This is a genomic window from uncultured Jatrophihabitans sp. (genome assembly GCF_964246335.1).
Taxonomy (GTDB): Bacteria; Actinomycetota; Actinomycetes; order Mycobacteriales; family Jatrophihabitantaceae; genus Jatrophihabitans.
The window spans coordinates 19,727-116,565 of record NZ_CAXTQF010000004.1 but is presented as its reverse complement, the minus strand read 5'-3'; the positions used below and the strand labels follow the sequence as shown (position 1 = coordinate 116,565).

The following is a 96,839-nucleotide window of genomic DNA, read 5'->3' as shown; positions in this document are numbered from 1 at the left end:
CTCGGTTCCCTCTCGGCCCCCTGGGCTCCCCCGGTGATCAACAGCAGGAATTGGTCGCCAGGACGACCAGAAGATGCTGTTGATCAGCGGGATTTGGTGGAGCGGGGGTCAGGCCAGGTGGGGCAGGACGTCGGCGGCGCACTCGTCGCCGTAGGACTCCGCGAGCCGCTCGCCGAACGCGCCCTTCTCGACGGTGTACTCCTGCGTGCCGACCGACTCGAGCACCATCGTCGCGAGCAGCGACCCGACCTGCGCAGCCCGCTCCCACGACATCCCCCATCCGCGCGCCGTCAGGAACGCGCCACGGAAGGCGTCGCCGACGCCGGTGGGGTCGAGGCGCGCGCGCTCCTGCGCGATCGGCACGTGCACCCGGCCGAACTCGCCGACGATCTCCACGCCGTCCGAGCCGAGCGTGGTGACCCGCACCTCGACGCGCTCGTCGATGTCCGCGGTGGAGTAGCCCGTCTTGGACTCCAGCAGCTCACGCTCGTAGGAGTTGGTGAACAACAGCGACGCACCCTCGATCAGTTCCGCGAGTTGCGTGCCGTCCATGCGGGTGACCTGCTGCGAGGGGTCGGCCACGAAGGCGAGATCCTTGTCCCGGCACTCGGCGCTGTGCTTGACCATCGCAGCCGGGTCGTAGGCGCTGATGACCGCGAGCTCGGCGCCGACCGCGTCCCAGATCGGCGCGATCTCGATCTGCGCCGACTCCATCATCGCGCCGGCGTAGAACGAGCCGATCTGGTTCATCTCGGTGTCCGTGGTGCACACGAAGCGCGCCGTGTGCTGCGTGGGCGAGACGTGTACGTGGTTGCAGTCCACGCCGTGCGACTGAAGGAATTCCCGGTACTCGGCGAAGTCCTCACCGACCGCGCCGACCAGTGTCGGCGACCCACCCAACTGCGCCATCGCGAAGCAGATGTTCGGCGCGACACCGCCGCGCTTGATGTCGAGTTGATCGACGAGGAAGGACAGCGAGACCTTGTGCAGGTGCTCGGCAAGCAGCTGATCCGAGAACTTCCCCGGGAAGTGCATCAGGTGATCAGTAGCGATGGACCCCGCGACAAGAATCGGCACGGGGTCCAAGGCTAGCGGACGAGCGGGACGCCCCTAGCCGCAGAAGCTGTTACCGCAGGCGCAGCCGCTCGACGCGTTGGGGTTGTCGATCGTGAAGCCCTGCTGCTCGATCGTGTCCGTGAAGTCAATGGTGGCGCCGCCCAGGTAGGGGGCGCTCATCCGGTCGAGCACCAGCGGGACGCCGTGCAGGTCGAGCTCGGTGTCGCCGTCGAGGCTGCGCTCGTCGAAGAACAGCTGGTACTGCAGGCCCGCACAACCACCGGGCTGCACCGCGATGCGCAGGCGCAGGTCGTCGCGGCCCTCCTGGTCGAGCAGCGCCCGGACCTTCGTCGCGGCCTGCTCAGTGAGCGCAATGTCGTTCGCCGGAGCGTCGACGGGTGCGGTCGTGAGCTCGACAGGCGTCTCGGTGCTGGTCATGTCGCCCCCAGGGGAGAAAAGCGTGCGTGGTCTGCAACAAGCGAACCGGTCGGTGCCGGCTGCTATTCCATGGTAACCACGCGGCCAACGTCGGCGGGCGATCTGCACCACGGTGGCGCACCCGGGCCGCGTGACGCGGATTACGCTCGAACACGTGACATTCACCGAGCCGGCGGCCACCCCGCTGGCGCTCCTGCTGCTCGGTCAGGGCAGTGACGCCGCGTCCGAGCGAGGCGTCGACTGCCCGGGTGAGCTGCCGCCGGCCTCCGACCCGCACCTCGTCGAGCGGGCGCGTACCGCGCTGGACCGGCTCGGCGACCGCGCCTTCGTGCTCGGGCACCACTACCAGCGCGACGAGGTCATCCAGTTCGCCGACGTCACCGGCGACTCGTTCAAGCTCGCCCGCGACGCCGCAGCACGCCCGGACGCCGAATTCGTCGTCTTTTGCGGCGTGCACTTCATGGCCGAGTCCGCGGACATCCTCACCACTGCGGACCAGGCGGTGATCCTGCCCGACCTGGCCGCCGGTTGTTCGATGGCCGACATGGCCGACCACCAGCAGGTCGTCGAAGCATGGGACGTGCTGCGCGACGCCGGGGTCGCCGACGTCACCGTGCCGATCACCTATATGAACTCGTCCGCAGCCATCAAGTCGTTCACCGGCGAGCACGGCGGCGCGGTGTGCACGTCCTCGAACGCCGAGCGCGCGCTGCGCTGGGCCTTCGAGCACGGCGAGAAGGTGCTCTTCCTGCCCGACCAGCACCTGGGCCGCAACACCGCGGTGCTGGAATTGGGCATCGGGCTCGACGAGTGCGTCGTCTACAACCCGCACAAGCGCGACGGCGGCCTGACCCCGCAGCAGTTGCGGGACGCGAAGATGATCCTCTGGCGCGGGCACTGCTCGGTGCACGGCCGCTTCACCGCCGACAACGTCGCGCAGGTGCGCCGGCGGATCCCCGACGTGAACGTGCTGGTGCACCCCGAGTGCCGGCACGACGTCGTCCTCGGCGCCGATCTCGTGGGGTCGACGGAGTTCATCATCAAGACCTTGGACGCCGCGCCCGCCGGCACGTCGTGGGCCGTCGGCACCGAGCTCAACCTGGTGCGCCGGCTCGCCGACCGGCACCCGGACAAGCGGATCGTCTTCCTGGAGAAGACCGTCTGCTACTGCTCCACGATGAACCGCATCGACCTGCCGCACCTCGTCCGCTCGGTCGAGTCGCTGGCCCGCGGCGAGGTGACGAACCGGATCGTCGTCGAGCCGCGCATCGCCGAGAACGCGCGGCTGGCACTCGACCGCATGCTCGCGCTGCCGTAACACCGGGCCGCGCCGTCTCGGCGGGAAGATCGCGGGAGCAGTGCACCAGCGCGGCACCTGGTACCGCCCGCGCGCGGTAAGTCGATCTCCGCGGCCGCGCTCGGCCGGTACCAAGCCGCACTGTGCCACCCTGGCCGCCCCCGCCACGCCGTAGACCGATTGACGGCATACGTCCGGATGTTCCAAGATGCCCGGATCGTCGTGACAACGATGTCATCGCATCCGGAGGCAGGCATGTCCCACATTCGGCGCGTCGGCACGGCCGCGCTCACGCTCGTCGTCTCGGCGGTGCTGCCGGCGGCCGCCCTCGCAGTCGCACCCGGCGCATCAGCCGCAGCGGCGTCGGCCGGCTCGCTGACGAGCCTGGTGAACCCGTTCGTCGGCACCGAGAACTTCGGCAACACCTTCCCCGGAGCCAGCGCTCCGTTCGGCATGGTGCAGGTCAGCCCGGATACCGGCGGCCAGGGCGGCTACGACTACAAGGCCAGCAGCATCTACGGGTTCAGCCAGACGCACCTGTCCGGCGTCGGCTGCGGCGTCGTCGGGGAGCTGCCCATGATGCCGACCACCGGCGCCGTGACGACCTCCGATCACACGAAGTACGCGTCACCGTTCACCCACACCGATGAACAAGCCACCCCCGGCTACTACCGCGTCGGCCTGTCGCGCTACGGCATCGACGCCGAACTCACCGCCACCGACCGCACCGGCTGGCAGCGCTACACCTTCCCGACGGGCGGCCAGCACAACGTGCTGCTCAACACCGGTCAGGCCAACATGCCGGTGCTCGACTCGCAGTTGCAGATCGTCGACGACCACACCGTCGAGGGGGCCGTGCACGACGGCGGGTTCTGCGCCGGACACGACCAGCACACCGTCTATTTCACCGCCACCTTCGACCACCCGTTCAGCTCGGTCGGCACCTGGACCGGTGACACGCTGTCCCCCGGCTCGACGACCGTGGCCGACGGCAGCGGCAACCGCGGCGCGTGGGTCAGCTTCGGCGGCGACACCACGAAGGTGACGGCCAAGGTCGCACTGAGCTACACAGGCCTCGCCGGTGCCCGCAAGAACCTGCAGGCCGAGACCGGCACCGGCTTCGACTTCGACGCCACCCGTGCCGCGTTGACCAAGCGCTGGAACCACCAGCTGTCGCTCGCCCGCATCGGCGGTGGCAGCCACGACCGGCGGGTCGCGTACTACACCTCGCTCTATCACGCGATGCTGCACCCGAACCTCGCCGGCGACGTCGACGGCTCCTACTTCGGCTTCGACGGCACGGTGCACAAGGCGAAGGGGTACACGCCGCGGCAGAACTTCTCGCTGTGGGACACGTACCGCACGCAGAACCAGCTGGTCGAGATGCTGGCGCCGCAGGTCGCACGCGACGACGCGTTGTCACTGCTGGCGATCGGGCACGAGGGCGGCTGGCTGCCGCGCTGGGCGCTGGCCAACAGCGAGACCAACATCATGACCGGTGATCCGGTGACGCCCACCCTCGTCGAGCTGTGGTCGAAGGGATTCCTCGCCGGCCACGAGGCCGACGCGTACGCGCAGCTGCGCAAGTACGTCACCCAGCTCCCCCCGGCCGATTCGCAGTACAACGGCCGCGCCGGCGTGCAGTACTACGACAAGCTCGGCTACATCCCCTACGGCCTGACGCCCGGCAAGGACTGCCCGGACCACGGCGGCGACAACGACTGCGTCCACCCCGCGTCGGCCACGCTCGAGTACTCCGCCGCCGACGCCGCGCTGTCGACGATGGCCGCGGGCCTCGGGCACGCCGCCGACGCGCGGATGTTCGCGCAGCGCGGCCGCTGGTACCGCAACCTCTGGGACCAGCGGATCAAGCAGTTCCGGCCGCGGCTGCCCGACGGCACGTTCCTCTCGCCGTACGACCCGGTCAGCGGCGACACCGCCTTCCACGAGAGCGGCGCCTACCAGTACACCTGGCTCGTCCCGCAGGACCCCGCCGGACTGACGCAGCTGCTCGGCGGTCGGGCCGCCACCCGCAGCCGGCTCGACAGCTTCTTCGCCTACGACGACGTGCTGGCCGACCCGACCACGGCGGTGCACGACGACTGGGTCAGCTCGCCGTACGACTATTACGCCAAGTCGACGTACAACCCGAACAACGAACCGGACCTGCTGGCGCCGTACATGTACACCGCGGTGGGCAAGCCCGACCACACCGCCACCGTGCTGCGCGCGGCCGACACGCTGTTCACCACCGGCCCGGACGGGATGACCGGCAACGACGACCTCGGCGAGATGTCGTCCTGGTACGTGCTGAGCTCGCTCGGCGTCTACCCGACGATGAGCGGGGCGGGCACGTTCACGCTGAACTCGCCGCAGTTCCCGTCAGCCACCGTGACGATCGGCAGGTACGGGCGTCAGCAGGGCGGCGTGCTGCACATCGGCGCACCGGGCGCGAGCGACTCCCGGCGCTACATCACCAGCGCCACGGTGAACGGCCGCCGGACGCAGCGCAGCTGGGTCCGCTGGTCGTCCATCCGGCACGGCGGCGCGCTCGACTACACGATGTCGACCAAGCCGGGCAGCTGGGCCACGCGGCCGGCGGACGCGGCACCGTCGACGGATCCGCGCGCGAACGATCACCGGGTCACGCTGTCCGGCACGGCGTCGTCCGCGGCCGCACCGACCGGCGCCACGTCCGTGACGATCACCGCGTCCGCCGTCGCGCAGTGGCCGGGCAGCCGCCGGCTGACGCAGACCGTCACCCCGCCGGCCGGGTGGTCGGCACAACCGGCCACGACGACGCGGACCGTCCGCTCGGCCGGCTTGCCGGTCGGCGTCGACACCCCGGTGCGCCTGGAGGTGCCGGCCGGCACCGCCGCGGGCACGTACCCGGTGACCGTCGTGATGCGCGCACCCGGCGTCGCCACGGTGACCAGGCACGTCACGGTGTCGCTGCAGCACGTCGCGTGCGCGTCGAGCGGCGCGCAGTGCGCGTTGGCGCTCAAGCCCGACCTCGACGGCACAGCGACCACGGCCGACCCCGCCTCGGGCAACTTCGACGGCGGCGGCTGGAGCTACGACGCGGCGCTGCTACCCGCAGCCGGCTCGACGACGCTCGGCGGCACTACGTACGTCATGCCGAACCCCGACGGCACCGCCAAGAACTTCCTCACGATGCGTGGGCAGCAGTTCGCGCTGCCGGCCGGCAAGTACTCGACGCTCAACGTCATCGGCGCGGCGCACGGCGGCGATGTCACGTCGCAGGCGGTCGTCAGCTACACCGACGGCACCAGCGCCGCGGTGCCGTTCGTGCTCAGCGACTGGGCGTCGTCCACTCCGGCGTCCGGGGATACCGTCGCGATCGGGATGGCGCACCGCATCAAGGCCGGTCAGGGGGTCGACGGACCGCCGGTGAACCTCTACGCGACCACGCTGAAGCTCGACCCCACGAAGACCGTCCAGTCGATCGCCGCCCCGAACGCCGCGGGCGCCGAGGTGTACGCGGCGACGCTTCGCTGACCTCTGCGTCCGGCGGGTGGGCTCGGTAGGCTGGCGGCCGTGAAGCTGTCCCGCCGCGAGAAAGCCGCCGAGCCCGCCGACGCCGTCGACGACGAGTTCGACGAGTTCGACGACTCCGTGGTGAGCACGCAGAAGGGTCGCCCCACGCCCAAGCGCCGTGACGCGCAGGGCCGGCGTGGCCCGGTGACGGCGCCGAAGACGCGCAAGGAGGCCTACGCGCGGCAGAAGGAGCTGGCTCGCGAGCAGAAGGCAACACGCGCCCGCACCGGCGCGCCCGTGCGGCCGCAGTCAGCTGCCGAGCAGCGCGCAGCCCTGCGCCGCGGCGACCCGGGAGCGCTCCCCCGCCGCGATCAGGGCCAGACCCGCAAGCTGGCGCGCGACTACGTCGACTCGCACCGCATGCTCAGCAACTACCTGCTGTGGCTGTTCCCACTGATGATCATCGCAGCGTTCGTGCCGAAGCTGTGGTTCGTGCAGATCATCGTCATCGCCGTGTTCGTCGTGCTGATCGGCGAGTGGTTCCTCACCGGCCGGCGTCTGCGCGCGATGGCGTTGCAGCGCTTCGGCGAGGCGCAGGGCAGCAATCTCTCGATCGGCTTCTACGCCGGCAGCCGGGCCTACCTGCCGCGGCGCTGGCGGCTGCCCAGCCCGCAGTACGAGCGCGGCGACGAGATCTGAGCCTGCCCGCTCAGCTCTCGGCCAACGGCATCGGGCCGTAGACCTTGCGCTCGCCGTCGTACAGGCTCGCCTGCGCGACGCCGGCATCGGCGAGCTCGCGCCACTGCTCGCCCAGCCAGCTCTCCGCGTCGGACTGGTTCTGGTGCGCCGGCGACGCCGGCTCGTCCAACGGTTGACCGTCGGCCGACTCCAGTCGCCACGTCCAGGTCATCGGCATGCGGTGCTCCTCGGTTCGTCGTTCACGTGATCGCCACGGCGCCGGTGACGCACCGGACCGCACCGGACCGGTCCGGCAACTGCGCCGCCGCCGCGGGATGCAGGATCGCCGCCAGCGCCTCGACACCGTCGACGACGCGCGGCCCCGGCCGCACGATCAGCGCGTCCCCGTCGATCGCCCACACCGGCACGCCGGGCAGGGCGGCGACGGCGAGTTCGGCCTGTTCCGCGGCGCCGTCGAGGTGGTAGCCGCACGGTGTCACCACGACGACGTCCGGTCGAGCGTCGGCGATCTCGTCCCACGTCACCGGCACCGAGCGTTTCCCGGCGCGCGCGGCCACGGGTGTGCCACCGGCTGCGGTGACGAGGTCGGGGATCCAGTGGCCCGCGGCGAACGGCGGGTCGAGCCACTCTACGACGGCGACGCGCGGACACGCCCGTCCGCGCACGGCCGCCGCCACGGCGGCCAACCGATCACGCAGGCTCATGACCAACTCCGCGCCGCGTTCGCTCACCCCGGCAGCCCCCGCGACCGCCTCGATCGTGGCGAGCACGTCGCCGAGGCTGTACGGGTCGAGCGTGACGACCTCGCTGTCGCACCCGAGATGGGCGAGCGCCTCGTTGACCGTCGCCGACGGCACCGCGCACACCCAGCACAGGTCCTGCGTGAGCACGAGCTCGGGCGCCAGGCCACGCAGGGCGTCGTGTTCGAGGTGGTAGAGGTCCTCGCCGGCGGCGGCGCGGCCGCGCACATAATCATCAATCTCGCGCGGGGTCATCCCACTCGTGTCCCGGCCGCCGACCACGACGGCGTTGTCCCGGCGCGCCTGCGGCGGCTCGTCGCACTCGAAGGTCACGCCGACCAGCTGGTCGGCCAGGCCGAGCGCGTAGACGATTTCGGTGGCGGACGGCAACAACGACACGATCCGCACGGTGCCCAGGTTAGAGGCCGCGGGGTAGCGACACGCCGATACGACATCTAGTTCCCCGGCAATGTCGCTACCCCTACATATAGTTCGTCGCGCAGCTGGTCCCGCGACGTGAACCGACGGCGCGGGGGCAAGAGGGAACCCGGTGCGAAACCGGGACTGCCCCGCAGCGGTGAGCGGGAACGAGCGTCGTCAGTCTCGAACAGGGACAGCACTGGGCCGGCCGGCCTGGGAAGCGACGGCCAGTAGGTGATCGAGTCAGCTCGGTCGTGCCCGCGAGTCCGAAGACCTGCCAGCGCGCCGTTCCCGCCCGGGAACGGCGGTCCGAGACCGCGCGGGACGGTCGACGGCACATGACGCGCGGCCACCTACTCCGCGCCTCGTGGACCCGTCAGCTCCCCGCGCGCCTCGAACCGGCCTTCGAGCTCGCGAGGAGAGAGCTGATGACGACGACCCTGTCCGATGCCCCACCGGCCACCAGGCGCACCCAGATGCAGGTGCGCAAGCGCAACGGCGACACCGAAGCCGTGGACGTCAACAAGATCGTGCGCGCCGTCGAGCGCTGGTGCGACGACCTCGGCGACGTCGACCCGCTGCGGGTCGCGACGAAGACGATCAGCGGCCTGTACGACGGCGCGACCACCGCCGAACTCGACCGGTTGTCCATCCAGACCGCAGCGGAGATGATCGGCGAGGAACCGCAGTACTCACGACTGGCCGCGCGCCTGCTCGCCGGTTACGTCGACAAGGAGGTCCGCAATCAGGGCGTCGCGTCGTTCAGCCAGGCGATCGGCCTCGGGCACGCGGAGGGGTTGATCGGCGACGACACCGCCCGCTTCGTGAAGGACAACGCCCGCAAGCTCGACTTCGCGATCGACACCGCTGCCGACCACCGCTTCGAGTACTTCGGACTGCGGACCGTGGCCGACCGATACCTGCTGCGCCACCCGACCAGCCGTCTGGTGATCGAGACACCGCAGTACTTCCTGATGCGCGTCGCGTGCGGGCTGTCCCGCACACCGGGCGAGGCCATCGACTTCTACCGGCTGCTGTCCTCGTTGGCCTACCTGCCGTCCAGCCCGACGCTGTTCAACTCCGGCACCCGGCACACCCAGATGTCGTCGTGCTATCTCGTGGACAGCCCGCGCGACGAGCTGGACTCGATCTACGACCGCTACCAGCAGGTCGCGCGATTGTCCAAGTTCGCCGGCGGTATCGGCATCTCGTGGTCGCGCGTGCGCTCCCGCGGTGCGCTGATCCGCGGCACCAACGGGCAGAGCAACGGCATCGTGCCGTTCCTGCGGACGCTGGACTCCTCGGTCGCCGCCGTCAATCAGGGCGGCCGGCGCAAGGGCGCGGCGTGCGTCTATCTCGAGCCGTGGCACCCGGACATCGAGGAGTTCCTCGAATTGCGCGACAACACCGGCGAGGACGCCCGCCGGACACACAACCTCAACCTCGCCAACTGGATCCCCGACGAGTTCATGCGCCGCGTCGAGGCGGACGGGACGTGGTCGTTGATCGACCCGAACGAGGTGCCCGAGCTGCCCGACCTGTGGGGCGCGGACTTCGACGACGCCTACCGCCGCGCGGAGGCCGAGGGACGGTTCGTGCGGCAGGTCAAGGCACGGGACCTGTTCGCGAAGATGATGCGCACGCTCGCGCAGACCGGCAACGGCTGGCTGACGTTCAAGGACCGGTCCAACGCCACCTGCAACCAGACGGGCCGCGAGGGAAACGTCGTGCACCTGTCCAACCTGTGCACCGAGATCGTCGAGGTCAGCAACGACGCCGAGACGGCGGTGTGCAACCTCGGTTCGATCAATCTTGCGCAGCACGTGCGCGACGGCGACGTCGACTGGGCGAAGCTGCGGACCACGGTGCGCACCGCGATTCCGTTCCTCGACCGGGTCATCGACATCAACTACTACCCGTCGCACCAGGCCGCGACATCGAACCCGCGGTGGCGACCGGTCGGGCTGGGTGTGATGGGGCTGCAGGACGTGTTCTTCGCCCTGCGCATGCCGTTCGACTCCCCCGCCGCACAGGAACTGTCGACGCGCATCGCCGAGGAGATCTACCTGACCGCGCTCGAGACCTCGGCCGAGCTCGCCGAGCAGCACGGTCCGCACCCGGCGTTCGACGAGACACGCGCCGCAGGCGGTGATCTGCAGCCGGACCTGTGGGGCGTCACTGCGACGCAGACGGATCGGTGGGCGGCGCTGCGCGACCGCGTCGCCGCGACGGGACTGCGCAACTCGCTGCTCGTCGCGGTCGCACCGACGGCCACCATCGCGTCGATCGCGGGCTGCTACGAGTGCATCGAGCCGCAGGTGTCCAACCTGTTCAAGCGCGAGACGTTGTCCGGCGAGTTCCTGCAAGTCAACACGGCTCTCGTGCGCGAGCTCAAGGCGCACGGCCTCTGGACGCCGGAGGTCCGCGAGGCCGTCAAACGCGCCGAAGGCTCGGTGCAGGGCATCGCCGCCCTGCCTGACGACGTCCGCGCGGTCTACCGGACGGCGTGGGAGCTGCCGCAGCGGGCGCTGATCGACCTCGCCGCGGCCCGCGCGCCGTACATCGATCAGAGCCAGTCACTCAACCTGTTCCTCGCATCTCCGTCGATCGGCAAGTTGAGCTCGATGTACCTCTACGCATGGAAAGCCGGACTCAAGACGACGTACTACCTGCGCTCGCGGCCCGCGACACGCATCCAGCAGGCAACGGTCGCCGTCGGCGCCCCCGCCGGCACCTACACCGAAGATTCTGCTGGCGCCGCTATCGCCTGCAGCGTCGAGAACCCCGAGAGCTGCGAGGCCTGCCAGTGATATCACCCCACAAAAACGCTCCGCAAAAAGCGCTTCACGTTTCCGCGGGGGCCCCGAAATGACCGCCACCACCGATACCCCGACGACGAACATCATCACCGCCGGCGCGCAGCACGCGTTGCTCGACCCGGGCATGGACCTCACCCTGCGGCCGATGCGTTACCCGCACTTCTACGACCGCTTCCGCGATGCCATCAAGAACACCTGGACGGTCGAGGAGGTGGACCTGCACTCCGACCTCAAGGACCTCGCCCGGTTGTCACCCGCTGAGCAACACCTCGTCGGCCGGCTGGTGGCGTTCTTCGCCACCGGCGACACGATCGTGGCGAACAACCTGGTGTTGAACCTGTACCAGCACGTCAACTCCCCCGAGGGACGGTTGTACCTGTCGCGGCAGCTGTTCGAGGAAGCCGTGCACGTGCAGTTCTATCTGACGCTCCTCGACACCTACGTGCCGGACGAGCAGGAACGGCTGGCTGCGTTCGCGGCGGTGGAGAACATCCCGTCGATCAAGCGCAAGGCGGATTTCTGCATCCGCTGGATCGACTCGGTGTTCGACCTCCGGGAGCTGCGCACTGCGCAGGACCGCCGCGCATTCCTGCTCAATCTCATCTGCTTCGCCGCCTGCATCGAGGGGTTGTTCTTCTACGGCGCGTTCGCCTACGTCTACTTCCTGCGCTCCCGCGGGCTGCTGAACGGTCTTGCCTCGGGCACCAACTGGGTGTTCCGTGACGAGTCGATGCACATGGCCTTCGCGTTCGACGTCGTCGAGACCGTCCGGCGCGAGGAACCGGAGCTGTTCGACGACGCGCTGCGGGCGCAGGTCCGGGACATGCTGCGCGAAGCGATCGAGTGCGAGGTGCAGTTCGCCGAGGACCTGCTCGACGGCGGTGTGTCCGGCCTGTCGCTGGCGGACATGCGCGAGTACCTGCAGCACGTCGCCGACCGCCGCCTCGTGCAGTTGGGTCTCGAACCCGAATACGGTTCGGCGAACCCGTTCGCGTTCATGGAGCTGCAGGACGTGCAGGAGCTGTCCAACTTCTTCGAGCGACGGGTGTCGTCCTACCAGGTCGGCGTCACCGGCACGGTGGGCTTCGACGAGGACTTCTGAGGTGACCTACTGCCGGTCCTCGTGCTGTTCCTCGACGAGCCGCTTGGCGTTGAGCTCGGCCTGGACGCGGCGCAGCTCGTCGTCCTCGGCGAGCTCACCCGCGAACGTCTCGGTCTCCTCCTGCTCGAGCAGTTCGTCAGTGAGCTCCTCGATCTCCTCTTCCTCGGCTTCGGCTTCTGCCTCGGCCTCGGCCTCCTGCGTGTCGGCTCTCGGCTGCTCGGGCGCTGCAGCCGGGGCGGCTGCCGGCGGGGCGTCGGTCTCCTCGTGCTCCGGCGCCACGTCGTCGCCGTGCCAGGTGAAGCCCGCGTCCCGGGCTTCACCCTCGGGGTCGGTGAGCCACCGGCGTGCGGCGTCGTCCACCGCGTCGAGGAGGCGTTCGAAGGACTGCCGCGCCCCCGAATCCTCGCCGAGGAAACGTTGCACCACCTGCTCGTCGACGAGACCCAGCGGGGTGCGCAGCAGCGAGTATTCGATGCGGCCGACTCGTCGCAGCGCAGCGTGTGGGTTCATCGGGGCTCCTCGGTGTGTCTCGTATCGCGGTGCGTGCTCGCGTTGGCCGGCAGTGCCTTCCCCGACAGACTGCCCACTCTCACCGTGCAAAATCCGTGACGTGGTCAACGTGCCGTCGAGCCCTGCGCGATCGGGTCCGAGGGTCTAGAGTGCTGTCGCCGCACGCGCAAGATCACGACGGCCGACCCTGGAGGGACACATGACGGACCCGAACGCACAGCGCGCCGACTCGGTGCTCGACATCCGGCCGACCTTCGTGCCGCTGGCCTTCCTGCTCTACTTCTGCACACCGCACTTCTCCGTCAACGGCTCGCCGCCCACGGCCGGTCGGTGGAAGCAGAACACCGTGCCGGTGCCCGCCGGGCGCTACGAGGTGACGGTGTGGGTCAAGTACCTGTTCCGCCCGCAGATGGGGATGTCCTCGGTGCTGGTCGACGTGCCGCCCGGTGGCGCCGCAGTGATCACCTGGCGAGCGCCGTTGACGATCTTCGGCAGCGGCGCGATCGCGATCCGCGAGGTGGTGCCGCTGGCCGCCGGCCACCAGGGCGGCCCCGGTGCGCAGTCGCCGCACGGCGGCCCCGGTGCGCAGGCACACGGCTCGGGGACGCAGCAGCACGGCGCTGGTGCCGCAGCCCCGGGCTGGTACCAGGATCCCGGAGGCCGGCACCAGCTGCGGTACTACGACGGACAGCAGTGGACCGAGCACGTCAGCACCAACAATGTGCAGGGGCGCGACCCGATTGCGTCGTAGCGGGTGAAGGCTCCCCCTCGTACGTGGGTGCTGGTCGCGTCGCTCGAACACGCTCGGCGCGGTGTCGAACTCGGTTACGTCATGGCCAATCACGGCAAGCGTGCGCCGCTGGCGCGGATGGCGATCAGCGACGGCATCCTCATCTACTCGCCGACGACCGCGTATCCGTCGGGTGATCCGTTGCGCGCGATCGCGATCGTGGGAACGGTGACCGGCGCCGAGGTCGAGCCCAGCCCGGTCATCAAGGGTGGTTTCCGCCGTCAGGCACAGCTGCGCGCGATCGACGCGCTGCCCCTGGACCGCGTTCGCGACCACGTGCCGACGCGCATGCTCAGATTCGGCTGCTTCGAGCTCGCCGCGGCAGATTCAGCCGCAGTGTGGAAGCTCGTTCCGGACGGCCCTCCCGGCTAGCCAGATACGTGCCGTAGCCGGGCTGCCTGCGCCGCGAGGTGGTCGCGCTCCTGCACGTTCGTCGCTGCGGCGGACGCCTGCTCGTACAGCTGCGCTGCGAGCTCCGTCTCACCCGCGTGCTCGTGCAGATACGCACGCACCGCGGCCAACCGGTGTCGGCCGCCGAGGGCGGAGTCGAGATCCGCGGCGGCAGCCAACCCCGCGCGCGGGCCGTCGACCGCGCCGACCGCCACGGCGCGGTTCAGTGCAACCACCGGGTCGCCGGGCCGCAGCCGGGCGAGCTCGTCGTACCACTGGAGGATCTGGCTCCAGTCCGTCTGCTCGGCAACCGGGCAGTCGTCATGCAGCGCCGCGATCGCCGCCTGCGCTTGATACGGCCCCAACCGATCCTGCGCCAGCGCCGCCTGCAGGATCGCCACGCCCTCGGCGATCTCGGACCGGTGCCACCGGGACCGATCCTGGCGGTCCAGGGTGACGAGACGCCCGGCGTCATCCGTGCGGGCGTCGCGGCGCGCGTGGTGCAGCAGCATCAACGCCAGCAATCCGCCGGCTTCGGAGTCGGGTACGACGTCGGCGAGATCGCGGGCGAGCCGGATGGCCTCGGTGGCGAGGTCGACGCTTCCGGAGTGCCCGGCGTTGTAGATCAGGTACAGCACGGTGAGCACCCGGTCGAGCTCACCCGGCCGGTCCACCCGAACGCCCGCGATGGTCTTCTTCGCCCGGCTGATGCGCTGCGCCATCGTCGTCTCCGGCACCAGGAACGCGTCGGCGATCTCACCGGTGGTCAGACCGCCGACGGCCCGCAGGGTCAGCGCCACCGCCGACGCGGACGACAGCGCCGGATGGCAGCAGAGGAACAGCAGCTGCAACGTGTCGTCGGCGTTCTCGGTCGGACCCGGCGGCGGTTCGGCAAGTGCCGCATCCTCGCGTCGATGCCGCGCAACGTCGGATCGCCATCCGTCGAGGTAGCGGCGGTGCGCGACCGTGATCACCCAGCCCAAGGGATCGGCTGGGACGCCGGCGTCCGGCCAGCGCCGGTACGCCTCCACGAGCGCCTCCTGCACCGCGTCCTCGGCCGCCGCGAAGTCGTCGCCGCGACGGACGAGGACGCCGAGCGCTCGCGGGCCGAGTCCGCGCAGGAGGTCGTCCACGCCGGCCTAGAGCTGGTCGAACAGCTCGTCGAACGACGCGGGCGCCTCGGACATCAGCGGACGCACCTCGATCCAGTCGTTGACCGGGTTGCCGCCCTTGCCCGGAGCGGAAGAGCCACGCGCAGCGATCTCGTGGGCGCGTTGCTCCGACTCGACGTCGACGATCCAGAACCCGGCGATCAGGTCCTTGGTCTCGGCGAACGGGCCGTCGGTGACGGGTGCGCCATCCGGTCCACCGCCACGGACGAACGTGCCGGTCGGGGCAAGCCCCTGGGCGTCGACGAACTCGCCGCGTTCGGCCAACTCCTCGTTCAGCTTGCTCATGTGATCCACGTGCGCCTGCATCTCGTCGGGTGTCGCGCCCACGAGCGTCTCGCCGACCGGTTCCGGGCCGCCGCGGTAGTACTTCAGCAGCAGGTACTTCGCCATGACGCTTGCTCCTTCGCATCCGGGGCGACCATCCTGCCGCCCTCGACCAGAGAACGGAGCCGGCCCACGGTTCTCGACATCCGGCGCGATCGGGATCCGCGCTGTCCGGTGCGCGGTTGTCCGGTCTCGGTGAGCAAGTTACACTTCACGTGATCTTCACGAATGCCCAAATTGCCGACGTCGACGTAACGGGGGTGGGTCGGCAGTGTCTTCCTCGCCGAACGTGACCGCCCCGCGCCGGCAGGGGGCCCGCACCCCGTGGGCCGTCGCGATTGCCGGATTTGTGGCGATGTTGGCGGGCGCAATGCTGTTGGTCGCAACGCCGGCAGGAGCCGCGCCCTCCGTACACAAGCCGACTGCGCATCACGCCCAGCGGATCCACCACTCCCGCACGCACCACCCTTCCCGCACGCACCATCCTTCCCGGACGCACGCGCGCCCCCGTACGCACGGCCGTTCCCGAACGAACGGGCATGACGCGCACCGGACGGCGCATGCGTCCGCGGCGCACCACCCGAGCGCCCGGCACGCCGGCGTCGCCCGTCGTGCGGTGCGCCCGGCTCTGTCGCACGGCCGTCTCGGACGCGGACTCTGGCTCCCCGCGCGCAGGGTCGAGCCTCATCGGGCCGCCCGCCATGCGTCTGCTGCTCGCAGGTCGGTCGGGCGCCTCGTCGCGGAATCCGCCGGCCATGCGCGCCTCGCCCGTCGGCACCTCGGCGCGTCACCGATCGGCGTCCCGTCGATCCCCGTGTCGCTGCCGACCGTGTCCGTGCCGCGCGTAACGATGCCGCCGATCGTTGCGTCACCTGTCGCATCGCCGACGGCAGCCGCACCCTCGGCGACCACCACCCAACGCAGCGGCAACGGTTCGAATGCAGCAGCGCGGACGCCCGCGCGAGCCGCTGCGGGAGCAGCCGTGCATCGGCGCACGCTTCTCGCAGCCGGCCATTCGCACCGGATCACCGCCGCGCGTCACCACACCAGCGGACATGCCGCACCCGCCCGGCGATCGCACTCGCGCGCTGCCCGGAAACGGCAGCCGACGTCGCTCTCGCCGGTGCTCCCACCCGCGATCGACCCGCTGCGCAACCTCGGCAGAGGCATCACCGCGATCACCGGGTGGTCGGTGTTCAGCGGGCCGCTGGGCTGGCTGTTCACCGGGCTGCTCGTGCTCGGCGTGGCGATGATCGTGCTCGCGCTGGCATTGGGGCGGCGTCGGTCGAGCGACCGCCGGCGTGCTCTCAACACGGCCTGACCGGCGCAGCGGTCAGCGCCGCTCGATGATCGCCGTGGCAACGACGAGGTCCTGCCACGCCATGCCCACAGACTTGAACACCAACGCGCGATCCGCCGCGATGTCGACCTGACCCGTGACGACGTCGCGCATCGCGACCAGGTCCGCGACGCCGAGCGCGCCCTCCGCCACGGCCTGAACGACATCACCGGCTTCACGTAGGGCGGTGTCGACGTCCTCGACGACGACGCATGCGCGGGCGAGCAGCGCAGCATCGAGCTCGCGCGCGTCAGGTTCGTGGGAACCGACAGCGACGACGATGACGTCACTGCGCAAGACGGCGGAGTCGAACAATGGCGCGCGAGCCGAGGTCGCGCAGATCACGACGTCCGCGCGACGCAATATCTGTCCTGCTTCCGGGCCGGCGAGTGCCGTAGCGTCGAGCGTGGTGCGCGACGGATCGCGGACGAGGTAGTCGACACGCCCGACCGGGTGAACGGCAGCGAGGGTGTCGACGTGCGCGACGGCTTGCGGACCCCCGCCGACAACGGCCATCCGCACTGCCCGCTCGGGCAGCCGGTGACGGATCGCCGCCACCGACACCGCCGGCGTGCGCAGCGTGGTCAGGGCTGCGCCGTCCAGGACGGCGCGCAGCGCGAGGGTGTCGCGGTCGAAGAGCAGGTAGGCCGCCTGAACCCTCGGTAGCCCCCGCGCCGCATTGGCGGGCGCGACGGTCGCGACCTTGACCCCGGCTGCGGATGTGGTCTGCGACGGCATCAGCAGGAACTGCCCGTTGCCGAGGTCGACCGGGACGCGAGGGTGGTCAAGCGCGGGATCCACACCGCCGAGCAACGCGTCGGTGATCGCGTCGACGGCTGCCGCGGGCCCCAGCGCGGCCACCCCGGCAGCATCGACGTACCTCACCGCAGCACGAATCCGGGCACCAGCGGATCGCGCTGATCGATCGAGAACACGTGCTCACCGGTCCGGTAGGCCATGCCGCTGACCTGGGGCAGCACGGCGGCGCGGTCGCCGACTGCGAACCTGTCGAGCACCCTGCCGAGGAACGTGCTGCCCACGACGGAGTCGTGCCGGAGCACGGTGCCGGCGGGCAGGCGGCCGTCGGCCGCGAGCACCGCCAGTCGCGCGCAGGTGCCGGAGCCGCACGGCGACCGGTCGACCTCGCCGTCGGCGAAGACGGTCACATTGCGCTGGTGCACTTCCCCGGCGGAGTCGCCGAGCTCGTCGAACCAGATCGTCCCGTAGACACCGTTCAGCCGCGGATCGCCCGGATGGTGCGCGTGCTCGGTGTCGTTCAGCGCCCACTTGATCTCCCGGCCCACCGCGATGAGGTCACCGAGGTGTTCCGGGGCCACGGACAGTCCGAGCTGGGCGGCGGGCAGCGTCGCGTAGATCGCGCCGCCGTACGCGACGGTCACCCGCGCCGCGCCGCGCGATGTGCTGACCGGCACGTCCCGAGCGATCACCCAGCTCGCGACGTTGACGAAATCGACGCCGGTGATGCGCGCGGCGTCGAGGTGTACGCGCGCCGTCACCCGTCCGGACGGGACGTCGATCACCACGTCCACACTGCCGGTTTCCGGCGCCGCGACGAGTCCGGTCTCCACCGCCCACACGCCGAGCGCGATCGTGCCGTGCCCGCACGCCGTGGAGAAGCCGTCCTTGTGCCAGAACAGAACACCGAGCACTGCGCCGTCGTCGTCGGGCGGAACGACGAACCCGCCGTACATGTCGGCGTGACCGCGCGGTTCGGAACACAGCACGGCACGCAGGTCCTGCACGTCCGGGTCGTCGATCGCGCGCGCCCGGCGCTCGGCCACCGTCGCGCCCGGGATCGGGACCGGCGGGTCCGACACGATCCGGAACGGTTCGCCGCCGGTGTGGTAGTCGCACGTCGAGATCGTCGCGGGCAGCACGTCGCCCAGCATGCCGTGCTCGATCGAGCAGCGAGTCGAGGGGCGGCCGGATCCGGCCGCCCCTCGCCCGTGCGCAGATCAGTTGACGGTCAGGCTCACGTCGTCCAGCACGAACGACGTCTGCAGGCTGTTGTCCTCGGTTCCGCTGAAGCTCAATGTGACCGTCCCGCTGAGACCGGTCAGGTTCACCGAGTGCAGCACGTACCCGCTCGCGGCGTTCAGGTTGGAGTACGTCGCCACGGTGGTGGAGCCGACCTTCACCGTGAACTTGTCGTACTGCGTACTCGTCGTGGTCTCCGCCGTGTCGATGTGCAGGTAGAACGACAACGTGCCGCTCGTGTGCCCGGACGGAATCGTCAACGACTGGGTGGCGGTGTCGGTGTGCGTCGAGCCGTAGCCGTCGAACCAGGCCTTGTACGAGCCACTGTGCGCCGGCTCCGAGCTCGAGTTGTCCCGGACACCCGAAGACAGCGTCCACGGCGTCGTGCCGGACTCGAAGCCGCCGTTGGCGACCACCTGCGACGAACCACCGCCACCGCCGGTCGCGGTCACCGTGAAGCTGACGGTCGTCGTGTGCGTGGCCGACGCGCCGGTGCCGGTGACCGTCACCGAGTACGTCCCCGCCGCGGTCGACGAGCCTGCGGTGAGCGTCAACGTGGACGACCCGCCCGCCGTCACGCTCGTCGGCGAGAAGGACGCCGTCGCACCCGACGGCAGACCGCTCGCGGACAGTGCCACCGTCTGCGCGCTTCCGCTGGTGACCGCTGTCGAGATGGTGCTCGTGGCCGATGCGCCCTGCGCCGCGCTGATGCTCGTCGGGCTCGCCGCGATCGAGAAGTCGTTCGTCGCCGTGCCGCCGCCGCCCACGAGGTCGCGGGCGAGGTTGTTGCCGTCGAAGCTGCCGATCCCGGTGGCGAGGTCGTAGCCGGTGGTCGCCGGCCAGTTCGTCGTCGTGCTGGTGTGGCCGGTGGTGATGTCGTGGAACGGGGTGTACGTCTGACTGTTCTTCTTCAGCGAGTACAGCGTCGGGTTCGCGAAGCCGAGCCGCGACTTGCCGTTGGCCAGGGCGTCCTGGTTGTAGACGGCGGTGAAGCCGGCCCACAGCGGAGCCGCGGCGCTGGTGCCGCCGACGACCGTCCACTTTCCCTGCGAGTAGATCGAGTAACCGGTGGCCGGGTCGGCGTCACCGGAGATGTCCGGCACGCAACGCTTCGTGCATGCGCTCGGCAGCCCAGGCACGCCGGACTGGTAGGACGGCAGGGCGAACGTGGTGCTGACGCCGCCGCCACCGCCCTCGGTCGCCTTGGTGTCCCACGGCGTCTCGGCGGAGTACGCGCCACCCGAGCCGAGTGTCAGGTGGGTGCCGCCGGTGCCCGTGACGTTCGGGTCGTCGGCGGGGTTGTCCACGGCCAGCTGGCCGGACGTGCCGCAGTCGTAGGCGGCGCTGTCACCGGACGCGGCGTAGAGGCCCTGACCCTGCGCGGCCATCTGCGCGAAGATCTGGCTCTCGCTGTTGATCGTCGCCGCGCTCGAGCTGGGTTCGCACTCGCCCCACGAGGTCGAGTTGGTGAACGTCGTGTCCGACGTCGCCATCGCGTTGTAGGTGTCGATCACGCCCTGGTCGGTGTTCGGGCCCTCGAAGACGGTGATGGTGGACGACGGCGCGATCGCCTGTGCGACCTCGATGTCCAGCTCCACCTCGACCTCGGCGTCACCGAGCGTCGTGTTGCCGCCGTCGACGCTCGTCACGGTCGGCGCCGCGCTGCCCAGGCCGTACTGGTTGTCGTAGGCAGTGATGTTGCTCTGCTTGAAACCGGCCAGCTCGAACAGGCCGATCTTCTGGCCGGCACCGGTGTAGCCGGCGGACGCGAGCGGGGTGACGTCGTAACCGGTCTTGAGCTCGGTCGGCGTGTACCCGCCGGCCGGACCCGAGCCGACGCGCGGTCCCGTGGTGTGGGTGACCGGCGGCTGCGACTGCCTGTAGTGCGTGTCCAGCCCGACGACGCCGAGAACGTCGGCGGCGACCGACGTCGGCAGCGTGACCGCCGCCGGGTTGGCGAGGTACGTGCGGCGCAGTTTCGCGTCGTGGTAGCGGCCGAGCTTCGTCCCGAAGGCCGTCTGGGCCTTGGCCGCGCTACCGGACGCGTCGACGACGGTGCGGTTGGAGCTGATCTTCGTCACCGTGAGACCGGAGCTGCGCAGGTACTTCGTCACCGTGCGCACCGCAGCCTTGGTCGGCGCGTATCGCGCGGCGAACTGTGCCGCAGTCAGGTAATGCCCGTGGTTCGGTGACGCGGGATTCGACACGTCCGCGATCAGCCGGTCGAGCTCGGCCCGGTGCCGCAGCGGCAGGGTGACGGCGAGGGTCAGCTTGGTCGAGCCGGGCTCGGCGCCGAGGCGCGTCGAGGTCGACAGGTTCTTCGCTGCACTGCCGGCTACCGGCACCCGCGGTTCGGCGGCATGCGCGGCAGCGGCACTGACCCCGACTCCGGCTGTACTGATCAGGGCAGCCGAGGTGAGGGCACGAAGGAGCAGTTTGGCCATGGATTGGTCCGATCCCGGGAGTCGAAGAGAACGCTGGCATCGGTATATCCCGGGCCCGGCGATGTGGCCAGCCGAACAACCTGCAGCTACCCACAGTGATCTCTCAGGCACGCTGCGTAATAACGTCCGAGGTGCCTGTCACGCTGCACATCACCCGCCTCGACTTCCAGGAGGACTGACGTGACATCACCCGACCCGACCCGCTTCGCCGAGAGGCTGCAGGGCGCGCTCGCGCCGGCCGCGGTGTTCCGTGCCGGCACGGACGAGTACGACGACGCCACCTCGCCGGACAACTCCAGCTTCGCGCAGGAGCCGAGCACGGTCGTCCGGCCACGGTCGGCATCGGACGTCGCCGCGACAGTCGCGCTTGCACGCGACGCCGGGGTCCGGGTAGCCGTGCAGGCCACCGGACACGGCGCCGGCGAGCCGATCGGGGACGAGCTCGTGCTCGTCGACACGTCCTCCTTGCAGTCCGTGTCGGTCGATGCGCAGGCCCACACCGTCCGGGTCGGGGCCGGCGCGCAGTGGTCGCAGGTGCAGGCCGAGGCGCGCAAGCACGGGCTGCTCGGCCTGTCCGGCACGTCCCCGACGGTGGGCGTGGCCGGCTACGTGGTCAACGGCGGAGTCGGCTGGCTGGCGCGTCCACACGGTCTGGCGTCGGCGACGTTGCGCGCGGTGGAGTTCGTGGACGGGCTCGGCGCCGTGCTTCGCACGGACGCGCACGACGCGGACCCGGACGCGCTGTGGGCGTTCCGCGGCGGGGCACCCGTCGGCATCGCCACCGAACTCGAATTCGACCTCGTCGCCGTGTCCGACTTATGGGCGGGATATCTGCTGTGGCCCGCCGAACACCTGCCGGCTCTCGCCGCGGCCTGGGCGGCGCAGCTCGCGGACGCGCCGGCCGGGCTGACCAGCACGGTGGCGCTGCTCGCCGTCCCGCCGGAGGGCCCGTTCCCGGACGAGCTACTGGGCACCGTCGTGGTGCACCTGTCCTACGCGTCGGTCAGCGGCGAGGCTGGGCTCGCGTCGATGCGCGCTGCGATGGCGTCCGTCGCCGACCCCGCCGTCGACACCACCGGGCCGGCCGACGCGGACGCGCTGTCGGCGATCCACCTCGACCCGCCGGCCGCCGTACCTGCGCGCGGGGACGGAATGTGGCTCGGCTCCGTCGACGCCGAGCAGCTCGTGGCAATCTTCGACGCCGCCGGGATCGGCGACGACGACGGGCTCAACATGATCGAGCTGCGGCACGTCGCACCGGCCGACCCGGCCGGTCCCGCGGCCGATGGCGCACTGACGGTCGTGCCCGCGCCCTACCTGCTGCACGCGGTGGGCAGTGGCTCGGACGACGCGGGACGGCGCGCGGCCGACGCGCGGTTGGCGGAGGTGGCGGCCGCAGCCGCGACGGTGTCCATCGGCCGGTCCGCGCCCGGCTTCCGGGAAGGCCAGCCCGGCACGGGCGCGGCGTACACCCCTGCGGTGCTCGACCGGCTCCTGGGCGCGGTCCATCGGCATGATCCCGACGGCGTGCTCGCCTTCCAGCGGGTGGCCGCCGCCGACTCCGGCGCCTAGACCGCTCACGGACCGACCGATCGGCATACGCTGGCGGGACCGATCATGGTCAACGGCGGAAGCGGGCGACGGGATGAGCTGGCGCAAGACGATGACGTCAGGCAGAAACACGCGCCGCGCCGACCGCGCCGGCAATGACGTCCCCGAGCTGCTCGAGGTGTGGGGTCCCGCGAGCGAAGCGGGCGAAACGTGGATCGCGCTTCCGGGCACCGCAGCTGCCGCAACCGCTGACGCGGCCGGTGGCGCCTTCACCTGCATCCGGCTGAACTGCGTCAGCCAGGGAATCCCGACGGCTGACGTGCGCTGCCCGGTCTGCGGACACGGCACGGGAATGCTGCGCGACTATCGCTGGCCCCGGCCGAACCTGGCGTGACCCGCCGTCGCGGGTCCTAGCCCGTCGGGCTGCTGCCGCTCGCCGTCGACTGCGCCGAGGTGTTCGACGGCGTCTCCGGGGCCGACGACGTCGACGGGTCGGTGGACGGCGTGCTCGGCGCCGTGGTCGGGCTGCTCGGCACCGTCGGCGAGGACTTGGTGCCCGACGTCGTCGAGCCCGACGTCGGCGCGGGTGCGGCGTGCGAGCTGGGTGCGGACTTCGCAACCGGCGCCGCGGGTGTGGCGCGGTGCGGCTGCACGTATCCCAGCGCCACGGGCGCCGACTGAGCCTTCCACGACGTCGACACCGCCAGAGCGGTCAGGCCGCGCTTGTGCGCCGGTGCGCGGAAAACGATGGCCGAGTCCGAGTGCTGCAGGAATCGCCGCACCGTGACACTGCCGAGGTGCACCGCGTCCACACCGTCGAGGTGGGTGCCGCGCAGCGTGACCTTGCCGCCGGCGGTCGAGACCGGGGCGCCGACGGGACTGAGCGTCGGCGTCTGGCCGGTCATCGGCCGGACGGCACCGCGGTATGCACCGTCCGCGGCCATCACCTCGGACAGTGCGGCCGTGCGGACCACCGAGCCGCTGTCCGGCGCCTCGATGACCATGCCTTTGCCCGCGTAGATCGCGACGTGCCCGGTGCCGTCCGGGAGATAGCCGGCAAAGAACACGAGGTCGCCCGGCAGCAACTGATTGACGGCCGGGTGGAATGCGCCGGCAAAGCGCTGGCTGTCGGCCAGATGCGGGAGCGCCACGTAGGCGCCCCAGGCGTAGGTCATCAACCCGGAGCAGTCGAACCCGACGACGTGACAGTCCAGATCGCCGCCCGTGCCCGGGTCGCACCGCCCCAACGTCGGCCCGGTGGCGCTGCCACCGGCCCAGGAGTACGGCATCCCGAGCCAGGACCGCGCCCGTGCGACGGCGCTGCGGCCCATAGCCGGTGTCCAGGACGCCGAACGTGGTGCGACACCAGCGGATTGGTGAGTTCGCAGCAGCTTCGCCGACAGCGCCTGCTCCTGGTGGGCGGTCAGGCCACCTTGGATCGGCGCGTCCATCGACATGGTCGGCGTGGTCCCGGGAGCCGCCACGGCGGCCGCCGCCGGCGCCCCGGCCTGCTGCGCGCCCGCGGGCGCACCAGGGGTGGACAGGATGCTGCCGCCTGACGAGCGCGACGCGGAGGCCAGCGCCCTGTGCTGCTGCGCGGCCTTGAGGCCCTTGACGGCGGACGACAGGTTGCCGGACGACACGGCGCCGCCGGCGATCGCAGAGATGATCACGACGAAGAACGCGATCGAGGAGGTCAGCCGGGCCGAACGCGCGGGTAGGCGGACTCGACGCTCACGCATGTCGGGCACCGCAACCCCCACCGATCGCTTACAGGTCAACTGCCGGGTGTGATCAAGCGACCTACCCAAGCTACGTCGAAACTCTATCCGTCTCGCCCGTACTCGTCCTGGCGAGATCCCTATCGCGCGCATCGCCGGCCCCACGTGCGTATTAACGGCACCTGCCGGACCGAACTGAGCGTTGCGAGCAGGAGAGATCCTCGGCCCGCGCCATTCGGCCGGCGCGCCGAGCTACGTGCGGGGCAGGAAGCCGACGAGCAGCGCATCCACGACGTGCGTCGCGAGCTGCCGCCCGAGCGGCATCTGACGGAGCAGTACCCGCTGGGCGGCAATGCCCGCGAGCAGGTCCAGCAACAGATCACCGTCGCTGTCGGCATGCAGCTCGCCGCGTTCCTTCGCGCGGATCACGATCATGCTGGTCGCGTTCCTACGCTGGGCGAACTGCTCGGCATAGGCGCGTGCCAACCCGGGGTCGACGTGCGTCGCCGCGATGATGGCCGCGAGATAGGCCGCGTGCTCGGGGGCGCGCCAGACTCGTTCGACGCCACGCATGAGCGCGATCAGGTCCTCGCGCAGCGAGCCCGTGTCGGCGACCGGCACCCTGGCGTAGATGTCGCCCATCATCAACAGCAACAGGCCCTCTGCGGATCCGTACCGGCGGTAGATCGTCGTGCGGGCAACACCCGCGCGTGCGGCGACGCGCTCGACGCTGACGCCGCGCCAGCCGTGCTCGGCGAGCTCCGCGGAGACAGCGGCCCGAACGTCACGTTCCACCCGCGGGTCGGCCGGTCGTCCGCGCTGGCGGGAAGAGCTCACCCGTGCAATTATGCAACAAACTGTAGCTTATATATGGAGGGCCTCATGGATCGCGCTACGTGGAACGTCGACGTGCACGGCACCGGCCATCAGATCGAGCTGCGCTGGTCGTATTGGGGCGGTCGGCGCGAGGTCTACGTCGACGGGACATTCGCCGCCGGCGACACGAAGGTGTTGCGCTGGAAGTCGCGACACCCCGTCGACGTGGCCGGGAAGACGTGCACGGTGATCACCCGTCCGAAGAAGCACGCGAAGACCGTGTTCGATGTCTTCCTGGACGTCGACGGCCAAGAACGCGCGCCCGACAACATCGGCTGAAGCGCTCGGATAGCGCCGGACGACAGCATTGAAGGTAACCGTGACCACGAACACCGAACCCACGCCGGAACTCCACTCCGGGTTCAGCAGTCCCGGCAGCACAGCAACTCCCTGGCACGACGTCGCCGAGGCGCTGGACCAGGCGGAGATCTACTGGATCTCCACCGTCCGAGCCGACGGCCGACCGCATGTCACCCCGCTGCCAGCGATGTGGCTCGACGGCGCCCTGCACTTCGGCACCGGGCTCGAGGAGCAGAAGGGCCGCAACCTGACCCGCGACCCGCACTGCGTGCTCACCACCGGGACGAACTCCTACCGGCACGGTCTGGACGTGGTGGTCGAGGGACGTGCCGAACGGGTCACCGACCGCGGCACGCTCGAGCGCCTCGCGCAGATGTGGCGCTCGAGACTCGACTGGGCCTACGACGTCGACGACGAGGGCTTCCGACACCGCCTCGACGGCCAGGCACCGAACGTCGAAGCGGGCACCGTCGTCCCGGTGTTCGCCGTGCGCCCGGTCAAGGTCCTGTCGTTCGCGCGCGGCGAGCACTTCACGCAGACCCGCTTCCGCCCCTGACGCTTGGCATGCGGTGGACGGATCGTGGCGGGTCCTACTGACCGGCCAGCTCGGCGACGAGCGGGGCAAAGGTGTCCGCATTGTTCGCGCCGAACGCGAAGTAGGACACGCCGATCTCCTCGCGGCGGCGACGCAGCTCGTCGGCGGCGGCCGTCGGGTCCGCCGGCAGCCAGGCGAGCGCGTCGGCTGCCTGCAGCGCGCTGGTGTCGGTGTCCGGTGGGGCCATGAACGGGGAGACGGCGTCGCCGACCACCGGAATGTGTATCGAGAGCTCGACGTCGCGAGTGGGATGGAAGTCGCGAATGCGCTCGATCACTGTGGCCCGCGGCTCGTTCGGCGCCATCGCAAAGGTGACCGTGTCGGCGATCTCGGCAGCCAGCGCCCGCGCCTTCGGGCCGATCACCGCCATCGCCACGGGCGTGTGCTGCTGCTCGCCGTCGCGGTCGCGCAGCGCGGCGACGACCTGACGCACCAGGTCCAGCCGTTGGCCCGGCGTGGGCACGGGCAGTCCGCGCTCGCGCAGTTCGTCCTCGATGCCGGGCCGGCCGACGCCGATGCCCATCTCGAACCGACCCTGCGTCAGCACCGTCAACGAGTGCGCCTCCCACGCGGTGAGCCACGGCGCGCGCAACGGCGCGGCGTATACCCAGGTGCCCACCCGCACGTCTGCCACCGTCGCCGCAACGGCGAGTGCGGCCGCGGGGGCCGGCTGCAGCAGTGGGAAGTCCGGCATCAGCACAGTCGAGTAGCCGTGCCCTGCGATGCGGCGCACCTGCTCGCTCCACGTCGGCAGATCGGGCATGAACGGGGCCACGATGCCGAACCGGAACGGGTGGGCCGTGTCGGTCATGAGCTGTCCTCTCCACCGGCAGGCACGTCACGCCCGAGCTCCCGACGAATGATCAGCTAACCATCGTCGGCGTCCGGGCGGAACCACGAATATTGATCGTCGGCGGTTCGACCGAGGGCTGGTCAGCGCAGCCGATCGAGCCATGCCATGGCGGTCGCGGCGTCGCGGGCGACGGTCGCGACGACACCATCGGGACGGACCAGCACCGCGGCGGTATCGCGCGGGACCGAGTGCGCCTGCGGATGCCCGGCGTCGGCGCGCACGATCGTCAGCGGGAATCCGTCGGGCGCGCCGAAGGTGGCGGGCACGTCGACCCGGGCGGCGTCGCCGAACAGAATCAGCTCGGCTTCGGCGCCTGACGCGAGCGGCCAGCCGTCCCCGGAGCGGACGGAGTGTTTGTCACCGGTGCCGTCGGCCAGGGGGCTGGCGTCGTGGTAACTGATCGCCTCCTCGGTGAGAAACGTGCGTAATCCGTGCTGCACGGCCGGGACGGACAACGCCAACGGCAGGAGATGGTCGCGCATGGACCGCAGTGGCTCGGTGAGCATCGCGGCTTCGAGTAGCGCGCCGGACTGTTTGACGACCGCGGCGCCGACGGGGTGCCGCTCGGCCTGATAGCTGTCCAGGAGTGCGGGCGGGGCGGCTCCCCGTTCCACGAGAGCGACCTTCCAGGCGAGGTTGGCCGCGTCTTGCATGCCGGTGTTCATCCCCTGGCCCCCGGCCGGGCTGTGCACGTGAGCGGCATCGCCGGCGAGCAGGACGCGGCCGTGCACATAGGACGCGACCTGCCGCTCGTTGACTCCGAAGCACGACACCCAGTGCATGCTCGCGATGCGGTAGCCGAGGTCGGTGTGCTCATCCAGAACGGCTTGCACCTCGTCCTTGGTGAGCGTGGGCGTCTCGCCCTCGACGTCGGTCGCGCCGAGGTCGGCGATGAGCCGGAAGCGGTCGTTCCCCATCGGGAACAGTGCTGCGATCCCACGGGCCAATTGGATCTGGATGGCATGTTCGTCGTTCGCGGTATCGGGCACCAGGTCGAAGTCCGCCAGCAACCAACGATGGGTGACCGCATGACCCGGGAACTCGAGACCCAGCGCGTGTCGCGTGACCGAATGGCTGCCGTCACACGCGACCAACCACGGCGTGCGCACCGACGACGAGCCGCTGGTTGACGTCAGTTCGCAGGCGACGGACTCATCACCAGGCTCGACGGCGGTCAGCTCGGTGTTGCGCTCCACCTGCACGCCGAGGTCGGCCAGGCCTGCCAGCAGGATGCGCTCGGTTGCGCTCTGTGGCACCAACACGCAGGGCGGCACGCCCGTACCCCGGTCCGGCATGGGCAGGCGCCCCCGGCGGCGGCCACCGGTGCTGATGACGACCTGCTCGAGCACCGGATGCTCGGCGCAGAACCGGTCGTGCGACAGCACCGGGCCGAGTGTCTCCAGCGTGCGCTGCCATACGACCAACGCCTTGGACAGGTTGGTGGGACCGTCGTTGCGGTCGATGACGCGTACCGGTGTGCCGTGCCGCGCCAGCATCAGCGCGGCGGTGAGTCCGACCGGGCCGGCGCCCACCACCAGGACCGGACTCGCCGACGAGGGCAATGCGACTCCTTCGACCCAAACACGGACCCGGGCTGGCGCTGGGCCCTCAACGATCTAAAGATCGCACGCCAACGCCATACCTGCGGCGCGGACACGCACTTCGGCATCGTCGGCACGAAGGAGATCGAGTACTTCTCGAGCCGGTCCGTGCTGTGTCGAGCGGGCCAGGACAGCGCCGCTGAACGTCGACTTGATCGCGGCCGATCCCGGCAGGGCACCGAGCACGCGCACACCGGCCGAACCGGATAGTTCACTGCGCTGTTGGAACCCGAGATCAGCCTTTCCCCCAGCGAGCAGGCCGGCGACGGGCGAGCCCGGCTCGGCCTGCACGAGCCGCGCCGCGAGGACATCGCGCAAGTCCCAACGCTCCAGGAGTCCCAGCAGCGCTCTTCCGCTCGGCCCGGTCGAGTACGCGATGCGCTCGGCGTCCAACAGCGCCCGGCGCACCTCGTCCTGCGACGAGATCGACACCGGGGGGGCGCCCTCGGGCACGGCAGCGACCACATCAGAGACGTACAACGGTGTCAGCGTGCCGGGCACGAAGAAGCCGTCGTCCGCCAACTCCGACATCGTCGCCGCATCGAGCACCGCAAGGTCCGCCTGCGTTCCGTTGCGGATTTGCCGCGCGACCGCGACCCCGCCGGCTGAGGCGAAACTGACCGACACCGAATGATCGCGTCGCAGCGCGTCGCCCAGTTCAGCGAGCAGGTCCTTCGTGGCCATCGACGACAGGCCCACGACCTGGTTCGGCACGTGTCGTCCCTCTCCCCCGTCGGATGTCAGCGAGAGGCGGCGGGCACTGTCTCGGCTGCCGGCTCGGCAACGAACGCGTGCGTGTGCGCGCGACCGCCGAGCATGACCGCGGCGATGAGCGCGGCGAGCAGGGCGGAGATACCGCAGACGAGGTAGGCGATGCCGTAACCGTGCGAGAGGGCGTTGAAGGCGACGTCCTTGAGCGGGTTCGGCGGGTTGGGGATCGCGTTCGCACCGAGCGGACCGGAGTTCACCGCGCCTTTGACCGGCGGCGGGATCTTGGCCGAGGAGTTGAACGCGTCGACGGCCTTGCCCAGGCTCGGTGACGACGCGATCTTCGCGCTGATCGTGCTGGCAGCGGTGGTCAACCCGATGGCAGCGACGATCGCCGGCCCGAGGGTCAGCCCGAAGTCGCGCAGCATGCTGGTCGCACCGCTGGCCATGCCCGCCTTGGACGTCGGCACGCTGTTGACGGCGACGACGGTGATCGCGGTGACCGCGGTCTTGAAACCGGCTCCGACGACGAGGAGCGGCACCGCGACCGCGGCCAGGCCCAGGTGCGTCGCGGGGATGGCGGCAAGGGCGACGTCGCCGATGCCGATCAGTGCCATACCGGCCGCGAGCACCCAGCCCGGGTTGAGTTTCTGCAGCATCTTGCTGCTCACCGGGAAGAGCACCACACCCATGATGTTGAGCAGCACGAAACCGACCGACGTCTTCAACGGTGTGTAGTCCTGGATCGCCGAGAGCCGGATGCTGGTGCCGTAGGCCGTACCCAGGTAGGCGAACATCCCGAGCACCGTCACCACGGCCGACACCGTGAACATCCGATTGCTGAACAGCTCGAGCTGGATCAGCGGCTTGTCGACGCGCCGCTCGATCACCACGAAGAGCCCGAGGAACACCACCGCGACCACGAACCCGCCGATGATCAGCCCGCTCCCCCACCCTGCCGATGCGCCCTGGACCACCGAGTAGATCAACGCGACCAGCGCCACGGCGATCGCCAGCTGCCCGGGCCAGTCCAGCGAGCGCCCGGCAGGCGAGGCGGAGTTGTGCGCGAACAGCATCGTGATGACGACACCGATCAGCGCGAGTACGGCCACCGCGAGGAAGGCCCACCGCCAGCTGGCGAACTCCCCGCCCGAGTGGTGCACCTTGGCGAGAACGCCGCCGATCAACGGGGAGACGAATCCGCCGGTCGTGAGCGCGGCCGCCCAGATCGACAGGGCCCGCGCGCGGTCGTGCACCGTGTGCGTGCCGGCCGCGATCATCGCGATCGAGGTCGGGAACAGCGCGGCGGCACCGATCCCGGAGATCACCTGGCCGGTCAGCAGCAGTCCGGCGCCGTGGTTCTCCGGCGTGAGGAACGCCAGCAGACCGCCGAGGGTCATGAGTGCCCCGCCGATCGCGAGCAGCCGCTTGCGACCGAACAGGTCACCCATCACGCCGAAAGACAGCTCGAGGACGGTGACCGGAACCATGAACGCATCCGAGACCCACGTCAGCGTGGTCGAGGAGATGTGCAGGTCCTGGTTGATGTAGCCCTGCGTCGTCGCCGGGATGCTCACCCCGAGCTGGGCGACGAAACACGCCGCCACCGCCGCAACCAGCGTCCCCACCGCGAGCTTGGGCAGGACCGAAGGCTTGTCATGCGTTACCGCAACCGTGTCGCTCATTGTTCCCCCTGGGTCGTCAGACGGGCGGAGTGCCGTGCGTGTGGAAGGACTCGATGGTCTTCAGCCCCCATGCCTGGCCCTTGGCGCGCTCGGCCTCGGTCCAGTCGACCGGCTGCCAGTCCGGCGCGAGCACCAGCCGCGCGCCGGCATGGCACAACTCGATGCGGTTGCCGCCGGGCTCGTACACGTAGAGGAAGAAGGTTTGCTGGATCGCGTGCTTGTGCGGTCCCGTCTCGATGAACACGCCCTGTTCGATCGCCAGGTCGGCGGCGCGCAGGATGTCCGGGCGGCCGTCGGCCGCGAACGCGAGGTGGTGCAACCGGCCCGGCGTCGCGGTGTGGTCTCGGGTGTAGACGGCGTCGTAGCCCTTGTTCGTGAATGTCGTCCAGCTGCCGTTGACGGACCCGTCGTCGAGCACGATCTGCTCGGTCACCAGCGCGCCGAGTGTGTCGCGGAAGAAGTCGCGGTTCGCGACGACGTCGACGCCGAGGTAGTTGACGTGATCGAGCCGCCGCACCGGTACGCCGTGGGACGGCAACGCCTGTGCCTGGTTCTTCAATGCGGGGGTCAGCTGCGCCGGCGGCCGGTACCACTCGCTGTCGTAGTAGACGCCGAGTTCGTGACCGTCGGGGTCGCGGAAGAGATAGGTCGGCCCGTACCCCGGATCGCCGTCCTTCCAGCCGACCCCTGCTCCGCCCGCGTCGATCGCCTCGACCAATCGGTCGAGCGCCTGCGGGCTCGCCGCGCGGAACGTCGTCCGGCCGACGCCCGATGTATCGCGACCCGTGACCTTGAGCGTCGTCCGCTCGTAGTCGTCCCAGGCCCGCAGGAAGACCGAGTCGCTCTCGCGCCCGGTCTCGGTGAGCCCGAGGAACTGCACGAAGAAGTCGACCGTGTCGTCCAGGACGGGCGTGTACAGCTCGACATGGCCGAGATGTGCGACGTCATGACGCGGCGGCATCGAACTCCTGACGCAGGGCACGGTCCGGCCGTGCGGTGTCTCGGAACGTAGGCCGCAGGTCGATGCATTGTCAACAATTTTATTGACATCGCCGCAACCCGAACTATGCCCTTTCGTGCCGGTTCCGTGTACGCATACCCGACGCGTGCGGGCGTCAGGACGGCTCGCTGCGCAGCGCCTCGATGACGCTGGTGAGGTGCCGTCGAGCCGCCCGCTCGGCCGCATCGGGATTGTGGGAACACACCTCATCGATGATCGCGAGGTGTTCGGGCAGGGAGACCTGGGGTCGGCCCGGACGCAGCGCGAGCCGGAACTGATGGCGCACGTTCTGCGCGCGCAGCCGACCGAGCAGGTCGGCGGCAACCGGTTGCGCACTGATCTCGCGGACCCGGTTGTGCAGGCGCTGGTTGAGCTGCGAGTACGTCATGACTTCACCGGCAGCAACCGCCGCCCGCATCTGCTCGCCCAGCGCGCGCAGCTCGCGGATCTCGTCGTCGGTGATGCGCTCGGCGGCCTTGGCCGCGCACAGCCCCTCGAGCACCATGCGGGCCTCGGTGATCTCGACGGCTTCGTCGAGACTGACGGTCCGCACGCGGGCACCGCGGTTGACGATGCGCTCGACGATCCCCTCGTGGGCCAGGTCGACAAGGGCAGCGCGCACCGCTCCCCGGCTGGCCCCGAAGCGTGCGGTGAGCTCGGCCTCGACCAGCCGCTGACCCGGCGCGAACTCGCCGTCGAGGATGCCGGCGCGAATGCCGTCGGCCACGGCGAACTGGTCCGTGGCGCTCGTGGAAGTGGTCATGACATCGCAGATGTTATTCGGTCCCGGCCGCGAGGTCAGCGAGCCAATCGCGGGCTGCTGCAGCGATTCGCGGCGGCACGCCCAGCTCGTCGAGCAGCTCGACCGCCGCGGCCATCTCCTCTTGGCGTCGCACTGCGTGCTGGACGCTGCCGCGTTCCAACCGCTGCGCGAACGAGGCGTCGGCACGCTCGAACTCGGCACCGATCAGCTCTCGCATCCACTGCTGCATACCAACAGCCTGCGCAGCGTGCAGTGCTTCGGTCACCGCGGCGGCCGTGCCCTTGAAAAAGACGCTGCGCAGGAGCTTGCGCTGCGCGGCTTCGCCGGCCGGTAGCTCGAGCACCTCGATATCGGCGCCGAGCGGCCGGAACAGCTCGGCGTAGCGAGGTGCGCCGTCTCCGGACACGAGCATCGGCGTGCGCAGACCGTTGCCCGGCACCGGCGCCATCAGCGACACGTCTGCGAACGGGACACCGGCCGAGCGGGCGACGCCGGCGAGCTCTCGTTCACGCTGCGGTGATGCGGTGTTCAGATCCGCCCACACGCTCGACGGTCGAGCGTTGACGAAACCGGCGCGCAGGGCGTCCATCGCGGCGGCCGCGCTGTTGACGCTGAGCACGACGTCGGCGCCGCGGGTGGCCTCGGCCTCGCCGGGGCAGGGCACGAGCGCCGCAGGGGCGCCCGACTGCGCGCTCGGCTGCGGGTCGTAGCCGCGCACGGTGACGCCGGCGGCGATCAGGTCCGCCGCGATCGCGCCGCCGGCCTCGCCGAGGCCCAGCACAGCCACCGTCAGCACGTGCCCTCCTCGCACATTGTGAACAATTCAGCGTTACACGCGGGTCGAATCGCCGTCAAACCCTTGACATGCCCGGCTGGCGCGCGAAACGTGCACAGTATTGTCAACAATCGCTGGAGGTTGTGTTGACCGCTGCGCCGCCCGACACGGGCGTGTCCCGCCAACAACTGCGTTCCGCCACTATCGGTGGCGCCTTCGGGTTCTTCGTCGACATGTACGACGTCTACCTGCCGACCATCGCGCTGACCCCGGCGCTCGCCTACTTCACTCCCGCGTCGCTGCCGACCTCGACGAAGTCGATCATCAGCGCGTTGGTGTTCGTGGCGACCCTGGTCGGGCGTCCCATCGGCTCGGTGATCTTCGGCCGGCTCGCGGACCGGGTGGGACGCCGCCGGGTGACGTTGTGGTCGGTCGCCGGATGCGGCGTCACCACCCTGGTGATCGCCGTCCTGCCCGGCTATTCGAGCTGGGGGCTTACGGCGGTCATCGTGCTGATCGTGCTCCGCCTCGTGGACGGGCTGTTCCTCGGCGGCGAGTACACCGGCGCGATCCCGCTCGCCATGGAGACGGCAGGCAACCGCAAGCGCGGGCTGTACGGCGGCCTGGTGAGCATCGGCTTCCCCCTGGCGTACTGCGCGATCTCGTTGCTGACCTTCATCACGCTGCAGTTCGCGCCCGCCAAGGGACCGGGGTCGGCTTACGTGCAGTGGGGTTGGCGCATCCCGTTCATGGTCGGCGCGGCCTTGTCGGGCGTGTTCCTCGTCTACTACGCGCGCACGGTCAAGGAATCGCCGCTGTGGCAGGGCGCCCGCAAGCGCAGCAACCCGCTGCGCGACGTGGTCTTCGGGCCGGCACGTCGCAACTTCTGGCAGGTCTTCGTGCTGATGAGCGGCGTGTGGTTCGCCTCGAACATGGCGTCCGGGTTGTTGCCGTCGACGCTGGCCGTACGCACCACCTTGACCGCAACGCAGATCACCGGCGTGCTGGTGGTGGCGCAGTTTGTCCACGCGCTGTGCTTCCCGCTGTTCGGCGCGCTGGTGGACAAGGTGGGCCGGCGACCGTTCTTCCTGGGCTGCGGCGTGGGCGTCGGCATTGTGTGCGCGCTGCTGTTCGCCTACCTTGCTGCCGACGTCCGCTCCGGCCTGGTCTCGCTGTTCGTGGTGGTGCTGCTCATCCGGGTCAGCGGCGCGAGCATGTTCGCGGTGACGCCCTCGTACCTGTGCGAACGCTTCCCGTCCGCCATCCGCGGCAGTGGTTTCGGCCTCGGCTACAGCGGGCCGCTGCTGGTCACGGCCGGGTACGCGTACTACCAGGACTGGCTCGGCCATCTGATGCCGTCGGTCTACACGCCGGTCGTGCTGCTCGTGCTCGGCGGCCTGCTCATCGGCGTCGGCGCCTGGATCGGCCCGGAGACCAAGGACGTCGACTTCTACAGCGCTGACCTCCCGGCGGCTACCCATCGGCGCGCTGCGCGTAGCCGGCCTGCCGTTCCGGTGCCGCTCACGGCGAAGACATCGTGAGCCGCGTCGTCGTCGGCACGCCGCGCACCGACCCGGAGATCGTCGCCGGCTTCGCCGGCATCGGCGTGGCCACGGTGCACGAGGCGCAGGGCCGCACCGGCCTGCTGCATCCGCGGCTGCGACCCATCTACCGGCCGGCGCACGTCGCCGGCACCGCGCTCACCTGCGAGGTCGCGCCGGGTGACAACTGGATGCTGCACGTCGCCGTCGAGCAGGCCCGGCCCGGTGACGTGCTGGTCGTGACCCCCACCAGCAGCTGCACCGACGGCTACTTCGGCGAGCTGCTGGCCACCAGCATGCGCGCGCACGGCGTCGTCGGGCTGGTCATCGACGCCGGCGTGCGCGACACCGCCGAGCTAACCGAGATGCGCTTCCCCGTCTGGTCCGCGGCCGTCAGCGCCCAGGGCACCGTCAAGGAGACCGTCGGCAATGTGCAGACACCCATCGTCTGCGGCGGCGCCCACGTCCATCCGGGCGATCTCGTGGTGGCCGACGGCGACGGCGTGGTGATCGTGGCGCGCACGCGCGCCGCCGACGTGCTTGCCGCCGCACGTCAGCGCGAGGAGAACGAGGACGGCAAACGGCAGCGGCTCGCCGCGGGCGAACTTGGGCTCGACATCTATGGCATGCGGGACAAGCTCGCCGACCGCGGGCTGACGTACGAGGAGTACAGCGAGTAGTGATCATCGACTGTCACGGCCACTACACGACCGCGCCGGCGGCGCACACGCAATGGCGCACCGCGCAATTGCAGGCGTACGACGACGGGCTTACCCCGCCGGTCTACCCGACGATCTCCGACGACGAGATCCGCGACTCGGTGCGCGACAGCCAGGTGCGGCTGATGGACGAGCGCGGCGTCGACCGGACCATCTTCTCGCCACGTGCGTCCGCGATGGGTCACCATCTCGGCGGGGCTGCCGAGAGTGCCGCGTGGGCCACCCACTGCAACGACCTCGTCCACCGCGTGTGCACGCTCTTTCCCGACCGGTTCGCGGGTGTGTGCCAGCTGCCGCAGTCGCCCGGCGTGCCGATCGAGGAGTCGGTGGCCGAGCTGCGTCGGTGCGTCGAGGAGCTCGGCATGGTGGGCTGCAACCTCAACCCGGACCCGAGCGGCGGCCACTGGGCCGCACCCCCGCTGACGGACAAGAGCTGGTACCCGTTCTACGAGGCCATGACCGAACTCGACGTCCCGGCGATGGTGCACGTTTCGGCGTCGGACAACCCGGTCTTCCACGCCACCGGCGCGCACTACCTCAACGCCGACACCACCGCGTTCATGCAGTTCCTGCAGGCGGACCTGTTCACCGACCTGCCCGCGCTGCGCTTCGTGATCCCGCACGGCGGCGGCGCCGTCCCGTACCACTGGGGCCGCTACCGCGGGCTCGCAGACATGCTGGACCGGCCACCGATCGAGCAGGCACTGCTCGACAACGTCTTCTTCGACACCTGCGTCTACCACCAGCCCGGCATCGACCTGCTGCTCGACGTCGTGCCCACGCGCAACGTGCTCTTCGGCTCGGAGATGGTCGGCGCCGTGCGCGGCGTGGACCCGCGCACCGGACACCACTTCGACGACACGCGTCGCTACGTCGACGCCTCGGCGTCCATCGACGACGACGGGCGCGCCGCCGTCTTCGAGACCAATGCGCATCGCGTGTACCCCCGGTTGGCCGCACGTTGACGCGCTACGTCCCCGACGCCGACTACCTGCCCTTCGACCCGGCGCCGTCGAAGCCGGATTTCGTGCTGCCACCGGGCTCCGTCGACGTCCACACACACGTGTTCGGGCCCGGGGACGTCTTCCCGTACGCGCCGGAACGCAAGTACACGCCGGTCGACGCGCCGAAGGAGACGCTGTTCGCGCGCGAGGACTTCCTGGGCGTCGACCGCACCGTCATCGTGCAGGCCACCTGTCACGGCGCCGACAACCGCGCACTCGTCGATGCGCTGCAGACCGCAGGCGATCGTGCCCGGGGCATCGCCACGGTGCGCGACGACGTCACCTACGACGCACTGGCGCAGCTGCACGAAGCCGGTGTGCGCGGTGTCCGGTTCAATTTCGTGCGCCGACTGGTCGACCCGAAGCCGGACGCCTACTACCGCGCCATCGCAGAACGCATCGCGAATTACGGCTGGCACATCGTCGCCTACTTCGAGCCCGCGGACCTCGCCGAGCGCTGGGAGCTGTTCACGACGTTGCCCACTGACCTCGTGGTCGACCACATGGGGCGCCCCGACGTCACGCACTCCCCCGACGGGCCCGAGTTCGAACGCTTCCGCAGCCTGCTGCGCGACCACCCGCAGGTGTGGGTCAAGGTCACCTGCCCCGATCGGCTCACCAGGACCGGGCCGCCGTACGACGACGTCATACCGTTCGCCGCTGCGCTCGTCGGCGAGTTCGGCGACCGCGTCCTGTGGGGCACCGACTGGCCGCACCCGAACCTCAAGAGCCACATGCCCGACGACGGTCAACTCGTCGACCTCGTCCCGCGGGTTACCGGCGATCCGGCGGCACAACACGCCTGGTTGGTGGACAACCCCGAACGCCTCTACTGGAGGTAGAGCCGAGCTTGCTAACGGTGCTCAGGCCTCGTCGATCGGCACGAGCGCGTGTATCGCGGGCGCGCCGGCCAGCCCATCGCCGGCCTTGGCAAACGTCGCCGCGATGTGCTCCGTCTTCATGTGTTGGTCAAGGTCGTCGGCCGCACGCCACGACTCGACCGTGACGAATACCGCGGGATCCGCACTCGACTGATACAGCGAGTAGGAGATGCATCCGGGTTCCTCGCGGGTCGGACCGACGAGTTCGGACAATGCTTCGCGCACCAGGTCTGTCGACTCGGGTTTTGCCGTGATGATCGCAACGACGGGCACCGGCATCGTCAATTCTCCTTCTCTGCGGGCGGGTGAGCACGTAGGTCCTACCCGCGGCAGCTGCATGCTTGCCGGGCGCCCGCGGACGTGTTGGCCGCGCACAGGGTGCGGAACGTCGCGCCCGGACCGGCATACCGGCCCGGGCGCGTCGCGGTGTCAGGCTCGAACGAACTCGAGCAGGTCGGCGTTGATCGTGTCGGCGTGGGTGGTGGGCATCCCGTGCGGGAAGTCGGGATAGAGCTTGAGCGTGCCGTTCTGGACGAGTTTCACCGAAAGCACGCCTGCGTCCTCATAGGGAACGACTTGGTCGTCCTGTCCGTGCATGACCAGCACCGGCACGGAGATCTTCTGCAAGTCCTCGGTGAAGTCGGTCTGCGAGAAGGCGACGACGCCGTCGTAGTGGGCTTTCGCGCCGCCCATCATTCCCTGGCGCCACCAGTTCTCGATGATGGCCTCGACCGGTTCGACACCGGAGCGGTTGAAGCCGTAGAACGCGGTGGCCGCGAAGTCGCGGTAGAACGCCGAGCGGTTGGTGGCGACCTGGACCTGGATGTCGTCGAAGACGCTCTTGGGCAGGCCGCCGGGGTTGGCCTCGGTCTGCACCATCAACGGTGGGACCGAGCTGATCAGGACGGCCTTGGCGACGCGGCGCTCGCCGTGCCGGGCAATGTAATGGGCGACCTCGCCGCCGCCGGTCGAGTGTCCGACGTGGACGGCGTCGTGCAGGTCGAGGTGCTCGACGACGGCCGCGAGGTCGTCGGCGTAATGGTCCATGTCGTGACCGTCACTGGTCTGCTCGGATCGGCCGTGGCCGCGGCGATCGGCCGCGACGACCCGGTAACCCTGGTTGAGGAAGAACATCATCTGGGTGTCCCAGTCGTCCGAGGACAGCGGCCAGCCGTGGCTGAAGACGATGGGCTGCCCGGAGCCCCAGTCCTTGTAGAAGATTTCGGTGCCGTCGTTGCTGTTGATCGTGCCCATGGCTCCTCCTAGGCGTGGTCGGTGAGCCGGCCGGCGCCGGCGTCGGTGCCGAGTGTCGTCGCGTCGACTCGTCCTCGCCCCACGCTGACGGACAGCGTTGCCATGAATTCGGCCAACTTGTCGGGCGCGGCCACAGCCGGAGACCCCGGCAAGACCGGGTCAGGAGCCGGTCGAGGCGAAGCGTTGCCGGTACTTACGCGGCGAGATGCCCAACCGCGAGTTGAACGCACGCCTCATGGCCTCGCCGCTGCCGTAGCCGGCCTCCATGGCGGCGTCGGTCACCGAGAACCCCGCGTCGAGTTTGTCCCGCGCGACGGCGAACCGCGCAAACGCCAGGTACTCGGCCGGCGACGACCCGAGCTCGGCCCGGAACAGCCGGGTCAGGCTGCGCGGACTGACGTTGGCGCGCGTCGCCATGTCATGGACGCTGTGGGCGCCGCGCGGGTCTGCGTGGATCAGCTCCACCAGCGTGCGCACGACGGCACTGTTCGGCGACGGCCGTTGCAGGGACGCCGCGAACTGCGACTGGCCTCCGGGCCGCTGCAGGTAGACGAGCAACGTCTGCGCGACACGCCGTGCCGTGTCGGCACCGAGGTCGTCCTCGACCAGGGCCAGCGCGAGATCGATGCCTGCGGCCACACCGGCCGAGGAGTAGACGTTGCCGTCGCGGACCCAGATGGAGTCCGGCTCGACGTCCACGGAGGGATACCTGCGCGCCAGCTCGTCCGTGTGCTTCCAGTGCGTGGTTGCCCGGTGCCCGTCGAGGAGGCCGAGGGCTGCCAGCACGAAGGCTCCGCTACAGATCGACACCAAGCGCCTCGCCCCGTCGGCCAGCGAGGCAGCCGCCTGCAGGATGTCCGGCGTGACGAAGCTGGCGGGCACCAAGTCGCTGCCGGGAATCAGGACTGTGTCGAATGTCCCGGCGCCACGCGCGGCACGGTGCACCGCGACCCGAGCGCCGACGGATGACAGCACGTCGGCACCGTCCGGCGACACGAAGACGAGCTCGTAGCCGGACACGGCTCCGGTGGCCTCCATGAAGACTTCCGCCGGGCCGGCGAGGTCGAGCATCTTGACGCCGTCAAAAGCCAGGATCGCGACGCGCCGTCGCTCACCGTGTGGGGCGCGCAGGGCCATATGCACATCATCGTCCCGGGCCTGCCTGGTGATCAATGCCTGCAGCAGCCCGGTCGACGAAGGAATCCGCGCCGCCGGGTCAGGCGTCGGCTCAGCGCAATCCGCTGATCGCTGCAGCGCTGATGCTGCTCGCGGCAACCTAGCGCCGCGGCCGCTGCTTGGCCGACACGGACTTGACGATCAACCGTGGACCGGCGCTTGCCTCCATTGCGACGCGGGCCAGCGCCAGCTCACCGTCGATGAGCGCCCTGACGTCCGCCCGGTCGAGGTCCTCGGGGACACCCAGCACCACGTTCCGCACAACTTTGCCGCTGCCCCGCAGAATGTTGGTTGGATCGAGAAGCTCCGGCCCGCGCTGCAGGAAGCACAGATTGACGCCGTTCTTGTGGCACGCGAGAGAAAAGAGGGAATCCGACGCGCGCTCGGTCGGCCCGAACCCGATGACGAAGAAGTTGTAGTTGTCATAGACGAGCTGAATTGCGTCGGGGAATCTCTTCTGCAACCCAGCGCGGCAACGTCGGATCTTGTCCTGCATCGGCTGCGCGAATTTCGCGATGAAGCTGTCGACCTGTGCCTCAGCGTCCATGCGCAGAAGGTATCTCCGCACGGTGCACCGAAGGGGGCGATCGGCGCTCGAAATGCGATATACGCTCTGCGCCGTGGGATCTGACGAGGCTTCGTCGAGTTCGCGGTGGAGCGCGGCGTTCGCCGGTGCGTCGATCGATTCCATGCAAATCTATGACTCCGTCGTCGCTCGCTTGTTCACACCGTGGGCACACGATCTGATCGGCCGGTTGGCACCACGTCCCGGACATGCGGCATTGGATGTGGCGTGTGGTCCAGGCACTGTCACGCATGCACTCGCCGATTGCCTCGGACCCGACGGGCATGTGGTCGCGACGGACATCAGTCCCGCGATGCTCGAGATCGCCAGGTCCAAGTCGACAGGCACTGACAGCGCGCCGATCGAATGGCTGGAATCGCCCGCGACGCCACTGCCGTTGCCGGACGCCGCCTTCGACATCGTCACCTGCCAGCAGGGGCTGCAATTCTTCCCGGACAAGGTCGGTGCACTTGCTGAGATTCGGCGAGTGCTACGACCTGGCGGTCGCGCCGGCGTTGCGGTCTGGACCCAAGTCGAGGATCAGCTCTTCGGATACCTTCGCGACGCCATCGCCAATGTCATGTCCGGCGAGACCGCCGATCGCTACCTGGGCCCGTTCCTGCTCACCGGAGAGGACGCCGCGGAATACGCACGTCGCGCCGGCTTCGCGAACATCGACATGGAACGGGTGACTCTGCCGGCAGTGCTGCGGGGAGGGGCTCAAGAGCTTTTCGACACCCTGCCGGCTTCCGGCGTCGCGGCGGACATCGCGGCCCTGCACGACAACCAGCGCGCCCAACTATTGGCCGAGACGGTGCGCCTCGCCGAGGGAGCTCAGGAGGGCACAAGCCTGTCCGGTTCACTCACCGCCTCAGTCCTGATCCTGTCGTAGCCAAGGTGAACGGTGCCTGCTCGCGCCAGCGGGACAGGAGCTGATGTCGCGCCGCCGCGTCCAGGCATTGACTCCTGACTTCCCTGCTGTCACTTTGGCTCCAACGAGCCGTGGCGGGAGGGCCGAGATGGCGGTCGTGACAGCGAAGCGTGCGCTCGTCGCCGCAGGTATAGATCCGGTCGACCCCGTCCCGAACATCCAAGGCGAGGCGACGGATCACTCCGTCGACAAGCTCATCGTCGGGTTGAGTGCGATCGCGGCGGTGATCCTCGCGGACGTCATCATTTCAACGTTGATGCACGACGGCGGTTACACCATGGCTACGGCGAAGGGGCCCGTGCAGGGTCTGACCATCTTTGCCACCTTCTTCGTGGCTGCGGCCGCACTGGAGCGGCTTCTGCAACCGTTGGCCGGCTGGTTGCCGAGCGCCACCGACGCGGGCGTTAACGCCGCCACAGCGAAAGCCGCCGCAGGTCCGACGGTTGCGCTTGCGGCGGCTGACCCGCACGATTCCACGAGCGAGGCCACCGCGAAGCAGGCACTCACTGAGGCTGCGAAGGCCGCGGACAAGTCGAGCTACACCGGCTTCTGGAAATCGGTGCTGCTATGGGCGCTCGCCACGACGATCGCCATGGCAGCCTCCGCGGGGATGAAGCTGTACTTCCTCCGCACCGTCGGCATCGCCAGCGGGCCACGGTGGTCGGAGGTTCTCGCGACCGGTCTGATCATCGGATCGGGCACCAAGCCCCTGCACGACCTCGTCACCTACATTCAGGCGGCGTCGAGCGCCAAAGCAAGCTAGTTGTCGTTCAGCGCTGATCCACGTCGACGACGACCGGGCGATGGTCGGACATCGCGAGACGGGGCGTGGCTGCGCCGGTCACCGAGCCCAAGTCGTCGAGTCGGCCGCGCAGCAGTATGTGATCGAGCTGGAACCGCGGGCGCGATGACGGGAAAGTCAGCCCGCTGACCAGGCTTCGGTAGCCGGTCAGCTTGGCCGGCGTACCGCCGCGCAGATTGAGGTCGCCGAGTAGCAGCAGCGGGTCGGGCCGAGCTTCGATCAATCGAGTGAGGCGTCGCAGCTGCCTGCCCTTCCAACCGGGCACGAACGGCAGGTGGGTGCCGACCACGGTCAGCGCGCCGTCCATGCGAGCAACGATCGCGACCCGAGGTTCCTCGCGTGCGACAACAACACCTGCGCCGGGCACCCACAACGGCACCGCGACCGGGATAGCCGGGATGCGCAGCACCTGCACCTCGTCGAGCGGCAAGCGACTGATCAGTGCGCAGCCGTAGGCCGGCCCGATCTGCGGCCGGTCGCCGGCCGCCGTCCAACGGGATCCGGGCGTGCCGTACAGCGCAGGCGCGAAGACGCTGTGCTCGGCACGCAACGCCGTTGCCGCGATGTCGGTGAGATCAGCACCGCCGGAACGCGGCTGGTCGCGGTCCACCTCCTGCATACAGAGCACGTCGGCGTCGAGCGTCGCGATCGCGTCGGCGAACCGGTCGAGGTCGACGCGGCCGTCCTGCGGCGACCGGCCGGACGCGATGTTGAAGCTCACGATGCGCACGCACAATGCCTACCCAGGGTCGCGCTACCCGACCGGAACGCGGCCCTCGGCGGGGTGTGCAGGCTCGAACGCGACCGGCGCTTCGAACGCCGCCCGACGCGCGGCACGGCGGAACGTCGCCAGCACAGCCGGCCCGACGAGCAGGATCGCAACCAGGTCGGTGATGGCGCGTCCAGTGTCCCAACCCAGTGACGTCGCGCCGTCGAAGAGCAGGTAGCGATGCCACTGCGCGGTGAACGACGCACCCGGGTGATACGAGATCGACGATCCCGGATCGACCGAGAACGGCCAGAACTGCAGGTTGAGCATGAAGCCGTAGAAATAACCGGCGAAGACGCCGTACGCGGCCAGCATGGCGATCTCCACCTTGCCGCGGCAGCGCGGCAACAGGCCGGCGAACAACCCGATCCATGCGCAGCCGAACATCTGATAAGGCATCCACGGCCCCACACCGCCGGTCAGGATTGCAGAGGCGAACAGCGAGGTGCAGCCGAGTGAAAAGCCGAACCCCGGGCCGAACACTCGGCCGGCGAACACCAGCATGAAGAAGACCGTCTCGATGCCGGCGGTGCCCGCGCCGAGCGGGCGCAGCCCGGCATTGACCGCGGACAGCACACCCAGCATCGCAAGTGCCTTGGAGTCGATTCCGCCGTCGGCGATCTCGGCGAAGACCACCGCGAGCACGAGCACCAACAACAGGCCGAACATGACGGGTGGCGCGTAGGTCGTACCCAGGCGACCGGGAGCGATCCAGAACGGCCACAGGAACGCTGCGAAGCCGATCAGGGTGGCGAGCGTCGCCGCAATGACCGACCGCGATCGCATGCGCACAGCAACGGCGTGACGCACGACAGCGGCCGCGTCGCTCACGCGGGGACAGCCTCGAGTTGCGCGCGGACCTCGTCGACGGTCAGTAGCGGCAGCGGCGCAAGGATCTTTGCCACCTGCGGCGCGAACGCCGGGGATGCACTGACCACGTCGGCGGAGGGACCGTCGGCTATCACGTCCCCGGCGCCCATCACGATGACCCGGTCGGCAGCGAGCGCGACGAACTCGACGTCGTGCGTCGACACCAGGACCCCCCGACCTTGGGCAGCGAGCGAACGGACGATGTCGATCAACGCCTTCTTGGCCGGGTAGTCCAACCCGCGGGTTGGTTCATCGAGCAGGATGACCGACGGTGCTGCGCGCAGTTGGATGGCGAGCACGAGGGACAGCTTCTGCCCCTCGGACAGGTCGCGCGGGTGGCCGTCGTCCGCAATACCAGGGGCCAGCGCATCGAGCAGCCCTCGCGCAGAACCGGGACTGTCCGCGCCGACCTCGGCATCGGCCTGCTCGAGCTCCGCGCGCACCGAGTTCAGGTACAGCAGGTCGGTCGGCGTCTGCGGCACCAGGCCGACGAGCGCGCGCGCGCGAGCCGGCGAAAGATCTTTCGGGTCCGTACCGCCGACCGACACCGCACCTGCCTGCCGCTTGCCGGAGCCCTGCAGCGCCCACAACAGGGACGATTTCCCGGAGCCGTTTCGACCCATCAACGCGGTGACCTCGCCCGACGCGAGCGACACGTCGACCTTGCGCACGGCCACTGTCTCCCCGTAACGCACCAGGACGTCTCGCGCACGCAGCACCTCAGCGCGCTCCGTGGCCGGTGCAGGCCGGGTCAGCGTGGCGCACGCGCCGAGCCGTCTGCGCAGCGGCTCGGCGAGCCGCCGCGCGTCACGAACGGAAAGAGGCAGTGGCTGCCACTGCGCGAGCCGGCCGAGTTCGACGACCGGGGGCGCGACGGTGGTGGCCTCGAAAATCTCCGCGGGCGGCCCGTCGGCAACGCTTCCGTCGCCCGGTACGTAGATCACTCGGTCGGCGTACTGCACGACTCGTTCGAGTCGGTGCTCGGCGACGATCACCGTGACGCCGAGATCGTGGACGAGGCGGGTGACCGCGGCAAGCACCTCTTCGGCGGCTGTCGGATCCAACGCCGAGGTGGGTTCGTCGAGCACCAGCACGCGCGGGTGCGCAGTCAGCACGGCACCGATCGCGACACGTTGCTGCTGGCCGCCGGAGATCTCGTGCAACGGCCGGGAGCGCAGGTCCGCGAGTCCGAGCAGGTCCAGCGTCTCCTCGACGCGCTTGCGCATCGTGGCGGGAGGGATCGCCAACTGCTCCATGCCGTAGGCGAGCTCCTCCTCCACGGTGTCGGTGACGAAGCCGGCGAGCGGGTCCTGGCCCACGACGCCGACAACGTCGGCCAGCTCGCGTGGCGGGTGAGTCGCTGTGTCGCGGCCGGCGACGACGACACGGCCGGCGAGCGTCCCGCCCGTGAAGTGCGGAACCAAGCCGTTGATCGCGCCGAGCAGTGTGCTCTTACCGGCTCCGGTGCGCCCGACGACCAAGCACAGCTCACCCTCGTCGATGTGCAGGTCGACGTTGCGCAGCACCGGCGTGCGCGCGTCGGCGTAGGTGACGGTGACGTCCTCGAAGTCGATCACACCGACACCTCGACACGCTCCGGCTCGGATGTCTCGATCTTGGACGCCGACGGGGTCGCGGCCGCCGGGCGGGACGGCCGTTCCGGCGGCGGCGCAGCAAAGCCGGCGACGGCAGCCAGCAGGATCGCAACGGTGGGCAGTACCGGCAGCGGCGGGAAATGCAGCGGGTAGTAACTCGGGTTGATCTGCGCAGCGCTGTATCGGGTGCTGACGTAGAGCAGCGCCGCGGACGCGACACCACAGCCCGACACGATCCATTCGGGCGCTCGCCACGGGTCCGGCCGGTAGTGCGTCCGGGTGACCCGGCGGCTGCCCAGCGCAAGGCCGGCACAGCAAAGTGCCGCGCCCGCCACGATTGCCGGGACGCCGAGGTATCGCGGGGCCGTGCCGTCGAGCAAGCCGTACACGCCGATGCAGATGCCGACCATTCCGGCGATCATGAACGCGCCCGTGAGCCGGCGGCTGCCCCTGGTGGCGGTGCCGGCTCGGCCGTAGCCGCGGCTGTCCATCGCGGCGGCCAAGCGCAGGGAACGGTCCATGGCGTCCTCGAGCACGGGGATCGCAATGCTGCGCAGGGCTCGTAGTCCCTTCACTTTCCCAGCACGTAGCCGACGTGCGCGGGCCACCCGCTGCACACTTTCGATCAGCTGGGGTGCAACGCTTACCGACACGACGACGGCCATGCCGAGTTCGTACAGCGCACCGGGCAACAACCGCAGCGCACGCTTGGGATTCGCCAACGCGTTCGCCGCGCCGACGCAGCACAGCATCGTCGCGAGCCGTAGTCCGTCCGTCGCGGCGGACAAGGTGGCCTCGAGCGAGACCGGTCCCCCGATCGAGATCCCGGCGTACCAACCCGGCGTCGGAATGTGTGGCAGCGCGAAGATGATGTGGTCGGTGGGCGTGATCCCGGACCCGAAGATCGTCCGGAAGACGATCCGCAAAACGATCACCGACAACCCGAGCCAGAGGTAGTACTTGAACGCGCGCGCCCACGGAGCCTCGCTGCGCCGGTTTCCGACGACGAAGCCGAGCACGGCGAGTGTTAGCAGCAGCAGCAGCGGGTTGGTCGTGCGGTTGACTGCGACCGCGATACCGATCGCCCACAGCCACCACGCCGCGGGATGCAGTGCCCGTGGCAGTCGGCGCGACTCGCGCGGCGACGAGGTCATCCCGTCACGGTAACCACGGCTCAGCCGGTCTGCCGACGTCGCCAGACGGTGAACCCGGCACCGGCGCCGATCACCACGAACAGGCTGAGCCCGAGGATCAACGGTAGTGCCGACCCGGCCGACGCAACCTTCTTGCTGGCCGGCTTGGCATCGACGACGTCGGGCTGGCTGTTCGCCGCGGCCGACGACGCGGTCGAGGTCGAGCTGCCGCTCCGCGCGACCGACGTCGTGCGTGTCGCCGCTGCGGAAGCGGACGACTTCGCCGCAGCACTCGACTTCGCTGCGGCACTGCTGGCGGCTGCCCGCGGCGCGGCGGCGTCGGCAGCCGAGCCGTGCTGGCCGTGGGCGCTGCTTCGCGAGCTGACGTTCGACCCGCGTCCGCCGCTGGTTCCGTGTTTGCGATGCGAAACACCGATTTCTTTGCCCTTACCGGCCTTGGCGCCGGCGGGCGTGCAGGTTGTCGGGCCGCCACCGGCGCGCAACGAGTTGGGCGTGCATGCCGGGAATCCGTTGACGGGGTCCCCGGCGCTGCCCTGGATGTCGGTGCCTCCGAAGATCCACAGCTCGACGCTGCCGGTCTTCGACTTCTCGGTGTACGCGCCGTACTGGCTGTAGCTCCAGGTGTTCTGCCCGGGCTCGGCGATCCAGTATGACCAGTACGCCGACGCCGGCGGTGTCACGACGCACGGATCCTGGTTCGGCTTGGGGTACTGCGTGCCGCTGTCGTACGCGGAGTTGCCTATTCGGCAGATGAACTGCGGCCCGTCGTGCTGGTCACCACTTGTCTGGAATCCTTCGGCGTTCAGCAACGTGATGCCTGTCGTGCCGCCATCGGCGCCCGGGTCGCAACCTCGAACGATGGGCCCGTTCCAGTGATGGAAGTCGACGGCCACGATCTTGCCCTTGCTGGTCGAACAACTCGACACCGGATCGGCCGATACCGACGCAACCGGAAAGCCGACCAGCGCCGTCGTAGCGGCGAGCGCGAGCGTCGACACCAGCGCGCCGAGACGCCTCACCGGTGTCGTGCCGTGCGCTGCGGCACACGCAGGCCACGCCGACCGGCGAGGCTGAGGCCTACCCCAAGCACCATGAGCACGAGCGCCCAGAACAGCAACTTCATCGAGTCCAACCCCGTGCTGGCCAGCTCGCTGCTGCTCTGCGTCGTTGCGTCGGTGCCGGCGCTCGAACCACCTCCCGGTGCTGAATCCGCGGCGGTCGGGGACGACGAGCCGCTGCCCGGCGCTGTCGACGACGGCGGGGTGGTCGTGCCGCTGGCCGGAGGGGCGGTTGCATCGGCGGCGCGCGGCAGCGAGAGCACCCGCGCACCGGACTCGGCCAGCAATGACCGCTGCGCCGCGGCGGCAACCGCCTGCGTGGAAGCGCGCAGGTCGGCGCCCGATGCCGATGGCGAGGTTTGGAACCCGCCGCTGGACACAGCCGTCGTGGTCAAGCCGGTCAACGCCGACTGCCAGGCCGCGATGGGCGCAATGGTCTTCGGCTGCGGCGGGTCGGCGGTCGGGCTCGTCAGCGCGTCGACGAGCGACTGCAGGGCACCCGCGGCGAGCGCCGTCGAGTTGCTGCTCGACTTGACTGCACCGTTGTACAGCCCCGAGGACAGCTGCGCCTTCTCGAGATATTTTTGCGCCGCGCCGAGCCACGTGTCGGTGCCCTGCACCGCGGCGAGCGCCTGAACGGCGTAGCCGGTCGTGTCGACCTCCGAGGTGCACTTCTGCCCCGGCGTGATCAGCACGCTGGAGAAGCCGCCGTCGGCGCACTGCAACTGATGCAGGCGCACCACGAGCGGGCTGTCGATCGTGAGGTGGTCGGCGTCGTTGGGCGAAGCCTGCAACGCCAACACCGCAAGGGCTTGCGAGACGGTGCTGAACGCGTTGTACGCATCGCCCGCAGCGGTGCATGGCGAGAAATCGCCGTCGATCTTGGCCGAACATACTTTGGACTTGACGAGCCCGAGCAGGTCCGTCCCACCGAAAGCGTGCGGGTCGTTGCCGGTCGCCTCGGCGACGAGCGCAAGCTTGCTCAGACCGCCGGAATAGGGGCCCCCCTCGGCACCCGCCGGATCGGCATAGTTGGCCACGTCGCCCTCGAGCCAGGTCACCATCTTCGTGACGTCCGCGTCGTGGCCGCCGGCCGCGAGCAGGGCGAACACCCCGTCCGAGGTCAGACCGTCGTCTGCCGAACTCGAGCCCGCGAATACGTAGTGGTCGTTGCCAGTGCCTTGCAGCTGGCTGACGAGGTAACCGGCACCCTTTACCGCACCGCTCTTCGCGGTGAGGTTGTCTAGCACCGACCCGAACGGTGTTCCGACCGCGCCACCAAGTGCCTGCGTCGACGCGCGCAGGTCCGAGCCCGTCGTGTTACTTGCGACGTTGAACCCCCCGTCGGTGTTCTGCTCGGCGGTCAGGAACTTCTCGGCCTTGACGATCTGAGTGTTGTAAGTCTGCGCGTCGAGCCGCAGGGCCTGCACCACGATCGCGGCCGAGTTCACGGAGTCACCCGACGCGCCCGGGAAGCCGCCGCTGCTCTCCTGCTGGCCGGCCAGCCACCTCAGCGCCTTTGCCAATGCGGCACGTGCCTTGCTGCCAGGCACGAGAGCGAGGCCCATCGCCGCCATGCCTGTGCTGTCGGTCTCGGAATCACCGGTCGTAGGAATGATGCTGGAGAAAGAGCCATCGGCATGCTGCGTACCTTCCAAATACGCAGCGGGACGTTCTGCGCTCTTACCGTCGCCCGCACGCAGCTGAGCGATCAGGCCCAGCGCTTGCTTGAACGTGGTATTCGCATTGCGGTAGTTGCCGGCACCGGCGCAGCCAATTGTCGCGTCGGCTTTCACGCACACCCGACTTTCAATCTCCTTGATCAGATCGAACCCACCGAACGAACGCGGGTTGCGGCCGACACTCTCGGCGAGGAGGGCAACTTTTCCAATTGAGCCGCCGTCCGCGTATTGGGCGGCGTACTGGGTGCCGAGAAACGTGTAGTCACCGACGTGTGCCGAGACATAGTCCGCGATCGCGCCGAGCGATTCGTCGGCCGAGCCGAACGAGGCTAGAGCCAACCCGCCGTCAATGGTCAGCCCGATGTCCTTCGACCCTGGCCCGAAGGGTTCGTAGTGGTCGCCGTCGACGAGCTGCCGCGTCAGGTAGTCGGCGGCCTTGGTCAGATTCGGTGTGGCTGCGCCGGCGTCCAACACTCGCACCTTCGCCCTACGCACCTGCGCGTGCTGAGCGGCGCGCTCGGCCGTCGCCGTTCCCGTTGGGAGGCCGGCGCGGACGTCGTTCGGCGCGAAAGCCGGCTGACCATGGGTGCCGGCAATGTCGGTACCGCCGAAGGTCCAAGCCTCGACCTCACCGTTGGTCGGCTTGTCCGCATAAGCGCCGTACTGGCTGTAGCTCCACGTGTTGCTGCCCTTCGGTGCAAGCCAGAAGGACCAGTACGCACTCGCCGGCGGGGTGACGACGCACGGGTCCTGCGCCGGCGTCGGGTATTGCGTGCCCTTGTTGTAGAGCGGGTGGCCGATGCGGCAGATGAACTGCGGACCATCGTGCTGGTCGCCCGCGGTGGTGAAACCCGCCGTGGTCAGCAACTTGATGCCGGTGGTCGGCGCCGGGTCGCAGCCACGCACTGCCGGCCCACTCCAGTGCGCGAAGTCGACGGCCACAAGCGCGCCCTTGGTGGTGGTGCACGAACCCAGGCTGCCGAGGAACGTCTTGACCGCCGTCGGTTTTGTGGGGGCGGTCTTGGCGGGCGCTGGCCTGGCGGTCGGCTTCGGCGCGGTGGCAACGCGCACGGTGCGGCGGACGCTTGACGCGCGGAAGCGCTTGTGACCGGAGAAGGAGGCCCGCAGCGATCGGCTTCCGGCCGTCAGCTTTGCGTGACAAACGGCCTTGCCCGAATGCAGGTGCACTGCCGAGCAACCGTGCACGGTGCTCGCGCCGTTGCGGAAACGAACGGTGCCCCCGTGCGGGTTCGGGTGTACGGCGGCCGCAAGCGTCACGGGCCGCCCCGCCACCGCGCGCCCGTTGGACAACGACGTGTGCGTCGAGACCTTGTGCGTCTTGGCAGCGCTGGGCGCTGCCGTGGCCACGCTCGCACCGGCAAGAGCCAGCACGCTCGCCGTACCTACGGCCAGCCACCGCGACGGGGTCTTCATGCGCATCCGGGTCCGATCTCACGGTGCCGGCCGGGCGGGAGGCGAGATCGCGGGCAGCTGACGCCCGGGCTCGGCCTCGCTGTCCACGACGAGGCACTGGCCGTAGCTTTGCAACAGGCATTCCGACTGTGCCGCCGAAGCGGCTTCACGGCTGCGGGTCAGCGCCGGAATTGCACCGGCTTCCCCTGCTGCAGAACTGTGGAAAGTGCGAGCCGGACATGCGGATGACCGGCCCGGACGCAGCCTAGGTTGCGTCGCCTGCAGGGTCAACGCGGGGCGTGCCGACGTGACCGACGCCGCTCACCGTGATTGGCACGCGTCCCCGGCATACTGGCGCGGTGAGCGATTCCGCGCCGGGTGAGGTCATGGCGCCGACGCTCGTCCGGCTCGGGACCGACATCGGCTGGGGCGATGTCGACGCCGCGGCGGCCGCGCGCGAACAGCCGCCCGTCGGCGCCGGCCGGCTCGCCGAGCTGATCGAGTGGCTCGCCGCCACGCAGGGCGCCTACCCGCCGCCGCCCGCCACGCGCACCCCGCTGCTCACCATCTCGCCGGCCGGCGAGAGCGTCGCGGCACTCGCCGACGCTGCGGGCGTCGGGGTGCGCACCGTCGAAGCGCCGACCGATGTCGACGGCGCCGTGGATGTCGGTGCCGCGGCGGCCGACGACGAGATCGAGGCCGGCACCGATCTGCTCGTGCTCGCCGACCCGGACGCCGGCCACGCGCCCGGCGTGGTGGTCAGCGTGGTGACCGGCGCCGAACCCGTGACGCTGCTGCCGCGCGGCGCCGATGCCATCGATTCGGCTGCGTGGATCGAGGCCGCGAGCCGGCTGCGCGACGCACGGCGGCGGGCCGCGGCGTTGCGGGCCGCGCCGGACCAACTCCTGCTTGCCGCAGGGTCGGCCGCCCTCGCCGTGTCGACAGGCGTGATCATGCGCGCCGCGGCACGCCGTACGCCGGTGTTGCTCGACGGCACGTCCGCGCTCGCGGCGGCGGTGCTGTGCCGCGAGGTGCAGCCGCGGGTCGCGCGGTGGGTGCGGATCGCCGACGTGTCACCGCACCCCGTGCACGCACGCGCAACAGCCGAGTTCGCCCAGCGCCCGCTGCTCGACCTCGGCACATCGCGCGGCGACGGCACGGCCGCCCTGCTGTGCCTACCGGTGCTGCGCGCCGCCGCGGCACTCGCCGGATCGGCACCGGCATGAGCGACCGCGCGCAGCGCAAGCGGCGCGGAGAGCAGGCGAGCGCCGACTCCGCGGTCGAGGCCGTCACCTGGCCGGTGCGGGTTGCCGCGGCGTGGAGCTGGCGGCTGCTCGTCATCGCCGCCGGGATCTACGTGCTGCTCCTGATCTTCGGCAAGATCGAGCTCGTCGCGTTCTCGTTCATCCTCGCGCTCTTCCTCACGGCCGTGCTGCACCCGCTCGAACGTCAGCTACGTCGCGTGCCAGGACCCAAGTCGCTGTCCGCCGCCCTCGCCCTGCTCATCGGCATCGGTGCGCTCGTGGGCATCGGCTTCTTCGTGTCCTGGCAGATCAGCACGCACGCGTCACAGTTCGGTGATCAGATCAACTCTCTGGTGGCCAAGATCAACCACTGGCTGCACCACGGGCCGCTGCACCTCAACCAGGCAGACCTGGACAAGATCTCCAGCGAGATCACCAACACCGTCAAGTCGCACCAGGGACAGTTGATCAGCGGCGCGATCGCCACCGTGCAGACCGTCGTCGAGGTGCTCGGTGCGCTGCTGCTGATCCTGTTGTCGACGTTCTTCCTGCTGCGCGACGGCGACGCGATCTGGCAGTGGGTCGTGCGGTTGTTTCCTCGCGCCGCGCACGAGCGGCTCGACGCCGGCGGGCGCGCGGGCTGGCGGTCGCTGGGCGGCTACATGCGTGGCCAACTGATCATCGCGTTGTTCCACGGCATCGCCGTGATGATCGTGCTGTTCATCCTGCAGGTGCCGCTCGCCGCCGCGCTCGGCGTCGTGATCTTCCTCGGCTCGTTCGTCCCGCTGATCGGCCTGACCGTAGCCGGCGCCTTGTGCACGGCGGTCGCGCTGCTGGAGCACGGCGTCACTGCCGGCGTCGTCGTGGCCATCGCGATCGTCGTCCTCGTGCAACTCGAGGCGCACCTGCTGCAGCCACTGATCATGAGCCGCAGCGTGGAGGTGCACCCGCTGGCCATCGCACTGGCCGTCATCACCGGCACCGTGCTCGCCGGGATCGTCGGAGCGCTGCTGGCCGTGCCGTTCATCGCGTTCCTGAACTCGACGGTGCATGCCATCCGCGCGGCGCGTGAGCTGCCCATCGGCGACACGTCGTTCCCCGTCCAACACCGGGAATCTCCGTTGGGCGATCCCGTCGACGGCACCGAGCCGACCGACGAGGAGAAGGAGGACGCGCGAGGTGAGGGGCCGGGTAGCTAGCGCACGTGTGACGGTACGAACGGCGGCTTGACCACGCGCACGGGTGTGCGGCGACCGCGGACGTCGAGCTCCAGTTCCGTGCCGTCGTCCACACCGCGATGGGTCGCGACGAGCGCGAGCCCGATACCGACCCGACGCGTGGGTGAGAACGTGCCGCTGGTGACCTCACCGACGAGGTCGCCGGCCGCGTCCAGCAACGTCATGTGCGGGCGCGGGATGCCCCGGCCGAGCACCTCGATGCCGCGCAGCGTGCGACGTGGGCCGTCCGCGCGTTCGGCGAGCAGCGCCTCGCGCCCCCAGAACGCCGGCTTGCTCCACCCGACCGCCCAGCCCGACCGCGCCTGAACCGGCGTGATGTCCGCGGACAGGTCCTGACCGTGCAGCGGGTAGCCCATCTCGGTGCGCAGCGTGTCGCGCGCACCCAGGCCGGCCGGCATCCCCCCGACCTCCCGGGCCGCGGCGACGAGCGCGTCCCACAGCGCGACGGTGTCCGACCACTGCGGCACCAGCTCGTACCCGTGCTCGCCGGTGTAGCCGGTGCGGCACACGCGCACGGGGGTGTCACGCCACGTCGCGTCCACGTAGGCCATGTAGTCGCCGGGCACCGCGACGCCCACCTGCTCGAGCACCTGCGCCGATCGAGGCCCCTGCACGGCGAGCACGCCGAACTCGCGGTGCCGGTCGACCACCTCCACACCCGCCGGCGCCGCCGCCGCGAGCAGCTGCACCACCCGCGCCGCATTGGCCGCGTTGGGCACGAGGAACACCTCGTCGTCGCTGACGAGGTAGGCGATCAGGTCGTCGACGACACCGCCGGACTCGGTGCAGCACAGCGTGTACTGCGCCTGCCCGGGCGCGATGCGGTACAGGTCGTTCGTCAGGCAGGCGTCGACGAATTCACGCGCGCCGGTGCCGCGCACCGTGGCCTTGCCGAGGTGCGAGACGTCGAACACGCCCGCGGCCTCCCGGACGGCCTGGTGCTCGCGCAGCACGCCACCACCGCTCGCCGCGTACTCGATCGGCATCTGCCAGCCGCCGAAGTCGGCGAGCTTGGCGCCGAGCTCGACGTGCCGTTCGTAGAGCGGCGAGCGGGCGCCGCCGGTGGCGGTGTCTGCAGCGTCCAGGTCGGGTTGGTGCGACATGCGCCCAACGTATCGACACCGTGCGCCGCACCTGCGCGAACCGCTGCGCTGACGCGCACCTACGATCGCGTGGTGCCCAAGGTCTCGGTCGTCTCCCCCACGGCGCCGCTGCGTGCCGACGCCGTCGTGGTCGGCGTGCACCGCACTCCCGGCGGACCCGCGCTGGCCGCAGGAGCGGACGCCCTCGACGCGGATTTCGGCGCCCGGCTGCTCGACGCGCTGCGTGCGTTGGACGCCGTCGGGCGGGCCGAGGAACTGCACAAGATCCCCACGCTCGGGCTGGCCGGCGTCCCGCTGGTGGTGGCGGTCGGGCTCGGCGACGCGCCGGCCGGCGATGCCGAGGTGCCGGCGGAGACCGCGCGTCGTGCGGCCGGCACCGCCGTACGCGCGCTGACGAAGCGCCGCCGGGTGCACTTCGCGCTGGACGCGCCGGCGGACGCCCTTGCCGAAGGTGCCCTGTTCGGCGCGTACACGTTCGACACGTACAAGTCGCAGGCGCCGAAGAACGAGCTGCGGACCATCACGATCGCGGCGCCCCCGGCCGCGCGGTCGGCCGTGCGACGGGCGGTGGTCGTCGCCGACGCCGTGACACTGGTTCGCGATCTCGTCAACACCCCGCCGAACGACCTCTACCCGCAGACCTTCGCCGCCCGCGCCAAGGAGTTGGCCGACGAGGCCGGCCTGGAGATCGAGGTGCTGGATGAGCGGGCCCTCAAGCGCGGCCGCTACGGCGGCATTCTCGGCGTCGGGCAGGGCAGCGCCCGCGGGCCGCGGATGGTGCGGTTGACGTACCGCCCGGCGCGGGCGCGGCAGGACACCCCGCTGGTGGCGCTCGTCGGCAAGGGCGTCACGTTCGACACCGGCGGACTGAACCTCAAGACCGCCGGCATGGCCGCGATGAAGTCCGACATGGGCGGCGCCGCAGCGGTGCTCGCGTCGACGATCGCGCTCGCCGCGCTCAAGGTGCCGGTGGCCGTCACCGCGACGGTGCCGATGGTCGAGAACATGCCGTCCGGCACGTCCTACCGGCCGTCGGACATCCTGACGATGCACAACGGCCGGACCGTCGAGGTCACCGACACCGACGCCGAGGGCCGGCTCATCCTCGGGGACGCGATCTCACGCGCCGCCGAGGACTCGCCCGCTCGGCTGATCGAGATCTCCACGCTGACCGGGGCGCAGATCGTCGCGCTCGGTGCGCGGGTGATCGGCGCGATGGGCACCGACTCGTGGCGCGACGACGTCGTGGCCGCCGGCAACGACGTGGGCGAGGCCTCTTGGTCGATGCCGCTGCCCGACGAGATCCGCGCGACGCTGGACTCGCCGGTGGCCGACCTGCAGAACCTGCCCGGCGAGCGATTTGCCGGCATGCTGACCGCCGGCCGCTTCGTCGGCGAGTTCGTGCCCGGCGACCTGCCGTGGGTGCACCTCGACATCGCCGGGCCGTCCTTCAACACCGCCGGCCCGCGCGACTACACACCCAAGGGCGGCACCGGCGCCGGCGTGCGGACCATCGTCGCCGCCGTCGAGGCGTACGCGGGCACCCTCGGCTGAGGCCGGGCTTCGGGCCTGCTGCAGGCGGCCGGCTGTCGACACCCTCCGCAGAGGTGTATTACGGCCGTAATACACCTCTGCGACACCCCTGGCGTTCCGCTCGCGAACCCCGCCGCACACACTCGTGCGCACGCCGTAGTACAGCCACGGGTGCACACCACTTACGTCAGGCGTCGGCCGCCACGACCGCTCACTCCGCGGCGCCGTCCTTGTGCGCTGCATTCCAGTCCCGCATGCGCTGCGGGTAGCCGACCTTCGCGACCTCGTACAGCGGGATCGCGTTCTTCTTCGCGAAGGACGCGGCTCGGTCCGGGTCGGTGACGCGGCGGCGCGTCCACTCCCCCGTCGCCGCGACGAGCAGGACCGTCGTCTCGGTCACCATCGTCCGCGGCTCGAGGAACGCCTCGACGCCGGCGCGGGTGCGCACGAAGTCGACGAGGTGCTCGAGGTCGGCGGAGGTGCCGGTGCGCAGGGTGCCGACACGCGGTCGACGACGTAGCAGGGCCATGGTTCGGTCCTCCTTGTCCGGTCACGAAGATCGCGTCCGCACATGATGGCAGCACCTACCCCAGTGACGGCTGTGCTCACGCTGGGCGAACGCCCGCGCCACAGCCGCGCTACAAGCTGGTCGGGCGCAGTGCCAAGATGGAACAACCCCGCGATCCGGGTCATCGATGCAGTAGGAGAAGTTGTGGCAGACAAGCAGGCCGACCTCGTCATCCTCGGCGGCGGCAGCGGCGGTTACGCGGCTGCGCTCCGCTCGGCCGAGCTGGGCAAGTCCGTGGTGCTCATCGAGAAGGACCGGGTCGGCGGCACCTGCCTGCACCGCGGCTGCATCCCCACCAAGGCTCTCCTGCACGCCGGCGAGATTGCCGACGCTGCCCGGGAGAGCGCCACGTTCGGCGTCAACGCGACCTTCGAGAGCGTCGACATGGCAGGCGTGCACAAGTACAAGGACGGCGTCGTCGGCAAGAACTGGAAGGGCCTGACCGGCCTGATCAAGAGCCGCGGCATCGACATCGTCGAGGGCGAGGGCCGCCTCGTCGCACCGAAGACCGTCCAGGTCACCGGCGCGGACGGGTCGAGCGACACCTACACCGGTGAGAACGTGGTGCTGGCCACCGGTTCGTACTCGCGCACGCTGCCCGGCCTGGAGATCGACGGCAACCGGGTGATCGCCAGCGAGCACGCGCTGCAGCTCGACCACGTGCCGGAGTCCGCGATCGTGCTCGGTGGCGGCGTCATCGGCTGCGAGTTCGCGTCGGCGTGGACCTCGTTCGGCACGAAGGTGACGATCGTCGAGGCCCTGCCGCACCTGGTGCCGCTCGAGGACGAGGCCAACTCCAAGCAGCTGGAGCGCGCGTTCCGCCGGCGCAAGATCGACTTCAAGGTCGGGGCCCGCTTCCAGGGCGTCGAGTACACCGACTCCGGGGTGCGCGTGACGCTCGAGAGCGGCGACACGCTCGAGGCCGAGCTGCTGCTCGTCGCCGTCGGCCGCGGCCCGGTGTCCGCAGACCTCGGGTATGAGGACCAAGGGGTCCGCATCGATCGTGGTTTCGTCGTCACCGACGAATACCTGCGCACCGGCGTCGACGGCGTCTACGCCGTGGGCGACCTGATCACCGTCAACTCACAGCCGCACCTGCAGCTCGCGCACGTCGGGTTCGCCGAGGGCATCCTCGTCGCCGAGGAGATCGCCGGCCTGCCGATCGCGCCGATCGACTACCGCGGCGTCCCGCGCATCACGTACACCCAGCCCGAAGTCGCGTCCGTCGGCTACAGCGAGGCCGACGCGGTCGAGGAGTTCGGCGCCGACGCGATCAAGACGGTCACCTACGACCTGTCGGGTAACGGTCGCAGCGCGATCCTGAACACCAAGGGCGCGGTCAAGCTCGTCGCACAGCAGGATGGCCCGGTGCTCGGCGTGCACATCGTCGGCGATCGCGTCGGCGAGCTGATCGCCGAGGCGCAGCTGATCTACAACTGGGAGGCGCTGCCCAGCGAGGTCGCCCAGCTGATCCACCCGCACCCGACGCAGTCCGAGGCGATCGGCGAGGCGCACCTGCTGCTCGCGGGTAAGCCGCTGCACGTGCACGACTGACCCGCGCCGGCACACCTGCCTGCCCGCACCGACGAAGGAGCACGAAGAACCATGTCGACGTCCGTGACCATGCCGCGGCTCGGGGAAAGCGTCACCGAGGGAACGGTGACCCGCTGGCTCAAGGCCGAGGGTGACCAGATCGAGGCCGACGAGCCGTTGCTCGAGGTGTCGACTGACAAGGTCGACACCGAGGTGCCCTCCCCCGCGTCCGGCACGCTGCTGAGCATCAAGGTGGCTGAGGACGAGACGGTCGAGATCGGCGTGGAGCTGGCGGTCATCGGTGCGGCCGGGGAGGGCGCCGGCGCCGCGGCGCCGCAGCAACCGGAAGCCGAGGCCCAGCCGGAGCCGGAGCCGGAGCCTGAACCGCAGGCCCAACCGGAGCCCGAACCGGAGCCCGAACCGGAGTCGCAGCCGGCGGCAGAGGCACCGGCGGCCGTGCAGGCGCAACAGGAGCCAGAGGCCCAACCACAACCGCAGCAGGCACCGGCGCCGCAGCAGGCACCGGCGGCATCCCCACCGTCGCGCAGCCCGGACGTCGAGGACGACGCGGCGTCCGGCCCCTACGTCACGCCGCTCGTGCGCAAGCTCGCCACCGAGCACGGCGTCGATCTCGCCGAGGTCGAGGGCACCGGCGTCGGCGGCCGGATCCGCAAGTCCGACGTGCTGAGCGCCGCCGAGCGCAAGCAGCAGCAACAGCAGGCCGCGCAGCAGCAGAGCGCCCCGGCGCAGCAGCCGGGCGCCGCGTTGCCACCGCATCCGCAGGCGACCGCCACGGCGATCGCGGGGACGGCGACAGCTGTGCGCGGTACGTCCGAGCCGATGTCGCGGATGCGGCAGGTCATCGCGTCGCGGATGGTCGAGTCGCTGCAGACGTCGGCGCAGCTGACCACCGTCGTCGAGGTCGACGTCACCCGCATCGCGCGGCTGCGCGATCGCGTGAAAGCCGACTTCGAGGCCCGCGAGGGCGTCAAGCTGACGTTCCTGCCGTTCTTCGCGGTGGCGGCGATCGAGGCGCTGAAGGCGCATCCGGTGGTCAATGCGTCGGTCGACATGGACGCGAAGACGATCAACTACCACGACGCGGAGCACCTGGGGATCGCCGTCGACACCGAGCGCGGCCTGTTGGTGCCGGTGATCCACAACGCCGGTGACCTCAACCTCGGCGGCATCGCCCGCAAGATCGCCGACCTCGCCGAGCGCACGCGTACGAACAAGGTCGCCCCCGACGAGCTCGGCGGCGGGACGTTCACGCTCACCAACACCGGCAGCCGCGGGGCACTGTTCGACACGCCGATCATCAACCAGCCGCAGGTCGGCATCCTCGGGACCGGCGCAGTCGTCAAGCGACCCGTTGTCGTCCCGAGCGCCGACCTCGGCGAGACGATCGCGATCCGGTCGATGATGTATCTCGCGCTGTCCTACGACCACCGCATCGTCGATGGCGCGGACGCGGCGCGCTTCCTCGTCACGGTGAAGGACCGGCTCGAGGGCGGGGCGTTCGAGAGCGCGCTCGGCCTCGGCTGATGCGGGTCGTCCTCGCCGGCGCGTCCGGGCTGCTCGGTACGGCACTCAAGGCGTCGCTGCGCGCGGACGGCCACGAGGTCAAGACGCTCGTGCGGCACGCCACCGACCAGCCGGGCGAGGACAGCTGGGATCCGGCGCAGGGCCTGGTGGATCCGCAGTTCCTGGCCGACGCCGACGCCGTGGTGTGCCTGTCCGGCATCGCGGTCGCCGGGCGGCGGTGGAACGACGCGTACAAGCAGCAGATCCTGCGCAGCCGGGTGGACAGCGTCGGCACCATCGCCCGCTCGCTGGCCGAGTACGGCGGCCCCACGACCTTCGTCGCCGCATCGGCGGTCGGGTACTACGGCGACACCGGCGACCGCGAGGTCGACGAGCAGCAGCCGCCCGGGGAGTCGTTCCTCGCCGACGTGTGCAAGCAGTGGGAAGCCGCCGCGGAGCCGGCCCGGCTGGCCGGTGTACGGGTGGCGCACCCCCGGACCGGGCTGGTTCTGGCCGCAGACGGCGAGCTGCTCAAGCGCATCAAGCCATTGGCCAAGGCAGGCGTCTACGGCAGGCTGGGCAACGGGCGGCAGTACATGCCATGGATCTCGATGGCGGACGAGATCGCGGCGCTGCGCTTCCTGCTCGAGCACCCGATCAGCGGCCCGGTGAACCTCACCGCTCCCGACCCGGTGACCAATGCCGAATTCACCAAGACGCTGGGGCGCGTGCTGCACCGGCCCACGGTGTTCGTCGTCCCGCCGTTCGGCGCCCGCGCCGTGCTCGGTGAGTTCGCGGGCGAGGTGCTCGGCGGCCAGCGCGCGCTGCCGACCGCGCTGCTCGACGCCGGTTTCCGGTTCGCGCACACCGACCTGGCCGGCACGCTGCGCACCGAGCTCGGCTGACGCGGGGTCAGGCGGCGCGTAACGCGCTGATCTGCATGCCGGTGCTGGCGCGCACCAGTTCGAGCCGCAACGACGTCGGGCCGGCGCCACCCGCCGACCCACGCTGGCGCCCGGCGCACATCAGTCGCGACGCGGCCAGCGTGGCCCGCGCCGTGACGACCACGCGCGTGGCGCCCGCCGACAGGACGCGCACCTGCGCGTAGGCGGTGCGCACCCCGGCCAGCCCGCAACCGGCCGGCACCGTGCGGCGCAACTGCGCGGCGTCGGCGGCGAGCAGCGCCGACGAGGCGTAGACGCGGCGCAGCACCGTGGCGTCGCGGGTCGCGAAAGCGGTGGCACGCAGCCGATCCAGGGCGTCCAGCGCGGCCGCGGCCGAGGTGGCCGGCGAGCCTGCGACGACGCCTGCCCGAACCGGCCCGCGCCCCCGCGGGCGGACCGGCTCGGGACTGTGCGTCGCGACGCGTGATGATGATTGCGCCTGCGACACCGGGACGGAAGTCCCGGAGCTTGCCGAAACCTTTCCCTGCTGCGGACGCCGCGCATCCGGACGCGCACCGGCCCACACGGTGCCGGCCGCTGCGGCCGCCAGACCGACCAGAACGGCCAGCACAACCACCAGCACCCGAGCCGACGGCCGGCGGCGACGCGGCGCAGGGACGCTCGGCCGCGGCCGCGAACCGACCATGCGGGTCGGCGGCACAGCGGCATCGTCGACACCGGACAGTCGCGCGGGCCGCTCGAACGCCGGGCGACCCGGATCGGGCGCGGGTGTACGCCGCGCGAGACGCTCGCGACGACGTTCTCGCACAGCGGCGCGCAGTGCTACGACGTCGGGCCGCGCGACGTCCGGCCGCACCGGTGTCGCGGCGTGCCGCGGACCGTAACGGCCCGCGCCCGGCGGTGCCGCCTGCGCGCCCTGTTGCCGCCCCGCATCGTGGCGCGCCGTTCGCCGACCGGCGAGCAACTCCACCGCGGTCGGGGTGCCGCTGTGCCGCAGGTCGAGTGCGAGATCGGCCGCCGTGCCGCGGCGCTGCGGATCCACGGCCAGCGCCTTGGTCAGCACCCGGATCATCGGAGCCGGCACCGAGGCCTGCGCCAGCCGCTGCGCGACGTCGCCGAGCTCGCCGCGAGCGGCCTGCGCGAGCGCCTGCGCCCCGTCCGATGCGGGCCACGCCGGCGCTCCGGTCAGCGCGTGCAGCGCGACCGCGGCGAGCATGAACACGTCGCTCGGCGGTCCGGGAACGCAGCCCGCGGCGACGGACGGATCGACGTACGCAGGCGTACTTGCGGCGTCGCGGTCGTCGCCGGTCAACCGCGCAACGCCGACATCGGCGAGCAGCGCGGAGCCGCCCGCAGTGAACAGGATGTTCGCCGCGCTGACGTCGCCGTGCACCACGCCCTCGTCGTGCAGGTACGCGAGCGCGGCGCCGATCGGGGCGACGGCGGTGATGACCTCTCCCGGCGTCAGCCGGCCGCGCGAACGCAGCAGGTCAGCGAGCGATCCGCCGTCGGCGAGGTCGAGCACCAGGACCAATGCGTCGTCGGCAGGCGCCACCGCATGCAGGCGCACCAGGTGCGCGTGATCGAGCGCGGTGAGCAGCGCAGCTTCGGCACCGACGTCGCGGCGCTGGCCGGCCCCGGCGTCGGGAGGCAGCGCGATGCGCTTGAGTGCTACCGCCTCGCCGCTCGCCGCGACGCGTGCCCGCCACACCTCGCTGCTGGCGCCACGGCCGATGCACTGCTCCACCACATAGCCGCGCAGCCGCCACGAACCGGTCATGGCCCGACGCTAGGTGCCCGGCGCCCGCGGAATGCCGTTGTCCACAGGCCTAATCTGAGCGGTGATGAACGCCGACGAACCGACCATCCTGGCCACGTCCGGCGGTGTGGTGCCCGGCACCCGCACCCGATGGGAGCTCGGCCCGCTGACCGAGTTCGCGATCGACCTCGCCGGCATCGACGGCCGCCGGCCCAAGGTCTGCTTTCTCGCCACCGCGATGGGCGACGACCTGTCGATGATCCACTATTTTTACGACGCCGCACGACTGCGCGGACTGGACGCGACGCACCTGTCGCTGTTCCCGATGCCCAACATCGAGGACGTGACAGGTCACCTGCTGGCACAGGACGTCGTGTGGGTGTGGGGTGGCAGCGTCGCCGGGCTGCTCGCGATGTGGCGCCTGCACGGCGTGGACGACGCGCTGCGCACGGCATGGCAGGCCGGCGTCGTGCTGACCGGCGTCTCGGCCGGCTCGATCTGCTGGCACGTCGGGGGCACCACCGACTCGTTCGGGCCGGAACTACGTCCGATCACGAACGGGCTCGGGCTGGTGCCGTTCGCGAACGGCGTGCACTACGACTCGGAGAACCAACGCCGGCCGCTGTTCCAGTCACTGATCGCCGACGGCACGTTGCCGGCCGGTTACGCCACCGACGACGGCGCCGGCGTGCTGTACCGCGGCACGCGATTCGTCGAGGCGGTCACCGAGTCCGACGACAAGCACGCGTACTGGGTCGAACGCGGCCCCGACGGCAGTGCCGTCGAGACCACGCTCGACACCCGTCGGCTGTAGCGCAAGCCCCGTGATCAACAGCACGATCTGGCCGCTCTGGCGACCATCAAGTGCTGTTGATCAAGGGAGAAGGGGCTCAGTCTTGCGCCCCTGCCGCCGAGAGCTTGGACGGCCACCAGATCTTCTTGCCGATGTCGTACGCGAGCGCCGGAACGACGATCGAGCGCACCAGGATCGTGTCCAGCAGCACGCCGAACGCCACGGCAAACCCGATCTCGGCGAGGAAGACGATCGGCAGCACACCGAGCACCACGAACGTCGCCGCCAACACCACACCTGCCGACGTGATCACCCCGCCCGTGACGGCGAGTCCGCGCACGATGCCCTGCCTGGTGCCGAACTCCAACGTCTCTTCCCGCACCCGGGTCATCAGGAAGATGTTGTAGTCGATGCCCAGCGCCACCAGGAAGATGAACGTGAACAACGGGAACGCCGGGTCCGCGTTCGCGAAGTGGAACACGTGGTTGAAGAACAACGAGCTGACCCCGAGCGTCGCCGCGTAGGACAGCACCACGGAGACGATCAGCAGCACCGGGGCCAGCAGCGCCCGCAACAGCAGACCCAGCACGACGAGGATCACCAGCAGCACGATCGGGATGATCAGTTTGTTGTCGCTGCGCGACGCGTTCTGGATGTCGAGGTACGTCGCCGAACTGCCGCCGACCAGCGCGTGCGCACCCGGGACCTCATTCACGGCCGAACGCAGCCGGTTCACCGTGGCGAATGCGGGCGGCGAGTCGTAGCTGTCGACCAGCGTCGCGCCGACGAGCGTCTTGCCGTCGTGCGGGGTGACCTGGATCTGCGGGGTCGGGCACTGGTTCGCCAGCCCCTTCGCCGCAGCCGGGTTCGCCTTGAACGCGGCCGCCGCCTTGGCGTAGTCGATCTCGACGCACACTGCGTTGGGCGCGGTCGAGAGGCCCTTCATCCCCTTGATCTTCGCGATGACGGCATCGGCCTTGTCGGCGTCCACCAGGATGTCGGCCGGCGTGCCCGCACCGCGGGCCTGCGGGAAGGCGTTGTCGTAGATCTGCTGACCCTTCACCGCATCCGGCTTGTTGGTGAAGCTGTCGGTCGTCTTGATGCCGTCGGTCTTGAGCCCGAGCACCCCGATGACACACGCGATCAGCACCACGCCGCCGATACCCCAACTGCGCTTCGGGTGCCGGACGACCGCCGGCGCGATACGCCCCCACATGCCGTGGGTGGCGATGTCGGCCTCGTGGTCGACCTTCGGCTTGCGCGGCCAGAAGACCCACCGGCCGGCCAGCACGAGGATCGCCGGGAGCACCGTCAGCATGATCGCGACGGTGCAGGCGATGCCGATCGCGCACACCGGGCCGAGGCTGGCCGTCGACTTGAGGTCGGCGAACGACAGGCAGATCAGGCCGAGGATCACGGTGGCGGCCGAAGCGCCGATCGGCGGCGCCGCGCCGCGCCACGCAGCGGCCATTGCGTTGATGCGGCTCTCGTGTTCGTGCAGCTCCTCGCGATATCGGCTGATGAGCAGCAGGGCGTAGTCCGTACCGGCGCCGAGCACGAGCACGTCGAGGATGCCGGCGGACTGGCCGTTCAGCGTGATGGTGCCGTTCTTGGCGAGGCCGTAGATCACCGCCGTCGCCAGGCCGAGCGCCGCGACGGCACAGATGATCGGGAAGACCCACAGCACCGGACTGCGGTAGACGAAGAGCAGGATGACGATCACGATGATCAGCGCGGAGAACAGCAATGAGCTGTCCAGGCCGCCGAAGGCGTCGATGAACGCCACGAGCAACCCGCCGGCACCGGCGCTCTTCACCGTCAACCCGGACGGCGTGCCGTCGCGCGCGTGCTTGAGCACCGCCTTCTCGGCAGTGACCAGATCCGGGCCCTTCGAGTCCTTGTTGCCTGCCTTGCCGACGAGCGGCACCGAGATCGAGGCGACCGTGCCGTCCTTGCTGAAGACGGGTGCGCCGATGTTGTCCGACGCGACGAGGTTGATCTTGCCAGTGCGGAAGTACTGCGCGTCCGAGGCGGCCTTCGCCTTGTCCGCGTCCGTGAGGCCGCTCGTGCGCTGGTAGACCACGAAGCCCGGGATGGTGGCCTGGCTGTTGAACTTCTGCGCCGCGTTGCTGACCTTCGTCGAGTCGGCGGACTCGGGCAGGTATTCGGAATTGTCGTTCTTCTGGACGTCCTGGGATTTCGACTGGAAGGAGTTGCCGCCGAGTCCGGCGAGCAACAGCACCAGCGCCAGCAGTCCGAAGGCGATGAGAATCGCCGTGCGCGGTCGTCGCGCGCCAGCGGCCGGCTGCTCCAGCCGCTCGTCCACCATGGTCATCGCCAAAGGTCCTTCCTGATCCGGTCGGTCGAACCGTAGCGGCCCGGGACGACTGTTCTCGACAGGGTTTCCACCTAGATGACCCTTGACATTCGTCATGAACCGCAGGCGGGCGGGCGCCCCGCCGGACGGACTACCGTCGAGTCATGACCGAACTGGACGTCGTCGACTGCGGCACGGTCGACTACCGGGCGGCGTGGGCGCATCAGCGCGAGATCCACGAACAGGTCGTCGCGGGTACCCGGCCGGACACGATCCTGCTGCTTGAGCACCCGCCGGTGTACACCGCAGGCAAGCGCACCGAGCCGTGGGAGCGCCCCGCGGACGGCACACCGGTCGTGGACGTCGACCGCGGCGGCAAGATCACCTGGCACGGGCCGGGCCAGCTCGTCGGCTACCCGATCCTGCGGCTGCCGGACCCGGTCGACGTCGTGGCCCACGTGCGGCGCATGGAAGGCATGTTGATCGACGTCTGCGCCGAGCTCGGCGTGCCGGCGGGACGGGTCGAGGGCCGCAGTGGCGTCTGGCTTCCTGCCGACGCGCGCCGCCCGGAACGCAAGATCGCCGCCATCGGCATCCGCGTCGCGCGCGGCGTCACGCTGCACGGCTTCGCGCTCAACTGCGACCCCGACCTGCATGCCTACGACCGCATCGTGCCCTGCGGGATCGCCGACGCGGGCGTCACGTCGTTGAGCGCCGAGCTCGGCCGTGACGTCACGGTCGGCGAGGTCCGGCCGCTCGTCGAACGACACCTGCCGGCGCTGCTCGCAGACGGTTCGCAGGCACCGGCGGTCGCCGCCTCCGGCGTAGGCTCGACGCAGTGACGACGGTGCACTCCCCCGCCCCTGACGGCAGGCGGTTGCTGCGGGTCGAGGCCCGCAACACGCAGACCCCGATCGAGCGCAAGCCGGAATGGATCAAGACCCGCGCGAAGATGGGTCCGGAGTACACCGAGCTCCAGTCGCTGGTCCGGCGCGAAGGGCTGCACACCGTCTGCCAGGAAGCCGGCTGCCCCAACATCTACGAGTGCTGGGAAGACCGCGAGGCCACGTTTCTCATCGGCGGAGACCAATGCACCCGGCGCTGCGACTTCTGCCAGATCGACACCGGCCGGCCCCAGCCGTTGGACCGCGACGAGCCGCGCCGGGTGGCCGAGAGCGTGCGCACCATGGCGCTGCGCTACGCGACGATCACCGGAGTAGCGCGCGACGACCTCGTCGACGGCGGCGCCTGGCTCTATGCCGAGACGGTTCGCCAGATCCATGAACTGAATCCGGGGACGGGCGTCGAGCTGCTCGCGCCGGACTTCAACGCCGTGCCCGAGCTGCTGTCGCAGGTCTTCGCGTCGCGGCCGGAGGTTTTCGCGCACAACGTCGAGACCGTGCCGCGGATCTTCAAGCGCATCCGCCCGGGATTTCGCTACGACCGCTCACTGGGCGTCATCACCGCGGCTCGCGACGAGGGCCTAGTGACGAAGTCGAACCTGATCCTCGGCATGGGCGAGGACCGCACCGAGATCAGCCGGGCGCTGCAGGATCTGCACGATGCCGGCTGCGAGCTCATCACCATCACGCAGTACCTGCGGCCGTCGCCGAAGCACCACCCCGTGGAGCGCTGGGTCAAGCCGCAGGAGTTCGTCGAGCTGCGCGAGGAGGCCGAGGACATCGGCTTCGCCGGGGTGATGAGCGGGCCGCTGGTGCGCTCGTCGTACCGCGCCGGCCGGCTCTACCGCCAGGCCGTCCAGCAGCGCGCCTAGTCGCGCTCGCGCCCGTCGACGACATCGCGCCCCGACCCGGCTGACCCGGGCCCAGGGGCGCGACGACGTTAATGGATGCGGTAACCCGCGTCAGCTGACGTAACGGCCGTACCGGACGTGCTTCGACCAGATGTGCTGGTGCTTGATGCCGCCGCCCGGTGTCGTGGCGGCGTACTGCTCGCCGTGCCCTGCGTAGATGGCCACGTGGTAGGCGTGCCCGCCACTCATGTAGAAGATCAGGTCACCGGTCCTGCGCTGCTTCTTCGAGACGCGATGCATGTGGTGCATCCGCCGCTGCGACTCGGCGTTGTGCGGCAGCTTCGCCACGTGCGCCTTGTTGTAGACGTACTTGGTGTACCCCGAGCAGTCGAAGCCACGCCGCGGGGACGCGCCGCCCTCGCGGTACCTCGCGTGGTGCACGTACCGCTTGGCCACGGCGACGATGCGCTGCGACGCGGACTGCTGCGTCGCGGCCATCGCCTGCGGCGCAACCACCGCCGCGCCGACGAGGCCGACGGCGAGCATCAGCCCGACCAGCCCACTGCGCACGGACCGCGGGCGCGGCTCCTGCGCGTCCGCGCGTGACATCCGGTGCCGACCGGGCGCAACGGCCGTGGTCACGACTTCAGCCGTCCGTAGCGGATGTGCTTGCCGTGGATCTTCTTGTGAGTGATCCCCTGCCGGGGGTCGGTCGCCGAATAGGTCTTGTTGTGCCCGGCGTAGATCGCGACGTGATACGCGTCGCCACCGCTCATGTAGAACACGAGGTCACCGACCTTGCGGTGCTTCTTCGAGACGTGCTCGACGCGGTGCATGTCGCGCTGGCGTTCCGCGTTGTGCGGCAGCTTCGCCACGTGCGCCTTCTTGTAGACGTACTTCGTGAATCCGGAGCAGTCGAAACCGTGCTTCGGCGAGGAACCGCCGTACCGGTACCGGGCGTGGCCCACGTACTTCTTCGCGACGGTCACGATGCGTTGCGACGTGGATGCGTGGGTCGCGGCACCGGCTCCGGGTGCGACCACGGCCACCGACGCCACGCAGAGCGCGAGCGTCCCGGCGATGATCACCGCGCGAGCCCGGCCGGCGAACCGGCGGATCGGGGCGAGACGGTGTCGGCCGCTGGACCGAGCACCTTCGGACAGGGTGTGCGGAGTGCGGGAAAGCACTAGGCGAAGACCTCCTGGTGTTTCGGGCAATCCGGCCACCGTTCCATAACGGATTGATAAAGACCAACTCAGGAACCCGGTCGGACCGCCAACGTGGCCCACGCCACCGGCGCTCTATCCTCGACACCATGGCGAACACGGCTGGGCGCGCGAAGGCGCCCAAGCTCAGCAAGGCGGACAAACAGGCGCTGCGCGGCGCGAAACGCGCGAAGCGTCGCGAGACGTGGGGCAACCTCAAGCAGGCGTTTTCCCTGACCCGGCAGCAGGATCCGAAATTCCTGCCCCTGCTGGTGCTGGTGGCCGTGGTGGCTGCTGCGGTGGTGTACCTCATCGCGTTCCTCGTGCTGGGTTCGCCGTTCGTCCCGATCCCGCTGGCCGTGCTGTTCGCGCTCGCGGCCGGCATGTTCTTCTTCTCCCGACGTGCCCAGAAGACGATGTTCGCCCAGGCCGAGGGGCAGGCCGGCGCCGCGGGCTGGATGCTCAAGCAGCAGTTGCGTGGTGACTGGCGGCTCACCGAGGCAGTCGCCGGCACCACCCAGCTCGACGCCGTGCACCGGCTGGTCGGCCGGCCCGGGGTCGTGCTCGTCGGTGAAGGCGCGCCGCACCGGGTCAAGGGACTCATCGCCCAAGAGAAGAAGCGCACCGCGCGCGTCGTGGGCGAGACGCCCATCTACGACGTCATCATCGGCACCGGCGAGGGCGACGTCCGGCTCTCCAAGATCAACCGATACCTGCTCAAGCTGCCGAACAACATCTCCAAGGATCAGGTCGGCACGCTGGAGAAGCGCCTGGCCGCACTGAGCACCACCCGCGCCGCGATGCCGAAGGGCCCCGTGCCGCAGGGCGCGAAGATGCGCAACGTGCAGCGCACGGTGCGCCGCCGCTCGTGACGTTGTCGGCCAATGCTCCACAGGCCTACCGCGGCCAGGCGATCGGCCTGCCGCGCACCGGCCCCGGATCACTGACCACGAGCGGCCCGCGGCTGGGCGCGTTCGTCGTCGACGCGGTCGCCTCGACGCTGATCGCCGCCCTGTTCGTGCCGCACCACGGGCACACCGGCAATGCCATCGCCGACCGGCTGCCCGGCACGTGGAGCCTCATCCCGCTCGCCGTCGACTACATCGTCGGCAGCCTGGTCGCCGGCCGCACGGTGGGCATGTACCTGTTCGGCCTGCGCCTGGTGCGCGTCGGACCGAAGGTCGCCGTGGACCCGGGCCGCATCGTCGTACGCACCGTCCTGCTGTTCCTGCTCGTCCCCGCCCTCGTCTTCGACCGCGACGGCCGCGGCCTGCACGACCGGGTCTCGGACACCGCGGTCGTCCGAGCCTGACCGTCAAGCCGAGGTTGAGCTCGAACGGGTGCGCCCCATCGCCGCGGAAACAGCGTCGAAACATTCGGGACACGGACGCGATACCGCGAGTTCGATACGGTCGGGCCTTCCGCACTGCGCATCGGAGGATGGATGTTCACCAGTTCCGACGAGGTTCTCGCCTTCATCAAGAAGGACGACGTCGAGTTCATCGACGTCCGGTTCACGGACCTGCCCGGCCAGCAGCAGCACTTCAACGTACCGGTCAGCACGCTGCCGGACGACTTCTTCACCGACGGCGTCATGTTCGACGGCTCGTCGATCCGCGGCTTCGCCGAGATCCACAAGTCGGACATGAAGCTGATCCCCGACGTGACCACCGCCTATGTCGACGCGTTCCGCCGCACCAAGACGCTGAACATCGTCATGTCGATCGTCGAGCCGCGCACGGGTGAGCCCTACGAGCGCGACCCGCGCCAGGTCGCGTCGAAGGCCGAGGAGTGGCTCAAGACCACCGGCATCGCCGACACCGCGTTCTTCGGTCCGGAGGCCGAGTTCTACGTCTTCGACGACGTCCGGTTCCAGACCACGCCGAACGAGGGGTACTACCACATCGACTCGGTCGAGGGCGCGTGGAACACCGGTCGCGTCGAGGACGGCGGCAACCGCGGTTACAAGACGCGGTACAAGGGCGGCTACTTCCCGGTGCCGCCGGTGGATCACTACGCGGACCTGCGCGACCAGATGAGCAGCGCCCTGATCGCGGCCGGGCTGGAGATCGAGCGCGCGCACCACGAGGTCGGCACCGCCGGTCAGGCCGAGATCAACTACAAGTTCAACACGTTGACGGCGGGCGCCGACGATCTGCTGAAGTTCAAGTACATCATCAAGAACATCGCCTGGGAGGCGGGCAGGACGGCCACGTTCATGCCGAAGCCGCTGTTCGGCGACAACGGCTCGGGCATGCACTGCCACCAGTCGCTGTGGAAGGACGGCAACCCGCTCTTCTACGACGAGCTCGGATACGCGGGCCTTTCGGACACTGCGCGTTATTACGTCGGCGGCCTGCTGCACCACGCGCCGTCGCTGCTGGCCTTCACCAACCCGACGGTGAACTCCTACCACCGGCTGGTGCCGGGCTTCGAGGCGCCGGTCAACCTGGTGTACAGCGCGGGCAACCGCTCGGCCTGCATCCGTGTGCCGATCACCGGTACGAACGCGAAGGCCAAGCGCATCGAGTTCCGCGTTCCCGACCCGTCGGCGAACCCGTACCTCGCGTTCTCGGCGATGCTGATGGCCGGCGTCGACGGCATCCGCAACAAGATCGAGCCGCCGGTGCCGGTGGACAAGGACCTCTACGACCTGCCGCCGGACGAGCTCGCAGCGATTGCGCAGGTGCCCGGTTCGCTGAACGCCGTGCTGGACAACCTCGAGGCCGACCACGAGTACCTCACCGAGGGCGGCGTGTTCACCGAGGACCTCATCGGCGCGTGGCTCGAGTACAAGCGCGACAACGAGATCGACCCGATCCGGCTGCGTCCGCACCCGCACGAGTTCGAGCTCTACTTCGACGTGTGACCTGACCTGACGACCGGAGGCCCTGGGATTTCCCGGGGCCTTCGGTCGTTCCGCCGCAATCGGTGTCCGCGGATAGCGTCATCATCATGTGCGACGTCATCGTGGTCGGGGCCGGCCGGATGGGTTTGCCGGTGGCGACGCGGCTCGTGACCGGCGCGGTCGAGGTCGGCGTGTTGGACGTGCGGCCGGAACTGCAGCAGGCGACGCGAAGTGCGGGCCTGTCCTGGTTGGGCGATGGACGCGATCCGACAGCTCGAGCGAGCTTGGAGCAGGTGAGCGCAGTCGTCACCGTCCTGCCGGGCAGCCCTGAACTCAGTGACGTCATGCTCGGTTCGGCCGACGTCACCGGCCTCCTCGGGCGACTTCCCCCCGGCACGCTGTGGGTGGACATGACGAGCGCCGCACCTGACCTGGCCATCGAGCTGACGGCGGCTGCGGCGCGTGCGGAGGTGCGCTACGTCGACGCCGCAGTGGGCGGCGGACCCGTTGACGCCGCTCTCGGCACCCTGACCCTCTACGTCGGTGGTGCAGACGACGACGTGGCGCCCGCGCGGCAGTTGCTGCGCGAGGTGACCAGGCCCCCGGGGGCCTTTCGTCATCTCGGCGGACACGGTGCCGGCTACCTCGCGAAGTTGCTCATCAATCAGCTGTGGTTCACGCAGGTCACGGCAGTCGCGGAAGTCTTCGCCCTCGCCGAGCGACTCGGACTCGACGCGCACCGATTTCTTCCCGCACTCGAGCAAAGCTCGGCCGCCAGCGCCTTCGTCACCGAGCACGCGCAGCGCTTGCTCGATCACGATCACGAGCACCTGGCAACATTCGGCCTGGACCGCATAGTGGAAGAGCTGGACTCGTTGGGCAGGTCTGCCGCCTCGACGAACACACCTTGGTCGACCGGGAACGCCGTCCGCAACGTCCACCGAGACGCGTTCGCTCATTACGGCGCGATCGACGGCGAGCTCCTCGCCGCCGCCTACATCGCGTACCTGGCCGAGCACAGACCCGAATGACGCATGCCGAACGAGCTGAGCATGGAGCCGGCGAAGTCCGCAGATGGTGAGAGACCGTCGGCGGAATTCCCCACATTGTTGGGATGGTTGGGGTAACGCCGCGGCCGCATTGTTGTGCCATGACAACACACATGCGAACACCCGCCACCGACCTCGACCCGAACCGGCCGAACGCGCTCAACGAGTTCTGGCGCGACGCCTTCAACGCCGGCGACCTCGCCACCCTGATGTCCACCTACGAACCGGACGCGCTCATCGTGCCCGGCCCGGGTGCCGAGCCGCTGCGCGGGCACGACGCCATCGCCGGCGCGCTGCAGCGGTTCCTCGGCCTGGGCGGCACGCTGTCGTTCACGCCGCGCCACTGGCTGGTCAGCGGCGACATCGCGTTCAGCTCCTGCGCCTTCACGATGGACGGCGGCACGGACGCCGAGGGCAACCCCGTCGACCTGCGCGGCGTCACCGCCGAGGTGTTGCGCCGGCAACCCGACGGCAGCTGGAAGTACCTCATCGACCACCCGTTCGGCGGCTCCGACTGAGCTCCGTTCACCCCGATCGGACCTCCGGCTTCGGCGCCCGGCTGCCGGATCCGGAGATTCGGTGCCACGGGTCTTGCCCAATTACCCAACGTGCCACATACTTCACCTAGATTTTACTCACCGGGATGTGGCGCAAAGGGTCGGACGATGGATGTGCTGGCGCAGTTCCTGCCGCGCAACGAGGCAGTGGCGAAGAAGACGCTCTTCGTCCTGACCGTCGTGGCCGCCGCGGTCACCATCGCCTTCCTCGTGTTCGACCCGACGTCGGCCACCAAGCACGGCGCCGGCCTCACCGTGGGCGGCTGCGTTCTCGTCAGCGCGCTGGCGGTCTGGCTCGTCGCCGCTGCGGCCCCGCCGCGGTGGGTGTGGGCCGCCTATCCGTTCGTTGCCACCGCGCTGGTCGCGATCCTCGATCTCACCAGCAAGGACGCCGGAGTCACGGCCCAGGTGTTCCTGTTCTTCCCGGTCCTCTATGCCGGGGCGCAGTTGCAACGCGCGGCTGCCATCGCCGTCTGCGCAGCCGCGGTGGCAGCCGAGTTCACGCTGACCCTGGCTCTGCTGCCCGCGTCGAGCGCGCTCGTCGACGCCGGGTTCGTGACCGCGATGCTGCTCACCACCGCCGCACTGCTCGTGCACTCGAGCGAACGGACCGACACCCTGATCGCCCAGCTCGAGCGGCAGGCGGCGATCGACCCGCTCACCGGGCTGGTGACCCGTCGCGTCCTGGACAGCGCGGCCGGTTCCGCGTTGACCAGTGCGGCCGGCGACGGCGGCACGGCGCTGTTGCTCATCGACATCGACCACTTCAAGACCGTGAACGACGTGCACGGTCACCCCGCCGGCGACCTGGTGCTGCAGGAGGTCGGCCAGATCCTGCGTACCGTCAGCCGACGCGGCGACATCGTCAGCCGGATGGGCGGCGACGAGATCGCCGTGCTGCTGCCCGGCTGCGCGCTGGACGCATCGACGCAACGCGCAACGTTGATTCTCGACGCGATCCGCCTGCACGTCTTCGACGTCACCGAGCAGTCGATGGCAGCCGCTGCCGAGGCGTCCCCCCTGCTGCAGTTGACCGCGTCCATCGGGATCGCGCACCTGCCCACCCACGCCCGTGACCTTCGCGCCCTCTACGCCGCCGCCGACGCGTCGCTGTACAGCGCCAAACGCAACGGTCGCGCCCGCGTCGGCGGCCCGGTCGAACCGGCCGCCGTCGAACTCGCCTACTGACCCGCGCTGTCCTTTCCGCCCTCCAGTGGCGCGGACGTGTCCATCGGCAGGTCGGGACGGGCGACCAGCTGCAGCTGGGCCTCCTGCGGGCCGAGTAGGGCATGCGCCAGCCAGTCCAGAACGGTGCGCAGGCGATTGCCGGGCATGGCCAACAGGTGATACCCGCGGGTGACGAGCGCGGCCGGCCAGCCGCCGAGCGGCACGCCCAGCGGGTCGGCGGCCGCCGACGTGCCACCGAGATCGACGACGAAACCGAGATCGTGGTGCTCGTACGGCGTCGACGGTCGGCCGGCGAGCACAGCGAGGATGTTGTCGGCCACGTGCGTACCCTGCCGCTGCGCGTGCTGCGCCGTCATCGCGGTCACCTGACCCGGCTTGGTGAGGTCAGGCACCGCCGCGGAGTCGCCGCACGCCCATGCGTCGGCATGTCCGGGCACGCCGAGGTCGGCAGATACTTTCAGCCGGCCGTGGTCGGTCTCGAGGCCCAGCGCGGAGACCAGTGGATCCGGTCGGACGCCGACACACCACACGAGCGAACGCGTCGGGACAGTGCTGCCGTCGGTGAGCTGCACGCCGTCGCGGGTGGCTTCCTTCACCGACGTGCGCATCCGCACGTCGACGCCGAGGCGTTTCAGCGCCTTCGCGGCGCTGCGTCCGAGCCGCGGCCGCAGACCCGGCAGCACGTTGGGCGCGGTGTCGAGCAACATCCACCGGGCGTTGTGCTCGGCCAGCCGCGGGTGCCGACGCAGCAGGCGCCGTGTCAACCTCGCGCCCTGCGCGGCGACCTCCGTCCCGGTGTAACCCGCACCCACGACGACGAAGGTGAGCCGCGCGTCGCGCTCGACCGAGTCGTCGGTCTCGTCGGCCAGCTCGATCTGGCGGATGAGGTGATCGCGGAGGAAGACGGCTTCGGCGAGGTCGCGGAAGCCGAGGGCATGACTGGCGACACCGGGGATCGGCAGCAGCTTGGTGACGCTGCCGGAGGTGACGACGACCTGGTCGTAACCGAGCTGTTGGCTGCCGCCGTCGAGCATCTCGTAGGCGACCGTGCGGGCGTCGAGATCGATGCCGGTCACCGTGCCGGCGACGTAACGCACCCCGGGCAGCGTGCCGGCCAGCGACACGGTCAGCCGGCGCGGCTCGACGACGCCGCTCATGACCTGCGGCAGCAGCGGCACGTACAGGAAGTAGTCGTGCGGATTGATCACGACGACTTCGGTGCCGGCGTCGACGCGGTCGGTCAGCCGCTTTGCCGCGTAGTACCCGGCAAAGCCTGCCCCGACGACCACGATCCTGGTCATGGGAAGAGCCTAGAGCGATCTCGCTAGCCTTCGGGCATGAGCATCGAATTGGCGAACGTCGGCATCGCGGTGCGCGATCTCGAAGCGACGATCGCCTTCTTCACGGACCTGGGATTGACCGTTCTCGGCCGCGACACGGTGCAAGGCGAGTGGGCGGACACCGCCGTCGGCCTCGACGACAACCACACCAAGATCGCAATGCTGCAGACACCGGACGGCAACGGTCGCCTCGAGCTGTTCGAGTACCTGCACCCGGACGCGATCGAAACGACGCCCACCCGGCCCAACGAGATCGGCATGCACCGCGTCGCGGCCCCAGCGGCATCATCGTGATGTTCGTCGAGCAACTGAAAGCGGCGTAGCCGCGACTTGTTGCTCGCAAGGGCGCGGCGACGGAGATCCGCCGTCGATCTGCGAGCTCAGCCGGTGGGACCGAAGCGTTCGACCCGGATGCGCGTGTCGTCCACCCCAACGGCCCGGAGCAGGTCGGTGGCCGCCTCGGCGAAGCCGGACGAGCCGCACACGAAACACGGGCCGTCCGCCGGTACCGAAGTGGTCAGGTCCGCCGCGGACAGCCGAGCTGCGCGACGCGTTCGGTAGTCCTGCCGGGTCAGGGCAATGACGGCACCGGCGTCGACGAGCTCATCCGGGTACGGCAGTCGGTCCAGGCTGCGCGCCGACACGGCGAGCGAGAGCAACTCGGTGCGCTCGATGTTGCGCGCGTGGCGCAGCATCGCGACGAGCGGCACGGCGCCGGACCCACCGGCAACGCCCAGTGCGGGCGTGTCCGCCTGCCAGACGAACCAGCCACCGATGGGTCCGCGCAGCGCAAGCTCGTCGCCGATCTCGACGACGTCGGCGAGAAAGGTGGACACCTCGCCGTCGTCGAGGCGTTCGATGTAGAACTCGAGCAGCTTGTCCGCGGGTGCGGACGCGATCGAGTACGAGCGTTGGGCGACGTAACCGTCCTCGGCGGTGAGCCGGATCGCGTAGTGCTGACCCGGGACGTGGTCGATGCGGTCGGGCACCTCCAGCCGCAGCACGACCGCATGCGCGTTGGGGTGATCGATCTCGCGGACGGTTCCCGTCCGCCACGCGCCCGTCGGGACCGGTCTAGTCACCCTGGTAGCGCTGTTCGAGCCACGGGTCGCCGAGGTCGTGGTACCCGTTGCGTTCCCAGAACCCGGGCTGGTCGTGGTCGAGCAGCGTCAGCCGCGTGACCCACTTCGCGCTCTTCCAGAAGTACAGGTGCGGCACCAGCAACCGCACCGGTCCCCCGTGCTCGCGCGGCAGCGGCTTGCCCTCGTGCATCCACGCAAGCCAGGCCTGACCGTTCGTGATGTGCGCGAGCGGCAGGTTGGTGGTGTAGCCCGTGGTCGAGGTGACCAGGACGTATCCGGCCTGCGCCTGCGGCCGGGCCACGTCGAGCAGGGTGTCCACGGACACGCCGGCAAAGCTGGTCCCGAGCTTGGACCATGTGGTGACGCAGTGGATGTCGCCTTCGTACGTCGACGGCGGTAACGCGTGCAGGTCCTGCCAGGTCCAGGTGTGCGGGTTGTCGACCAACCCGTCGACGGTCACCTGCCAGCGGTCGGGGTCCGGCCGAGGCGTCGACTCGGCGGTCAACACCGGCCAGTCCGCTCCGACGTCGTACTGGCCCGGCGGCAGCCGCGGATCGCGAGTGCGGTGCGCTCGGCCGGTGAAACCTCGTGTCGCCATCGCCGTCTCCCTTCGCCAGCGGCAGACCAGCGTTATCTTCCCCCAACCTGGGCGGAGCCGACGAATCGCGCTGTCGGTAGCGGTGGCCGAATGACCCACCGTCCGGTCGACACCTAGCGGGCCATACTCGACGCATGGCCTATGACGAGGAACTCGCCGAACGCATCCGCGCGGTCCTGGGCGGGCAACCCGGCGTGACGGAGAAGCGGATGTTCGGCGGCCTGGCCTTCCTGGTCGACGCCAAGATGGCGGTGGCCGCGAGCAGCCACGGCGCACTGATGGTGCGGGTGGACCCGAGCCGGGCCGACGAGCTTGTCGCCCGACCGCACGTCGGGCACGTCGCCATGCGCGGCCGGCCGATGCGGGGCTGGCTGGATGTCGCGCCGGCCGCGCTGGGCACCGATGACGTATTGCGCGAGTGGGTCGACGTCGGCGTCGGCTACGCGCGCGGCCTGCCCGCGAAGGCACGGCGATGAGCCAGAACTACGACACGCTGCCCGCCGATCTGCCGCGGCCCGTCGACGACGGCGCCGCCGACCACCTGCCCGGCCTCGCGCTGCCGAGCATCGCGCTTCCCCGCACCGACGGCGACGTCGAGAACCTCGCGCAGCTGCCCCGGGGACGGTCCGTGCTCTACATCTATCCACGCAGCGGAGTGCCCGGTGAGCCGCTGCCGGACGGGTGGGACGAGATTCCCGGCGCCCGCGGCTGCACTCCGGAGTCCTGCGGATTCCGCGATCACTTCGCGCATTTGCGCGCGGCCGGCGCGGCGGCTGTGTTCGGTGTGTCCAGCCAGGACACCGACTATCAGCGTGAGCTCGTCGCGCGCCTCGCGCTGCCGTACCTGCTGCTGTCCGACACCGGGCACCAGCTGGCCGACGCATTGGAGCTGCCGACGTTCGACGTCGCCGGGATGCGGCTGTACAAGCGGATCACCCTGATCGTCGCGGACGGACGCATCGAGCACGCGTTCTACCCGATCTTCCCGCCCGACACGCATGCCGAGCAGGTGCTCACGTGGCTGCGAGGGCCGAACGGCGCTGACGACGCAACTCGGTGACCGTCACCCCGCGCTGCCGCCGGATCAGCGAGCGCAATGTCGCCGCGTCCCGGTAGCCGACCGACTCCGCGATCTCGCCGAGACCCTTCTCCGAGGTGCGCAACATGTGCACCGCGTGGTCGAGGCGCACCTGTTGCACGAATCGGATCGGCGGCACCCCGAGCGCCGCGGACGTCGCGCGCTGCAGGGTGCGCTGACTGACCCCCAGCGCCGCAGCGACGTCGTTCACCGCGATCGACTTGCGCATGTTGTCGCGGACGTAGCGGTCGAAGGCCGTGAGCAACGGGTCGCCCGCCACCAGACTCGACCGGATCGCCACCGCCGACTGCTTGGGCCGATCGCCGACCGCCAGGTAGCTCGCGACGAGCTCGGCCAGCGCGGGGCTGACCCGCCGCACGATCGACAACGCCATGTCCAGGTGCGCCAGCGCCGCGCCCGCCGTCGTCACCCCCTTGGCGGACACCAAGGCCTGCGCCTCGTCGAGCCGGACCCGCGGATAACGCGCACGGAACGGCGGACCCAGCCACCACCCCGTGGTCGCGTCGAGTCCGTCGAGCACGCCCGCCTCGCCCAGGAAGAACGTGCCGCTGCAGGCGGCGGCCAGCGAGACGCCCTGCGCGCGTAGATCGCGCAACGTCGGCAAGACCGGGTTGTCGCGCACTGCGTCGACCACCTCGCCCGCGGTGACCAGGCCGAGCGACGGCGTGATCACGACGTCCGGCGGATCCTGCGCAACCGCCGACCAGGGTTCGGCGGGCAGATCCGCGCCGTACGCGGTCCGCACGTGATCCGTGAAGGCGCAGGTGCGCACATCGAACGGCGGTTCGGCCATGTCGACGCGGTCGGCCAGCAGGTTGGCGCCCGCGAAGACGTCACGCACCAGGGCATGCGCCGAATCGGCCAAGCCGTCGACGACGAAACACACAACCCGCACGGCGGAAAAGATACTCAAAGCGACGCGTTCGCCTGCACCCATCCGCTCGTGTCGGACGCCGAATCAGAGGTTTCCGAGCATCAACGAGCAGCGCGTGCGGGTCCAGGAGCCCGTGACCGGTGGCGGTCTAGTACCAGTGCCGCCGGCCTGCGACCTCCCGGCCGGCCATGCCGAGGATCGCCAGGATCGCGCCGATGACGACCAGCACGATGCCGATCGTCCACAGGATGGCGATCTTCGCGACGAAACCGATGATCAGCAGGATGACTCCGAGCAGGATCATGCGATGCCCTTTCTCCTTGTCCGCGCCGGCACGCGGACGCTGTGGCGGATGCCGCCGGTGAGGCGCTACAGACGAGGGTCGCGCGGTCCACGCTCGACGTAGGACGTTGTGCCCGGCCCGGGCTCGACATAGGTGGCGCGGTCGGCGTGGTGCACGACATCGGTGCGCCGCCGCATGCTCAACAGGATCAGCGTGAGGACCAGCCCGATGGCACCGACGATCATCAGCACGACGCCGATCGTCTGCAGGTTGATGCCGTTGACCTTGTCGGTGACGGCGAACTTCAGCACGGCACCGACCGCGATCAGGAAGAGACTGCCACCGATCCTCATGCCGTGGTTCCGAGGTCCGACCGAGTGACCGGCCTGGCGAGCGCCCGACGCAGGTAGGCCCGGACGAGTTCACAAGCCCCAGCGGCGCCCGTACAGAGGACGCCCGCTCCGATGACGATGTCCATGAGCCAGGCGATACCCGGCCGCGGGGCGTCATAACGCCTCACGGGCGGTCCGGACGGCCGGTGTAACGAGATAGTCCGCCCGGGCGCTTTAAGCCGGACAACCACGTCGGGATCGAAGCTGCACCTGGTCAACCATCTCTGATCAAAGAGCGGCGCCGACGGGGTATGCAGTCGTGGTGCTCAGCAGCCAACCGGGCGTCTCGGGCGGTCCGTCCGGAGCCGGTGACCCGGTCCGCGGCGCCGCGCATCCAGTGGCTCCGACGGGCACGGGCGCCACGGACGCGTGCATCCCGCAAGCGCTCGCCGGCGACGACGACGCGTTCGCGCGGCTCTACCGCGACATCAATCCGCGCCTGCTGCGCTACGCGGCAATGCTGGTCGGCCAGGACGCGGAGGACGTCGTCAGCGAATCCTGGTTGCAGATAGCGCGCGACCTGCCGCGCTTTCGCGGCGGACTGACCGAACTGCGCGCCTGGACGGCGCGCATCGTGCGTAACCGGTCGATGGACCTCGTACGGGCCACCGGGCGTCGCCCCGTGCATGCGGAGGATCTCTCGGTGGTCATCGACCGTCCGAGCCCGGACGACACGGCCGCGGCGGCCGCCGAGACGATCTCGACCGGCCAGGCCGTCGCGTTGATCGCGACGCTGCCACCGGCGCAGGCCGAGGCCGTGCTGTTGCGCGTGGTGTTCGGGCTCGACCCGGCAGCCGCCGGCAAGATCCTCGGCCGGCGCCCCGGCGCGGTGCGGACGGCGACGCATCGCGGCCTCGCCCAGTTGGCTGTCCAGCTGCGTCCGACACAGGCGGACGACCATGCCTAGACGACCCGACGTCGGCGGTGCCGCGCACGACAACGACGACGAGCTGATCGCGATGCTGCACGACGCCGCAACCGCTCCGGGCCGCCCGCACGAACTGCACGGCGTCGAGGCGCCGCTGCGCGCGTTGCGCGCGACACAGCAGGAGCAGCCCGCGCCGGCTCGTCGCGGACGCGTGCGCGCCCGCGTCGCCGCAGCCACCCTGGCCACCAAGGTCGTCGTCGTCGGGATCGTGCTCGCCGCCGGCGCAGGCGCGGCAGTCGCCGGCGCCACGGGGCATTTGCCGGGTCAACGCCCGACCCAGGACCACCCGCATCAGGCGCCGACGAGCGAAACGACCCGTCCGGGCAGCGCCGGTCCGAGTTCGAGCCGATCCGCCAGCACCCCGGCAAGCCGCGGGCCCAGCAGGTCGTCCTCCGCGTCGCACAGCCGCTCGCGGAGCACAGCCGCGCCGTCGCCCAAGCTGCCGAGCGTGTCGGCGAGCGTCAGTGTGCGGGTGTCGCCCCCGCCGGGGCGGCCCGGCACCTCGCTCCGGCCGACGGCCCCGCGCGCGACGCTGAGCAAGCCGGCCGGCTCGCGCACGCCCAGCATCGGCGGCTGACGCCCGGCGGGCTCAGTCGTCGGCGGCCCGCGTCAGGTCGACCAACTGGCGCAGGCAGTGGTCACGCAGCGGCGCGGGGAAGTCGTCGGCCAGCCGGTTGTAGACCACCCGGCCGGCGCGGCGGGTCACGGTGAGCCCGGCAGTGCGCAGCAGGCGCAACGCGTAGGAGACCGAGTCCTCGCTGACGTCCAGAGCGAGCGCGAGGTCGCCGACGCACAGCTCCTCGGCCACGTCCAACGCATAGATGAGGCGTAACCGCACCGGATCGGCCATCAGCGACAGCAGGCTGGTCAACCTGGCGGCGTCATCGGCGCTCGGCAGTCGGGCGCGCGCGTGCGCGACGCGTTCGGCGTCGATGGGGTGGTCGTGATCGGTCACCTTCATCGCGATCCCCTCGTCGTCGTCGCTGCGGCGTGCGCGTCGTAGCTTGCGGCGCAGTGGTCGGAGCAGAAGTAGACAGTGCCGGCTTCGCCGGACCGGGACGCCGGCGCGTGCGCGATCTCGACCTGCATCCCGCACTCGGGATCCTTCGCGAACCGACTGCCGGACATGTCGCGGTGCCGGTACAGCCGGTAGACGACCGCGAAGCCGATCAGTGCGAGCACGTTGAGCACCATCGTGTAGTTCAGCTGGAAGCCGTCGTGGACGACCATCCGCGGTCGCGTCGGCGCGTGGATGTCGACGGCGCGGAACAGGTACTCCACCGCCAGCCCGGCGACGCTCATGGTCGCCCAGAACGCGATGAGGATGCGCATCGTCACGGCGGTGCCGTAGTACTTGCGATAGATCGACAGCAGCGGCAGCGTGATGAGGTCGGCGAAGACGAACGACACCACACCCCCGAAGCTGCTGCCGCCCTGCCACAGCGCAGCGGCCAACGGCACGTTGCCCACCGAGCAGACGAAGCTGATGATCGCGAGGAACGGTCCCAGCACGACGTTCTCCAGGCTCGACCAGAAGCCGTGCCCGGTCAGAAACAGCGACTGCCAGAACGATGTCGGTACGAGGGCGGCCAGGAAGCCTGCGACGACGAAGCCGATCGCCAGTTCGGTGCGCAGCATGGTGAGGTCGCTGATGGTGTAGCCCGCGGCATCGCCCCAGCCGCGCCGGCTGCGCAACCGGCGGCCGAGCGGCTCGCTCCGCTCGGCGGCCTCCGTCGCGTCACTCGCGTGGTCCTCGGTGTCGGCGAGTCGTTCGCGAATGGCGTCGGACCAGGAACGCGGGATGACGCGCGGCATCACCAGGCCGAGCAGCGCGATCATGATGGCTCCGCCGACGAACTCCGCGAGCGCGAACTGCCAGCCGATGAGCAGCCACAACACGATGCCGAGCTCCACGACGAGGTTGGTGCTCGCCACCATGAACACGAGCGCAGCGGTGAAGTCTGCGCCGCGCGCGAACAGCGTCTTGGCCAGCGCCGCGGAGGCGTAGGAGCACGACGAGCTGACGACACCGAAGAACGACGACCGCGCCAGTGCGGCGGCGCCGTGGTCGCCCAGTGCCGAACGCATCTCGGTGCGTGACACGAACGCCTGCACCGCGCCGGAGAGGACGAAGCCGAGCACCAGCGCCCACAGCGTCTCCCAGACCATGAAGAACGCCTCGTCGAGGCCGTGCCAGAGACCGTCGAGGATGTGCATGTCGGTGCCGCCTTCGAACCGTGCCGGACACCCGTGCGGATGACCAATTCCGGTGTACGCCGTCTGTCGCCGGCCCGCAAGTCCGTACGAACGTACGGGTGTTTGGGTTTGGTCATTCGTCCGGATTTGGGTAGTTAGCCCGCAGAGACAGCGAGGCAAAGGACTGGTCATGACCGACTTCGAGAAGCCCCGGACGCCCGGCGAGCAACCGGATCCGGCGTACCCGGCCGCCGCGGCGGACGAGCCGGTCGCAGGCACCGACGACCGGTCCTACGGCACCGCATCGGCGGCCGACCAGTCCGCGACCGCCGCGCCAGCCGACGACCGCCCGGCGCCGGCCGGCTTCGACGACCGCGGCCGGGTCCGGCGGGGCCGGATCAGCACGCTGTGGATCACCCTGATCGCCGCCGCGATCGTGTTGATCCTGCTGATCATCTTCATCGCGCAGAACCTGCAGAAGGCCTCGATCCACTTTCTCGGCCTCAACGGGCACATGCCGACCGGCCTGGTGATCCTGATCGCCGCGATCGTCGGGCTGCTGATCGCCGCGATCCCCGGAACCATCCGCATCCTGCAGCTGCGCAAGTCACTCAAGCACAACACGCCGAAGGCGGAACGCACCGCGGGCCGTCCGTGATCCGCACCGGACGCCGGGGTACCGAGTCGGCAATCAGCATCACCAAGAACAAGGAGCATCGATGACCACATCGACACCGTCGCCGGCGCCGCGTCCGGCATCAGAGGCGTCGATCGGCGAGTTGCTGAGCCGGGTCCCGGCGCAGACCAGCCAGTTGGTCCGCGACGAGATCCGCCTCGCGCAGGCCGAGTTGACCCAGAAGGGCAAGCGAGCAGGCATCGGCGTGGGCCTGTTCGGCGGTGCCGGCCTGTTCTCGATCTACGGCGTGGGCGCGCTCGTGGCCGCTGCGATCCTCGGACTGTCCGAAGCGGTCGACGGATGGCTCGCCGCGCTGATCGTCGCCGTAGTGCTGTTCGTCATCGCCGGTATCGCCGCGCTCATCGGCAAGAACGAGGTGCAGCAGGCCGTGCCGCCGGTTCCGCAGGAAGCCGTGGCCAGTGTGAAGACCGACATCGAGACCATCAAACCCGGAGCATCCGCATGAGCGAAGCCGACGACACCGCAGCCGGCCGGGCAGAACCCGCCCCGAACGACCCGGACGCCATCCGCGCCGACATCGAAGCCACCCGCGCCGAGCTGGCCGAGACCGTCGACGCGTTGACCGCCAAGCTCGACGTCAAGGGGCAGGCGTCCGATCGCGCCGACGCCGCCAAGGCGAAGGTGAGCGAGAAGGCCGGGCAGGCGAAGGCTGCCGCGCCCGAGCCCGTGCAGCACGCCATGGACACCGTCGGCGCCAAGGCCGGCCCGGTCGCGCACCAGGTCAACGTCAAGACAGCGCCGCACCGCGGCAAGATCATCGCCGGGGTGGGTGCAGGCCTGCTCGTGTTGCTGATCCTGCGTCGCCGCAGGTCGAACGACGACTGACCGCGCCCAGCTGTACCTAGCCGCGGGCCGCGTCCAGGCGGCTCGCGACGTCCGGGTCGTCGATCAGGTCGTCGAGCAGGACGACGCGCCCGTCGGCGTCTGCGAGCGGGATGCGCCAGTTCGGGTACTCGTCTCGCGTGCCGGGCTGATTCTGGGTGCGCCGCTCCCCCACCACGTCGGTCAGCGCGACGCCGCGCAGCAGCGCCGGTGTGCGGGTCAGAAACGCGTGCAGGGCCGGCACCACGGACGGATCGTCCATGGCCGTGCCGGCGGGCAACAACCCGCATCGACTCAGTTCGTCGAGCCAGGTCTGCTTGTCCTTGCGGTCGGCCGCCAGTTCCTCGTCGACGGAGCGCGTGAGCAGGCCGAGGCGCTGCCGCAGCCGGACGTGGTCACCCGCCAGGTACCCGACGGTCGGCGGCAGATCATGCGTCGTGACCGAGGCCAGACACTGCTCGCGCCAGCGCTGCGGCGCCAGCGGTGCGCCGGTGGCCCGGTCGGACTCGAACCACAGGATCGATGTGCCGAACACCCCGCGCTCGCGCAGGTACTGCTGCACCCACGGCTCGACGTTGCCCAGGTCCTCGCCGATGACGAGCGCGTCGGCACGCTGCGCCTCGAGCATCAACACACCGATCAACGCGTCGTGGTCGTAGTGCACGTACGTCCCGGCATCGGCCGACGTTCCGGCGGGGATCCACCACAGTCGAAACATGCCGATGATGTGATCGACGCGCAGGCCGCCGCAGTGCCGTAGCGCTGCCCGGAACAGTTCACGCAGCGGCGCGTACCCCAGCTCGGCGAGCCGGTCCGGGCGCCACGGCGGCTGGTGCCAGTCCTGCCCACGCTGGGAGTACGCGTCGGGCGGCGCGCCCACCGAGACGTCGGCTGCCAGCACGTCCTGCCACGACCACGAGTCGGCGCCGTCCGTGCTCACGCCGACCGCGACATCGTGGATGATCCCGATCCGCGCCCCCGCCGAGCGCGCCGCATCGTGCGCCGCGCCGAGCTGACGCTCGAGCAGCCACTGCAGCCAGCGGAAGAAGTCGACGCGGCCGCGGTTGTGCTGCGCGGCTGCACGCACCGGTTCGCCGTGCGGGTCGTGCAAGTCCTGCGGCCACGCCCGCCAGTCCCCGCCGTGCAGCTCGGTGAGCGCGCACCACGTGGCGAACCGCTCGAGCTCGTCGCCCTCGGCGGCGCAGTACGCGGCAAAGTCGTCGTGCGCGTCGGACGCGGGCCACGCCTGTTCCCAGAGCTGCCCCAGTGCATCGCGCTTGGCCGCCCATGCGGCATCGCGATCCAGCAGGCCGTCCGGCAGCTGCGCGAGCCGGGCCTGATCGCCGACCCGATCGACCTGCTTGCGCAGCTCGTCGTCGACGGCCAGGTGCTCGGCCACTGCCGGCACGTCGAGGTAGAGCGGGTTGGCGAAACGCCGGGTGGTGGGTGAATACGGCGACGGGTCCAGCGGCGCGACCACTTCGCCCGCGTGCAGCGGATTGACGAGCACGAAGTCGGCGCCGTGCTCGCGCGCGCACCACGACGCGAGCCGCGTGAGGTCGCCGAGATCACCGACACCCCACGAGTGGCGGGACAGCACGCTGTACAGCTGGGCGGCCAACCCCCAACCGGGTGAGTCGAATCCGCTGGGCAGCGCAAGCCGGTCGGGCGCGACGATCAGGTGTGCGCGGTGCTGCGTCCCGCCGGACACCGCGACCAGCTCGTGATAGCCGGTCGGCAGATCGGCGTCGATGCGCGCAGCGCCGTCACGCACTTCGACGGTCCGGGTCGCGCCGTCCTCGAGCTGCACGTGTGCGGACCCGACGGCTGCCCCGACCGCGACCTGCGACGCGGAGCCACGCCGCATCACCAGGCACGGCGGGAGCACCTGCGCCGTGGCCGCGCGGCGGTGCGCGGTCAATGCGTCGCGTTGTGCCTCGGGCGTCGTGGCGTCGACACCGAACGCGGCGAGCACCGCGATCAACGTGCTCGGCACGACGTGCCGTTGCGTGCCCTGCCAGTCCCAGAACTCGACGTCGATGCCGTGCGCCGCTGCGAGTTCGTGCAGGGCGTCGGTGTCGTCGGCCATCAGAACGCCGTGACGTCGAAGATCGCGGCGAGCGCCACGCCGACGACGAGCACAGCACCCGCGTTGCGGGTGTGCAGGAACGCCCAGGCGGCGTACCAGAGCGGCCACACCGGGAAGCCGCGTGGCTTGCTCGCCGGTGGGGGCGCGGACAGCGGGCGCCAGACGGTCCGCACGACCGGCAGTGCGGCGAGACCGAGCAGCGCCGGCCAGGGCAGCGCCTGCACGCCGACCGCGACGACCAGCAGCACGTAGTAGCCGATGATCAGGCCCCGGGTGACGAGCAGTGCGCGTTCGCGGCCGAGCAGCACCGGCACGGTGCGGATGGCCAGCGGCTCGTCGAACGGGATCTTGTCGGTGTGCTTGCCCATCAGCACCGCGGTGCACAGCAGCGCGTAGGGCAGGCTCGCGACCCAGACCTGCCAGGGCAGGTGGCCGGTGGCCGCGTAGTACGTACCGCCGACCATCAGCGGGCCCCACGTGAGCAGCACGTCCAGCTCGCCGAGACCACGCTTCTTCAACCGCAACGGCGGCGCGGTGTAGGCGGCGCTCAGCGCGAAACCGCCGACGCCGAACGCGAGCACCCATGGCCCGCGCGCGGCGGTCAGCACGATCAGGATGACGAGGTCGACCAGGTTGACGCCGACCGCGATGGCGGTGAGCCGGCCCCGCGTCGTGATGCCCGACAGGATCGGGTGCGGCGCGTACTGCGCACGCGGGTAGGCGTCGGTGTCCTGGCCGACCTCGGTGTCGAACAGGTCGTTCATCACGTTGTTGGCCACGTGCGCGAGCACGATGCCGAGCAGCGCCAGCAGGAACCAACCGGTGACGAATCCCGGCTCGCGCACAGCGAGCAGCCCGGCCAGCAACCCGGCCACCAGCGTCATCGGCAGCACCGCGGCGCGGGTCAGCACGATCCACCGCGTGACCGCGTCGACCCTGCCACGTGGCGGGTTGGTCGTGACCGCGGCGTAGAGCCAGCCGTTCGCCCGTTGCCGCAGCGTCGGATGTTCGGGCACCGTGACGACCACGGCCTCACCGGCGCGGCGGTCCGGTCGCTGGTGCGGCTGGGCCGTCGGTGGCGGGGAGGCGGTCACCACCCGAGCGTATGCCGCGCGGCACGCGGACCGGTGCGCGCGCGGTCGATGATCGGTAGCGTCAGCGGCCGTGCCGAAGCTGCTCGCCGCGCCGGACAAGTTCCGCGGCACGGCGAGCGCCGAGCAGGTGGCGGCAGCCGTACTCGACGCAGCACGCGACGCGGGGTGGCAAGGCGAAGCCGTTCCCGTGTCCGACGGCGGCGAGGGGCTGCTCGAGTGCTTCGGCGGCCCGAACCGCAGCACCCGGGTGTCCGGTCCACTGGATGCGCCCGTGGCCGCGGCGTGGCGGCAGGACGGCCCGCGCGCGGTGCTCGAGATGGCCCAGGCGTCCGGGATGCACCTGGTGGGCGACGACAACGACGTGCTCGCCGCGGACACCGTGGGCACCGGCGAGCTGATCGTCGCGGCCCTGGACGCCGGATGCCGCGACATCGTCGTCGGGGTCGGGGGCTCGGCGAGCACCGACGGCGGCCGCGGTGCGGTGGACGTCCTGCTCGCCCACCGGGCGCGACTCGGCGACGCGCAGCTGACCGTCGCGTGCGACGTGCGCACCACCTTCGTCGACGCGGCACGGGTGTTCGGTCCGCAGAAGGGCGCCTTGGCCGGCGACGTCGAGACACTGACGCGGCGTCTCGAGGAGCTGGCCGACAACTACATGGCGCAGTGGGGCGTCGACGTGCGCACACTGCCCGGCGCGGGCGCCGCCGGCGGGCTGGCGGGCGGCCTGGCGGCGCTCGGCGCCCGGCTGCGGCCGGGATTCGAGGTGGTGGCGCATCAGGTGGACCTGGCACCCCGGGTCGCCGGGGCGGATCTCGTCGTCACCGGCGAAGGACGCCTGGACGCGACCAGCCTGCAGGGCAAGGTGGCCGGCTCGCTCGCCCGGCTGTGCCGCGACACCGCGCCATTGCTCGTGCTGGCCGGCAGTGTCGGCGACGGCGCTCAGCTGCCGGGCGCACGTGTCGTCGACCTCAGTGAGCGCTTCGGCGCCCGGGCGGCGCGCACCGACGTGCTTGGCTGCGTAACGGAAACGGTCTCCGAGGCGCTGCGGAGCGGGTGAGCCTGACAACAGCCCGAGCCGGGCAGCAAAACTGTGCATAGGTAGTGGAATGATGACGGAATGGTTGCGCCGTCCGAGGTCCGGCAGGCGCCGGAACAGCGGGCCGAGCGGTGGCGCTTCACCGGCCTGCTCCCGCGCCGGATGTTGCGCTGGCGCCGCCCGGTGTGGTGGCAGGAGATCGCGATCATCGCGCTCGGGTACTGGATCTACACCCTGGGCCGCAACGCCATCCCGGACCAGGCGTCGATCGCGCTGCGGCACGGACGCAGCATCGAGCACCTGCAGCACATCCTGCACCTGAACTGGGAACTGTCGATCAACCACTTCGTCGCCGGCCACGAATGGCTCGCGCAGACGATGGACTACTACTACGCGACGCTGCACTTCATCGTCACGCCGGTCGTCATGGCATGGCTGTTCGTGCGGCGTTCGCATCTTTACCGCGGCGCGCGCACGACGCTCGTCGCCACCACCCTGCTCGGGCTGCTGGGCTTCTACCTGTACCCCACCGCGCCGCCGCGGCTGCTCACGCAGTACCACTACATCGACACCGTGCTGAAGTTCCACACGTGGGGTTCGCTGGCCGACCCGGACATCGCCAAGCACTCGAATCAGTTCGCGGCGATGCCCAGCCTGCACATCGCCTGGGCGTTGTGGTGCGGCATCGCGATCTTTGTCAATGCGCGGCACATGTGGGTGCGGGTGGTCGGCCTGTGCTACCCGCTGTGCACCTTCGCGGTGATCGTCGGCACGGCGAATCACTTCGTCCTGGACGCCGTCGGAGGCGCGCTCATCGTCGCGCTCGGCTTCGGGGTGCAGTACGCGCTGTCCGGGCACGGCGCGTTCTCGCCACCGTTCGACGCGCCCGACCTCGGGTTGCCGCAGCCGCGGGTGCCGCTCGTCGACGCCGACACTCAGTCGCCGTAGAACACCGACTCCACCACTTTGCGCGCGCGGCGCGCAGCGCGGCGGTAGTCGTCGACGAGCTCGCCGGGGTCTGCGCCGCGCCGGTAGCCGAGCACCTCGGCCACAGCCGCCAGTTCCGCACCCTGGGCAGGTAGTTGGTCCGCGGGCTTGTCGCGCACGAGCATGATCGCGTTGCGCGCCCTGGTGGCGAATCGCCAGGCCGTCGTAAGGGTTTCGGCCTGCGCGGTGGTCAGCAGGTCCGCGTCCCGCGCCGCGACCAGCGCGGCCAGTGTGCCGGTCGTGCGCAGGGCCGGCACCTCGTGTCCGTGCACGAGCTGCAACAGCTGCACCGTCCATTCGATGTCGGTCAACCCGCCGCGGCCCAACTTGGTGTGCGTCGTCGGGTCAGCGCCGCGCGGCAGTCGTTCGCTGTCCACGCGGCCTTTGAGCCGGCGGATCTCGCGCAGGTCGTCCGGTGCCACGCCGCCGACCGGGTAGCGCACCGCGTCGATCATCTCGACGAACCGGTCGCCCAGTCCGGCGTCCCCGATGAGCGGCCGGGCCCGCAGCAGTGCCTGGGCCTCCCAGGCCGACGACCACCGCGCGTAGTAGCGCTCGTACGCGGCGAGCGAGCGCGCCAGTGCGCCGTTGCGGCCCTCCGGGCGCAGGTCGGCGTCCACGGTCAGCGGTGGGTCGGCCGACGACGGCAACGCGAGCAGCGAGCGGACGCGGCCGGCGACCTGCTGCGCGATGCGCCCGGCCAGCTCGTCGTCCGTGTCGGTCGGCTCGTACACGAACAGCACGTCGGCGTCCGACGCGTATCCCGCCTCGACGCCGCCGAGCCGGCCCATCGCGATGATCGCGAAACGGACTGCGGGCGCGGTCAATCCGTGCTGCGCGGCCACCTCGCGCTGCGCCAACGACAGCGCGACGTCGAGCGTGCCCTCGGCGATGGCGCTCAACGTCACGCACACCTCGTCGACGTCGGACACCTCGAGCACGTCGGCGAACGCGGTGCGCAGCAGCTCCTGGCGACGTACCGAGCGCGCGGCGGCGATGGCGGCGAGCGCGTCCTCGTGCCGCGCCGCCGAGCCGCGCATCGCGGCGACGACCTCGCCGGTGTCCCGCGGCCGCAGCTGATCCGGTGAGCTCAACACCCGCAGTGCTTCCGGTGCGCGGGAGAGCAGGCGCGGGATGTAGGCGCTGACGCCGAGCGAGTACGCGAGCCGCGACGCCACCGCGTCGCCGTCGCGCAGCAGGCGCAGGTACCAGGGTGTCGTGCCCAACTCCTCCGACAATCGCCGGTAGGCGAGCAATCCCTGATCGGGGAACGGCGCCTCGGCGAAGTCGGCGAGCAGGACGGGCAGCACGGTGCGTTGCAGCGCCGCGCGCCGGGTGACGCCGCCGGTGAGCGACTCGATGTGCCGCAGAGCGGCGTCCGGGTCGGCGAAGCCCAACGCGGCGAGCCGCCGGCCGGCCTCGCCGGTGGTCAGGCGCAGGACCGCGGACGGCACCCGCGCGACCGCGTCCAGCAGCGGCCGGTAGAACAGCTTCTCGTGCAGGCGCCGCACCTCGCGCGAGTGCAGCCGCCACTCCGCGTCGAACACCGCCCGTGCGTCGCCACGGCGGTCCGGCTTGTAACCCATCGCCCGCGCCAACCACAGCTGCTGGTCGGCGACGTCGGGCAGTACGCGGGTGCGCCGCAGCCGACGCAGCTGCAGCCGGTGCTCGACGGCGCGCAGGAACAGGTAGGCGTCGTGCAGGGAGTCGGCGTCGTCGCGCGCGACGTAGCCGCCGTCGCGCAGCGCCTGCAGGGCCGGCAGCGTGCCGGCCACGCGCAGCGCGTCGTCCCCGCGCCCGTGCACGAGCTGCAGCAACTGCACCGCGAACTCGACGTCGCGCAGGCCCCCGCTGCCCAGCTTGATGTCCCGGTCGCCGACGGCGGCGGGTATGTGCTCGACGACCCGCTTGCGCATCGCCTGTACCTCGGCGACGAAGCCCGGCCGCTCGGCGGCGGTCCATACGAGCGGGCTTACCGCCTGCTGATACGCCGCGCCGAGCTGCGCGTCACCGGCCACCGGGCGTGCCTTGAGCAGCGCCTGGAACTCCCAGGAGCTGGCCCACCGCGCGTAGTACGCCTCGTGACTGGCGAGGGTGCGGACCAGCGCGCCGGCCTTGCCCTCGGGACGCAGGTCGGCGTCGACCTCCCACGCCACCGATCGGCACAGCCGCATGGTCTCGCCGGCCAGCCGCGCCGCCGTGCCAAGCGCCGCGTCGGTGTCCTGGTCCACGTCCGCGGGTTCGGCGACGAACACGACGTCGACGTCGGAGACGTAGTTGAGTTCGCGCGAGCCCGCCTTGCCCATGGCGATGATCGCGAGCCGGCACGGCGTGGCGCTACCGGAGGCACGCAGCTCGGCCGCCGCGACGGCCAGCGCGGTCTGCAGCGACGCCACCGCGAGGTCGGTCAACAGCCCGGTCACCGACTGCAGCTCGAGCTCGCCGGACAGATCGCGACCCGCGATGGCGACGAGCTCGCGACGGTAGGCGGCACGCAGCGCGTGGGTCGCGTCCAGGCCGGTCAACGAGGCAGGCGCCCCGGCACCGACGCCGGTTACCGGCCGCTGCGCGTCGGCGCCGACGGCCGCGGCCAGCCGCGCGGGGACCCCGGCGGGATCGGCGTCGCCGATCAGCACCGCATAGTCGCGCGCGTGGTCGCGCAGGTGATTCGCCAGTTCGCTCGACACGCCCAGCAGCGGCAGCAGGCGCGCGCGCAGCTGCGGATCGTGCGCCAACGCGGCGGGCAGTGATGCACCGTCCGGCCGCCCGGCGATGTCGGCCAGTGCGGCCAGTGCTGCGTCCGGGTCCGCCGTCCGTCCGAGGGCCGCGACGTTGATCGCGGCGGCGTCGTCGGTCGGCGCGTTGGCCGCGGCGTCCCACCAGGACAGCGGCGGCGCGCACAGCAGCTGCGCGGCCTGGGCGGCGTCGGCGAAGCCGAAGCGGCTCAGCCGAGCGGCCACCCGCTGGGTGGGCGGCGAGGTGGTCAGTTCGTCAGTCATCCGTGGGCCGACGCCCCGGCATGGGTAGCTCGGTGGCCCCGTGCGGCGCGCGACTGGCGTTCGCCTCCGCGGCGAGCGCCGCGCGGATCGCGGCCGGGTCGGTCACCGGGCCGGCAGTCGCGACCGCCGGCCCGCGGGCGGCCGGCACCGAACCCGGGTCGCGCACGATGTCGGCGAACGCCGCGATGAACGGCTGCCATACCTCGGCGAGGTCGTCATGAATGCCGACTGCCCGGCTCAGCATCGAGCCGAGATCGAAACCGTCGAGGCGCATCGCGTCTTTCGCCGCCCACGCCCGGACGACGTCGGGCGTCGTCTCGATGTGGAACTGGATGCCCCAGGCGAGCCGGCCGAGCCGGAACGCCTGGTTGTCGCAGACTGGTGAGCTCGCCAGGTGGATCGCGCCGGGCGGCAACACGGTGATCGTGTCGTAGTGCCACTGCACGACGTCCGGCGTGATGGGCAGCGTCGCGAACAACGGGTCGGTGGCAGCGGCAGCGCGCTTGGCCACCAGCTGCGCGCCGATCTCGGGTCCTTCCGGATTCGTCGTCACGCGGCCGCCGTTCGCGGCGGCGAGGACCTGTGCACCGAGGCAGATGCCCAGCGTCGGTACCTCGTCGGCTACGGCGGCGCGCAGCAACGCCCGCTCGTGCGGCAACCAGGGTGCGACGTCATCGTCGTTCGCGCCCATCGGGCCACCGAGCACGACCACGCCGGCGTAGCCGTCCAGCGTGTCCGGCAGGTCCGGCCCGTCGACGATCGACAGCTCGACGCCGGCGGCGCGCAACCATTCGCCGACCTGGCCCACCGGATCGCTGGCCGAGTTGTGCACGACCAGTACGTGCGGTGCGGCGTCCGACGACATCCTTCGACCTTAGGCGAACGGGCTGCGCGTCCGTACGCGTCGGCGCCGCGGGCAGCTCACGCCAGTGCCGCACATGACTGCACGGAACCGCGAGACTCGCGGCAGCGTGTACGGCGGCCATGACGAGCAGCGTGAGCCGCAGGCCGATGGCGTCACCGAGCGCGCCGGCGCACACGCCGGCGAGCGGCATCGCGCCGAAGTTGACGAGCTGGGTGGCGGTGGTGGCACGGCCGAGCATGTCCGCGGGCACGTACTGCATCCGGAAAGCGCCGCGCACGACGTTGCCGCCGACGAGACCGCACCCCAGCATCGCCAGGGCGAGCGGAACGATCACGATTGTCGCTCCTGGTCCGACGAACGGCAGCAGCAGCGGCGCCGGTGCGCCGACCACCGCCAGCAGCCGCATCGCCCGGGCCGAGCCGAGCGCGGCGCACAACCGGCCGGCGACCGTCGAGCCGGCGACGCCGCCCAGACTGCCGAGCGCGAGCAGCACGCCGATGGTCGCGGCGTGCAGTCCGACCGTCCGCGCGAGGAAGAGGACCAGCAGCGCATTCACGCCGGTCAGGCCGAAGTTGGAGATGCCGCCGCTGACGGCGAACAGCCGCAGGAGGCGATCGGCGTAGACGAAGCGCACTCCCTCCCGTGCTCGCGCGACGACGGAGCCGACAGCCGGCCGGGAAGGTTCGGCGCTGCGCGCGACGCGCGGTGCATGCCGCGGCAACCGCCACAGGCACACCGCGGACACGACGAAGCTCGCCACATCGGCCAGCACACCGGTCGCGGCGCCGAGCACAGCCGCCAGCCACCCGCCCAGGCTCGGACCGACGACGTCGGCGGCAGCCTCGGTGCCCAACATGCGCGCGTTGGCCGACGTCAAGTGGTTGCTGGACGCGATGCGCCGCAGCAGCGCCGGGTACGCAGCGCGGAAGAACACCGTGCACGTCCCGGTGACGAGCGCGACGCACAGCAGCTGCGCCATCGACAGCACGTCGGCCGCCGCCGCAGCCGGAATGCTCAGGAGCGCGGCCGCGCTGACGAGGTCAGCCGTCATCATCACGCCACGCGCCGACAGTCGGTCGACGAGCACGCCGACCGGCACACCGACGACCAGCCAGGGCAACCACGCGGCCGCTGCGAGCAGACCCATCGCACCCGGCCCCGCGTGCAACCGGACGACGGCGAGCAACGGCAGCAGAATCGTCGACGTCGCGCTACCCACAACGCTGACGCCCTCACCGAACCAGAGCAGCCGGAACGCGCGGTCGCCACGCAGCGGCGCGGTCACGGCTGCGCCGGGAAGCCGCGGGCGAACATGTAGACCGGCTCGCTGCGCTCCTCGTCCGTCGTTACGCGCTCTCGCCAGCGGGCGAACAGCTCGCGCATCTCGACGCCGAGCTCGAGCAACTCTTCGGGCGTGAGCCGCAGCCACGTCGTCGAGACGAACGCCGCGTCCGCCCACGGACCGGCCGCGTCCTGGTTGTCGAGCCAGTCCTGCGCCCGTTCGTAGTGCCGGCGCAGCTGCAGCGCCTCGGCGGCCTCCGACGCCGTGCGCGCTGCGGTGTCCTCGAGATCGGTGCGGCTCCATTGCCAGGTGCGCGTGACCAGTCGCCACCATCGTTCGCGACGGTCGCGCGCCAGCTCCGGAGCTTCCTCGACGAGCCCGGCTGCCGCCAGCACCTTCAGGTGGTGGCTCGCGCTGCCGACCGCCTGGCCGGAGCGCGCCGCGAGCGTGGACGCCGTGGACGGCCCGTCGACCTGCAGCGCGTCGATGATGCGCGCGCGGAACGGGTTGGCCAGTGCGGCCAGTGCTTCGGCATCGCGGATCTTGCGGGGTTCGTCAACCATGCCTACAAGGCTAGTTGTACAAACTCTCTTGTGCAACAGTTCTTGTGTATCTGCGGCTGGTGCCCTCGTCGGTCACCGACGACGTCGCGTCAGAGCATCGGGAGATAGCGGCGCAGCTCGTAGGGGCTGACCTCGGACCGGTAGTCGATCCATTCCTCGCGCTTGTTGCGCAGGAAGAAGTCGAAGACGTGCTCCCCCAGCGCCTCGGCCAGCAGCTCGGAGTCCTCCATGACACGCAGAGCCTCGTCGAGGTTGTGCGGCAGCTCGCCGTAACCGAGTGCGCGCCGCTCGTTCTCCGACATCGACCACACGTCGTCCTCGGCGCCGGGCGGCAGCTCGTAACCCTGCTCGATGCCGCGCATGCCGGCGGCGAGCAGCACCGCGAACGCGAGGTACGGGTTGCACGCGGAATCCGGCGAACGCAGCTCTACGCGTGTGGAATTCGCCTTGCCGGGCTTGTACCGCGGCACCCGCACCAGCGCCGAGCGGTTCGCGTGCCCCCAGCAGATCACCGTGGGCGCCTCGACCACCGCGCCGGGCGCGCCGAAGCCCCACAACCGCTTGTACGAGTTCACCCACTGGTTGGTGACGGCGGTGATCTCCCGCGCATGGACCAGCAGGCCGGCGATGAATGCGCGAGCCGTCTTCGACAGGTTGAGCGGATCGGACGGGTCGTGGAACGCGTTCTGGTCGCCCTCGAACAGCGACAGGTGCGTGTGCATGCCGCTACCCGGCTGGTGCATCAACGGCTTCGGCATGAACGTCGCGTGCACGCCGCTCGCGATGGCGACCTCCTTGATGACGTGCCGGAACGTCATCAGGTTGTCGGCCATCGACAACGCGTCGGCGTAACGCAGGTCGATCTCCTGCTGGCCGGGCGCGACCTCGTGATGACTGAATTCCACCGAGATGCCGAGACCTTCCAGCGCGTCGACGGCGGCACGCCGGAAGTCGTGCGCGACGTCGTGGCTGGTCATGTCGAAATAGCCGCCGGTGTCGATGGGCAGCGGCTCGGAACCGTCGACGGGCCGGTTCTTCAACAGGAAGAACTCGATCTCAGGGTGCGTGTAGAAGGTGAATCCCCGTTCGGCGGCCTTGGACAGGCCGCGCCGCAGGACGTAGCGCGGGTCGGCCCACGACGGCGAACCGTCGGGCATCTGGATGTCGCAGAACATCCGCGCCGAGTCGGCCGGACGACCGTCACTCTCCGGAAGCACCTGGAAGGTGGCGGGGTCCGGGCGGGCAAGCATGTCGCTCTCGCTCGCCCGACTGAATCCCTCGATCGCCGAACCGTCGAAACCGATGCCCTCCTCGAAGGCGCCGTCGAGCTCGGCGGGCGCGACCGCGACCGACTTCAGCGTGCCGAGGACGTCGGTGAACCACAGCCGCACGAAGCGGATGTTGCGCTCCTCGAGCGTGCGCAGCACGAACTCCTGTTGCCGGTCCATAGGTCCCAACTCTCGCCGATATGCGTTACCCGCAGGTTACGCAGGTGACCGGCGCCTCGGCCCGCACGCAGATCGCACCCGCGCGCTGGGCCTGGCCTGGGTGCCGGGCCTGGCGTGGGTGCCGGGCCTGGCGTGGGTGCCGGGCCTGGCGTGGGTGCCGGGCCTGGCGT

General features: G+C 70.2%; 92 protein-coding genes, 2 pseudogenes and 2 riboswitches. Of the genes and pseudogenes, 43 read left to right on the top strand and 51 right to left on the bottom strand.

Annotated features, from left to right (window positions below):
• Positions 1-108 precede the first annotated feature (108 nt).
• Both ACFFCN_RS02585 and erpA read right to left on the bottom strand, forming a co-directional pair.
• Positions 109-1,077, bottom strand: a complete 969-nt coding sequence (locus ACFFCN_RS02585; protein WP_375489425.1) for a carbohydrate kinase family protein — start codon at positions 1,075-1,077, stop codon at positions 109-111.
• A gap of 33 nt (positions 1,078-1,110) precedes the next feature.
• Positions 1,111-1,494 carry an iron-sulfur cluster insertion protein ErpA gene (erpA, locus tag ACFFCN_RS02580; RefSeq protein ID WP_375489423.1) on the bottom strand — a complete coding sequence of 128 codons (384 nt, stop codon included), beginning with the start codon at positions 1,492-1,494 and terminating at the stop codon, positions 1,111-1,113.
• Between the two features lie 154 nt (positions 1,495-1,648).
• On the opposite strand from erpA, the gene nadA reads away from it, so the two are divergent.
• From nadA to ACFFCN_RS02565, 3 genes are all read left to right on the top strand, one after another.
• The gene (gene nadA, locus ACFFCN_RS02575) at positions 1,649-2,812 is read left to right on the top strand and encodes a quinolinate synthase NadA (RefSeq protein ID WP_375489421.1); all 1,164 of its coding nucleotides are present in this window, start codon (positions 1,649-1,651) and stop codon (positions 2,810-2,812) included.
• A gap of 234 nt (positions 2,813-3,046) precedes the next feature.
• Positions 3,047-6,310, top strand: a complete 3,264-nt coding sequence (locus tag ACFFCN_RS02570) for a GH92 family glycosyl hydrolase (RefSeq protein ID WP_375489419.1) — start codon at positions 3,047-3,049, stop codon at positions 6,308-6,310.
• A gap of 39 nt (positions 6,311-6,349) precedes the next feature.
• Positions 6,350-6,988 carry a DUF3043 domain-containing protein gene (locus ACFFCN_RS02565; RefSeq protein ID WP_375489417.1) on the top strand — a complete coding sequence of 213 codons (639 nt, stop codon included), beginning with the start codon at positions 6,350-6,352 and terminating at the stop codon, positions 6,986-6,988.
• A 10-nt stretch (positions 6,989-6,998) separates the two neighbouring features.
• On the opposite strand, the gene ACFFCN_RS02560 is transcribed toward ACFFCN_RS02565, so the two are convergent.
• Positions 6,999-7,205, bottom strand: a complete 207-nt coding sequence (locus ACFFCN_RS02560) for a hypothetical protein (protein ID WP_375489415.1) — start codon at positions 7,203-7,205, stop codon at positions 6,999-7,001.
• A 22-nt stretch (positions 7,206-7,227) separates the two neighbouring features.
• Positions 7,228-8,136, bottom strand: a complete 909-nt coding sequence (locus ACFFCN_RS02555; protein WP_375489413.1) for an ABC transporter substrate-binding protein — start codon at positions 8,134-8,136, stop codon at positions 7,228-7,230.
• Positions 8,137-8,215: 79 nt separating this feature from the next.
• Positions 8,216-8,445: riboswitch (cobalamin riboswitch) on the top strand.
• Between the two features lie 131 nt (positions 8,446-8,576).
• Between ACFFCN_RS02555 and ACFFCN_RS02550 the strand changes: the two genes are divergently transcribed.
• Positions 8,577-10,958 (top strand): ribonucleoside-diphosphate reductase subunit alpha, encoded by a 2,382-nt coding sequence (locus tag ACFFCN_RS02550; protein WP_375489411.1) that lies wholly within the window; start codon positions 8,577-8,579, stop codon positions 10,956-10,958.
• 58 nt (positions 10,959-11,016) lie between these two features.
• On the top strand, positions 11,017-12,069 hold the full coding sequence (locus ACFFCN_RS02545) for a ribonucleotide-diphosphate reductase subunit beta (RefSeq protein ID WP_375489409.1): 1,053 nt from the start codon (positions 11,017-11,019) through the stop codon (positions 12,067-12,069).
• A 6-nt stretch (positions 12,070-12,075) separates the two neighbouring features.
• On the opposite strand, the gene ACFFCN_RS02540 is transcribed toward ACFFCN_RS02545, so the two are convergent.
• On the bottom strand, positions 12,076-12,579 hold the full coding sequence (locus tag ACFFCN_RS02540; protein WP_375489407.1) for a hypothetical protein: 504 nt from the start codon (positions 12,577-12,579) through the stop codon (positions 12,076-12,078).
• A gap of 199 nt (positions 12,580-12,778) precedes the next feature.
• Between ACFFCN_RS02540 and ACFFCN_RS02535 the strand changes: the two genes are divergently transcribed.
• On the top strand, positions 12,779-13,330 hold the full coding sequence (locus tag ACFFCN_RS02535; RefSeq protein WP_375489405.1) for a DUF2510 domain-containing protein: 552 nt from the start codon (positions 12,779-12,781) through the stop codon (positions 13,328-13,330).
• Between the two features lie 3 nt (positions 13,331-13,333).
• Positions 13,334-13,741, top strand: coding sequence for a hypothetical protein (locus tag ACFFCN_RS02530; protein WP_375489403.1), 408 nt, complete (start codon positions 13,334-13,336; stop codon positions 13,739-13,741).
• Here the strand turns inward: ACFFCN_RS02530 and ACFFCN_RS02525 are convergent.
• Together ACFFCN_RS02525 and ACFFCN_RS02520 are read right to left on the bottom strand one after the other, a co-directional pair.
• Positions 13,738-14,892 (bottom strand): RNA polymerase sigma factor, encoded by a 1,155-nt coding sequence (locus ACFFCN_RS02525; RefSeq protein ID WP_375489401.1) that lies wholly within the window; start codon positions 14,890-14,892, stop codon positions 13,738-13,740. The genes ACFFCN_RS02530 and ACFFCN_RS02525 overlap by 4 nt on opposite strands.
• A 6-nt stretch (positions 14,893-14,898) precedes the next feature.
• The gene (locus ACFFCN_RS02520; protein WP_375489399.1) at positions 14,899-15,321 is read right to left on the bottom strand and encodes a YciI family protein; all 423 of its coding nucleotides are present in this window, start codon (positions 15,319-15,321) and stop codon (positions 14,899-14,901) included.
• Between the two features lie 1,057 nt (positions 15,322-16,378).
• Here ACFFCN_RS02520 and ACFFCN_RS02515 point away from each other — a divergent pair.
• Positions 16,379-16,576: a hypothetical protein gene (locus ACFFCN_RS02515; RefSeq protein ID WP_375489397.1), complete on the top strand. Its 198-nt coding sequence runs from the start codon at positions 16,379-16,381 to the stop codon at positions 16,574-16,576.
• Between the two features lie 12 nt (positions 16,577-16,588).
• Here the strand turns inward: ACFFCN_RS02515 and ACFFCN_RS02510 are convergent, their stop codons facing one another.
• From ACFFCN_RS02510 to ACFFCN_RS02500, 3 genes are all read right to left on the bottom strand, one after another.
• Complete coding sequence (locus ACFFCN_RS02510; protein WP_375489395.1) at positions 16,589-17,479, bottom strand: ornithine cyclodeaminase family protein; 891 nt, start codon at positions 17,477-17,479, stop codon at positions 16,589-16,591.
• Positions 17,476-18,504 (bottom strand): proline racemase family protein, encoded by a 1,029-nt coding sequence (locus ACFFCN_RS02505; RefSeq protein WP_375489393.1) that lies wholly within the window; start codon positions 18,502-18,504, stop codon positions 17,476-17,478. Before ACFFCN_RS02505 ends, ACFFCN_RS02510 begins: the two co-directional genes overlap by 4 nt.
• A gap of 66 nt (positions 18,505-18,570) precedes the next feature.
• Positions 18,571-21,036 (bottom strand): protease pro-enzyme activation domain-containing protein, encoded by a 2,466-nt coding sequence (locus ACFFCN_RS02500; RefSeq protein ID WP_375489391.1) that lies wholly within the window; start codon positions 21,034-21,036, stop codon positions 18,571-18,573.
• A gap of 180 nt (positions 21,037-21,216) precedes the next feature.
• On the opposite strand from ACFFCN_RS02500, the gene ACFFCN_RS02495 reads away from it, so the two are divergent.
• Positions 21,217-22,608 (top strand): FAD-binding oxidoreductase, encoded by a 1,392-nt coding sequence (locus tag ACFFCN_RS02495; RefSeq protein WP_375489389.1) that lies wholly within the window; start codon positions 21,217-21,219, stop codon positions 22,606-22,608.
• Positions 22,609-22,681: 73 nt separating this feature from the next.
• The gene (locus ACFFCN_RS02490) at positions 22,682-22,981 is read left to right on the top strand and encodes a hypothetical protein (protein WP_375489387.1); all 300 of its coding nucleotides are present in this window, start codon (positions 22,682-22,684) and stop codon (positions 22,979-22,981) included.
• A gap of 16 nt (positions 22,982-22,997) precedes the next feature.
• Here ACFFCN_RS02490 and ACFFCN_RS02485 read toward each other — a convergent pair whose 3' ends face one another.
• Both ACFFCN_RS02485 and ACFFCN_RS02480 read right to left on the bottom strand, forming a co-directional pair.
• Positions 22,998-24,329, bottom strand: a complete 1,332-nt coding sequence (locus ACFFCN_RS02485; RefSeq protein WP_375489385.1) for an NlpC/P60 family protein — start codon at positions 24,327-24,329, stop codon at positions 22,998-23,000.
• 231 nt (positions 24,330-24,560) lie between these two features.
• Positions 24,561-25,145, bottom strand: a complete 585-nt coding sequence (locus ACFFCN_RS02480; protein ID WP_375489383.1) for a TetR/AcrR family transcriptional regulator — start codon at positions 25,143-25,145, stop codon at positions 24,561-24,563.
• 45 nt (positions 25,146-25,190) lie between these two features.
• Between ACFFCN_RS02480 and ACFFCN_RS02475 the strand changes: the two genes are divergently transcribed.
• Both ACFFCN_RS02475 and ACFFCN_RS02470 read left to right on the top strand, forming a co-directional pair.
• The gene (locus ACFFCN_RS02475; protein WP_375489381.1) at positions 25,191-25,463 is read left to right on the top strand and encodes a hypothetical protein; all 273 of its coding nucleotides are present in this window, start codon (positions 25,191-25,193) and stop codon (positions 25,461-25,463) included.
• Between the two features lie 40 nt (positions 25,464-25,503).
• Positions 25,504-26,040 carry a pyridoxamine 5'-phosphate oxidase family protein gene (locus ACFFCN_RS02470; RefSeq protein WP_375489379.1) on the top strand — a complete coding sequence of 179 codons (537 nt, stop codon included), beginning with the start codon at positions 25,504-25,506 and terminating at the stop codon, positions 26,038-26,040.
• A 34-nt stretch (positions 26,041-26,074) separates the two neighbouring features.
• On the opposite strand, the gene ACFFCN_RS02465 is transcribed toward ACFFCN_RS02470, so the two are convergent.
• The 7 genes from ACFFCN_RS02465 to ACFFCN_RS02435 form a co-directional block, all read right to left on the bottom strand.
• The gene (locus ACFFCN_RS02465) at positions 26,075-26,890 is read right to left on the bottom strand and encodes an LLM class flavin-dependent oxidoreductase (RefSeq protein WP_375489377.1); all 816 of its coding nucleotides are present in this window, start codon (positions 26,888-26,890) and stop codon (positions 26,075-26,077) included.
• A 122-nt stretch (positions 26,891-27,012) separates the two neighbouring features.
• Complete coding sequence (locus tag ACFFCN_RS02460) at positions 27,013-28,494, bottom strand: FAD-dependent monooxygenase (protein ID WP_375489375.1); 1,482 nt, start codon at positions 28,492-28,494, stop codon at positions 27,013-27,015.
• A gap of 54 nt (positions 28,495-28,548) precedes the next feature.
• Positions 28,549-29,247 (bottom strand): substrate-binding domain-containing protein, encoded by a 699-nt coding sequence (locus tag ACFFCN_RS02455; protein ID WP_375489373.1) that lies wholly within the window; start codon positions 29,245-29,247, stop codon positions 28,549-28,551.
• A 26-nt stretch (positions 29,248-29,273) separates the two neighbouring features.
• Positions 29,274-30,926 carry an MFS transporter gene (locus tag ACFFCN_RS02450; RefSeq protein WP_375489371.1) on the bottom strand — a complete coding sequence of 551 codons (1,653 nt, stop codon included), beginning with the start codon at positions 30,924-30,926 and terminating at the stop codon, positions 29,274-29,276.
• 16 nt (positions 30,927-30,942) lie between these two features.
• Positions 30,943-31,887 carry a VOC family protein gene (locus tag ACFFCN_RS02445; protein WP_375489369.1) on the bottom strand — a complete coding sequence of 315 codons (945 nt, stop codon included), beginning with the start codon at positions 31,885-31,887 and terminating at the stop codon, positions 30,943-30,945.
• Between the two features lie 154 nt (positions 31,888-32,041).
• Positions 32,042-32,689, bottom strand: a complete 648-nt coding sequence (locus ACFFCN_RS02440; protein WP_375489367.1) for a GntR family transcriptional regulator — start codon at positions 32,687-32,689, stop codon at positions 32,042-32,044.
• Between the two features lie 13 nt (positions 32,690-32,702).
• Entirely contained in the window at positions 32,703-33,485 is a 783-nt protein-coding gene (locus ACFFCN_RS02435) for an NAD(P)-binding domain-containing protein (RefSeq protein ID WP_375489366.1), read from the bottom strand.
• A 125-nt stretch (positions 33,486-33,610) separates the two neighbouring features.
• On the opposite strand from ACFFCN_RS02435, the gene ACFFCN_RS02430 reads away from it, so the two are divergent.
• From ACFFCN_RS02430 to ACFFCN_RS02415, 4 genes are read left to right on the top strand one after another with little or no spacing between them, the layout of a single operon-like run.
• Entirely contained in the window at positions 33,611-35,005 is a 1,395-nt protein-coding gene (locus ACFFCN_RS02430; RefSeq protein ID WP_375489365.1) for an MFS transporter, read from the top strand.
• On the top strand, positions 35,002-35,685 hold the full coding sequence (locus tag ACFFCN_RS02425; protein WP_375489364.1) for a 4-carboxy-4-hydroxy-2-oxoadipate aldolase/oxaloacetate decarboxylase: 684 nt from the start codon (positions 35,002-35,004) through the stop codon (positions 35,683-35,685). Before ACFFCN_RS02430 ends, ACFFCN_RS02425 begins: the two co-directional genes overlap by 4 nt.
• Complete coding sequence (locus ACFFCN_RS02420; protein ID WP_375489363.1) at positions 35,685-36,689, top strand: amidohydrolase family protein; 1,005 nt, start codon at positions 35,685-35,687, stop codon at positions 36,687-36,689. Before ACFFCN_RS02425 ends, ACFFCN_RS02420 begins: the two co-directional genes overlap by 1 nt.
• Positions 36,686-37,570, top strand: a complete 885-nt coding sequence (locus ACFFCN_RS02415; protein ID WP_375489362.1) for an amidohydrolase family protein — start codon at positions 36,686-36,688, stop codon at positions 37,568-37,570. The genes ACFFCN_RS02420 and ACFFCN_RS02415 overlap by 4 nt, the downstream gene beginning before the upstream one ends.
• Before the next feature lie 21 nt (positions 37,571-37,591).
• On the opposite strand, the gene ACFFCN_RS02410 is transcribed toward ACFFCN_RS02415, so the two are convergent.
• The 5 genes from ACFFCN_RS02410 to ACFFCN_RS02390 all read right to left on the bottom strand — a co-directional run bounded on the left by ACFFCN_RS02410 (position 37,592) and on the right by ACFFCN_RS02390 (position 40,586).
• Positions 37,592-37,888 (bottom strand): putative quinol monooxygenase, encoded by a 297-nt coding sequence (locus tag ACFFCN_RS02410; protein ID WP_375489361.1) that lies wholly within the window; start codon positions 37,886-37,888, stop codon positions 37,592-37,594.
• 150 nt (positions 37,889-38,038) lie between these two features.
• Positions 38,039-38,863, bottom strand: coding sequence for an alpha/beta fold hydrolase (locus tag ACFFCN_RS02405; protein ID WP_375489359.1), 825 nt, complete (start codon positions 38,861-38,863; stop codon positions 38,039-38,041).
• 8 nt (positions 38,864-38,871) lie between these two features.
• Positions 38,872-38,997 carry a hypothetical protein gene (locus tag ACFFCN_RS02400; RefSeq protein WP_375489357.1) on the bottom strand — a complete coding sequence of 42 codons (126 nt, stop codon included), beginning with the start codon at positions 38,995-38,997 and terminating at the stop codon, positions 38,872-38,874.
• 25 nt (positions 38,998-39,022) lie between these two features.
• Positions 39,023-40,000, bottom strand: a complete 978-nt coding sequence (locus tag ACFFCN_RS02395) for a GlxA family transcriptional regulator (protein WP_375489355.1) — start codon at positions 39,998-40,000, stop codon at positions 39,023-39,025.
• A 139-nt stretch (positions 40,001-40,139) separates the two neighbouring features.
• Entirely contained in the window at positions 40,140-40,586 is a 447-nt protein-coding gene (locus ACFFCN_RS02390; RefSeq protein ID WP_375489353.1) for a hypothetical protein, read from the bottom strand.
• Between the two features lie 73 nt (positions 40,587-40,659).
• Between ACFFCN_RS02390 and ACFFCN_RS02385 the strand changes: the two genes are divergently transcribed.
• Together ACFFCN_RS02385 and ACFFCN_RS02380 are read left to right on the top strand one after the other, a co-directional pair.
• The gene (locus tag ACFFCN_RS02385) at positions 40,660-41,496 is read left to right on the top strand and encodes a class I SAM-dependent methyltransferase (protein WP_375489351.1); all 837 of its coding nucleotides are present in this window, start codon (positions 40,660-40,662) and stop codon (positions 41,494-41,496) included.
• A 43-nt stretch (positions 41,497-41,539) separates the two neighbouring features.
• A complete protein-coding gene (locus tag ACFFCN_RS02380; protein WP_375489349.1) occupies positions 41,540-42,298 on the top strand; it encodes a hypothetical protein in 759 nt (252 codons plus the stop codon).
• A 7-nt stretch (positions 42,299-42,305) separates the two neighbouring features.
• On the opposite strand, the gene ACFFCN_RS02375 is transcribed toward ACFFCN_RS02380, so the two are convergent.
• From ACFFCN_RS02375 to ACFFCN_RS02350, 6 genes are read right to left on the bottom strand one after another with little or no spacing between them, the layout of a single operon-like run.
• Positions 42,306-43,067, bottom strand: coding sequence for an endonuclease/exonuclease/phosphatase family protein (locus ACFFCN_RS02375; RefSeq protein WP_375489347.1), 762 nt, complete (start codon positions 43,065-43,067; stop codon positions 42,306-42,308).
• Between the two features lie 24 nt (positions 43,068-43,091).
• On the bottom strand, positions 43,092-43,892 hold the full coding sequence (locus ACFFCN_RS02370; protein WP_375489345.1) for an ECF transporter S component: 801 nt from the start codon (positions 43,890-43,892) through the stop codon (positions 43,092-43,094).
• Positions 43,893-43,933: 41 nt separating this feature from the next.
• Positions 43,934-45,553, bottom strand: coding sequence for an ABC transporter ATP-binding protein (locus ACFFCN_RS02365; protein ID WP_375489343.1), 1,620 nt, complete (start codon positions 45,551-45,553; stop codon positions 43,934-43,936).
• Positions 45,550-46,725: a CbiQ family ECF transporter T component gene (locus ACFFCN_RS02360; RefSeq protein WP_375489341.1), complete on the bottom strand. Its 1,176-nt coding sequence runs from the start codon at positions 46,723-46,725 to the stop codon at positions 45,550-45,552. The genes ACFFCN_RS02365 and ACFFCN_RS02360 overlap by 4 nt, the downstream gene beginning before the upstream one ends.
• Before the next feature lie 20 nt (positions 46,726-46,745).
• Entirely contained in the window at positions 46,746-47,744 is a 999-nt protein-coding gene (locus tag ACFFCN_RS02355; protein WP_375489339.1) for a hypothetical protein, read from the bottom strand.
• Positions 47,741-50,905, bottom strand: a complete 3,165-nt coding sequence (locus ACFFCN_RS02350; protein WP_375489337.1) for a prenyltransferase/squalene oxidase repeat-containing protein — start codon at positions 50,903-50,905, stop codon at positions 47,741-47,743. Before ACFFCN_RS02350 ends, ACFFCN_RS02355 begins: the two co-directional genes overlap by 4 nt.
• An 88-nt stretch (positions 50,906-50,993) precedes the next feature.
• Positions 50,994-51,115: riboswitch (cobalamin riboswitch) on the bottom strand.
• Positions 51,116-51,237: 122 nt separating this feature from the next.
• Between ACFFCN_RS02350 and ACFFCN_RS02345 the strand changes: the two genes are divergently transcribed.
• A complete protein-coding gene (locus tag ACFFCN_RS02345; RefSeq protein WP_375489335.1) occupies positions 51,238-52,104 on the top strand; it encodes a nicotinate-nucleotide--dimethylbenzimidazole phosphoribosyltransferase in 867 nt (288 codons plus the stop codon).
• The gene (locus tag ACFFCN_RS02340; RefSeq protein ID WP_375489333.1) at positions 52,101-53,321 is read left to right on the top strand and encodes an AI-2E family transporter; all 1,221 of its coding nucleotides are present in this window, start codon (positions 52,101-52,103) and stop codon (positions 53,319-53,321) included. The genes ACFFCN_RS02345 and ACFFCN_RS02340 overlap by 4 nt, the downstream gene beginning before the upstream one ends.
• Here ACFFCN_RS02340 and gcvT read toward each other — a convergent pair.
• Complete coding sequence (gene gcvT, locus ACFFCN_RS02335) at positions 53,318-54,463, bottom strand: glycine cleavage system aminomethyltransferase GcvT (RefSeq protein ID WP_375489331.1); 1,146 nt, start codon at positions 54,461-54,463, stop codon at positions 53,318-53,320. The genes ACFFCN_RS02340 and gcvT overlap by 4 nt on opposite strands.
• 72 nt (positions 54,464-54,535) lie before the next feature.
• Between gcvT and ACFFCN_RS02330 the strand changes: the two genes are divergently transcribed.
• Entirely contained in the window at positions 54,536-56,017 is a 1,482-nt protein-coding gene (locus ACFFCN_RS02330) for a leucyl aminopeptidase (RefSeq protein ID WP_375489329.1), read from the top strand.
• A gap of 190 nt (positions 56,018-56,207) precedes the next feature.
• Here ACFFCN_RS02330 and ACFFCN_RS02325 read toward each other — a convergent pair whose 3' ends face one another.
• Entirely contained in the window at positions 56,208-56,525 is a 318-nt protein-coding gene (locus ACFFCN_RS02325) for a hypothetical protein (RefSeq protein ID WP_375489327.1), read from the bottom strand.
• A 183-nt stretch (positions 56,526-56,708) separates the two neighbouring features.
• Between ACFFCN_RS02325 and lpdA the strand changes: the two genes are divergently transcribed.
• From lpdA to ACFFCN_RS02310, 3 genes are read left to right on the top strand one after another with little or no spacing between them, the layout of a single operon-like run.
• Entirely contained in the window at positions 56,709-58,118 is a 1,410-nt protein-coding gene (gene lpdA, locus ACFFCN_RS02320) for a dihydrolipoyl dehydrogenase (protein ID WP_375489325.1), read from the top strand.
• Positions 58,119-58,169: 51 nt separating this feature from the next.
• On the top strand, positions 58,170-59,642 hold the full coding sequence (gene sucB / locus ACFFCN_RS02315; protein WP_375489323.1) for a 2-oxoglutarate dehydrogenase, E2 component, dihydrolipoamide succinyltransferase: 1,473 nt from the start codon (positions 58,170-58,172) through the stop codon (positions 59,640-59,642).
• The gene (locus tag ACFFCN_RS02310) at positions 59,642-60,526 is read left to right on the top strand and encodes a TIGR01777 family oxidoreductase (protein ID WP_375489321.1); all 885 of its coding nucleotides are present in this window, start codon (positions 59,642-59,644) and stop codon (positions 60,524-60,526) included. The genes sucB and ACFFCN_RS02310 overlap by 1 nt, the downstream gene beginning before the upstream one ends.
• Positions 60,527-60,533: 7 nt before the next feature.
• Here the strand turns inward: ACFFCN_RS02310 and ACFFCN_RS02305 are convergent, their stop codons facing one another.
• Positions 60,534-62,306: a protein kinase gene (locus tag ACFFCN_RS02305; protein WP_375489319.1), complete on the bottom strand. Its 1,773-nt coding sequence runs from the start codon at positions 62,304-62,306 to the stop codon at positions 60,534-60,536.
• Between the two features lie 64 nt (positions 62,307-62,370).
• Here ACFFCN_RS02305 and ACFFCN_RS02300 point away from each other — a divergent pair, with 64 nt between their 5' ends.
• Complete coding sequence (locus ACFFCN_RS02300; protein ID WP_375489317.1) at positions 62,371-63,099, top strand: Type 1 glutamine amidotransferase-like domain-containing protein; 729 nt, start codon at positions 62,371-62,373, stop codon at positions 63,097-63,099.
• 76 nt (positions 63,100-63,175) lie between these two features.
• Here the strand turns inward: ACFFCN_RS02300 and ACFFCN_RS02295 are convergent, their stop codons facing one another.
• Positions 63,176-65,413 (bottom strand): MMPL family transporter, encoded by a 2,238-nt coding sequence (locus ACFFCN_RS02295; RefSeq protein WP_375489315.1) that lies wholly within the window; start codon positions 65,411-65,413, stop codon positions 63,176-63,178.
• A 146-nt stretch (positions 65,414-65,559) separates the two neighbouring features.
• Here ACFFCN_RS02295 and lipB point away from each other — a divergent pair, with 146 nt between their 5' ends.
• Together lipB and lipA are read left to right on the top strand one after the other, a co-directional pair.
• On the top strand, positions 65,560-66,237 hold the full coding sequence (gene lipB / locus ACFFCN_RS02290; RefSeq protein ID WP_375489313.1) for a lipoyl(octanoyl) transferase LipB: 678 nt from the start codon (positions 65,560-65,562) through the stop codon (positions 66,235-66,237).
• Between the two features lie 5 nt (positions 66,238-66,242).
• Positions 66,243-67,169, top strand: coding sequence for a lipoyl synthase (gene lipA / locus ACFFCN_RS02285; RefSeq protein WP_375489429.1), 927 nt, complete (start codon positions 66,243-66,245; stop codon positions 67,167-67,169).
• 90 nt (positions 67,170-67,259) lie between these two features.
• Here lipA and ACFFCN_RS02280 read toward each other — a convergent pair whose 3' ends face one another.
• Together ACFFCN_RS02280 and ACFFCN_RS02275 are read right to left on the bottom strand one after the other, a co-directional pair.
• A complete protein-coding gene (locus ACFFCN_RS02280; RefSeq protein WP_375489311.1) occupies positions 67,260-67,790 on the bottom strand; it encodes a C40 family peptidase in 531 nt (176 codons plus the stop codon).
• Positions 67,787-68,236 carry a C40 family peptidase gene (locus tag ACFFCN_RS02275; RefSeq protein WP_375489309.1) on the bottom strand — a complete coding sequence of 150 codons (450 nt, stop codon included), beginning with the start codon at positions 68,234-68,236 and terminating at the stop codon, positions 67,787-67,789. The genes ACFFCN_RS02280 and ACFFCN_RS02275 overlap by 4 nt, the downstream gene beginning before the upstream one ends.
• A 227-nt stretch (positions 68,237-68,463) precedes the next feature.
• Between ACFFCN_RS02275 and ACFFCN_RS02270 the strand changes: the two genes are divergently transcribed.
• From ACFFCN_RS02270 to ACFFCN_RS02245, 6 genes are all read left to right on the top strand, one after another.
• Positions 68,464-69,225, top strand: coding sequence for a DUF4191 domain-containing protein (locus ACFFCN_RS02270; protein ID WP_375489307.1), 762 nt, complete (start codon positions 68,464-68,466; stop codon positions 69,223-69,225).
• On the top strand, positions 69,222-69,665 hold the full coding sequence (locus ACFFCN_RS02265; protein WP_375489305.1) for an RDD family protein: 444 nt from the start codon (positions 69,222-69,224) through the stop codon (positions 69,663-69,665). Before ACFFCN_RS02270 ends, ACFFCN_RS02265 begins: the two co-directional genes overlap by 4 nt.
• 132 nt (positions 69,666-69,797) lie before the next feature.
• Positions 69,798-71,222 (top strand): type I glutamate--ammonia ligase, encoded by a 1,425-nt coding sequence (glnA, locus tag ACFFCN_RS02260; RefSeq protein ID WP_375489303.1) that lies wholly within the window; start codon positions 69,798-69,800, stop codon positions 71,220-71,222.
• 86 nt (positions 71,223-71,308) lie between these two features.
• The gene (locus ACFFCN_RS02255; protein WP_375489301.1) at positions 71,309-72,232 is read left to right on the top strand and encodes an NAD(P)-dependent oxidoreductase; all 924 of its coding nucleotides are present in this window, start codon (positions 71,309-71,311) and stop codon (positions 72,230-72,232) included.
• Positions 72,233-72,363: 131 nt separating this feature from the next.
• Entirely contained in the window at positions 72,364-72,768 is a 405-nt protein-coding gene (locus ACFFCN_RS02250; RefSeq protein ID WP_375489300.1) for a YybH family protein, read from the top strand.
• A gap of 147 nt (positions 72,769-72,915) precedes the next feature.
• Complete coding sequence (locus ACFFCN_RS02245; RefSeq protein ID WP_375489298.1) at positions 72,916-73,995, top strand: GGDEF domain-containing protein; 1,080 nt, start codon at positions 72,916-72,918, stop codon at positions 73,993-73,995.
• On the opposite strand, the gene ACFFCN_RS02240 is transcribed toward ACFFCN_RS02245, so the two are convergent.
• On the bottom strand, positions 73,989-75,296 hold the full coding sequence (locus tag ACFFCN_RS02240; protein WP_375489296.1) for an NAD(P)/FAD-dependent oxidoreductase: 1,308 nt from the start codon (positions 75,294-75,296) through the stop codon (positions 73,989-73,991). The two genes, ACFFCN_RS02245 and ACFFCN_RS02240, sit on opposite strands and share 7 nt — an antisense overlap.
• Positions 75,297-75,332: 36 nt before the next feature.
• On the opposite strand from ACFFCN_RS02240, the pseudogene ACFFCN_RS02235 reads away from it, so the two are divergent.
• Positions 75,333-75,608 (top strand): annotated as a pseudogene (locus tag ACFFCN_RS02235) (VOC family protein); the annotation flags it as partial.
• Between the two features lie 107 nt (positions 75,609-75,715).
• Here the strand turns inward: ACFFCN_RS02235 and ACFFCN_RS02230 are convergent.
• Both ACFFCN_RS02230 and ACFFCN_RS02225 read right to left on the bottom strand, forming a co-directional pair.
• The gene (locus tag ACFFCN_RS02230; RefSeq protein ID WP_375489294.1) at positions 75,716-76,417 is read right to left on the bottom strand and encodes an FAD-binding oxidoreductase; all 702 of its coding nucleotides are present in this window, start codon (positions 76,415-76,417) and stop codon (positions 75,716-75,718) included.
• Complete coding sequence (locus ACFFCN_RS02225; protein WP_375489292.1) at positions 76,410-77,015, bottom strand: sulfite oxidase-like oxidoreductase; 606 nt, start codon at positions 77,013-77,015, stop codon at positions 76,410-76,412. Before ACFFCN_RS02225 ends, ACFFCN_RS02230 begins: the two co-directional genes overlap by 8 nt.
• A 134-nt stretch (positions 77,016-77,149) precedes the next feature.
• Between ACFFCN_RS02225 and ACFFCN_RS02220 the strand changes: the two genes are divergently transcribed.
• Both ACFFCN_RS02220 and ACFFCN_RS02215 read left to right on the top strand, forming a co-directional pair.
• The gene (locus tag ACFFCN_RS02220) at positions 77,150-77,491 is read left to right on the top strand and encodes a TfoX/Sxy family protein (RefSeq protein WP_375489290.1); all 342 of its coding nucleotides are present in this window, start codon (positions 77,150-77,152) and stop codon (positions 77,489-77,491) included.
• A pseudogene (locus ACFFCN_RS02215) lies at positions 77,425-78,075 on the top strand (peroxiredoxin); the annotation flags it as partial. The gene ACFFCN_RS02220 and the pseudogene ACFFCN_RS02215, both read left to right, overlap by 67 nt.
• Here the strand turns inward: ACFFCN_RS02215 and ACFFCN_RS02210 are convergent.
• The 3 genes from ACFFCN_RS02210 to ACFFCN_RS02200 form a co-directional block, all read right to left on the bottom strand.
• Positions 78,029-79,009 (bottom strand): GlxA family transcriptional regulator, encoded by a 981-nt coding sequence (locus ACFFCN_RS02210; RefSeq protein WP_375489288.1) that lies wholly within the window; start codon positions 79,007-79,009, stop codon positions 78,029-78,031. The pseudogene ACFFCN_RS02215 and the gene ACFFCN_RS02210 overlap by 47 nt on opposite strands.
• A 127-nt stretch (positions 79,010-79,136) precedes the next feature.
• On the bottom strand, positions 79,137-79,292 hold the full coding sequence (locus tag ACFFCN_RS02205) for a hypothetical protein (protein WP_375489286.1): 156 nt from the start codon (positions 79,290-79,292) through the stop codon (positions 79,137-79,139).
• 65 nt (positions 79,293-79,357) lie between these two features.
• Positions 79,358-79,624, bottom strand: coding sequence for a DUF6458 family protein (locus tag ACFFCN_RS02200; RefSeq protein WP_375489284.1), 267 nt, complete (start codon positions 79,622-79,624; stop codon positions 79,358-79,360).
• Positions 79,625-79,925: 301 nt separating this feature from the next.
• Here ACFFCN_RS02200 and ACFFCN_RS02195 point away from each other — a divergent pair, with 301 nt between their 5' ends.
• Positions 79,926-80,570, top strand: coding sequence for an RNA polymerase sigma factor (locus ACFFCN_RS02195; protein WP_375489282.1), 645 nt, complete (start codon positions 79,926-79,928; stop codon positions 80,568-80,570).
• Positions 80,563-81,168, top strand: a complete 606-nt coding sequence (locus ACFFCN_RS02190) for a hypothetical protein (RefSeq protein WP_375489280.1) — start codon at positions 80,563-80,565, stop codon at positions 81,166-81,168. Before ACFFCN_RS02195 ends, ACFFCN_RS02190 begins: the two co-directional genes overlap by 8 nt.
• Before the next feature lie 12 nt (positions 81,169-81,180).
• On the opposite strand, the gene ACFFCN_RS02185 is transcribed toward ACFFCN_RS02190, so the two are convergent.
• Positions 81,181-81,552, bottom strand: a complete 372-nt coding sequence (locus ACFFCN_RS02185; protein ID WP_375489278.1) for an ArsR/SmtB family transcription factor — start codon at positions 81,550-81,552, stop codon at positions 81,181-81,183.
• Entirely contained in the window at positions 81,549-82,808 is a 1,260-nt protein-coding gene (locus tag ACFFCN_RS02180; protein ID WP_375489276.1) for a permease, read from the bottom strand. The genes ACFFCN_RS02185 and ACFFCN_RS02180 overlap by 4 nt, the downstream gene beginning before the upstream one ends.
• Before the next feature lie 169 nt (positions 82,809-82,977).
• Between ACFFCN_RS02180 and ACFFCN_RS02175 the strand changes: the two genes are divergently transcribed.
• The 3 genes from ACFFCN_RS02175 to ACFFCN_RS02165 all read left to right on the top strand — a co-directional run bounded on the left by ACFFCN_RS02175 (position 82,978) and on the right by ACFFCN_RS02165 (position 84,309).
• Positions 82,978-83,445 (top strand): lipopolysaccharide assembly LapA domain-containing protein, encoded by a 468-nt coding sequence (locus tag ACFFCN_RS02175; RefSeq protein WP_375489274.1) that lies wholly within the window; start codon positions 82,978-82,980, stop codon positions 83,443-83,445.
• A gap of 61 nt (positions 83,446-83,506) precedes the next feature.
• Positions 83,507-83,929 carry a phage holin family protein gene (locus ACFFCN_RS02170; RefSeq protein WP_375489272.1) on the top strand — a complete coding sequence of 141 codons (423 nt, stop codon included), beginning with the start codon at positions 83,507-83,509 and terminating at the stop codon, positions 83,927-83,929.
• The gene (locus ACFFCN_RS02165) at positions 83,926-84,309 is read left to right on the top strand and encodes a DUF3618 domain-containing protein (RefSeq protein WP_375489270.1); all 384 of its coding nucleotides are present in this window, start codon (positions 83,926-83,928) and stop codon (positions 84,307-84,309) included. The genes ACFFCN_RS02170 and ACFFCN_RS02165 overlap by 4 nt, the downstream gene beginning before the upstream one ends.
• A gap of 16 nt (positions 84,310-84,325) precedes the next feature.
• On the opposite strand, the gene malQ is transcribed toward ACFFCN_RS02165, so the two are convergent.
• A complete protein-coding gene (gene malQ, locus ACFFCN_RS02160) occupies positions 84,326-86,395 on the bottom strand; it encodes a 4-alpha-glucanotransferase (protein WP_375489268.1) in 2,070 nt (689 codons plus the stop codon).
• Complete coding sequence (locus ACFFCN_RS02155) at positions 86,395-87,489, bottom strand: prenyltransferase (RefSeq protein WP_375489266.1); 1,095 nt, start codon at positions 87,487-87,489, stop codon at positions 86,395-86,397. Before ACFFCN_RS02155 ends, malQ begins: the two co-directional genes overlap by 1 nt.
• Positions 87,490-87,559: 70 nt before the next feature.
• Here ACFFCN_RS02155 and ACFFCN_RS02150 point away from each other — a divergent pair, with 70 nt between their 5' ends.
• Together ACFFCN_RS02150 and ACFFCN_RS02145 are read left to right on the top strand one after the other, a co-directional pair.
• The gene (locus tag ACFFCN_RS02150) at positions 87,560-88,546 is read left to right on the top strand and encodes a glycerate kinase (protein ID WP_375489264.1); all 987 of its coding nucleotides are present in this window, start codon (positions 87,560-87,562) and stop codon (positions 88,544-88,546) included.
• 60 nt (positions 88,547-88,606) lie between these two features.
• The gene (locus ACFFCN_RS02145) at positions 88,607-89,473 is read left to right on the top strand and encodes a phosphatase PAP2 family protein (protein ID WP_375489262.1); all 867 of its coding nucleotides are present in this window, start codon (positions 88,607-88,609) and stop codon (positions 89,471-89,473) included.
• Here ACFFCN_RS02145 and ACFFCN_RS02140 read toward each other — a convergent pair.
• The 5 genes from ACFFCN_RS02140 to glnA (ACFFCN_RS02120) form a co-directional block, all read right to left on the bottom strand.
• A complete protein-coding gene (locus tag ACFFCN_RS02140) occupies positions 89,461-92,511 on the bottom strand; it encodes a bifunctional [glutamine synthetase] adenylyltransferase/[glutamine synthetase]-adenylyl-L-tyrosine phosphorylase (protein ID WP_375489260.1) in 3,051 nt (1,016 codons plus the stop codon). The genes ACFFCN_RS02145 and ACFFCN_RS02140 overlap by 13 nt on opposite strands.
• The gene (locus ACFFCN_RS02135; protein ID WP_375489258.1) at positions 92,504-93,298 is read right to left on the bottom strand and encodes a type 1 glutamine amidotransferase; all 795 of its coding nucleotides are present in this window, start codon (positions 93,296-93,298) and stop codon (positions 92,504-92,506) included. Before ACFFCN_RS02135 ends, ACFFCN_RS02140 begins: the two co-directional genes overlap by 8 nt.
• Complete coding sequence (locus ACFFCN_RS02130) at positions 93,183-94,661, bottom strand: MFS transporter (protein WP_375489256.1); 1,479 nt, start codon at positions 94,659-94,661, stop codon at positions 93,183-93,185. The genes ACFFCN_RS02135 and ACFFCN_RS02130 overlap by 116 nt, the downstream gene beginning before the upstream one ends.
• A complete protein-coding gene (locus ACFFCN_RS02125) occupies positions 94,658-95,221 on the bottom strand; it encodes an ArsR/SmtB family transcription factor (protein ID WP_375489254.1) in 564 nt (187 codons plus the stop codon). Before ACFFCN_RS02125 ends, ACFFCN_RS02130 begins: the two co-directional genes overlap by 4 nt.
• Before the next feature lie 89 nt (positions 95,222-95,310).
• Entirely contained in the window at positions 95,311-96,669 is a 1,359-nt protein-coding gene (glnA, locus tag ACFFCN_RS02120) for a type I glutamate--ammonia ligase (protein WP_375489252.1), read from the bottom strand.
• Between the last annotated feature and the right edge of the window lie 170 nt (positions 96,670-96,839).

Coding starts and splice junctions, on each gene's coding strand:
- ACFFCN_RS02165 (WP_375489270.1), top strand. CDS start 83,926: ATGAGCGAAGCCGACGACACCGCAGCCGGCCGGGCAGAACCCGCCCCG.
- ACFFCN_RS02200 (WP_375489284.1), bottom strand. CDS start 79,624: ATGAGGATCGGTGGCAGTCTCTTCCTGATCGCGGTCGGTGCCGTGCTG.
- ACFFCN_RS02310 (WP_375489321.1), top strand. CDS start 59,642: ATGCGGGTCGTCCTCGCCGGCGCGTCCGGGCTGCTCGGTACGGCACTC.
- ACFFCN_RS02440 (WP_375489367.1), bottom strand. CDS start 32,689: ATGACCACTTCCACGAGCGCCACGGACCAGTTCGCCGTGGCCGACGGC.
- glnA (WP_375489252.1), bottom strand. CDS start 96,669: ATGGACCGGCAACAGGAGTTCGTGCTGCGCACGCTCGAGGAGCGCAAC.
- ACFFCN_RS02485 (WP_375489385.1), bottom strand. CDS start 24,329: ATGCGTGAGCGTCGAGTCCGCCTACCCGCGCGTTCGGCCCGGCTGACC.
- ACFFCN_RS02520 (WP_375489399.1), bottom strand. CDS start 15,321: ATGGCGAAGTACCTGCTGCTGAAGTACTACCGCGGCGGCCCGGAACCG.
- erpA (WP_375489423.1), bottom strand. CDS start 1,494: ATGACCAGCACCGAGACGCCTGTCGAGCTCACGACCGCACCCGTCGAC.
- ACFFCN_RS02390 (WP_375489353.1), bottom strand. CDS start 40,586: ATGGACGCTGAGGCACAGGTCGACAGCTTCATCGCGAAATTCGCGCAG.
- sucB (WP_375489323.1), top strand. CDS start 58,170: ATGTCGACGTCCGTGACCATGCCGCGGCTCGGGGAAAGCGTCACCGAG.
- ACFFCN_RS02125 (WP_375489254.1), bottom strand. CDS start 95,221: ATGGTTGACGAACCCCGCAAGATCCGCGATGCCGAAGCACTGGCCGCA.
- ACFFCN_RS02505 (WP_375489393.1), bottom strand. CDS start 18,504: ATGCTGGGCGACGTGCTGCCCGCGACGATCTCGACGTGCGACTACCAC.
- ACFFCN_RS02250 (WP_375489300.1), top strand. CDS start 72,364: ATGCGAACACCCGCCACCGACCTCGACCCGAACCGGCCGAACGCGCTC.
- ACFFCN_RS02225 (WP_375489292.1), bottom strand. CDS start 77,015: ATGGCGACACGAGGTTTCACCGGCCGAGCGCACCGCACTCGCGATCCG.
- ACFFCN_RS02395 (WP_375489355.1), bottom strand. CDS start 40,000: ATGGCCCTGCGCGCCCCACACGGTGAGCGACGGCGCGTCGCGATCCTG.
- ACFFCN_RS02240 (WP_375489296.1), bottom strand. CDS start 75,296: ATGACCAGGATCGTGGTCGTCGGGGCAGGCTTTGCCGGGTACTACGCG.
- ACFFCN_RS02145 (WP_375489262.1), top strand. CDS start 88,607: ATGGTTGCGCCGTCCGAGGTCCGGCAGGCGCCGGAACAGCGGGCCGAG.
- ACFFCN_RS02545 (WP_375489409.1), top strand. CDS start 11,017: ATGACCGCCACCACCGATACCCCGACGACGAACATCATCACCGCCGGC.
- malQ (WP_375489268.1), bottom strand. CDS start 86,395: ATGGCCGACGACACCGACGCCCTGCACGAACTCGCAGCGGCGCACGGC.
- ACFFCN_RS02300 (WP_375489317.1), top strand. CDS start 62,371: ATGAACGCCGACGAACCGACCATCCTGGCCACGTCCGGCGGTGTGGTG.
- ACFFCN_RS02475 (WP_375489381.1), top strand. CDS start 25,191: ATGGATCGCGCTACGTGGAACGTCGACGTGCACGGCACCGGCCATCAG.
- ACFFCN_RS02245 (WP_375489298.1), top strand. CDS start 72,916: ATGGATGTGCTGGCGCAGTTCCTGCCGCGCAACGAGGCAGTGGCGAAG.
- lipB (WP_375489313.1), top strand. CDS start 65,560: ATGACCGAACTGGACGTCGTCGACTGCGGCACGGTCGACTACCGGGCG.
- ACFFCN_RS02445 (WP_375489369.1), bottom strand. CDS start 31,887: ATGCCGCCGCGTCATGACGTCGCACATCTCGGCCATGTCGAGCTGTAC.
- ACFFCN_RS02405 (WP_375489359.1), bottom strand. CDS start 38,863: ATGGGCACGATCAACAGCAACGACGGCACCGAAATCTTCTACAAGGAC.
- gcvT (WP_375489331.1), bottom strand. CDS start 54,463: ATGTCGCACCAACCCGACCTGGACGCTGCAGACACCGCCACCGGCGGC.
- ACFFCN_RS02140 (WP_375489260.1), bottom strand. CDS start 92,511: ATGACTGACGAACTGACCACCTCGCCGCCCACCCAGCGGGTGGCCGCT.
- ACFFCN_RS02270 (WP_375489307.1), top strand. CDS start 68,464: ATGGCGAACACGGCTGGGCGCGCGAAGGCGCCCAAGCTCAGCAAGGCG.
- ACFFCN_RS02500 (WP_375489391.1), bottom strand. CDS start 21,036: ATGGCCAAACTGCTCCTTCGTGCCCTCACCTCGGCTGCCCTGATCAGT.
- ACFFCN_RS02350 (WP_375489337.1), bottom strand. CDS start 50,905: ATGCGCATGAAGACCCCGTCGCGGTGGCTGGCCGTAGGTACGGCGAGC.
- ACFFCN_RS02340 (WP_375489333.1), top strand. CDS start 52,101: ATGAGCGACCGCGCGCAGCGCAAGCGGCGCGGAGAGCAGGCGAGCGCC.
- ACFFCN_RS02180 (WP_375489276.1), bottom strand. CDS start 82,808: ATGCACATCCTCGACGGTCTCTGGCACGGCCTCGACGAGGCGTTCTTC.
- ACFFCN_RS02540 (WP_375489407.1), bottom strand. CDS start 12,579: ATGAACCCACACGCTGCGCTGCGACGAGTCGGCCGCATCGAATACTCG.
- ACFFCN_RS02410 (WP_375489361.1), bottom strand. CDS start 37,888: ATGCCGGTGCCCGTCGTTGCGATCATCACGGCAAAACCCGAGTCGACA.
- ACFFCN_RS02295 (WP_375489315.1), bottom strand. CDS start 65,413: ATGACCATGGTGGACGAGCGGCTGGAGCAGCCGGCCGCTGGCGCGCGA.
- ACFFCN_RS02490 (WP_375489387.1), top strand. CDS start 22,682: ATGAGCTGGCGCAAGACGATGACGTCAGGCAGAAACACGCGCCGCGCC.
- glnA (WP_375489303.1), top strand. CDS start 69,798: ATGTTCACCAGTTCCGACGAGGTTCTCGCCTTCATCAAGAAGGACGAC.
- ACFFCN_RS02370 (WP_375489345.1), bottom strand. CDS start 43,892: ATGCGATCGCGGTCGGTCATTGCGGCGACGCTCGCCACCCTGATCGGC.
- ACFFCN_RS02360 (WP_375489341.1), bottom strand. CDS start 46,725: ATGACCTCGTCGCCGCGCGAGTCGCGCCGACTGCCACGGGCACTGCAT.
- ACFFCN_RS02305 (WP_375489319.1), bottom strand. CDS start 62,306: ATGACCGGTTCGTGGCGGCTGCGCGGCTATGTGGTGGAGCAGTGCATC.
- ACFFCN_RS02465 (WP_375489377.1), bottom strand. CDS start 26,890: ATGACCGACACGGCCCACCCGTTCCGGTTCGGCATCGTGGCCCCGTTC.
- ACFFCN_RS02560 (WP_375489415.1), bottom strand. CDS start 7,205: ATGCCGATGACCTGGACGTGGCGACTGGAGTCGGCCGACGGTCAACCG.
- ACFFCN_RS02220 (WP_375489290.1), top strand. CDS start 77,150: ATGGCCTATGACGAGGAACTCGCCGAACGCATCCGCGCGGTCCTGGGC.
- ACFFCN_RS02170 (WP_375489272.1), top strand. CDS start 83,507: ATGACCACATCGACACCGTCGCCGGCGCCGCGTCCGGCATCAGAGGCG.
- ACFFCN_RS02175 (WP_375489274.1), top strand. CDS start 82,978: ATGACCGACTTCGAGAAGCCCCGGACGCCCGGCGAGCAACCGGATCCG.
- ACFFCN_RS02255 (WP_375489301.1), top strand. CDS start 71,309: ATGTGCGACGTCATCGTGGTCGGGGCCGGCCGGATGGGTTTGCCGGTG.
- ACFFCN_RS02550 (WP_375489411.1), top strand. CDS start 8,577: ATGACGACGACCCTGTCCGATGCCCCACCGGCCACCAGGCGCACCCAG.
- ACFFCN_RS02380 (WP_375489349.1), top strand. CDS start 41,540: ATGTCGCGCCGCCGCGTCCAGGCATTGACTCCTGACTTCCCTGCTGTC.
- ACFFCN_RS02205 (WP_375489286.1), bottom strand. CDS start 79,292: ATGATCCTGCTCGGAGTCATCCTGCTGATCATCGGTTTCGTCGCGAAG.
- ACFFCN_RS02450 (WP_375489371.1), bottom strand. CDS start 30,926: ATGAGCGACACGGTTGCGGTAACGCATGACAAGCCTTCGGTCCTGCCC.
- ACFFCN_RS02535 (WP_375489405.1), top strand. CDS start 12,779: ATGACGGACCCGAACGCACAGCGCGCCGACTCGGTGCTCGACATCCGG.
- ACFFCN_RS02185 (WP_375489278.1), bottom strand. CDS start 81,552: ATGAAGGTGACCGATCACGACCACCCCATCGACGCCGAACGCGTCGCG.
- ACFFCN_RS02190 (WP_375489280.1), top strand. CDS start 80,563: ATGCCTAGACGACCCGACGTCGGCGGTGCCGCGCACGACAACGACGAC.
- ACFFCN_RS02570 (WP_375489419.1), top strand. CDS start 3,047: ATGTCCCACATTCGGCGCGTCGGCACGGCCGCGCTCACGCTCGTCGTC.
- ACFFCN_RS02325 (WP_375489327.1), bottom strand. CDS start 56,525: ATGGCCCTGCTACGTCGTCGACCGCGTGTCGGCACCCTGCGCACCGGC.